Here is a 115,343-nt window from a genome sequence, read left to right on the forward strand (position 1 = left end):
TGGAAGGCCTCGACCGATTGCGCGATGGCAAGCAAGTTATTTTAGCCGATGCCGAAACCGGCCTTGGCGTAAGCCAGCCCCCCAGCAACGAGCCTGCTGAGGCACCGCCCGGCCGCCGTCCGGAAGGAGCCCCGCCGCCCAACGGTGAACGCCCAAAGTTCCGACGCCCTGAAAACAAACCGTCTTAACGGGGCTACACTATGAGTCAGTTTTCTCGCCCCTTTATTTTGCGGCCAGTGGCAACGTCGCTACTGATGCTGGCAATGCTGATCACCGGCCTGATGACATGGCGTATGCTGCCGGTGGCTGCCCTGCCTCAAGTCGACTACCCCATTATTCAGATTTACACCTTCCAGCCTGGCGCCGGCCCGGATGTCACCGAACGTACGATTACGGCGCCACTGGAGCGCTACCTAGGCCAAATTCCTGGCTTAAAACAAATGTCTTCCACTAGCTCAGCCGGGGCCTCGGTCATTACGCTGCAATTTGAGCTGGATGTCGAAATGGGCGTGGCCGAGCAAGAGGTGCAGGCGGCCATGAATACTGCCCAAAACCTCTTACCCAGCGATCTACCTGCGCCACCGATTTACCGCAAAGTAAACCCTGCGGACACCCCCATACTGACCCTGGCAATCACCTCCAGCTCCATGCCCCTGTACCAAGTGCACGATTTGGTCGACACGCGTATGGCGCAGAAACTGGCGCAAGTGTCTGGTGTGGGCCTGGTCAGTTTGGCCGGTGGTCAACGCCCGGCCTTACGGGTGCAAGTCAACCCCACCGCGCTGGCCTCCTACGGCTTGAGCCTGGACCAAATTCGCCAAGCGATCGCATCCACCAACGCCAACCAAGCCAAGGGCAGCTTCGACGGCCCTACTCGTACCACAAATCTGGATGCCAACGATCAGATACGCTCGGTGGAGGATTACAAGCAGCTGATCATCAACTGGGAAAATAACGCCGCGCTGCGCCTGGGCGATGTTGCCAATATTGTCGACGGCGCCGAAGATCGGTTTTTAGCCGCCTGGGCCAATGGCCAGCCGGCGGTATTGCTGAACATTCAAAGGCAACCCGGCGCCAACGTTATAGATGTGACCGATCGGGTAAAAGAGCTGCTACCAGAGCTGACCGCCACCTTACCCTTGGCAATTGATGTCGCCGTGTTAACCGACCGTACCCACAGCATCCGCGCATCGGTGCACGATACGCAAAAAGAATTGCTGTTTGCCATCGGCCTCGTGGTGCTAGTGACGTTTTTATTTTTACGCAGCCCAAGCGCAACCATTATTCCTAGCGTCGCCGTACCACTGTCATTGATTGGTACCTTTGCGGTGATGTACGCGCTGGGCTTTTCCATCAACAACCTTACGCTTATGGCCTTGACCATTGCCACCGGGTTTGTGGTGGATGACGCCATTGTAATGCTGGAGAACGTCGCCCGTCATAGAGAAGCCGGTCACTCGCCCATGGCAGCAGCACTGAAAGGCGCCGCCGAAATAGGCTTTACGTTAATTTCGCTGACCTTCTCCCTGGTGGCCGTACTGATTCCACTGCTGTTTATGCCCGATGTCGTTGGCCGCCTGTTCCATGAATTTGCCATTACCCTGGCGGTGGCGATTTTTATTTCACTGATCATTTCGCTTACGCTCACACCAATGATGTGTGCACGCTTTATGAACACGCCGCCACAAGAGAAATCCGACGGCTTCTTAAACCGCATCATTAAACGCTACGATACCGGCTTGGCCTGGGTATTAAATCATCAACGTTCAGCCATGCTGGTGTTGTTGGCCACAGTGTTTCTCACCGGATGGCTGTATTGGCTAGTGGAGAAAGACTTTTTTCCCGTCCAAGATAACAACGTGATTCAGGTGATTACCGAAGCGCCGCAAAATATTTCGTTTACTGCCATGGCACAGCGTCAACAGGAGCTGGCGGCGGCGCTGATGGAAGACCCAGGCATTGAGAGCTTGTCGTCTTTTATTGGCGTAGACGGCGTTAACACCACACTCAATAGCGGCCGGTTGTTAATTAACGTACCCCCGCACGCACAACGTTCGGAAAGTATCTTTACAGTTATCGAACGGCTAGAGAGCCGAGCTAATGAAATCGACGGCATCGATGCCTACTTTCAGCCCGTGCAAGAACTTACCATCGAAGACCGAGTCAGCCGCACTCAGTATCAACTGTCGCTCACCAGCCTTGACCGAGACGAACTGCGCAACTGGGTACCTAAATTTGTTGACGCGCTAAATGCTCAACCGGAGCTGGTGGATGTCGCCTCGGATTTGCAGCAGCAAGGAGCTGAGGTATACGTCGACATCGACCGCGATGCAGCCGCACGACTAAACCTAGACGTGACCGATATCGCCGACACGCTGTATAACGCCTTTGGTCAGCGCCAAGTCACCACCCTGTTTACTCAGGCCAGCCAGTACCGAGTGATTATGGAGGTGGACCCACGCTTTGCCGACAACCCCGAAAGCCTGCGCAGTTTGTTTGTCACCAACGGTGACGGCAGTGCCATACCCTTGGCCAATGTGGCTGAAATCAAACAACGTCGCGCCGCCCTATTGATCAACCATCAAAGTCAGTTTCCGGCCACCATGGTGTCTTTCAACTTGGCCCCGGACGTTGCTCTGGGACAAGCCGTAAAAGCCATTGAAACGGTGCAAACACAACTGCAAAAACCGGCCATTATTGACAGTGAATTCCAGGGAGCGGCGGCCACCTTCCAACGCTCGCTGGCCAACACGTTATGGCTGATTCTAGCTGCGGTAGTCACCATGTATATCGTGCTGGGCGTGCTGTATGAGAGCACCATTCACCCCATTACGATTTTATCGACCCTGCCATCGGCCACCGTGGGCGCTCTTCTGGCGCTGCTTATCAGCGGCCGGCCCTTGGATATGATTTCCGTGGTGGGCATTGTGTTGTTGATTGGCTTGGTGAAAAAGAACGGCATTATGATGGTGGACTTTGCCCTCCAAGCCCAGCGCAACCAAGGACTGACGCCACGCGAAGCAATACACCAAGCCGCCCTGTTGCGTTTTAGGCCGATTTTAATGACCACCTTGGCCGCCCTGTTTGGCGCCCTGCCGCTGATGCTGGCGTCCGGTTCCGGTGCCGAGCTGCGCCAGCCGCTGGGCATTGTGATGGTGGGCGGACTGCTGGTTAGCCAAGTGCTAACCCTGTTTACAACCCCCGTGGTATACCTGTTTTTTGACCGTTTCAGCCAATCCAACGCAACCACTGCCAACCCAGCGGAAGCCACGCTATGAATTGGGTAAAAGTCATTCTGCTACGGCCCATCGGTATTGTTTTACTGTCGCTGGCGTTAATCCTGTGCGGTTTGTTGTGCTGGCGGTTATTGCCGGTGGCACCGCTGCCGCAAATGGACGTGCCCATGATCTCGGTCACCGCCAGCTTGCCCGGTGCCAGCCCACAGAGTATGGCCAGCACCGTGGCCACACCACTGGAGCGATCTTTTGGCAGCATCTCTGGTATTACCGCCATATCCTCGGCCAGCAACCAAGGCTCCACGCAAGTTGCGTTGATGTTTGAGTTGGATCGCGATCTCAACGAGGCCGCCCGCGAAGTGCAAGCCGCCATCAATGCCGCGCGCGATCAACTGCCCTCTGGCATGCCTAACAACCCGCAATTCAGCAAAGTGGATCCGTCACAGGCGCCGATAATGGGTTTGGCATTGAGTTCGGACACGCTCACCCCAAGCGAGCTTTACGACGTTGGCTCTACCATTTTGGCCCAGAAATTAGCCCAGATTACCGGCGTCGGCGAGGTAGCCGTGGACGGGGCCTCGCTGCCAGCGGTGCGCGTGCAACTGAACCCCGGTGCTTTATTACAATACGGTATCGCCCTGGATGAAGTGCGCAGCGCTATTTCTCGCACCAGCGTTATTCGCCCCATGGGCACCATCGAAAACGACAAGCATCGCTGGCAGGTACAAACCAGCGATCCGGAATTTACCGCCGCGGCCTATCGCGATCTTATTATTCGTGAAAACAACGGCGCCGTTGTAAGGCTGGGCGATGTGGCCACGGTGACAGACTCCGTTGAAAACAAATACAGCAGTGGTTTTCACAACGACAGGCAGGCGGTGATTTTAACCATCAACCGTAAAACCGGTGCCAATATTGTTGCCACCATCGATAACATTAATAATCGACTTCCCCACCTCAAGCAACTTATACCTTCCGACGCCGATTTAACCGTGGTTATGGATCGCTCCCCGGTGATAAGAGCAACCTTAAAAGAAGCCGAAATCACCCTTATGATCGCCTGCATATTGGTAATGCTGGTGGTGTGGGTATTCCTGGGTAATTTCCGCTCTGCGTTGATTCCCTCGTTGGCCATTCCGGTGTCACTCATCGGGGCTTACATTGCCATGTATTTCTTTGGTTTTTCACTCAACAACTTATCCGTTATGGCATTAATTGTTGCCGCAGGGATTGTGGTGGATGATGCCATTGTTGTGCAGGAAAACGTTGAGCGGCAATTAGCCTATGGCAGCACGCCATTACAGGCAACGCTCAAGAGTTACTCCGAAGTTGGTTTTACCCTGGTGGCCATGACCGCCACTCTGGCGACCGTGTTTTTATCCATTTTGTTTTCCGGCGGAATCGTTACTCAATTATTCCGCGAGTTCTCCATCACCCTGGTGGCAGCAACGGTAATATCACTGCTGGCGGCATTAACGCTCATACCCAGCCTGTGCGCCACCTGGATACAACCCAAAACCAGAAGCACACCATCCAAGCGCGACAAAGTTTTTGCCCAACTGGATGCCGGTTACAAAACCGCCCTAGGCTGGATGCTGCGCTTTAAACCTATGGCGTTAGTGATCATCGCCCTGGCGTTGGCCGCCAGCGTCAATGTGTTCAATAGCCTTCAACAGCAAGCGCTACCGGATCAGGATACCGGCCAGATTCGCGGTTTTATACGCGGTGACGATGGGTTTTCGTTCCAGGTTATGCAACCCAAAATCGAGATTTTCCGGCAGTACATTTTGCAAGACCCAGCAGTGGAAGACTTAACCGGAACCAGCGGTGGCAATGGCGGTTTAACCAACGGCCAAATCAATATTAAATTAAAACCCCTGGCCGAGCGCAAGGTCTCGGCCCAGGACGTGGCCGATCGCATCAACGCCAACGCGCCTTTGGTACCCGGCGCAATGATGCGGGTGTCGGTGGATCAGGATCTGAATATGCGGCCGCGCTGGGGCCGTAGTGAGTACGAAGTGGTGCTGCGCTCGGACTCACTCACGGAACTGAAAAAGTGGGCCATTATTGTTGCCCAAGCCATGGAACAAAGTCCGTTACTAGAAGACATCGACAACGTCGATGGCGATGAAGCTCGCCAGGTGGTGTTGGATATAGACCGCGAGGCTGCAGGCAGTTTGGGCGTCGATATGCAAAACGTTGCCTCTGTATTAAGCAATTCCTTTTCGCAACGGCAGGTGGCTACCCTATACGACGAGCTAAACCAGTATCGTGTGGTGATGGAGCTTGAGCCGCGCTTCACCGCCGGGCCAGAAACCCTAGGACAAATCGAAGTCCTTACCGGTGATGGCTCACGCGTGCCGCTGTCTACTTTCGCCAAATGGACCTACGGTATGGCGGAAGACCGTATCCGCCATGAAGGCCAGTTCGCGTCCATGGGTATTGGCTACGGCGTTGCTCCTGGCGTTACCACCGTTGCCGCCGAAGAGGAAGTAGATCGCATACTCAACCAAGTGATGCTGCCCACAAGCGTGCACCAAGCGCCGCCCTCGCCTAACGATTTAAACCAAGGCATGAAAGACCCCTGGCTGTTTGTGTGGGTGATTCTTGCGGTGTATTTGATTTTGGGTGTGCTTTACGAAAGCACCCTGCACCCCGTCACTATTTTATCCACCATCCCCCCCGCCGGCCTGGGCGCTTTAGTAGCGCTGAAACTCACCGGCCAAGATCTGAGTTTAATTGCTCTGCTGGGACTATTTTTGTTGATCGGCGTGGTGATGAAAAACGCCATTATGATGATCGACTTTGCACTGTCGATCCAGCGCCAAGAAAATCTAGCCCCACGCCAAGCCATTGAAAAAGCCGCACTGCTACGATTGCGCCCCATTTTAATGACCAACCTGGCGGGCATGCTGGGCGCGATACCTCTGATCGTCGGCGCCGGCGACGGTGCAGAAATGCGCCAACCACTGGGCATTGCTATTTTCGGTGGCCTGGCATTAAGCCAACTCATGACTCTGTTCACCACACCCGTTGTGTATTTATACCTTGAGACATTGCGCCAAGCAGTGAGTAAACGGTTTAAAACCGACGCTGAACAAACCAAACAACCAGAATCGCTTTAAAGCTCGTATCATTAAGACAATTGCGCTATGAAATTAATGCTCAAAACTCTCGCCCTGGCCTCTTCAATTTCGCTATTAACTGCGTGTGCGGTAGGGCCCGATTACCAGCAACCCGTGGTGGCTGAACCAGAGGCGTTCAAATACCACCAAGGCTGGATGCCCATGCCAGAACAAAGCTGGGAAGCAACCGGCCTGTGGTGGCATATTTTCGATGACCCAGTGTTGGGCGATCTCATTACCATCGCCAATGACAACAACCAGAGCCTGGCCCAAGCCGAGGCCAATTACCGCGCGGCCCTGGCACAGCGTGGTATCAGCCGCAGTGATTATTTTCCTACGGTGAATGCCGGTGTCAGCGGCGATCGCAGTGGCGGCAACCAGAGCCAGACCTCCGAGCAGGCGCAAGCCAGTGTTTCTGTGGGCTGGGAACTGGATGTCTGGGGGCGAATTCGCAGGCAGGTGGAAGCCAGTAATGCCGACTTAGAAGCCAGCGCAGCCGACCTGGCGGCGGCAAAGTTATCTATTCAGCTGAGTGTGACCAACAGCTATTTAAACCTGCGTGCGCTGGAGCAACTGGACAAGATCCTGCAGCAAACCCTAACCGCCTATGAGCGCTCTACCCAGCTGACGACCAACCAATACGATGCCGGTATCGTCGCCCGTGCCGATGTTATACAGGCTGAGACTCAATTGCAGTCACTGAAAAGCGATGTCTTCGACCTGCAGCAGCAAAAGGCGCAGGAGCAAAACACCCTGGCAGTACTGCTTGGCCAAGCGCCATCGATGTTTGAGTTTAATCAGGCCGGCGCACTGCCAGCGGTTCCCAATGTACCCGCGCGTCTTCCTTCGCAATTAATATCCCGGCGGCCGGACGTTATCGCCGCCGAGCGCAGCGTGGCCTCAGCCAATGCCAATATTGGTGTGGCGATCAGTGCTTGGCTGCCGGACATTAGTCTATCCGGCAGTTACGGTACCCAAGCCAGCTCGTTCAGCGATCTACTGGATGCGCCGGTGCGTGTTTGGTCGGTTGGCCCCAGCCTGGCCCAACTACTGTTTGCCGGCGGCCGCCGAGGTGCCGCCCGCGATGCCGCCATCGCCAGCTACGAAGCTCAAGTAGCGGTGTACCGGCAAACGGTGCTGGAAAGCCTAGCCGAAGTGGAAAACGCCCTGGCAACGTCATTTATTTTGGCCGAGAAATCCGTGCAGCAGAAAAAGCTGGTGGAGCTGGCCGAGCAAAATGAAACGCTGGTCACCAACCGCTACAAAACCGGGTTAGTGACTTTTTTGGAAGTGGCCACCGCACAAAACAGCACGCTCAGCGCACGGCGCGAACTGGTTAACTTAACCACCGAGCAACTAACGGCCTCAGCCACCCTGGCCGCTGCCATTGGCGGCGCCTGGGACTAAACAACCCAGCCCCCGCCTGGCCGGGGGCTGCCCTGCCCGATACCGTTAAACTCTGAGCCTGCCGGCAAACCTGCAGTAAAAAGCCTCCAGCCAAAGCCGCCTCGCCAGCCCCAGGCAGCTACAATTCGTGCCCAACTTGCGTTAACACCGAGCACTGAGAACCAATTCGCGTTAAGGTATTGCGTGGATGCAATAACAACAGCCAATCAACACGGATACGAATCTATTATGAGCAAGTTAGCGGTAATTCTGTCGGGCTGCGGCGTCTATGACGGCGCAGAAATTAATGAAGTGGTGTGCTCTCTGCTGGCACTGGAAGAAAACGGCATTGCCTATCAGTGCTTTGCCCCGGATATCGATCAACACCACGTAATCAATCATCTCACCGGCGAAGAAACCGGCGAAACACGCAATGTGCTGCAAGAATCTGCCAGGATTGTGCGCGGCAACTGCCAGCCGCTGAGTGAGTTAAACGCGCAGGATTTTGATGGGCTACTGGTACCCGGTGGCTTTGGCGTGGCCAAGAATCTTTCGGATTTAGCCTTTAAGAGCGGCGACGTAACCATCAATGACCAATTTTTAAACGCCTGCAACGCTTTTAAAGAGGCCGCTAAGCCCGCCGGCTACATGTGCATTGCACCGGCCCTACTGGGCAAAATTTACGGCGATGTGAATTGCACCATCGGCAACGACCCAGACACCGCCGGTGTGATTGAAAGCCACGGCGGCAGCCACACCAACGCAGCGGTGGATGAAATCGTTGTTGACCAAGCGCACAAGGTGGTCAGCACACCCTGCTACATGCTGGCGGAAAACATCAGCCAAGCGAAAAGCGGCATCGATAAATTGGTGGTAGCGCTAAAAGGCATGCTGTAACGAGTTTATTGATATCCAGATCTCCAGGCCCCACGTCAATCGGGGCCTTAAATACCTTTCCCTACAACCAACGACAGATCTACAAGTTACCGCTATCCCAATGACTGCAACCACAGCACGTAGGTTCGCACCGGGCTATTTTTCTACTGTGCGTATAACAATCAACGTAACTAAGGTGCCGCGTAAAGTATCTGCGTTTATATCAACCCGATGGCACCGTGCCGCTAACAATCCCTAAAGTTGGCTTTCTAAATACACGCACATTTCTGAAAAACCCACCGATTTTTTCCTCCGCTGGTGTCAACATTGATAAACAGACCTTACTGACGCCAACCCTACCAGCGCACTAGCAGAGAAGACCCTGAACAATGGGCATCTAATGAACGATAGCCAAATAAAGTAAGGGAGAAATAAAATAACGAGCTAAAAGCGAGCTATTAATTGGCCAAGATAGATAATGCAAACAAGTTATCCAAGAACAACAAAACACTTATTTACTGAACCCGGCCAACGCCCAGTCAAAACCCCAACCGATAACACCAGCAAGCGGTGCAATTCCCATTTAAAATAGACATACAGCAAAACTCACTTTACACCCACCCCGCACTGAACGTTCAAACCAAACCAATATCATGCTACCCCGACTAAACCACACACTACCAAACCGTAATTTCTAAAACCAAAATATAAGCCCACATTAATTTATGGAAAGATCCGCTGCAGTCAACAAAAGCAAAAAGCAATAATCCCCAACAACCACCGGAAAAATTAACAGACCAGATAAAAACGAAAAACGTTAATGCCCGCACCAAGACAGTGACCACCCAAAAAAACCCGCCGACTTATAAGCTATAAAATACAACATGCAAAAATATTAGATACAAGCGCCGAATAATACTGTTTAGTCTTTGCCTAACCAGCCATTCAACATAAAACTAAAAACGCGTTAAGAATAGTTACCAAAAACACTCCAGATACGCATAAAAATAGTCGTTTTATAAGACACAAGAAAAATCAAATTAACCACGATGTAATATTCATAATTAAAATAAATATAAATACCCTCAAAGTAGAACTCGAACACATTTAAAATCAAACACACATCACAAAGAGCATAACCAGCCAACTTGAACTGCACTTTTTGCTACTAAGCTGAATTTGAACTTTAGGAATGCATTCATTCGAATTGCACAGTATTAGCAGCACATCAACCAGCAAAGTAGTAGGGCGACTATGGAAAATTTATCAACTAAGCATCGTATGCCAGCAGTAAGCAGCGTGCTTGCACTATCCGTTAGCCTCCTTACCGCCACCGGCGGTGAAGCAGCAACTAGCAGTAACTCACATGCGTTCACCGAACAGAATATTGCGTTAAGCAACCTGGGCAGCGCTCTTCAGCAATTTGTACAAAAGCCAAGCCTATTTGGCTCCATTACCGGCATGTACGAAGAAACCACCGATACCGCGGTAGTAGGAAAAACAGGCACCACCGCCACAGAAAAGGTTGATTCACCCCAAGCAAGCACTGCGGGCAAGCCCACCATCGCTTTGGCTTTTTCCGAAAGCGGCTACAAAATTGCTAAAGGTACCACCGTTACCATTACGGCAAATGCGGCCGATAAAAACGGCAGAATCACCAAGGTTGGCTTCTATAAAGACGGTGTATGGGTTGGCAAAGACACCAAAGCCCCTTACACCCACACCTGGAAAGCCGATAAAAATGGTACTTACACCATTTACGCTAAAACCACGGATAACCACGGTTTAACCACGACTTCCACCAAATACACATTTACCGTCACCGATAAAGCTACCGGTAACGAAAACCCGGAGGTGGCTCTGATCTCGCCAACCGCCGGCGCCAGCATTGATGCGAACTCTAATATTACGTTAAGCGCAAATGCGTTTGACAACGACGGCTCTATCACCAAAGTAGCGTTCTTCGCCAACGGTAAGTGGCTAGGTAAAGACACTACCAAGCCTTACACCTTCGATTGGAACAATGTTCCAGAGGGCACCCACACGGTTTATGCCCGTGCTACGGATAACAAAAATGGCATGGCTACTTCTGCCTCGGTTAAATTAACAGCCAACGCCACTAAAAAACTGCAGCCGCCAGCAATTACGCTGACGGCACCAAACGATGTAGCCGCAGTTGACCTAGGCGATAGCATTACAATTAAAGCCAATGCATCCGACACCGACGGCAATATCAAAAAAGTCGCGTTCTACAGTAACGGCAGCTTATTGGGTACGGACTCCACCAGTCCTTTTGCTTACACCTGGACCAACGCCAACGCCGGTAGCCACGATATCTATGCCATTGCCACCGACAGCGATGGCTTGACCGCCACTTCAGACACACACCGCGTATCGGTTAATGAAAAAGTTAGTGGTAAATTGGTAACCTACCCTGCAAATGCCGATGTCGCCAGTGTGTTCAAGTCCAGCAAATTTGCGGTAAACGTGAGCCAGGGCGGAAGCACTAAAAACTCGTTTGTTTACAAAAGCGAGAACACGGCAAACCCAGGTTGGAAAGGCACGTTAGACTACATGCAGGATGCCAACCATTGGACCACCTTCTCGTTTGACGGAAAAGTCGTAGTAGAGGCCCGTCGCTTGGATGGTAAGGCCATTGAAAACTGTATCGTTCGTCCTTTGTCACTGAACATTAAGCCGCAAATTCAGGGCAACAAATGCAGTTTTGAGCTGAATCAACAAGCCAAGCTATCCGTAGAAATTGATGAACCAACATCGGTTACCCGCCCAATCACCGGCATTGGCACAGTGACCAAGGAAATCGTTAAAAACCCTCTGTTTGTTTTTGCTCAGCCTCTAGAAACAGATGTGCCCACCAAATCAGATGACGACACCATTTATTTTGGCCCAGGCATCCATGAAATTGGTAAAGGTTATACCATTCCCAATAACAAAGAGGTTTACATTGCCGGTGGCGCGGTAGTAATCGGCACCATGTCCGGTGGCTACAACCCAACCAACGTGAAGATCCGTGGCCGAGGCTTGTTGACAGGTTATGGTCTATCGGAAAGTAAGTCTGAGCACAACTCCTGGGGTAACCACAGTATTGCATTTACTTCTGGTAGCCGTGGATCAGGCCTGGAAATCGAAGGCATCACCATCTCCGACCCATTGAGAAGCTGTATTGTAAGTTACAACAAAGTGGATATCCGTAACGTAAGCCTGTTCAGCTGGAACCACAGAAATGACGGCATAACCGCCGGTAATAATTCCACGATTGAAAACGGCTTTATCAAGGTCCAAGACGATAACCTTAAACTGTATTACAGCAACCAAACAGTCCGTAACATGGTGATTTGGCAACAAACTGCTGGCAGCGTGTTTAAGTTCTCTTGGAACCTACGTCGAGTAGCGCAAAACAACCTAGTTGAAAACATCGATATTATTCACAGCGATGTATTTACTGACTATGCGCCTGCCGAGGTGGACCGAGCTGACCTTCAAAGTAAAAGCGCTATCTTCAGTGCCATGGGCTTCCAGCGCGGATCCGCGTTCCAGAACAACACGTTCAAAGGCATCCGCATTGAAGAAGAGCATCTGTTACGCTTAATGAGTCTGCGCATGGTCACCACACACGCCGGCCCAGTTTCAACGGACACCTGGGGTAACCCAAGCCCTAGCGCAGTTAAGACCATTGATAACGTTGTGATCGAAGACTTGAGCTTGGCGAAAACACCTTACAAACAAAGCACTTTGTACGGTAACGCTGGCGGTAAGATTAGCAACATTAAGTTCAATAACCTTCGCATCGACAATCAGCTTATAAACGGCGAGTGGGCTCTGACCAGCAAGCTGGATGGCACCGGTCTGACCACCGCTGGTAACGTATCTAAGATTACCTTCGGTGAATAGCCCTTGGCAAAATGATTTGAAAGAATAACGCGCTAAGCCGTATCAGCAGCACTGAAAGGCAGCGTTAACCTGATAGCCCTAGCAGAAATGTTAGGGCTTTTTTTTAGCTATAATTTCTGTTCCCACCGACTAATGGTTTTATCAGCCAGCTAGCCGCTCTACAAACCAAAAGACTCCCAAAGATCTCAGCTTGCATCAGCCTATAGCAGAATATCAAACTGCCTCAAAACCATGGAATGTAAGGGGTAGATTAATGCAGTGCAGTAAACCTAAGCTGGTTAAGCTGATTTACGAATTAACGTTAAGTTAGCATTTACTAATGTAAAATCTCCATATAATGGACACGGCGAAGCTTCTTTTCTGCTATCGTTGCTTCTTATATAAAAAAACGTCGCAGTTAGGCCTATAACTGTGTCTCCAGAAATCTAAATGCCATTCCAGCATCAATTGAGTCTTAGCTATCAAGAAAAAGGGAATTTTATGATCAAATTAGCTAATTTTACATTAAAGGCCGCTGCAACACTTAGCGCGGCTGTTTTTTCAGTCTCCGTGTGCGCCCAAGAGTTTGAGTGGGCTAGAACACCGTCTTTTAGCCAAAATGCTCACGTTCGAGATATCCACCTTAACGACGATGAAATGTATGTCGTTTGGGACATGCATGACGGATGGGATGTCAGTGGGGTACTTGCTCAACGAATGACCTCTGATGGCGCAGCATTGTCGAATGATATCACCTCATATTACTGGACAAATTGGAGCACCTTTAGCGAAGTGGACCACACGAAAGATACCGCTGCGAATGAAGGGGGATTTTATTACATTACCTTCAACACACTTGGCTATATTTTGAACGCCAAGATGATCGACGGATCAGAATGGACCGTAAAAGCCGATAACTCTGAATTAGACTACGATGGAAATAATACGGGTGGCTACCCGAGGGCTACTTTCAGAGAACTTTGGACAGACGAACAATCGATTTATGTTCGTGGCGAGTTAGAGCAATCGGCAAGTTCTGGCACCCTTCCCTATTTATTTGAATATGACCTACATGGTAACGAAATATCCAGGACCAAAGACTCAAATTCTGAGGCGTTTAACGCCGTTAAGTATGCCAATACTATAAACTATACTGTCGACTACGATGCCAATACCATAACTTTACTAAACAATGACGGCAGTGTACAAAATGCGTTCACCACGTTAAATGATATCCAAAGCGTAGCCTACTTTGACGGCCTCATTTACACCACCGAGAGCGAAGATTCCCAACCTCAAGGCGGCTATCAGTTGATCAAATATACACTCGACGGAGATGCCTCCATATTAAATTCATACACCCCTGAGCATGAAAAGACTAACGGATCTAAAACTGCCGTTACTGCCACCGAGAAGGGTGTATATACCTTTGGTATCCAATATTCGGGCGAATGTTGCGAATCCAACACTTATTATCGATTTGCAACATACAACCACTACGGACAGTTAGAGCGGGTAAAAAATATGCCCGGGCTTTTCAACATGTATGACGAAGTGTCAATACTCAAAACCGATGAGGATTTTGCGTACATTAAGCTGGGGAATCTTCAATATCAAAGCGGCATCTTCTTCGAGTACATTGCCAAAATTCAATTAGAAGAAAAGCCGTTCACGGCATTTCCGGGTGGAAATATTCACTATCTAAATCGCTCACCAATTTCAAATTCTAGGGGTAAGAGCGGACCAATGTTGAACATCGTCAGTCAAGGTCTGAATGAAGCGACTAGCAATCAAATCCTCTATCTCGACGACATGACGAACACTTATGAATATTATTATCGACATGAGAGGTTTATCAACTCAGTCATTTACCCACACCTGGCAAATTACGGTGCTGGCGTAGCCTATTTAGCGTCAGACGTGCAATCTCCTGATGTAGCTAGTGGTTATGAAAATGAAGCGGTAAGAACTCTTCTGGTAATGGATGGAGCGGAAATAGAGTACAACCGCAAGCATCCTGACGCGAAACCTATCAAGGCAATTGTGATTCCAGATCAAAACAACAATGGCAAAGACGAAGTCGGTGTATTAAGTGAACTGGCGAACCCCAAAAGCCTTTATGTTGAAGTCCGCGATCCTTATAAAGACTCGCAAAAACCATTGGCGAAGGTTTCATTTAATCCAAACTTCGCACCAAAGGATATTACCTTAGTAGAGGATCTGAATAATGACGGTAAGCCAGAGCTGGCATTACTATCGGTGAATAAGGCCTCAGGCGTAAATAAAATAGAAATACGCAGTTTAGATGGAACACTCATAAAGAACTTATGGCTAGGTAAAAATTTCGTTTCGCACTCCTTTGTTGAACCACTATTAAACGATGATTTTACTCCGATACCAAGCTCTCAGCTGGGTGTTGTTCAATCTCATGCGAGTGATGACCAAGGGAATCGAGTGGTCACCATGGATGTTAAATCCGGAAAAGTAATAAAAAGAAAGGCCTTGAACCCCAACTATGTACCCGTTAAAGCCATTGCCATACCTGATATCAACAACAATGGTGCTGACGAGTATGCCGTACTGAGCCAACAGAACTCTTCTGAGCTGAGCGTAGAAAAAATACAGGCGCGTATCGACATTGTAGATACCGAAACCAATAAAACTATTAACAAGATTTGGCAACGGAAAAATGCCGCGGCCTTCGGTTTAACAGCTATCCCCGACCAGAATGGCAATCAATCTCCAGAGATCGTCACTCTAGTTTGGCAGGATAGCGCATTAACAGTAAAAATACAGGACAGTCTAACTGACGAACTGATTTCAACATCTAAGATTAGATCGATAATCTATGGGTATGATTAAAGCCCCAATCATACGTTCCTAAACTAACCGAGCCTCAAGATCATCTGCAATAGGGGCTCGGCGTTCCAATAACGCACGCAAATTATTGACAAACCTTAGGATGAGGTACGGGCGCAGCTATAATTAACAGTCATCATTGGTTTCAATCAGTAGACGTAACAACTTCTTGTATTCACAAGCGTCTTGCTATTAACCCGGTGGAAATATACGTCTGCTAGGCGGCATAGCTGATATATTCATTGTTAAAATATTTCCTGACCCGACTTGGCTTTCTTTGCAGCATCGCCATGTGAGATTGTGCCTTAGACTTTAATTGCTTTTTATTTCTAGCCGGCTTACCACTGTGAACACCTTTCTTTAGATCACAGTTTAAATACTCGTCAGGATTAAGCTCTGGAGAATACGCAGGTAGATAAAACACCTCAATCATCTCTTTGTGATCCTCTAGCCATTCTTTGACCGGCTTGCAATGATGCACTCGTAAGTTATCCAAAATTAAAAATACCTTGCGGTCAGCTGAATTAACTAAGCGCATCATAAAATCGATAAGTATGTCGCCGTTCATGGTTCCTTCGAAAAACCGAAACCGAACTTTGCCCTGATTCGTGACTGCAGATATCATGTTGATCGACTCAGAATTTGCGTTTAGCTTGATTACCGGCGTCTTTCCCTTCGGGGCGTAACCTCGTTCGTGCTGGCAATTGTTACGCAAGCCTGTTTCGTCACCCCAATATATCTCGGCATTTTCAGACTTCGCGCGCGCTTTGATGTCTGGATATTCTTCTTTAAGCCACTTCTTTACTTCTGGTGCTCGTTGCTCATAAGCGCGCTTCTGAGGCTTTTGTGGCGTCATTCCCCAGCGTTTCAAGTAATCGCCAACCGTTCTTACCGCTAGCTCAACTCCATACTCTTGAAGAATTAGCTGCTGTACTGATTGGCGAGTCCACAATGCATAGTCCAACCGCAGTTGATCTGGCGTCCTATTTGTTATCAGGCTTTTAATTCTGTCGCTCTGCTCCTTGGACAGAAGTGTTCCTTCGCCTTTTTTAGGTCCGCGCTTATTGATTTTTAATTTGTTGGGAGGAATTTTCAGCCACCTCCCAACGGTATCGGGGTGAGCTCCAACGATTTCAGAAATTTCTGCTCGAGTCATTCCTGTCTTGCGCAACTTTTGCGCCGTACGTCGTTTTTCTTCTATTGCGTCGAATGATAGAGTGCGAGTGTCTGGTTTACTGTTCATCCGAGCATTATATCAGATATATACACTCACCGGGTTAATAGTTTTTGCGATTGTAGTATTGTTGCTGCTTAGTGGATCAACCGCTCGACAAACCAAAAAGTTCCGAAACCTCCTATTAGGTACCCCATCACCGTCCTTGCTCGTGCCAGGATTCGCTGGCTTTTCACCAAATACGCAACGACCAAGTCCAGGCACCATGCGAAAACCAACACCGCAATTTGTCCTAATTCAACACCAAAATTGAATGCCAACAGACTTACCACAAAAGTATCGGCAGGCAGGCCAATGTCCTTCAACGCCCCAGCAAAACCCAACCCATGTATTAAACCAAATAAAAATGCTACTACGGAGGGCGCCATAGAAGCCAGGGTAGCCCTGTTCCTTAACCCTTCAACCGCAACCAAGCAGATCGACAGCGCTATTAATAATTCTACAAAACGTTGATTGACAGCAACAGCGTCTACCATACTCGCCGCTAACGTTAGGCTATGCGCTAAAGTGAAGGCAGTCGCGGTAATGATTAGCTTTTTTCGAAATCCGACAAGTAATATTAAGCCGAACACGAACAGCAGATGATCGTAACCCATTAAAATATGTTCTGCTCCCATCGTCCCATAAAGGCCGATGATGAACCAGAGCGATTGTTGAGACGTCTCAGACCTCAACTGCACTGTTGGCCTCTGCCCATACACAATGTCAGTTTCGAAGCTTCCATCACTTTTCTGTAGGCGAGTGATTACTTAAGCATGCACAGGCAAATTCACCAGTTCTATTCTTCCATTGAAAGCACCTTTTTCGCAATTGATAGAGCCATCAGTATCTACACAGCCCTCGGGAAAAACAAAACCTACCTTAACTCTGTTGTCAGCCACCTCCTTAGAAGGGAGCCAGTAATATTGATAAATATCCGCACCGCGCTGTTCGATGTTTAAAAATGACGCACTTAACGCATGACCATGCAAGCTGTCCGTCCCCAGCGCAAGCAGCGACAGGAGCAAGTAACGAAAGACCAGCATTACTGTGGCGCTCTGCGATTAACTTCATAATCTGCGTGCAACTGGGCTAACAAGTTATCCAGTGCAGCGGTTTTAGCCTGTTTCTTATAATCTACCAACACTAACGATTCTACATCGTCAAAATCTGGCAACGTCCCCTCAATTTTTTTATTGACGCGAATCAGATACCACTGTCTCGCAGTAAAGAGCAATTGCCATACACCCTCTGTTGATTCACCAAGCGCTTGCACAAAGCCATCACCCAATCGAGCTCTTATTGCAAGCTCACTGCGCTTGTTAAAATGATTGTACTTCAAGCCAAATGATTTATATTCTGCACCTGCATGCAATTCCGACAGCACATCCTCTGCATATGCTTTAGTAGATTTCTCACCAACCCCCATAGACAACTGCTCATAATCATACCTCCCGGCTGACTGGTAGTTTCTTTTACTTTTACGGTAAAAATCTTTCAATTCGGAACGGCTTGGCGGCAGTACAATCGCTGACCTTTCATATATTTCTTTCGTTTTAGCGATAATCCTATCCCGAACTACCGGGTCTTTTGTATCTATTCCCATTGTTAAACCTTTCCGGTACAACATCTCCTCGTTTACCCACTTCGTCTCAAACTGTTCATAATCATGATCGGAAGGCTCTCGACCGAACTGTGTTTTGTATTGCTGATCAAAGTCAGCTCTGAGCCCTACTGGTATATCAATCACTGCGCCCTCTTCGGCGGTGTTGTTTTCAGGCACAATAAACACATATAAGACAGCTGCAAAAATACCAAAGTGCACTAAAGGATCTGCAAAGAACCGTAACCATGATGAAGATTTATATTTTTGCATATTCACGTGAGACCGATTTTCTTCCACTAATTGACCTAACACCCCACGCTGACTAGCGCACTGCCAGGCTCCATAAAGGCAAGTTCACAGCAAATGATTCGGCATTAAAATTTCCAAAAGCTTTCACTTTTTTTAATTTTTTTTAACAACCGACTTAGTTTTCTATACAGGCACGGCCGGAATATCTTTGCAGGTAAACAACCCCCTTACGCGCCAGATCTATTCGGGACCCACCCCGAGGTCACAAAAATTTAATTTCAACGTTTTCCAAGCGAAATCAGATCGTCACAAGAAGCTCTCAACCTATATCTGCGCTTTATCAACGCAAATCACAGGCTGAAGACCTTCGCCAGTCATTTCTACGTAAGATTGAACAATTTCAATTTGGGCCGAGCGAAACCAGAAGCCAACAACATTTATCCATTGTATTTTTTAGCTCTACACCATTCATGGGGGATAGTTTGACATGCTACAAATGCACACACAAAAACTGCTAGCGTTAGCAGTAGCCGGAGTAATGGCATCAAATGTTAGCTTAGCCAAAGACATTGACTATAAAGCAAAGGTAGAGACAATTGGCGAAGCCAGCGACAAAACGACTGTCCGCGGCCAAGTTTTTTTAGATACCAATAAAAACGGCACGCGCGATCACAACGAACGCGGTATAAGCGGCGTAATGGTTTCAAACGGAATCGACGTTGTCAAAACCGGTCGCAAAGGCTATTATCGTTTACCAGCCTATGATGGCATGACCGTGTTCATCACCGAACCTGAAGGCTACGATGTACCGGTTAATATTGATAATGTGCCCCAATTTTATTATCACCATTTACCAGCAGGATCTCCCAATCTGCGTTTTGGTGGGCTAGAGCCTACCGGCCCCCTCCCCGATCGAATTAATTTCCCCCTTACGAAAGCTGAAAACAAACATAAATTTAAGATGATTGTCATCGGTGACACTCAGCCCTACAGCAACACGGAAGTAGGCTACATGCGCGACAGCTTGGCAAAAGAATTTGCCAGCATGAACTTAAACGACTTTGAAGGATTGCTTATTGAGGGCGATGTGGCTGGCGATGATCTAGGCCTGTACCCCCGCATCAAAGAAATCATGAGCACTGCAGAGCTCCCTCAGTACTACGTACCAGGCAACCACGACTTAGATTTTGACGCAGAGAGTGACGCCAATTCATTTGACACTTTTAAGCGCGAATGGGGCCCGGCTTATTATTCTTTTGACGTAGGTCAGGTCCATTTTGTCACACTGGACAATGTTCAGTACCCCTGCGAAAACCACGACGGTGATCACGAGTTTTGTGACGCCAGCGCTACTTATAACGGTGTAATCACCGATGAACAATTGCAGTGGCTGGAAAACGATTTGTCACATGTGGATAAAGACAAGCTGGTAGTTTTGAGCATGCACATCCCTATTATCTCTTTTGTAGACTCGGAATCCAATAAGCACCAAACCGATAACGCAGCAGCGCTGTACGAGCTGCTAGAGGGTCGCCCAGCGTTGGCTTTAAGTGGCCATACGCACACCCTGGAGCATTTTGAGCCCGGCGAAGGTGATCGCAGCCATATCGCCGGCTTGGATATACCCGCCACTCCTTTTCCCCAGATTATCACCGGCGCAGGCGCTGGCTCCTGGTGGACTGGTGATTTCGATGAAGACGGCATTCCAATGAGCTATCAGCGACTGGGTGGCAAGCGCGGGTTTATGATTTTTGAATTCGACGGCAATACCTTTAAAGACACCTTTAAGGCCACCGGCATGCCTAACAGAAAGCAGATTAATGTCGGATTTCTTTCGCCTGCGTTCGTTAACTGGTACGAATCACTATTAACCTGGTTACGCGATGGCGCCGTTGGGGTTCCACCAGTGAATTACAACGAACTGGCCGACACCAACATCGTAACCTACGAAGAGCTGGCGAACGCTCAGATTACCGCTAATGTCTGGAATGGCTCCAGTGCCACCACCGTTACCATGCGAATAGACCATGACCCAGCCATAACCATGTTGCGGAATGAAGAGGCACTAGACCCTGCTGCCTTGGAGAAGCAAATGTTTGTCTTCCGTTATGCCAATGAAAGCACTTCCGATGAGATTCGAACTCAGGGGTTCGAGTTGTTCCAGGGCAGCCAAGCTGGCCCCTCCAGCCCACGCCCTCAAGATGAGTGGACGCATACAGACAACTCCAATCACCTCTGGACCGCCAGCCTCCCAACGGACCTCGACCCTGGCGTACACACACTAACCATAAAAGCGACGGACAAACATGGTCGTCGCCACTATGAGACAGTGGTATTTGAAGTTCGAGAGGAGCGCCCAGATCCATTATTCCGTGATTACGTTTTTTCTGAGCAAGAATAGAAAAGTTTGGGGCGAATTCCGCGCCAACAAATAGGCAAACAAAAAAGGCCCCAATCGCTGGGGCCTTTTTCGGTTTAGAACTGCTGATTAACTATTGGCAAGCACCCAAGTCTTCCAGGTTAAACGGATCGGTCATTACCTGTTTATCACGACCTATATACACCTGCGCACCGGAAGGAATAGTAGACGTGGTAAAACAGGTCTGGCTGCCACTTGGCACAGTGATATTGAGAGCATCAATACCACGGTTGGCGATGTAGAGCATAAAGTCGATGTTATTGTCGCCAACGGTGGCGTCAACTATATCGCTGTTCTCTAGCTGGTCGCCGGTGGCTACCAACGGTAGGCTAGACGAGATCAAACCGCTGTACGGAGACCAAGCCAAGCCACCACCAACAACATGCATCTGCCACTGTGCGTCAGCGGTAACGGCGTCACAGTCTTGCCACAGATACAAACCGGGCTCAGTGCCGTTGTCGTAGCTAGGTGCACCGCACTGAGCAGGCTCCGGCGCTATATCACAGCTTTCTAGCGTATCCAGGTTGAGCGGTGAAGCCGTTAGTTGCTTGTTTTCACCTAGGTAGATTGGGATATCTTGATCTAAGATCAGACAGGCGTTGGCACCATTGGCGGTAAAGCTAAAGCTATCACGGGCCGCGTTCCAAACTTTCATCAGATAAACGATTTCGTCAGGGTTGGTGGTGTTATCAAACACATCGTTGGGCTCAAAGCTATCTTGTGCGGTGCTGCTAAAGCCACCTACGGAAGTCACGCTACCGCTGGCCTGTACGCCGGCTGGATTACCGCCGCCACTGAGGGTTGCGCTCCACTCGCCGAGCACACAGTCTTTCCACAGGAACAAGCCCTCTTCGGTTGCACTGTCGAAGGTTGGCATTCCACACTCTTCCGCCGGCGGTGCTACGTCACAGGCTTCCAATGTGGTTAGGTTCAGCGGGCTGTCCACTTCTACACGGTTCTGGCCAAGGTACATGGGCAGATCCACATCGTTGACGGTTAAGCAAGCGCCGGTACCCGGTGTGAAGTTCAAACCATCTTCCGCTGCATTCCAGGTTTTTAACACAAAGGCCAAAACTTCTGGGCTTGGTGCGGTGAGCACATCGTGGCCTTCAATGCTGTAACCGGTGTAGGTTAACGCTTGTGTCGCTTCGATATTACCCTCGTAGAACACGCCGTCAGCATTGCCGCCGCCGGTTACGCGCATGCGCCATTCGCCGCTACCGTCACAGGTATCCCACAGGAATACGCCGGCTTCGGTAAAGCGATCGAATACAGGCTCGTAACAAGCGTCGGATACATTGCCGTTGTCGTCATCTTGGATGGACACCGTGGCAGAACTGCCCGCGGTTAAGCTCACCAGAGACGATAGACCAACACTAAAGGTCTCATTAGACTCGGCAGTGGTGTCATCCAAAATGGTTACGCTTACGCTCTGGCTGGTTTGACCAATGGCAAAACTCACCTGCTGATTCAGCGTTAGGTAATCGCTACCGCCACTGGCGCTGCCATCACTGGTGCTGACAAGTACGCTGGCGGGCACGCGCGGCGCAACCGACAAGCTCACTTGCAAGGTCACACTGCCTGTAGCCTCTGCAACGGATGCAGAACCAATGCTAACTTCCGGTACGGTGCGGGTAGCGTCGGTCGGATAGGCATCCTGGGTATCCGGCACGCCGTCGCCATCGCTGTCGGTGGGCGCAGGGCCACTACCAGGATTGGTTGGGTCGCTATCAACCAAGTCATCAATACCATCGCCATCGGCGTCAACACCACCGTTGGTATCGAGGGCATTCACTTTGCCGTCGCCGTTGGTATCAAAGGCAGCGTAAACCGTATTGGCGATATCGTAGGCGGTACCATCGTTATTGGGGTTGGAAGATTCCGCATCCAAGAAGTCCGGTAGGCCATCACCATCGCTGTCCGGCGCATTGCTGACACTACCCTGGTCGTTGACCAGATCATCGACAATGTAGTTGCCGTCGGCATCGCTTAAGCCAGCTTCGACCACATCCGGAATGGTGTCGCCGTCACTGTCCAAATCGCGTTCGTTAACAATCCCGTCGCCATCTTGGTCGGTGGACTCCGGTGTATTTACGGTTACGGAAATATCATCCATGGCCGCTTCCACCAAAGAGCCGCTGCCGTTATCGGCGGCTTCCACCAGTAATTGGATGGATTGGCCAGCGTAGCCGCTAATATTGGTACTGAACGCCGTCCAGTTGGCACTACGACGAGAGCCGGATGCCAAATCGGTAAGGATGGCTTGCGTATTACCACCAGCCACAATAGAAACGCGGAAGTAATCCGAAGACGACGCGTTGCTCCAGTGGGATAGGTAGTAATTGAACTTCAAGGTGGTCGCGAAGGGTGACAAATTAATCATCGGCGACAGTATCGTGGTTACACCGCCGTCGATGTCGTTGGAGCCAGATTGGCCGCCAGATAAACCAGTCACCAAAGCACTGGAGCCGCTGGTGGTGTTATTGAGCTGGATATTGTTGCCCCAGTAGGACGTGCCTTCTGGGTTACCAATTTCCCAAACACCGGTGGAGGCGTTATCCGTGTTGTAAGGATTGCGTGTCCAACCTTGGTTGCTCTCAAAACTATCCAACACCACATCTTCGGCAGAACCGGCAATGGTTTCAGCGCTGTCCACTAGGCCATCGTTGTCGATGTCGGCATCACTGTTATCGCCCACGCCGTCACCGTCGGTGTCGGAAGTTTCGGTTGGGTCGTTGGGGAAAGCATCGCTGTTGTCGCCCACACCATCGCCGTCGCTGTCACTGGACTCGCTAGGGTCGTTAGGGAAGGCATCAGCATTATCACCAACGCCATCCAAGTCACTGTCGTAGGCTTCGGTTGGATCTGTTGGGAACAAGTCTGTGTTGTCACCCACGCCGTCGCCATCGGTATCAGACCATTCAGTAGGATCCAGCGGGAAGGCGTCGTCCACATCCAACACACCGTCGTTGTCGTCGTCCGGATCAGTGGCATCGCCAATACCGTCGCCATCGCTATCACACGGACCGAAGTCGTTAAGAATATCAAAGGGCGGTTTTAGCTTTTTACCGGTGGAGCCAATAATGATCGCATCGATATCTTGTTGGCTGAAATCAATACACATAGTGGATTGATTGGCAGTGGAGAAATTGATGGTTTTATTATTGCCGTAGGTATCGTTGGTTAGGGTCTCGAAGTTAATAACACCACCGGCATTGGTGAAGGTGTCTACACCAGTGAAATTGATCGGCGTAGCTGCTCCGATATTTCGGCTACCGGAGATAGTACCCGCCGTGACCTGTGGTACGTTTTCAATCAGACGAGCCAATCCACTGCGCGAGCGCAAATGCCAAGTGTCGGTACCGCAATCGCGCCATATCTGAATCATAGGGCCATAGGTACTGGTGTATTGTGGCACACCACACTCTTCACCGTCGGCAATTTCAGTTTTCACTTCTGGGCCAAGTACTGCCGGCTCAAGGTTCCTGGCTTCAATGGCGTTGTACAGCTGGTCGGCAGAAACATTAGTGTATACGTCCACCTGACCGGCAGGCCACTCGATACGAATTTCATCGATGGTGGTGTTACCCGCTAAGCCAAAGTGTAGGCGCTGATGGTTTTGCGCCCAGCGGTGGTAGCCACCGTTTTGCTCGCGCATTTGGGTTACACCACCGGCGGTGACGTATACCTTGGCACCGAGGCCAGGACCATTACTGGTAACACCGTTTAAATCGATCTCAATCCAGTGGTTACCGTTTCCTTTATTGCGGAACAAATTATCCGGGCCACCGAAACCAAATGGGTAGAACAGCAAACCATTAACTACTGCTAAATCAACAAAACCGTCTACGTCGTAGTCAGCAACCACAGCCGCTTCTGCTATGCCGAACTCATTGCCTGGACCGACGGGGCCTTCACCACCGTGGCTAGACACCTCAGTAAAGGTTCCGTCACCGTTGTTGTCAAAATATCGGTTTACTTTGTTGTCTACGCCTGCGCCACAACCCATATACAGGTCGAGGTCCATGTCGTTATCGAAATCCGCAGTTACAACGGTGCGACACTCAAACGGCGTTGCTAAGCCTGTGTTATATACCGCTTCAAAACCTGAGTCGGTATTAACTAGGTGTGTTGCGTTTTGTGGCTCATCACGGTTGGTTAAGCCAAACATTACTGGGTTGCTAACGGGATTCTCTGCCCGCACGCGGACATAACCAGCATCGCTGTTATTGTCCTGCACGCGCCACTGCCCACCACTGTAACTGATGCTGATGCCACGAACCGTACCGGAGGTATTACCGTTGGTATTGAGAACTAGTACGTCTTCGTCAAGGTAGGCGCCTCCGCCGTCACCATCAATCAAAAATGTCACTTGGCCAGTGGCGGAGAAAGTAAAACCAGAACCGCTGTCGTAGCGGAACCAGCCGTCAATTTCAGTATCGCTTATTTTAGAAGCGCCATTGGGCCTTAAGCCACCACGAAGAACGATGATGTCTTGTTTTAGATCGTTGTTAAAATCTCCGAGAGCCGTGTCGAGCACGTTGGCCATAAAGGGAACACGATCACTAACAGCCGAGCTACTGCCGTCTTCAGGAAAGCGGTCTTCATCAACGCAGGCGTAGTCTAGGTCGCCGTCGTTATCGGCATCGATAAATTGCGATATGTTGCCCTGGCACTCATAGCGCGTGATGTAGCTGATGTCGCGGCCACCATTGGTTGGCTTCCAGGCCGTGTGCGCCTGTCCCAAGCTGCTGGGCGTCGTGTGAGTGAAAAAGCCACCGGAATCTGCGTTGTTGATGAAAAAGTCATACTCATCACCAACCAAAAGGTCATCATCACCGTCTTTATCGTAATCACCCCAGGCAGCGCCGTGCACGTCGCGCATGGTGTTACCCAGCCAGAAATAATCCATGTGGTGATCGTATTCCATACTCACATCTTCAAAATCACCGGTGCCGGTATTTCGATACATGCGAGTGTAATCTCGGTGACCGTTATTGTAGATGTCCGGGTATTCATCGCCGTTAAGATTACCCCAGGCGATTCCCCAGCTTTCTGTGCCCCGGTAAAAACCGAGTGCGTCCGATGTGTCATCGAACTGAATGGGCGCCGCATTAATAGCGCTGGGCAGGCCGGCAACCGCCAGAAATTGACTTGCGAAAACAAAACGTTTCGACTTTTTAAAAATATCCATTAGCTACCTTCAACAGAAAACTATGTTTCTTCCTTGATTGCCTTGCAGTGATGAAGTAAGGCTCGCGGAGGCTTTTTTCGGTGATTTTTTGAACTTAAGAATTGTATCGTTTATTTGAACCAGCTCACACCGCAGTCACAAGCTTATCCGTGATATTTTTGTAAATTAACAATTAGTTAACACTAAAAATCATTACACTTATTTACTTTACAAAAATACAAACACCGAAGCTTTGTTCAAAAACGATCTAGGCGATCATACCGGCGGAATGTTTATATTCAAAAAGTTTAACAACCTTTGTTTATTGAGCGAGATCCTGCAATAAGGATCTAAGAAGCGAACATGTTGAGCGAAAGAAGCCTACAGGTGGAGACTAATCCGTTATGTCTGAACTTCTAGCCGAAAACGCATGGCGTGCGCCCAGCGACACAAAGTCAGTACCAGGTGACTAACGGAGCGACAGATAAGCTACGGCTTTATTTCAATCAACTGATAAATATGGATCAGTCAGTCAAAATTAGCTGTTCAAAAATAAGCAATAGCAAAATTGAATTTTACGGAAGTAGAAATCGTGGAAAGCGGAATTCTAGCGCCGCTCATATAAGCGAGAATTGAGTGTTAATTGAAGGGAATATAAAAAACGAAAAGCCGACGGAAACCATAGCTTGCCTATGGACAACCCACTTTCCCTATCACTAAACCAACAACGGCGTTCTTTTCCAGACGGCCCAGTCGTTCGCTGTTGGTGCTGTGCTTGGCATTATCACCGTGCAACACCAGCGAGAGATCCGCGTTGACTTGCTTAACCCGCTTTATGATTATTCCAAAATCAGGATGATCAACCACAACGCACTGCCCTACCCTGAATCTCTTGGGCCAGCACCACAATAAAACGTAGTCGCCATCACGAAAACTGGGGAGCATACTCTCCCCAGTCACTTTAAACAGCCTTAATGGAATCACTGCAGCTTGGGGTAAACCACGGGCTCTTCAGGCAAGTATGGGCATTTTGCGGTAAAAGTAGCCACATTTTTAGTGGCCCAGAAAGCGTCGGCAAATTGGTTGATAAGCGTTAATAGCTTTTCGCCTTTATCCCGCTCTACGCCCTGCTTACAAGCTGAACCCGCCAGCATAATACTGTGCACCAATTGGTGAATATCAGGAAACTGCTCAAACTGAGGCTGTTTAAAGTAATCACCCCAAATAACCCGAACCTCATGTTTGGCTTTTTCGGCATGGGTTTCTTTTTCGGCTACAAGCCGAGCCAGGGTCGCCTGCTCGGCAACCGTCAGAGAATCCTTGGCCGCCAGCTCGGCGATCAAATCCATAAACCGAATCACACTCAAAGCCGCAATCTGCGCGGTTTGAGGATCGTATATTTTGCAGGGGATATCACAGTGTGCCTGGGCCTGTGGCACCGCTACTACGGAATCTACGAGGGACAGTAATTTATGCAACATATTACTTCTCCTGTTGTGTGGGTAGCTTGGCTTTTTGTTTGCGCTGGCGCAGAGCCACCCAAACGCCGGCGCCCACCGCGGCAACGGCCATAACCGCCAACGCGTGTAGGGCTGGGCTGCTCCAATGGTTGTGATCGTGGCCGGCGTGGGCCATGGCTTGGTTACAAAAAACCGCTGCGGTTACCAGGGCCGCCCCCCGGGCTAAGATAGTGTGTTTCACTGGGAATCCTCCAATCTAGATTATGTCTGTGGTCGTCCACCGGTATATTGATGACACACAATCTCAATTGCAAATGATTTTTATTTGCAATATATTCACCACGCCTTTTAACCCCCCGCAGTACGAGGAAACCCAGTGGCCAAGTTTATCCGCGAACAAGTAACCCATATTCATCATTGGAACGACACACTGTTTAGCTTTCGCACCACGCGTCAGCAATCGCTACGGTTTGAAAACGGCCACTTTATTATGATCGGTTTAGAGGTTGAGGGGCGGCCTTTAATGCGCGCCTACAGCGTAGCCAGCGCAAATTATCAGCCCGAGCTGGAATTCTTCAGCATTAAAGTGCCGGATGGCCCGCTGACCTCTCGCCTGCAAAAAATACAAGTGGGCGATGAAATTTTAATGAGCACCAAACCCACCGGCACGCTGATCTCCGGTAATTTACTCGACGGTGAAAACCTGTATTTGCTGGGAACCGGCACCGGCCTAGCGCCGTTTTTAAGCATTATTCGCGACCCGGACGTTTACGAGCAATTTAATAAGGTTATTTTGGTCCACGGCGTGCGCGAGACCTCGGAGCTGGCCTACCAAGATTTAATCGAAAATCAGTTGCCAAACGACGAGTACCTAGGGGACATGGTGCGGGAGAAGCTCATTTACTACCCCACGGTCACCAGGGAGCATTTCCGCAACACCGGCCGCGTGACCGACTTAATGACCAGCGGAAAATTATTTGACGACATCGGCCTCGCCAAACCGGACAAGAGCCGCGACCGCTTTATGCTTTGCGGCAGCCCCAGCATGCTGAAAGACACCTGCGCCATCTTAGATGGCTGGGGAATGGAAGAGTCTCGCCACGGCAACCGGGCGGAGTATGTTATTGAGCGGGCATTTGTAGAGCAGTAACTCCCAGTTATTACCGTAATTAGGCAGCAATGAAGCTGATGGGCCTCGCCATCAGCCTCTTTTCTTTGAACCTACCCTTTGCCTCTCGCACCCCCACCTTCCAACGCCACCCCTTTCGCACCAGAGTCGCCCGAAACCGATCCGCCACTAGCATGACCACACTAAAGGCTGGTTAACATCAGAAAACCATTGACCAATAGATGATAATGATTATTATTACCGAAGAAATCGATTAACCCAGAGTAGCCACCATGAACAGCAGAACCACCCTATGCTTACGCCATCGCAGAGCGCTGGAGATGGATCCAGAAAGAGCCACTCAATGCTGGCACCAAGCCATCCATTGCGCCCGGTACGAGGTCAATGCGAAGCAATGGGAACGCGCCAAAAACCGTTACTTCCACGCCATAGAGGTTGCCGAAATTTTGCTGTTTACGGACAACAACCCAAACCGCAGCGAGGCTCGCATGCTGCAAACCTGTACCGAATACGCATACCTGTTGCACTCCATGACTCTTCCCACGTGCGGCTTGGCCAAATACGCCAGAGCGTGCTTTAGCAACAGTGATAAACCGGATTCGATTAAAAAGCTAACCAACGCGCTTCAAGACATTGCTCTATCAAGCCCCAATCAATGCGAACATTGGCTGACCGGCATTGCCCAGTCACACTTCCTACCCATCAGCAATCAACTGCACTGAGGCTATGAACTGCAGAGGGGAGTAATTATTGAAAAAGGGAAAGAAAATACCACCCGCAATTGATAATGATTATCATTTATATTAAATTGGCTCACAACAATCACCTGTTGACCGGAGACCGGCATGTGCATCGCCGCCCATTCCCTGAGCTACTCCTTAGGCCAAAAAAGAGTACTGAGTAACGTTTACGCTCAACTGGCGCCGGGGGTAATCACCGCCGTAATTGGCCCGCCAAAATCCGGCAAAACGGCCTTATTGAAATGTTTATCCGGGGAATGGACGCCCACCCAGGGCCGGGTGTGCTGGCGTGATGGTAAATCTTCCAAGCCTGCCGTGCCGGCCCAGACGAAATATTGGTCTCAATCCATTGCGCGATCGACCAAGCAATCCGTTTTTGAGGCGGTCAGCAAATTCGCCACACCGCGCCCCCGGGGCCACTTGGATATTCTCTTAGACCTGTTTCACCAATTTGATCTAACCCACCTACTTAGGCGTAGCTACTGCCAGTTAACCAACAACCAAAAAATTCGCGTTCGGCTGGTAAGTGCCCTCTTCTATAGTCAAACCCCGAATACTTCGGATAACTTTCTTACGCTGAGCGAGCCCATCGCCGAAATGAGCGCTTTACACCAAATCGCCCTGCTAAATTGTTTAAAAGAGTTAGCTTCACAAGGCATTGGCAGCGCGCTTGTGATTCATGATTTAAACCTGGCTGCGAGATTCGCAGATCGTCTTATTTTGCTGTTAAACGGTGAATTGGTTGCTTCCGGTAACTGCACCGAAGTGTTGGGCACTAAACTGATTAGCCGCACCTACCACAGCCGTTTAAGAGTCGAGTATCATCAACAACTGCATTGGCCGCAGGCGTAGTAGCCCAATTCGCCACCCACCGTTTGAGGACCATCACTTGAAACACCCGCTGACAACTTTTTTACCGGCTCTGGCAACTTCTCTGGCCCTGGCAACAATGGCGCAAGCAGCAACCGCCGAGGCCGGCTCCACCGACGGAGATTGTGACCCACAATCGCGTTTTATATTCAGCTGGCCAATGGATAACAGCTGCAACAACAAGCCCCGGGGCGGAACCAGTACCGGTGATCATGTCACCCTAGACGACCAACCCCACGCCGGCTGGCAGCAACTGCAAGCCATGGGCCTGAACAAAAAGGAGCGCGACCGCCGCGCCATCCTGGCCATGGCCGGGGGCTATAAAGTCTCTTTCGATTTTTTGGAAGTGCTGGGTTTTAGAGAGAACTTTCAACGCGATAAACCCTACCAGTCTTGGGGAACTGAATACGTTTATGTGTTGGCCAACGAGCCCGATTTTATTAGCCTTCAGCATGTCATGGTGATGGTATTTGTGGATTCCGAGGGCCAAGTGTCTGAACCCATGGTAATGAAACACTGGCGGCAGGATTGGCAGTACCAGGCCAAACAAATGCTCACCTATCACCATAACAATCAATGGCAGTTGGAAAAAATTCCCAGTTCCGAGCGCAAAGGCAGTTGGGCACAAACCGTGTACCAAGTGGATGACTCCCCGCGCTACGCCTCCTACGGAACTTGGCAACACAACAACAGTTTTTCCACCTGGCTTAGCCACACCACGCGGCGGCCACTGCCGCGCCGGGAACACAGCGTGCGCGACGACTACGATGTGTTAGAGGGTTTTAATCGCCATACCATTACCCGTACCGGCTGGGTGCAGGAAGAAGAAAACTGGAAACTGGTGCTAAACGACAACGGTGAGCCAGCAGCAGACCCATACCTCAGCAAAGAACTGGGCGTTGCCCGTTACCGAACCATAAGCGGTTTTGATTTCAAACCCGGCGACGACTACATGGCCAGCGCCGGGCAATTTTGGGCCGATGTTCGCAGTGCATTCGACGCGGTTATTGCCGAGCAAAAAGGCTTTACCTTGCAGCGCCCCAAGGATGCACCACCACTGTTCGTCCCCCTGTTTGATTACGCCGCCAAAGTAGCCGAAGCCAAAGCCTACGATGCAGAAAAAGGCAAAGCCTTTGCGGAACAGACCGTGCGTGGTTATTCCGGCCATTAGTTTGGCCATTAAACAGTCTTGATTGGGGAGCCATTTATGGCTGGTACGCCGGGTAATCGGTGTACCCGGCTGCTCCGCCACCAAAGAAAGCATCTCCCTTGGGCTCCGCTAGGGGCCAGCCATGCTCAAGGCGTTGAGGCAAATCTGGGTTAGCAATAAACGGCCGGCCAAAACCAATTAAATCGGCCCAACCTTGCTGCAAAGCCTGTTCGGCTCGTTGCGCGTTGTATTTACCTGCGTAAATCAAGCTGCCGCCATACATAAGTCTAATGGCCTCTTTAAAAGCAACCGGCATTTCTGGCGCGTCGTCCCAGTCGGCTTCGGCAATGTGAATATAGCCAACGCCCAAATCATCAAGCAGTTTCACTGCGGCCAGATAGGTTGCCTGGGGTGTATCATCCACGGCGCCTTGCAACGTTGTGAGCGGGGCTAACCGCACGCCCACTTTATCTGCGCCCACCACGGCAGCCACGACGTTAACCACGTTTTTAAGAAACCGTAGCCTATTGGCCAAGCTGCCACCGTATTGGTCGGTGCGGTTATTGGCCTGGGAATCGATAAATTGATTGATTAAATACCCGTTGGCGCCGTGCAGTTCTACACCATCAAAGCCGGCGTCCATGGCATTGCGGGCTGCCTGAGCATAATCCTGCACCACGGCTTGGATTTCCTGTTCGGCCAGCGCCCTCGGTGCGGAATGCTGAATCATTTCTCCGGCACCGCCGCTGGGGCCTCGTTGCTCTGGGTCTATAAATACTTTTACCCCCTCGGCTACCAGCGGCGACGACGATACCGGCGCGGCACCACCGGGCTGCAACGCAGTGTGTGAAACTCGGCCCACATGCCATAACTGCGCATACATTACGCCGCCGGCTTGGTGCACGGCATCGGTCACAGCTCGCCAGCCCGCCACCTGCTGCTGGCTGTAGATGCCTGGAGTCCAAGCGTAACCCTGGCCCTGCTGGCTTATCTGCGTACCCTCGCTGATGATCAACCCCGCGCCGGCGCGCTGGGCATAGTACTGGGCCATTAATTCGGTGGGCACATCACCGGCAGCGGCACGGGACCGTGTCATAGGCGGCATAACCATGCGGTTTTTTAAGGCTTGGCCGGCCAGTGAAAAAGATTGAAACAACATAAAAATTCTCCGCAATTGGTTTTAGAGACGTTTGTTTTTGGGCCTGGGTTTATTGGCCGAGGTTTATTGGCTTAGATTTATGGACATAGGTTTATCGACATAGCTTTATTGGCTGGGACTGGCCAAAATCGAGCGGCCCGAATCGGGTATTCCCACTCTGCGGCTGGCGTCATTTGCACGAAGATTGTTTGGGCCAACCAAGGCCAACAGTTGTTGCAAATCGACACTTTGGGCCATGGCCCGATTACCAGCGTCGCCAGGGTGAAGATGGTCGCCTGAGTCGTATTTGGGCAAAAGCCGAAGAGGCGCTGTTGGGTCTTGCAAAGCGGTATCGAGATCGACAACGGCATCAAAGGAACCGCTGGTTTTAATCCATTGGTTTAACTGCTGGCGCAATCGGTTTTTATCCGCTTGGTAATAATTGCTTAAGGGGGTGTCTGGCAGTGCGCCCTGAAACGGTGGCAAAGTTGCTCCAATTACCGTCACACCCCGGCGGTGAGCACGGGCAACGAGCTTTTCAAAACCCGTGGTTAACGCTTTTAAACTGGGCAAACTGGCGTTGGGCGCAAACGCCGTACCGGGCCAAGAAATATCGTTAATACCCAGTAACACAATCACACTACTCACTCCGGGCTGGGATAAGACATCTCGCTCTAGCCGCGCCAGCGCCGACTCACCCATGCCATCGGATAACAAACGAGCACCGGAGATACCAGCATTGGCAACCGCTATATTGTGCGGCACCAAACGCTCGGCCAAAAAATCTGGCCAACGGCTATTGTTGTCCAAACTCGCCGTGGCGCCATCGGTGATGGAATCTCCAATCACCACCACACCGGTGGCTGGTTGCCGGGGCTGCACCCAAATATCCGAAAGTAACAACCGCGCAGTAGTGCTCTGCTCTTCTGCCGCAGCTGACCTATCCGGTAAAGCACTGCTATTGCCCTCGGTAATCCAACTGGTTTGCCGGCCATCCCAATGAAAACTTTGCACCGGCGTGGTCTCGGCCAAATAAGTTTTAACTTCCAACTGCGCTAGGTTCTGCACAGGTAATTCGATGGCGTCACTCACCAACTGGCCACCGGGAGGAATCACTCCGCGACCGTGCTGGTTGAAGGTAACTGCGGCTGCTAATCCCGGCGCCGGGCTTGCCACTCGCACGCTTACCTGCCCCAGGGTTACCGGGCGATCACCATAGGTATTGGCAAACACCAGGCGTAACTTGTCGCCTCCTAGGCTTACTCTGGCGTACTGGGTAATGGTTTGATTGTTCAGCGCCTTGGGCACATTGGTGGGGAAAATAAATTCTTCACCCCATACAGGCTGAGGGCTGGCCTGCCAACTGGTAACCCAGCCCGGGTTAGTCTCCGCTGGCTGCTCAGCGTTTAGCGCCTTGGCGTAGGCTGGTTTTAGCCACAGCATCAATAGACTTGCCATGGCACCCGTAGCTAAGCCCCCGAGGTTAGATAATCTGCTCACAATACGCCTCCTGTCGATAAGTAAGGTCATTATCGATTGGGGAACCTGTTGTGAATAGGTAGCTCAAAAGAACATCATTTATGAATTAATGGCACAGATAAAATGGCTCGTAATGACGTTAACCGCTTCGCCGAACTGGAGGTATTTGTGAAGGTGGTGGAACAGGGTGGATTTTCCGCCGCTGCCCGCCAAATGGGGATGACGCCGTCGGCGGTCAGCAAGCTCATAAGCCGGTTAGAACAACGGCTGGCTACTCGTTTGGTCAACCGCTCCACCCGGCAACTGCAAGTCACCTCTGAAGGCTGCGATTTTTATGAACGAGGCCGCCTGATATTGGCCAACCTGGAGGAAGCCGAGCGCGCCACCAGTGCCCAGGCAACACCCAAAGGCCGTATTCATGTGAATACCAACGTGCCTTTTGCAGAGTACTTTCTATTACCTTTGGTGCCAACGTTTGGCCAACGCTACCCCGACATATCACTGGAACTGAGCCTAACTGACCAAGTGATTGATATCGTTGAACAGCGTACCGACGTCGCTCTACGCGCGGGGCCGTTGAAAAGCTCCAGTTTAGTAGCCCGAAAATTGGGCCAAACCCACAAACTACTGGTGGCCGCGCCCAGTTATCTAAAACAACATGCCACGCCACTTCACCCCGATGACCTCGCCCAGCATACGTTGATCGATCACACCAGCTACGGCGCTCAATCCCAGTGGCCATTTCGCGAGCAGGGCAAATCGCAATCGGTCACCACTCGGGCTCGGTGGCAGGCCAATAATGGAGAGGCCATTAAACAGTTGGTAATGAATGGTGCTGGCATCGCTAGGCTGGCTGTGTTCCAGGTGAAAAACGAAATCGCCAAGGGCGAGCTGGTGCCATTGCTAGAAACCTACAACCCCAGAGAAACAGAAGAAATCCACGCCGTGTACGTGGGCCAAGGCGGGTTTCTACCGCGTAGGGTACGGGTGTTTTTGGATTTTTTGGTGGAGCATGTGGTAATCGACGGCGTTCTTTAGCCGCTGAGGTTTAGCCGCTCAGGTTTAACCCTTGCAGTTTAACCGCTTTGGTTTAAACATCGTGGAACGACATAAACGCAGTCCACTCCTGAACCTGGGGCCATGGCAATGTTTTTTCTGCAAAGTTTTCCAGCCGGTGCACAGCTTGGCGTAGTAGATGATTGCCCTGGGGCAGATGCAACCACAGGCTAAAACCGACGTTCAGCAGCACGGTTAACCAAAACACCGTTCTAAAGCGAACTTTCTTAGTTTTGTGCCGGAATGTTTGCTGTGCGAGTAACGCACTGGGCCAACCGCCCAACACCCCAAGCAAGTGCAATCTGCTCTCTGGCACTCGCCATCGCCCTTTCATCGCAGATCGTTTATCCACGGCGTAAAACACGTAGGTGAGTCCATTGATCAGTACCACAGAGACGGCCAAAAACAACGGGATATAGCCAAACCAAAAGGAAGCCGCCAGTGCAGCAAACACCGCCAACAAAAGGGCGTAATATCGAATCATTGAAGGAATACACTGTCGGACTTGCAGACTGATTTCAGTCGGATTAGTGGGTAGGCTCTGTGGAATGGATGACTTGGCCCAGCGCTGCATACTGCTCCAAATCATCAGTATTTAACTCGGCGCAGTGAAGCTCTAGTTGATTATACAGATCCAGGGCTTGCTCATGCTTGAGGGGTGTTTTTCGCAACACCGTTTTCGGCTCGTTTAAACAACTAACGCGATTAAAACGATGTTCGGTCACCCGCGATTCTACACGCGCTGTGCCAAAGTAATGCAATGACGCCCCTGACAGCTGAGCGGCAACCACAAACCTATGTTTGGTACCGGTCGCATCGAGGAAACCAACATCATACTGGGATTTATCCGGCAGAGCGCTAACCGACAAAATAGCCTTAACATTAATAACCATAGTAACCTCAACTCAATCAACCTGGCTTAGCAACCACTGTTTTCCTTTTAGTTCCCCTTCGCCCTCTCGCCTGAACAACGCCAGCTGTTGCAAACAGAACTCTATACTAGGCAAAGCCGGGCTGTCACTGTACCAAAGCGCTAGGGAGGGCTCTACTGTGGGTTTAAACCAATTAGCAGCTTGCGCCATAAATTTTTGATGTGTACCCGAGTAAACAAAGGCGGCTAAATCTGCCGGGGACTGCCAAACAGACCGCGTAATAAACAAGGTATCATCATCGTACATTTGATCGCCGCAAATATAGCCTTGGGCTAACGCTACCTTGCGGTTGATTACCCGGGCTCCGGCGGAGAACTTTAGAAACCTTGGATCGGTTACCGGATATAGTATTTCCGATACATTGACTTGGCATAAATACATAGACACGGCTCTTGGTTAGATCGCCTTAGATCCTGGGAAGTTCTTAAGTGAGGTGCAACTCCATAATAGTTTCATCAAATTCATCTTGTTCAACCACGCTAAAACCGAAGCGTTTAAAAAATGCGCACATAACGTCGTGACCTTCGACGTAGCAAATCGATACAACGTTTACATCCGCTATATTTTTAATTTCCTCTAAGGCCAGTGCCACCGCCGCCGTACCATAGCCTTTGCCCTGGTGCTGAACGTCAATTAACAATTGATCTATAAAGATCTCTTGTGGCTTACCATCGCGGTAGTTGCGATAGCCGCGATAATATTGCAAAAATCCCACTATCTCTGTACCGCAACAAACCGCACGATTGATGTAGTAATCGTAGAACTTGGAAGCCGCAATGGCTTCCGCCGGCGTTGCCACGTAGCGCTCTTGTTGCTTAGAGATCTCTAAGCTAATGACATCAATCCAGTTTTCCCGCGTGACATCGCTTAAACTAGTAACCACATTCATTCCTTAACTGCGCTAGCCCTGGCTACGGGCAATTTACGGATTGGTGATCAATAATACGGCAGCTCTTTTAATAGCACCGATAACAGGCCAAGGGCTCTCAAACTCAATGGGAGTTTCCTGGAGCCGTGTTAACTGGCGAGCTTTAATCTTCCTTCCAAGTAGATACGCCGCTTCAATGCAGCGACGCTCCAAACAGTCTTCCATGATTTCGATTTCGGCCCCAAACGTTTTTACAGCGGCAAAGCCGGTTGTAAGAGAATCAGTGACGATTCAGCACACTATGCGTAGAAGTCGCATTAAAAGGTGTAACTTACACCAGCTTTAAATTGTCGTGGCAAATTACTGCGCGCGCCAAATGGCCGCCTGGACACAATCTCTTGCTCATCGGTAAGGTTTTCGGCAATCAATTTTACCGCCAATTGCTCGGTGATATCGTATCCGATGGATAAATCCACCGTGGTTAACGCTTCGGTGCTGGTGCCGTCTTCATAGCTGCCATAGCCTGGCACCTCGCGCATTTCGCTAATGTGCTTTACGGCCAGCTGGGCCTGCCAATTAAGCCCAGTCACTCCAGCCTGTAAACGCAATTGATGTTCGGGCAAATACGGCAACTCATCGCCTTGACGAATAGAGCGCGACACACCTTCGAAGTATCCCGGGTTCCACTGTGAAAAACTGGATAAAAACGAACTTTGAAAGGCCGATTCGGTGTAGGTGTACACTACATCGATTGGCAGCTGCAAGTTACCACCCAAACTGGCAACGTATTGCCCGGTAAACTCAAAACCACCAACTTCTATATCTCCGCCATTAAATTCTTCGCCAGCCACGCACCCGGGGTCGGAAACTCGGCAACGACCTAATAAATTATCGTACTGACTGAAAAAGCCAATAACTTCGGCATTCAGCGCGCCCTTTTTGTAGCGCACGCCATACTCTAGATTTAAGCTTTCTTCGGGGTCTACATCGTCAGCAGCTCCTGGGCTGGCTGGAGAAAACCCTTTGTTTATCCCTGCCAATAAGCCAACGGCTTGGCTGAACTGATAATACACCCCCACTCCCGGCAGCACGACATCCTGCGTATTGCTGGCAGTGGTGCCAGCCAATTTGTCTTCGGCGGTACCATCAATGGATTCAACACGTAAGCCCAGGTCTATTTTCCATTTCTGCCATTCAATCGTGTCATTTATAAATACCGCCACAGCATCGGTTTCCCATTCATTCAGGGTCTCCTTATCTACGCTGGTAGACACTGGCACAAGATTGCCATCGACCATGGCGTAGGCATAGGGCTGATGGTCGCGTTCAACATAGTCGTGGTGTAAACGTAGCCCGGCCTCCAGATTGTGGGTGACATCGCCTGCTGCAATGGTTTTGCGTAAATCAAACGCCACTCCGTTACTGCCGTAACTGCGATCGAAATCGGTTATATCGATCCACTCACTGCTTCCGTTGCTGTTTGCTTGGCCACGAATCAGTGCCAACTCTGTGCCGAAGTCTTGCGGCTGCGCCAACACCAGTGCGGCCGCAGTGGCGTTTTCATCCGTGAAGCCATCAAATTTAAACCAGGCACGCTGATACTCATTGTGATAAGCCCGGGTGGTTAAATTCCAACCTGAGCCTAAATCGATAAAGTGAAAAATGTGGATTTGGCTATGCTCGGAATCAAATTCATCCAGGGCACTGGCGGCGTATCGCCGACTGGGGCTTGCGGCAAAATCGTCATCTGTTAAGCCTAAATACGTTTCCTGGGAGGTCTCATCAGCGTAACCCAGCTTTACCTGTATTTCTTGGTAAAAACGACTATCACTAGCACTGTGCCACTGCACCTTGGCATTGATGTCGTTGCGCTCAAAGCCGGTATCACCACCACCGTCCAGCGATTTAAAACCATCCGAGCCAAAATGTAATGCATCTATCCAGTAGGAAAACTGGCCGATGCGATCGCCGTAGAAGACTCGATACTTTTGAAAATTATCGCTGCCAAGGGTGGCTTCAACCTTGCCTTCTTGCTCGTTAGGGGTGGGAGCCGTTACCAAATTGATGGCACCACCTACCGTGTGTGGGCCGTATTTCACCACTGAGGGCCCCTTGAACACCTCCACCATACTCATACGATTTACATTGGGCAAATAATAGGCTGCCGGAGCTGAATAAGGTGCCGGGGCAATTAACACGCCGTCTTCCATCAGCGTGATTTTCTGGCTACGTTCGGAGGTTGCACCGCGTAACCCAATGTTGGGCCGCAGGCCATAGCCATCTTCCTGGCGAATATAAACTCCAGGGGTTTGACTTAGCAGGCTGGTTAAATCCACGGCATCGAAAGCTTCTATTTGTGCTTTATCGATAATGCTGGCCGAGCCCGAGGTCGTTTGCAGCTGGTCTTGCCCTACCGTTACAGTGACTTCTTCAATGCGCGAAGCAGCCTTATCGCTTGCTGGCTTAGCTGTATTCGTTCCGGTTTGGGCCGCCCCTAGTGTTGGAAAGCCCACGCAACACATCGCCACTGCCAAAGATAAAGGCTTGAATAGATATCTCGCTATTGCCGCATTAGTTAACGCCTGCTTAGAAGACGACAATACTGAGCGAGCAGTTACCGGCGTAGGCAGACGGGATTGTTTTATTTCAACTCTACGCACCGGCGAGGACGCTTGTGTAGGATTTAAGCTCATTGTCGAGGGTACCACTGGTGGGAAACTATTCATTACGTTGCCTGCAAATTAAAACTCTAAAACCTGGGTCGATTGCTCTATTAATCGCCGTCGGAAAAATTAATCCCCAATTCAACATCCAAGCTGTCGGGTATTTCACGTTTGAAATTTCCGTCTAGGTAGCCCAAGGTGATCTCCAGCATATCGGCATCCTCGCTGGCAATGGCACTGCGAATCTGCGCAATATTGCCCTGCACAGTATCCACTGCATTCTGATTGCCGGTGGCGATCATAATATCGAACAAGCTAATGGTGGTATGCTCCGACCCTTGCAATAGTTCCTCTACCGCATCAATGGTGCTGCTGATGGCTGCCCAACTGTTGCCGGCCAGCGGTGCGGCGACATTGACGACATTTCTGGCTTGCAGATAATCCAAAAATTCCTGTACTGCAACAATCAATTGGGTAATAGGCGCTGAGCCGTCTTCTAGCTGGTCATTCAAAAATAAACTTCGGTAGGATTCAGCGGAGTTTTTGTACTGGGTCAACCAGCCTTCTTCCGTGTAATCCGCCCAGCGCATCAGCTGCCCGGTGAGGCTCAATAACACGTCGCACTTGCGCGGTTGGTTATTAAAATCGGCCAGGATATCTGTCGCTTGCTGAGAATGCTCAGCCGTACTGGTTTCAAAGCTAGCGGACTCCACCGCCAATAAACCAACATTTTGAAATGTTTTGGCGGCAAAGTAATCCGCATCTAAGGTGATGCTATCGTCGATATCACTGGCGATCTCACTGCGCACGGTCTCCAGATAATTTGTGCCGCGTAACCGCAACGAATCAATGAAGGTGTAGGCAGGGAACACAATATCGTCGTTTAACGGACCGAAGTTGTAGATGGATAGCGCATACCACTGTTCAAATGTGATCAGCCAACCGTTTTGCAAAGCACTCAATGCATCATTGCTAGGCGTATTACAAAAAGCCTCCGCGCTTTGCTCCAGGGTACTTACTTCTAATTTAAAAGCCTGTACCGTAGGAATGATTGTTTGGTCGACGGCTTGCTCTAATGCCTGGCTAATATCACTGGCATCAATGGGTTTTTCGCCACGATCTTTGCCAACGCAACCAGCGACAATTGCAGCCACGGCGACAGCCGCGGTTATCATCCAACCCCTGGGTTTTTTCTCCCACATAATCATTCTCTAATCACAGTTATATTAGTATTGGGCGCACGCAAATTCACAGCCCAACTTTGATACAGCACTTTGTTGTTTTGCAACGGATTACACGCTGGGGATGTGCTTTAAGCTTCAATTATCAGCATGTGATTGTCCCAGGCAGTGCCCGCATAACTTGCACGCTGAGAACGGTCTTCTTCTAGTGTTTTGGCATTTAGCCGGCGCAGCTGCCCCAAAGAATTACTCAACACAAACTGCTGTTTATCCACAGAACAAGCGATACCACACACGTCGTGAAAGCTGTGATAACCGACAAATTCTGCGCTGTCCAGATGCCAAAACACAGCGAGGTCCCCTCTTGGGCTGGTGAATCCCACCAATCGAGTTTGCGCATTGACTCGCACGCTACCCATGTAATCATCTAAGCGTGAAATAACCGCTGCAGGATGCTGAAATAATTGCAACGGTTGGCCGGGTTTGTGATAACCACCGAGCGGTACGATCTCGTTATGGCTCATGGCCGAGCGTTGTAATTGGGTGGCGAACACCACGCTGCCGTCGGTGGTAACGTCTAAATGACGGATGCTCGATTTGGCCTCTGGCAGGGTAAAATCATCCACCAATTTACCGGTAAAGACATCCACATAAGTCAAACTGGAGTGCATGCTCGCCAAATTCAGTTTTTTGCGGCCCGATTCCGGGTGGGTAAGTATGCCGCCGTTTGCGACCACTAGGGTTTTACCATCGGGCATCATTTTGGCTTCGTGGGGCTCAATCCCAAAACTGGGCATGTGTGCTAGTACTTGATAGGTATCGCTATCGCGCACAACGATGACACCTTCTCCTTTGGCAATATTGGATTCAGTGGTAAACAAGGTTTTGCCATCGGCACTGAAGCAAGCATGGCCATTCAAATGTAAACCGGGCTGACATGTAAACGAAGCCACCACCTCGCCACGGTTGATATCTACTTCTAAAACCTGGGTGCCGGGGCGCCGGGCCACCACCAACAACCTATCTTCTCGCAAAGCATGTTGCACCACATCGTGACCGCGAAATTGAGCAGCCGCCGCGTGAACGTCACCCGTAAATTGCTGCTGCCGACTGTGAACCCACGAAACACTGAAGTGATTAGCTTTGCCACCTGCCGCCGAGGCAATTACCTCTCTCTGCGTTTTTGAATTGCCGCAGCCCGCCAAGGGCAATGTCACTGTTATACCCGCACAACCCATGGCGGTTAACAGCTGCCGACGCGATAGTTGGATGTTTCTGCTCTGGCTCATTTAAAGCGATTCCACAAATTCAATCAGCAACTGACGTTGCGATTTGACGAGATGTCTAAATTGTTTTTGGCTGCTAGCGGCTTCACCACCGTGCCATAAAATGGCTTCCGCCACACTCTGGGCTCGGCCGTCGTGTAGATACACAGCATTACCGTTTACCTGGTTGCTAAGCCCAATGGCCCACAATGGAGGGGTACGCCATTCACTGCCGCTGGCGTGATAATCTGGCCGGTTATCGGCCAGCTCAGGGCCCAAATCGTGTAGCAATAAATCCGTGTAAGGCCAAATGATTTGCCCGCCCAAGTGGCTGTTATAGCCGGTTGTTGATTGGGTTTGGAAAGATGGCGTGTGACAGTCGGCACAACCTACCTGGTAGAACAATTGCCGTCCCTGCTGCAAACGCTCTTCCCCCAACTGCAAAAGCCTTGCCTCCGGCACGGCCAAATTACGGGTGAAGTCTACCACCAAATCCAGCAGCTCTTGGTCAATTTCAAAGCCTTCGCTATTGTTGCCGTTGATCATGCCAGTACAGTCGGGCTGCAGCTCAGTGCAAGGCTGGCTAGGAAATACTGGATTACTAATACCCACATCCTGCTGAAAAGCCGCAGCCACGGTGGTCATCAAGCTGGCTCGATTGGCTTTCCACCCAAATCGGCCGGGTAAAACTTTTTTCTGATGGGCATCCCACACCAGATTCACACGCCCAGAAATACCATCGCCATTGCTGTCTTCTGGGTCGGCCAGGGTGTCTATGTCAGACTGGGCGATTAATTCAATTAAGCCCAAGCCAGCAATGGCTGGCGCCGCACGTAAGCTGGTCAACACCCGTTCACTCATTGGCCCATAGTTGAGTTCCGCAAAGCGCAGTGTGGGAAACCTAAGCGTGACGGTTTCACCGTCTGCGTAAGCCACGGTTTTGGCTTGCCAGTCAATATAGGTGTAACTTTCTGGCGCAGCCTCGCGCACCTTAGCCGCCGGCGGGTGATGACGAAATTGATGCTGTAAGGAAATCGACTGACCTTGAAGCTGCAAGCCATAGGTTGGCTCAGGAACAGCACCGTACTCCCGTTGGACACCCGGTATACTCAAGCGTACCAGAGCCGCAAATATGGGCCGGCTGGCGTCGGCGGGCAAATCGCCACGGCCGCCATTGATGTGGCAAGCCAAACAGGTGCGGGCGTTGAAAATTGGCCCCAGGCCATCGCGGGCATTGGTAACCGTGGGCGCTTTTACCCAGGGTTGATGGGCCAGAGCTTTGCCGGCATGAAATTGAGATCGCGCCGATTGTGGTAGATTGGCGCTGGGTAACATTAATGACGCAAAGGGCCGTGTACTTACCGAGGCACTACCACCCGGCTTAAGCTCGGCCACGCTAAAGGGCGGCGCTGGCCGAGCATTACTGTCACCTTTAGGCTGGCAGGCAACTAAGCAAAAGCTTGCAACCAATGATAAAAGCAGTCTAACAAAATGAAGCAGGCCGGGATCACCCCGGCCTGCCGCAAACGCCACTACCAATTTAACACTAGCACTCAGCATCTGGGTCGGTGGTATCACAACCAGAGGCATCGTCGTCTACCACTGTCGCGCTGATTTCCAACGCCGTGGCAATATTGGCGATCTCTGCAGATTGCGCATTCAGCGATAGAATTGTGCTGTACATAGGATTATCTTGGTTGCGATTAGCGTCCATAATCAACACATCCACCGGCATGCCCGCGCGGGCTTGGCTATCAATAGCCATGTAATCAGTTTCAGTTGCCGATAGTGCCGTTTCCAATGCATCCGCCGCCGCGGTTAAATCATCAATGCCCATCTCGGCGACGTAGTCATCGAAGCCATAACCGGAAACCGCACGGCTGGTAACGTCATCGGTTCCATCGAGATCGCTGTCATAACCGGCGTAATCACCGTAATAGCTGTTGGCCACGCCCTCGGCATTCAACCAAATATCGCGGTGTGTGTTGTCAGAAAAGCACGAGTGCTCGTCTTCTTGTGAATTCGAGCTGAAAGCGATTTGCATACGCTCGCCGGCCAATTCACCCTCGGACAAGGTGCCCATACCGGTAAGAATTTCAGTCAGCTTCTGAATGGCCTCGTCGCGGTCTGCAACTGCCGTGAATTGATCACGATAATTATCGCTAACGTCATCCAACCAACCGTCACGTACACTTTCTAAATCGGCCACCAACTTTTCCGCCACAACCTGCATAAATTTTACCCGGCGATCGGCAAAAGCGTCGCTGGTAAAATCGGTCAACGGGCGTTGACCACCGGCGGCAACATTACCCGCGCCGTTGGCTTTAACGGCTTGGTCACGGTCATCGCCATAGGTTACCAAAGCATTATCGTTTAAATCCTGCCCCCACAGCATAAATTCAATGGCGTGGTAACCGGCAACAACATCATGTTCATCGTCGGCAGTGGCGGTGTTGGCAATTAAGTCGACAGTGATTTCGTCGGCGGTATAGACACTGATAATGTTAGCGCTGGTGTCGGTGCCATCCACGGCACCATCTGCGTTAACACCCACGCCGTTGGCGATGACACCGACTTGATCGGCTTCAAAATCACTACTGCTTACATTCTGCACATAGTCGATCAATGCTTCACCCAGAGGCCAAGCGTTGATATCACCCTCTGGGCCGTCTTCGCTGGCGTAATCAGTGGAATCGATGGGACTAAGACGGAAGCGATAGACCTCAGTCTGACCATAAGGCTCGCGAGAAATTAACCATAAACGTTTTAGGTTATCCTGGTCCGCCTGGGTACGATCACCCGCGGCAGTTGCCGCAAAAGCATCAATCGCGTCTTTCAGCTCCAGAGCGGTATCCACCGAATCGCTGTAAGCGGCAAGTGCGATATCAGCGTTAGTTTCGAGGACTTTTTGTACATTTTCGATGTTGATTACATCCGTGGTGACAGTACCCGAGCCACCAGTACTGTTGTCGGTGCTGGAGCCACCACCGCCACCACCACCGCCTCCGCAAGCGGCCAATAAGGAAATGGATGCAGCCGCAATACTGGCTGTAAGAAATTTGGTTTTCATAGTCGTGTCCCTCGCATGGGTATGCTCGTGTCTTATTTCATGGGCGAAACGCTGCTCGCCCCAATAGCGGGTGCATCCATTGCACACTGATCGACCAAGAACCTGTCTAGAAATCTTTTCTGGTAATGGCTGTGTGCTCGGTGAGTCGATTACCCAGCAATGAACCATTGGCAGGCCGCGCCCGTACACCCTTGGCGCGTTATCGCTAATGATAATGATTCTTAGAATTAAAAACAAAGAGATTCCGTTTGATTTACATCAGCTCGATGGCTTTTTACACTCTGTTGAGTTCAAAAACGTGAGATAAACCACAAACTGATTTCAGTTTGGCAACAGATTTGGTTAATCTTGCGCGCAATTGTGACTACGACATACCCTGACCACGTTTTGGATACCTATGGTTAACCTAAGCTCTCCGTCTTCGCTTTTTCCTCCTAAAACCCAATCAATTACTGGAGTTTTAACGTCTCTAACTGCAGTATTGGCGCTGTCTGCCTGTGGCGGCGGTGGTGGCGGCGGTTCGTCGGCACCAGTATCTGAACAGCCTGCGACTCCCGCATTCAGCACCAAGGTTGCACTGGGTGAGGCGCTTTTCAACGATGTAAACCTTTCCTTAGAGCGCAATCAATCCTGCGCGACGTGCCACAATCCGGACGCGGCATTCGCCGATAACCGGCTGGGCGACGACGGTCTTGTCATGGCAGTTTCGCGGGGTGACGACGGCTTTTCGCTGGGCACACGCAACACCCCCACTGCTTCCTATGCCGCTTTAACACCGGAATTTGATACAGGCACGCGAGCCAGGGTTAACGTGGATAGAGCCACTGTGGCCGATTACGAGGGAGCCATTGGCGGCCAATTTGTGGATGGCCGGGCAGAGAACTTACAAGTCCAGGCTGGAGAGCCGTTTCTCAACCCCGTAGAGATGAACATGGCCGATGAAGCGGCCGTGGTAGCGCGTATTTTGGAAGACACCGATTTAGAGGCGTCTTTTAAACATGTGTACGGAGATAACGTTTTTGACTCAACAGAATTGGCGTTCGATGCCCTCACCGACACCATCAGCGAATTTGAAAACCAGGAGCAGTTTGCACGCTTTAATTCTAAATACGATAAATTCATCGCCGGCGAGTACGATGCGTTTCTATTATCAAAAGCGGCTCTGGGCGAAGGCCTATTTTTCTCTCAATTTACAAACTGTGACACTTGCCATCAGCTTCAAAGCGGCAACCACCCCCAAGAAACCTTCACCGGCTACGAATACCACAACATCGGCGTACCAGCTCACCAAACATTGATCAATTTAAAGCAGAGCCTTGGCCAAGATCAGCCGGCGGATCAAGGCCTATTCGATCACACAGGCGAGGAAGCCCATCGCGGTTTAATAAAAGTTCCCACCCTGCGTAACGTGGCGGTTACAGCGCCGTATATGCACAACGGTGTTTTCCGCGAACTGGATACAGTGATGCGTTTTTACGATCACTTCAATAACAGTAATAACACCATTAATCCTGAAACCGGCGAGCCCTGGGCGGCACCAGAAGTTAGCGTCAACATAAACTTTGATGAACTGGAAGACGGCGACATTATGTCGCAAGAAGATATAGAAGGCCTTGTGTGTTTTATGGTCGCTCTGACCGATGAAGCGTTTGAGCCGCTGGTACAAGACAAACTCGACGACTGTGGATTAACGCAGTAATTCAGCAGGCGTACACGACACGTTAACCGCGCCACCACAATACACCGGGGAAACCGACTTTTATTTCCCCAGCGCTGTCGTTAAGGGGAATTAATCACTGCTATTTTTTGTGGTGGTTTCTTGGCTTTCTGTTTCAGTATCCTCCACTTCATGCACTGTTGGCGTATCGCTAAACTCCGATACAAACATGCTCCACAAAGTGAAAAATAGAGCCGCGATCAATGGCCCAACCACAAAACCATGGATACCGAACAACGCCAAACCACCCAACGTAGACAGCAACACGATATAGTCCGGTAGTTTGGTATCTCTGCCCACCAATATAGGGCGCAGAATATTATCCATTAACCCGATTACCACACCACCAAACAAGGCCAGGCCGATGCCGGCGGTAAGATCGCCCACCACGCACAAATAAATCGCCACCGGTGCCCAAATAAGCGCTGCACCCACGGCAGGGATCAAAGCCGCAATGGCCATCATGGTTCCCCACAACAACGCCGCATCGATACCAATTACCCAAAAGGCAATACCACCCAGGGTGCCCTGCACAACACCTATAACCACGTTGCCTTTGACAGTGGCCCGGATGACTTCTGAAAACTTAGTGAACAATTGCGTTTCGTGCGCGTCATCCAGCGGAAACGTAGCTTTAAAGGATTCAATCATTTGTTTGCCGTCACGCAACATAAAAAAGGCCACGTACAACATCATGGCTGTGGCCAGAAAGAACGCCATGGTATTTTGGCCGATGGTCAGCGAACGTTTAGTGACCACGTTGGCGGCGTTGGTAACAAACTTTTGCGCCTCACCACGCAAAGTTTCTATGTCGATGTTCCAGCTTTCCAGTTTGCTGGAAACAATCGGTACCGCCTCCGTTATCTTGTCGATGTAGACACCAAAACCACCCTCGTTGTTTTCCATTGACTGGACGAGGCTTACAGCATGGTTAACCACCGAGGTGGTAATCATAATCACCGGAATCACCACCACCAGAATGGACAAAATCAACGTGGCCAAGGCAGCAAGATTGGGGCTGTTGGGGAACCGACGTAGCAACCAGTAGTTCACCGGCGAAAATAACACCGCTAACACACAGGACCACAGCAATGGCCCTGCAAACGGCAATAAGATCCAACCGAAGGCTGCCGTAGCAAAAAGCAGAATCCATAGGAATAATTTTTTTTGGTCTATCTGACCATCACTGGACTGAAACACGGCGCCTCCCGCCAAAACCACTGCCAACAGAGTTACCCCTGCTCAGCGTTATACCAACATTAGCCGTCACATTAAGCCAAACCGACGCACAAGAAAACCATAATAAAATCAGCTTCTACTATTGCGCCTCAATTTACCACTTCAATCTAACCTCTTAATAAGCCCTGCCTTGTTTAACGCGGCAAGGTCTGCCTCAGCCACCGGCTCACCGACCGCTTAAGCCCATAAAAGGATGCTCATCGCAAAAATCTATTTTTATGCGCTAAAAATATAGAGGTGTATTAGCACCCAGCATGGGCCTGAACTACGCTGAATACATAATGACACGAGCCTAGAACTAGCAGGAGCCACCGTGAAACTGACCAGCTTGATAGACAATGCGGCCAATTTGCCCAGCATTCCCAAAGTAGTACAAGAGTTGATTGAATCTTTCTCTAACGACGATTTTGAGATTGACGACATCACCAAAAAAGTCAGCGCCGACCAGGCCCTTACGGCCAAAGTGCTGCGCTTGGCCAACTCGGCAAAGTATGGTGGTAACCGGACCGTGGGCTCGGTGAACGATGCCATCGTGCGTATGGGCTTTGAAGCTTTGCGCACCCTGGTGCTGGCCTCTGGCATTACCGCCGCCTTTAAAACACCAGAAGGCTTCGATATTAAACAGTTCTGGCGCCGCAGCTTTATGGTTGCCAACCGCGCCAAGTGGGTGGCCAAATACACCCGCCAAAACCCAGAAACATCATTTACCTGCGGCATGATCCACTGCGTTGGCGACCTATTAATGCATATCCTATTGCCAGACCAGGCCCGCGGTATCGAACTGTTGGTGGCCGAGGGTGCAAACAAGGTAGACCTACAGCGCAATCAATTAGGCTTCGACTACCTAGAAGCTGGCGAGTCACTGGCTCAACGCTGGAAATTCCCCCAGGACATCGCCGAGGGTATCCGCTATCAAAATGAGCCCCTAGGGGCGGACCACCCAACCCCACTGGCTGCCATCAACGCCCTGGCTATCTACCTAACCGACCAAGCGGACAACGACAAACAAGCGTTGCTGGCGGATTTTCCAAGCGCCATAGCGGTGTCACTGGACATTGATTTGGTAGAGCTGTTGGCAAATGTTGACCAGCTAGACGAGATCGACGAAGGCATTGAAGAACTGATCGGCTAAGCCCCAAACGGTTACTTTTCGCTCAATACTGCCCGGTCCACTGGGCAGTTTACCCATCTTATGTTGAGTTTTCGTTGCGAGGCCAATTTGGGAGTACGTATAATGCGGGCCACATTCACCCCTGCATTACCCGAGGCTGAAATTGCAACTTCAAAGCTTAAACCAAACGCAACTGCAAGCGCTGGAGCGGGAGCTCGCCGAGCAGTACCAATCTTTCCAAGCCCAGAACCTAAAACTGGACCTTACCCGCGGTAAGCCCTCTTCAGAGCAACTGAGCCTATCCGACGCCCTGGACGGAATTCTGGCGGGCAACTACAAGGCTGAAGACGGCACCGATTGCCGGAATTACGCAATCCTTGACGGCATCCCAGAAATTAAACGCTTGGGCGCCGCCATTATGGGCTTGCCTGTGGAGCAGGTATTAGCCGGCGGTAATGCCAGCTTAACGCTGATGTACCAGACCGTGCAGCACGCTTTAACCATAGGCTTCAATGGCCCAGATTCGGCGTGGCAGAACGAAGGTAAGATTAAGTTTGCTTGCCCGGTGCCAGGTTACGACCGCCACTTCACCATCTGCGAATTTTTTGGCATCGAGATGATTCCCGTCGCCATGACAGATACTGGCCCCGACATGGCAGCACTGACCGAGTTAGTCAGCAACGACCCCAGTATCAAAGGTGTTTGGTGCGTGCCGAAGTACTCCAACCCCACCGGCATTATTTACAGCGATGACGTGGTTAAAGCCATGGCAGAGCTGCCTAAAGTAGCCGGCGCTAATTTTAAAATCTTCTGGGATAATGCCTACGCGGTACACGATTTAGTGTCAACGCCTAACCCGCTGGCCAATATCTTTGACTACGCCAGCCAAGCCGGCACCGACGACGCCGTGTTGCAGTTTTGCTCCACCTCTAAAGTCACCCACGCCGGTGCCGGTGTGGCGTTTTTAGGTGCTAGCCAAGCCAACCTGGCATCGTTTATTAAAGGTTTAAGCGTTAGCACCATTGGCCCCGATAAGGTAAATCAACTGCGCCATGCGCGTTTCTTGCCAGACATGGACGCCCTGCAAGCGCACATGCAAAAGCATGCGGCCATCCTAAAGCCGCGCTTTGATATGGTATTGAAATATCTCAACGAAGATTTGGCCAACACGGGCATGGGCGAATGGGAATCCCCCGAGGGCGGTTATTTTATTGCCTTTGATACCTTGCCAGGCCTTGCCAAGGCCGTGGTAAAACTGGCCGCGGACGCCGGCGTAAAATTAACCCCAGCCGGCGCTACCTTCCCCTATGGCAAGGATCCAGAAGACCGCAATATCCGCATTGCGCCCAGCGTGCCAGGATTGGATGAGCTGGAAAAGGCCATGCAGATATTTGTCCTTAGCGTTAAGCTGGCCAGTGTGCGCCAAGCCCTTGCGGCCTAATGAGTTAACGCCTTAGCAGCGCAACGGCTTTTAGGTTTAATGCGTGTAGAGCACGAAAACGGGAGCAGCTGCTCCCGTTTTTTTATTTAATTATTTATTTAACTAAACAACAACCACACACCAACAAAAAACATCAGTGCACCACTGACTTTGGTCAGCCACTGCGCCTTGCCGCGTTTGTGTAAAAATCGATTAAAAGCCCTGCCGCCCTGTGCATATAACAACAAGCACATAAATTCGACGATTAAAATAATCCCTAAAAAAATCAGCATCTGCGGCAACAAAGGCGCATCCTGATTAATAAACGGCGGCATTAATGCAGCCAAAAAAGCCCAGGCTTTAGGATTGGAAACTGCGGTAATAAAACCCTGAGACGCCAATGCCAGCCGAGAATGCGTGGCACCGGTGGCAATTTGCTCTGGTGGTGTTGGCTCGGCCTGCCAGGTTTGCCACCCCATATAAAAAAGATACGCCGCGCCCAACCATTTAAAAACAGTAAATACCAAAGGGTCTGCCAACAATAAGGCGGCAACGCCAACGATTGCAGCGGTGGTCACCGAAGCCACCCCCAACAATTCGCCCAGCATCATCCACAAGGTTTTACGCACGCCCAAGCGAATGCCTAAAGACATGGATAACGTCATGCACAAGCCCGGCGAGACGGATACCAAAAAGATGGTGCCTATAAAGGCGAATACTACTGATAATTCCATAACGACTTCTCTAACATGCCCTAGCAGCGAGCATCGAGCGTTCTTTAATAGGCCAGTGCAACGCCACCGCCACAAAACTGAGAGCAATGCTAATCCACCAAATCCAATCATAGGAACCGGTTTTTTCATACAGCCAACCGCCCAACCAAACGCCGCAAAAGCTGCCCACTTGATGCCCTAAAAAAACCACACCGTACAGCGTTGCCAAATACCGCACACCAAACATTTTTGCCACCAAGCCAGTGGTTGGAGGCACCGTTGCCAACCACAAAAATCCGGTTAGGGCACTGAATAGAATGACGGTGGTGAGTGACAGAGGTATTAACAGTAAACCGGCGGTAATGACGCCACGCCCGGCATAGATCAATAGCAGCATTGTGCGCATGGATTTGCGGCCAGAAATCACACCCGACGCCAGCGCACCAAACACATTACAAAGCCCGATAATGGCGATGGACCAAGCGGCCACCTCCGGCGCAAAGCCCTTATCCGATAAATATCCGGGGAAATGCACGGTAATAAAGGCTAAATGAAAACCACAAACAAAAAAGCCCAGGGTTAACAACCAATAGGAACCGATTTTACGAGCCAGGTGAACGACGCCCCAAAAATCGTCCTCGGCCCCGGCTTGTGCCACAGGCTGTAATTGGTGGGCAATCAATTTGGCCAACAGCAAGGCCAACACAATCATAGAAAGAGCCATTAACGACATGGCGTGTAACGCGCCCACCCAACCAAACCAATCAATAAATTGTTGTGCCAGTGGCGCCATAACGAATTGGCCAAGTGAGCCGGCCGCCGTCCCCACACCCATAACCCACTGCCGATGTTCCGCTGTGACGGCTTTAGCCATAAGTGGCAATACGATGCCAAAAGCGGTGCCAGCAATCCCGGCGCCGACCAAAAAGCCGGCGCCAACTTGCAACATAAGGACGGAATTGACGCCAGCGGTGAGCCACAAGCCAGCCGCGTAAAGCAGTGCACCGCCAATAATAACTTTTACGCCACCAAAGCGGTCTGCCAGGCCACCGGCAAACACCGCTAGCAGCCCCCAAACCAAGTTCTGAATCGCCAAAGCCAAACTAAGGGTATCCCGGCCCCATTGGTTGGCGGTGGTAATAGGCTCTACAAATAAGCCAAAACTGGCCCTAAAACCAAACGCCAACAGTAACACGCAGGAGGCAACAAAAATGGTGCCCCATGCCGACAACGAAATTTTCATAAAATCTAACTGAGCTCTATTTTATTGGCCGAAAAATTTAGACGAATAACCAATCAAATTCCACCATACAAAACCGCATAAATACGGCACAACGCCAATGTAAATCCGTTAAAACATTCATCATACGCCTTGAAAAATAATGTCAATTCAACAATCATTACAACCTCTATTAATAAACCACCATTTAAGCGCGCAGAGTAGATTCACCCACACTGCCAATACTCACACAATCAATTAAACGTACCTGAGTTTTCCTTTTGCGACTTAAACATGGCTAAAGTACTTAACGACCCAACACTACAGCAATACGATTCCTTTCATCTGGCCGGTGATTTACTGGCATTTACCATTGAAAGAAAATTATTCTCAACGGATGCCATACTTAAAAAACTGTTAAACCATGTGCGGCAATCAATGGGAATGGAAATTGCCTTTGTTTCAGAAATTTTTGAAGGCCGAAGAGTATTTCGCTACGTAGACTACGAGGGTGATTTTCGCCCCTTTCAGGTCGAAGACAGTGACCCGGTGGATGAAACCTATTGTTTAAGAATCATTGATGGCCGGCTACCGGAACTGATTCTCGACACCAGCCAGAATAGCATCACAGCAGGTTTGACCGCCACCGCAGCCTATTCTATTGGCAACTATATTGGCGTGCCGATCATTTTTTCTGACAACACTGTGTACGGCACATTTTGCTGTTTTAGCCGCCAACCCGACCACACGCTTAGCGCTCGTGATGTAGAAAACCTTCGCTTTTTAGCCCACTGTGCCGGCTTGGTCATCGAAAAAGATATTGGCGGCCTGCGCGGCTATGCGCGCAAACATCGGCTGATTAAAAACGTGATTGATGAGAGCCAATTCTTCCCGGTTTTTCAACCTATTTTCGACCTCCAATCTAATCAGGTAAGCGGCTTTGAAGCACTGACACGGTTTATAGCCAAGCCGAGAAAAACGCCAGAGCATTGGTTCCAAGAGGCGAGTAACGTGGGGTTACAGCAGGATTTAGAAATGGCTGCGCTGACCGCTGCTATGGAAGCACTACCCGGCCCTCTTAAGCATTCTATCTCGGTGAATTTGTCGCCCGAATCACTAATGGGTAACCAACAGTCCATTCTCCAGGCCTTACCGCGAGATCAAACCTTGGTCATCGAAATTACCGAGCACGATGTTATTGAGGACTACGCATTGGTGAATCGTGCCCTTGCCCTCTTCAGAGAAAAAGGCATTAAGCTGGCCGTAGATGACGTCGGCGCAGGCTTCGCATGCCTGAAGCACATACTCTTACTGAAGCCAGACATCATAAAGATCGACCAAGCCATCGTTAAATCTATTGATGGCAACCGAGACGCACAGGCCATCACCCGTGCGATGGTAACTTTTGCGCAAGAAATACAGTGTGATGTCATTGCCGAGGGCGTCGAAACCGCAGAAGAACTGGCTTGCTTGAAACAACTTGGCGTTGCCAAGGGGCAAGGCTTTTTACTGGGGGTTCCTAATAAGGGAGCAATCAGCCGCTGGGTTTAGGCTAAAAAGTTGGTCACCAATCTAGCGAACAGCTCGGGTTTTTCGGCGTGCAGCCAGTGGGCAGTACCGCTTAACACTTTAACCTGGGCCTTGGGAAACCGCTGCATAACCTCTTGGGTGTACTCGCAGCGTAGGTAATCCGATAACTCCCCTTTGATAAACAACACCGGTTTATCAAATTGGGCATCGGCTCGGTTAGCGCCAATTAAGTGAAAATAATTTTGTTTGATACCGGCGACGTTGATGCGCCAAAAATAGCTGCCGTCATCTCTGCGGGCTAGATTTTTAAGAATAAAGCTGCGGATGGCGGGCTCGGTAATGTGCTCCGCCAGCTGTTTATCGGCTTGGCTGCGAGCGGTGAGCTGGGCCAACTGCACGGACTCGATACCGGCGAAGACGTCATCGTGGCGCGGCACACCGTAATCCACCGGGGCAATGTCGGCTACCACCAAGCGCTTTACCCGTTGCGGCGCAGATAACGCCACCTCCATCATCACTTTGCCACCCAGCGAATGGCCCAGCAGATATACGTCGTTGAGCTGATGAGCATCCAAAAACTCGACCACATCTTTGGCCATATCGGCCAGCGTCATTGCCGAGCTGTGCGGCGAGCCGCCGTGATTGCGCATATCCAAACTGTACACTTGGAAGCGCTCGGTTAGATAGCGAGCAATGCCACCCAAGTTTTCCCAGGAGCCAAACAAACCGTGCATCATTACCAACACGGGGCCGGTGTCGTTGTAGCGTTTAAAATTTAACTGCAAGGAAACACCTTAGCGCAAGGGCGTATTAGGAGTCGGATTTGGGCGCATTGCCGCCCTGGAATGGGAAGGTTGCCACGTTTTCTGAGGCTTTTATATCACTGACCTTGCTGGTGCCATGCTTTTCCACCTCATCAATACGGATTATCGCCTGCATGGGTATGTAAGAGCGCTTTACGTCGGCAAATTCCGATTTGAGCTTTTCTTCGCCTGGGTCCACAACAAGATTGGAGCGCTCGCCAAATACAAATTCTTCCACTTCAATAAAGCCGTACATTTCGCTTTGGTAGATGGCCTTAGCGAAAATCTCGTACACCTGTGAGCGGTTAAAGAAAATTACCTTATAAACAGATTTGTCACTCATGAATTACCACAATACCCCTCAAGGGTGCACTTCTGTGACACAGGCAAGTGCCACTCAATTCATTTACGTAAGCCATTGAATTTTCATAAAATAATCAATGGTACATGGTTATAGTTACGATACATCGGCGTTATATCGACACCGCAGCGCGGCCGTCAAGCGTGGCCTGCGTGCAAGCCAACCAGCTACTTATTATAGCAAGGCAGCATAACCCACACCCGGTGTTAATCCGACCTTATATGGTGGGTGTTGGCTCAATTTCAAGAGGGTTGTAGCATACTGGGGCCGAGTGTCGCTATAATCCCGCGCTCTTTTCGCTCAGATTTTAGCCAGGTTGTTTGTATGCCGTCTTCTGACCACGCCAATATCATCGCCAGCTCCGTGGAAACCTTTGATCCCACGGCGCCTAAACCTGCCCAAACCGCGCACTACGATGCCAGTGCGCAGCCGGCGGTGGGCACCAAAAAGCTGTTCATACAAACCCACGGCTGCCAGATGAATGAGTACGATTCTAATCGTATGCGAGATTTGTTGGGTGAGTCGCACCAGCTGGTAGCAACGGATAACCCAGACGAAGCCGATGTGTTGTTGATCAACACCTGCTCAATCCGAGAAAAAGCCCAGGATAAACTGTTTCATCAACTGGGCCGTTGGAAAAACCTCAAGCAAAAGAATCCCGACGTAGTGATCGGTGTTGGCGGATGCGTGGCCAGCCAAGAAGGCGACGCCATCGCCAAGCGCGCGCCCTTTGTCGACCTGATTTTTGGCCCACAAACCTTACACCGCCTACCAGAGATGCTGGACGCCCCCAAAGATCAGGGCGCCGTGGTGGTGGACATAAGCTTCCCGGAGATTGAAAAATTCGACCGCCTGCCAGAGCCTGAGGCAGACGGCGTAACGGCGTTTGTGTCGGTGATGGAAGGCTGCTCCAAATACTGTACCTTCTGCGTAGTGCCCTACACCCGTGGCGAGGAAGTTAGCCGGCCGGTAGCGGGCGTTTTGGCCGAAATTGCCCATTTAGCCCGCCAGGGCGTGCGCGAAATTAACCTACTGGGGCAAAACGTAAACGCCTACCAAGGTGCCGACAGCGACGGCCAGACCATCGACTTGGCCGAGCTGATCACCCGTACCGCCACCGTACCCGGCATCGATCGCATTCGCTATACCACCTCCCATCCGGTGGAATTCAGCGACGCCCTTATCGACGTTTACGAGCGTGTACCCGAGCTGGTTAGCCACCTACACCTACCCGTACAAAGCGGCTCCGATCGCATCTTGATGGCCATGAAGCGTGGCCATACCTGTTTGGAATACAAATCCAAGCTGCGTCGTCTGAAAAAAATTCGCCCCGAAATCAGCTTTTCTTCGGACTTTATCATTGGCTTCCCCGGTGAAACCGATGATGACTTTGAAGCCACCATGAAGCTGATCACCGATATGGATTTCGACACGTCTTTCAGCTTTATATATAGCCAGCGCCCGGGGACACCCGCCTCTGACTTGCCGGATGACACCCCGGCGGAAGTGAAAAAAGCCCGCTTACAACGCCTGCAACAGCAACTGCTAAACCAGGCCCAGCGCATTAGCCGCACCATGGTGGGCAATACTGAGCGTGTTTTAGTAACCGGCTACAGCAAAAAAGACCCCGGCCAGCTCTCGGGCCGCACGGAGAACAACCGAGTGGTGAATTTCCGCTGTGACCAACCCCAGCTGATCGGTCACTTTGCCGACATCCTCATCGAAGAAGCCCTGCCCAACTCGCTGCGCGGCAGCTTGCTGGCCTGCGAACTCGAAGACGATTTTTAGGCCATCCTGGCGGGACGCGCCATTGTCCCTTCAACCGCTGGCCTTTAACCCGGATTAGGCGGGCCAGGACAGACCGCCAGTTAAGTGCTACATTTCGGCATAACTGGTTATATTTTAAGCTTACGTTAAGCCTTCTCAGCCCCACCAATTTGGTTTAGGCTAGAGGGCCGAACTGAAACCGTAAGGACGGTTAATTTTCACCATTGAACAATCCAACTGATACCGCCTCCGCTGCAACCGAGGTGGCAAACCAAGAAGTCGCTGGGAGTGAAGATCAAGCTACCCAGCAACTGACCCTAGAGCCCGTCGACAGCCGTCGTTTGGCTTCCTTGAGCGGCCAGTTTGACGACAATCTCCGTCAGATCGAAAAACGCCTGGACGTGGTTATTGCCAACCGCGGCCACCTGTTTTCTATCACTGGTAGCCCCAAGGATGTTGAATCCACCTGTGCCCTATTGGCGCACTTGTATGGTGAAACCGACAACGACCGTGAACTGTCCGCCGAGCAAGTACACCTGGCCCTACAGCCCTCCAGCATAGAGAGCCTAACCAACCCCGGCGGTGCCGGTGCCGAATTGACACTGATTCGCACCAAAAAATGTACGGTAAAGCCCCGTGGCCGCAACCAGCAAAATTATGTGCGTTCGGTACAAAGTAACGATATCAATTTCGGCATCGGCCCTGCGGGTACGGGTAAAACCTATCTGGCGGTGGCTTGTGCGGTGGAATCCTTGCTAAAGGACCAGATTGAACGCATTCTGCTGGTTCGTCCTGCGGTTGAAGCCGGAGAGAAGCTCGGTTTTTTGCCCGGTGACCTATCCCAAAAGGTAGACCCTTACCTACGCCCTTTATATGACGCCCTGTACGAAATGCTCGGCTTCGAGACCGTTGAAAAGCTTATCGAGCGCAACGTTATTGAAGTGGCCCCATTGGCCTACATGCGAGGCCGCACCCTGAACAACGCCTTTGTAATTCTCGATGAAAGCCAAAACACCACCCGCGAACAAATGAAAATGTTTCTCACCCGGATCGGCTTTGGCAGCACAGCGGTTATCAACGGCGACCCAAGCCAAATCGACCTGCCCCGCGGTCAAGCCAGCGGCTTGCGTCACGCGATGCAGGTATTGGAGGGCGTTAAGGGCATAAGCTTTACCTTTTTTGGCGCAAAAGATGTTGTCAGGCATCCGCTGGTGCAGCGTATCGTAGAAGCCTACGATCGCGCTGAGCAGCATGCCGAGCACGCTAAAAGCAACGCCAAAGAAGACTGAGACGCGCATGCATCTGGACTTCCAAGTGGCCATAGAGGCCATAGAGGCCAGCCTGCCTAGCGAGGAGGAGTTTCTGCGTTGGGTCAAGGCTGCATTGGTGCGAGCCAAAGGCGACGAGGAACTAACCATTCGTGTGGTGGGGGCCGCAGAAAGCCAAACTCTTAATCGCGACTACCGTGGAAAAGACAAGCCCACCAATGTGTTGTCGTTTGAGGCAGATTTGCCCGACGAAATCGAGGTAAATTTGCTGGGCGATATGATAATTTGCGCCCCGGTGGTTGCCCAAGAAGCCACTGAGCAAGGTAAGTCAGAGCAGCACCACTGGGCACATATGGTGGTGCATGGCACTCTGCATTTACAAGGTTACGACCACATTGAGGACAGTGACGCTGAGGTTATGGAGCGCTTGGAGATCGAGATCTTGGCAAGGCTGGGCATTGCCAACCCCTACCGAGTACTTTAAGCCGGCGGTATGCGTCACAATATAGGAACAAAACCCGAGTAGTGTTGCGCTAAACTGCCCAGAAGGGACAACAGCAACACCACAATAACAGGCCCAAAGACTACCCAAGGCCACACAGCGCTATTAACAAGCAGGAGCATTACATTGCCATGAGCGAAGACCCGGCGAGCAGTCGACAGTCCTCACGTAACCAAGACAAAACCTGGATCAATCGGTTGATGTCTGGTTTCTCTTCGGAGCCCAAATCACGTGAGGACCTGATCAACATCATCAAAGAAGCCGCTGCCAACCAGCTGTTGGATGACGAAGCGGTGAGCATGATCGAAGGGGCCATCGACGTACACGAACGTCAGGTTCGTGAGGTGATGGTACCACGCTCTCAAATGGTGGTTATTGGCATTGAAGAAACCCCAGAGCAACTGCTGCCAACGGTTATCGAGTCCGCCCACTCCCGCTTTCCCGTTATTGGAGAATCCGCCGACGATATCAAAGGCATTCTACTGGCCAAAGACCTACTGCCTTTAATTCTTAACGGCACCGAAGACTTTACCCTAGAAAAAGTCATACGCCCTGCTAGCATCATCCCAGAAAGCAAACGCCTCAACGTACTGCTGCGAGAATTCCGCGAGAATCGCTACCACATGGCCTTGGTGATTGACGAATACGGCGCCATCGCCGGCCTAGTCACCATTGAAGACGTGTTGGAAAAAATCGTTGGCGATATCGAAGACGAAACCGACGAAGAAGACGAAGACGGTTTTATCCGCAAAGTATCGGATAACGAATACGTGATAAAAGCGCTGTTACCCATCGATCAGTTCAACGACGAGTTCGGCGCAAAGTTTGACGATAACGAATTCGATACCATAGCCGGTATTTTGATTCGTGCGTTTGGCCATCTACCCTCACGCAATGAGCACGTAGAAATAGACGGCTTCGAATTCCGCGTACTTTACGCTGACAGCCGTCAAATTCACTTGATTCGTTTAACCATTCCGGAAAGCTAATCGATAAGGACTGCCCGTGGCTTCAGGTATCTCCGTGCCTCCCGGCGACAATGCAGGCAGTTTGGACATTGAGCCTGAGCACTCCACCCAGGGGCCAACCCGCCCTACGCCACTGCCTGTATTCGCACTGCCTTATTGGCTTTGGTTAGTAATCAACCTTGCCGCCGGCGCCATCACTCCACTGGCCCTGGCACCTTTCAACTGGTGGCCATTGGCCGTGCTTGGCTTGGGCTTGTTTCAACTAAGCCTAAGTCAATTATCTCGTGGTTACTTTGGCCAGGCTTTTAGCTTTGGCCTGGGTTTTTTTGGCGTTGGCGCCAGCTGGGTGTTTGTCAGCATCAGCCAATACGGCAGTTCATCTACCCCCCTGGCACTGGTACTCACCGGCTTATTCGTTGCCGGCCTAGCCCTGGTATTAGCCCTGCCCTACCTACTGTTTGCACGCTTGCGCGGCCGTAGTTGGCTAACCACACTCATCATTACCGGCCCGCTGTTTTGGGTGTTTGGTGAATGGTTGCGAGGCTGGTTACTCACCGGTTTTCCTTGGTTATACCTAGGTTACAGTCAACTCAATACCTGGCTTGCCGGTTTTGCCCCGGTGGGCGGCGTGCTGTTGGTCAGTTTAATGCTGGCCATTACCGCCGCCACCGTACCCGCGGTAGTCATCACCTTTATTGGCAAACAATGGTTAAAAGGCGGCATCTGCTTGGCCGCTACGGTTGCCTTTTGGCTCACCGGCGACGCCTACAATCAACAACTGTGGACTAAGCCTATCTCGGAGCAACCCATTACTGTTGGCTTGGTACAGCCCAACATTAGCCAAGCGCAGAAATGGCTGCCTGAAAATCGTCGCCCTACGCTGGATTTACTGGCCACCATGAGCGAGCCGCTGTGGGCCGAGGCCGACTGGGTGCTGTGGCCAGAGGCCGCACTGCCAACCCTGTACGAGTATGCCCAACCTTTTATAGATGAGATCAGCAATACCGCCGCTAAAAATAACAGCACCTTAATTACCGGTGTGCTCTATCGCAGCCCAGGCAAGCCCGAGATTTACAACAGTATTATTGCTCGTGGATTGGGCCAGGGCAATTACCTTAAAACCAGACTGGTGCCCTTTGGCGAATACGTACCGCTGGAGCACTGGCTGCGCGGCACCTTAGATTTTTTCAACTTACCCACCTCAATCATTGCTGCCGGCCACGGCCAACAGCGCGGCCTGCAAGCAGGCGTACACCGCATCAGTACCAGTATTTGCTACGAGGTTGTTTACCCGGCGCTAGTGGCCCAAAATGCCCTTGGCAGTGACGTGCTACTGACCATCTCCAACGATGGATGGTTTGGCGATTCCATAGGCCCCCTACAACACATGCAAATGGCACAAATGCGGGCCAAAGAAACCCAGCGCTATTTGATTCGCGGTACCAACAACGGTATTTCCGCATTGGTGGATCATCGCGGCAAGATCGTTGCCAGCATGCCTCAATTTGAGCGTAGCACTTTGGTTGGTACGGTTTTTCCACGCCAGGGAGAAACCCCTTTTATGCGCTTTCAAAACCACTTGATTGAAATGATTTTAGGTTTCGGTTTACTAGCCCTACTGGTTCAAAACCAGCGTCGACGACGGGCCCAAAGCACCTCCGCCTAAACACCATTAACCGCGCACCGGTTCACAGGGAGGTTTACGTGCACACCATTTTTCACTGCATTAGCCGCACGCTTCTGGCGGCAGTTTTGCTGTGTCTGCTAACCAGCTGCACCAAAACCAAATTAGCTTACAGCTTTCTGGATAACTGGCTGCGCTGGGAAACCGAAAACTACGTAGATTTAAACTCCGAGCAAAAACAACTGCTGAAAACCCAATCAAAGCAGTTCCATCAATGGCACCGCGCCAACGAACTAATTCCTCTGGCCGAGTTGGCTGGCGATAGTGCCGACTTGTTTAATCAGCCGGCCATTTCAGTGCAGGAAATAGAACAGCTTTTAGACCAATCAGAGAAACTGTACCAGCGCTCGGCCGATCAACTGCGCAAACTCAGCGATGCACTTTTACCCACGCTGAGCTCGGAACAAACCCAACAGATCATGGATAAACTGGATGAGCAAATTCAGGAATATCAAGAAGAGTATCTAGCGGTTAGCCCATCCCAGCGCATAGAAGACCGCGCCGAAAATATGGCCGATTTTTTAAAAGGCATCGTCGGTAAACTCACCGATGACCAACAGCAATTACTGAACTTTTGGTCTCAACATCAAGTTGGGTTAGCCGCCGAAGGCCTGTTGCAGCAACGACTTTGGCAACAAGCCTTTCGTACCAAGCTGGCTGAGGACACCTACAGCCCCACCGACTTGGATGACCTAGCCGAACTTATTTTTGCGGAAATGGCGCCACTTAATGATCAACACCAACAGGTGGTGTTGGCCAATCGTCAACGAACCTATGCCATGATCGCCGATTTCCATGGCACACTCACTACTAAACAAAAAGAAAAACTCAATCGACAGCTGACTACATACCAGCAGGATTTTTTAGCGCTGGCTGCAGCTACAGGAGAAGACTAGTTTTCAATCCTGCGCTGCAGCCTGTGTTGCTACACGCTAAAACTTTTGCCTAGCTGGCGCGGGTTAGTGCACTAACGTCACAGGGCCTATTAATCCGGCTTCTCGCAAAGGCGCGCTGGGCTCGTAGGTTGGTAGTGCTGTGAACGTGGCTTTTTTGATGTTCGGCCGCTGATCTCCAATGAGGCGATTTACCCATAAATTGGTGACTTCCACTTCCAGCGTATTGCGGCCCGGCTTTAACGCGTGATTCACCTGCAACCGCATGGGAGGCATCCAGTCCACCCCCAGGGCTTCGCCGTTAATCCATACTTCAGCCAAATCACCTACCTTGCCAAGATCCAACCAAATGGGCTGCTCGGTATCCAGGCCGTTGGGCACATCGAATTCGGTGCGGTAACGCGCGTTGCCCGAAAAATAACGCACCGCGCTTTTGCCAGATTCATTCAATGGCATCAGTGAAGCAAACCGCAAGGCCAAACTTTGACCAAAGGGATCGGTGAGAACCACCTCCCAAGGATTATTCAACGCCAATAACGTTTTTTCCGGGCGCTTTAATTCGCGACTCGCCACAGCCTGCTTTGGAAACACAACAAAATAGGCCTCCTCCGGAGCAAACTGCAACAGCACCTGGGTGTGGTGTTGAGTTTGCGTAGCATCCAGTTGGTGCGCTTGGCCAAACTCTGCGTGCCACAATTCAGGCTGTGCGCCCGTGGTACGGAAACGTGCGTTGACGTGCACTGGCTTATTGCTACGGTTGGTCACAAAATAAATATCGGCATCGGCACTGCGGCGATGTAAAAACTCAACAGCTTGGCCATCGCCTTCCACTTGGTAAGAAAAATCCGGTGCTATTTTCAGTTGCTCTAACGCTGCGGTTAAATCTTTGCTGTTGTAAACCCGGCCTTTGCCATATCGGGTGACATCGGCGTTTTTCCACAAACGGTTTACTAAGCGGTTAAATGCTTTGTTGTTACTGTTAAGGCCAGGCATGGCCGTTGGCGCTGCGCCCACCAAGGTAGCGCCCTGCTTTACCCGTTTAGCGATCAATTTCAGAGTTGCCAAGGTCATTGTGTGGGAACTGCCGCCCAGGTAAAGCACGCTATAAGCATTGCCGCTTTTATTCACCAATTTCCCGTGGTCCACGACCAGGGCATCTGCCAGGGCCTGGGCATTAACAAAATCGTAGCGATATTGGCTGGGTAATTGATCTCCCAGGCCGGCCTGGAACTGCGACGTTAGCGGGGCTTCCTCGCCGTAAAAATAGGCGATGTCGGCAACGTAATGGCCTTGCTGCAACAAATAACTACTGCGACTGAGGTAGTCAATCCAGGGCTTGGCTTTCGCAGCCCAGGTATCAAAACGATTAAAATATTGGCCAAACACCGCCAGCGATAACCCCGGCAATAAATCCTCTCGCGGCTGGTGAATAGAGGTATGAATAATCGGCCGGTTAATCCCGTCGACAAATTCTTGATCGGCAATGTGTTTTAAATCCGCCGGCCCCATGGCCCAGGGCGAGTACATTGAGGTCATGGATTCCGCGGCAACAACCGTTCTGCCATAAACGTGCGCCACAGAAGCAGCTCCTTTTAAATCCGCGTAGGCGGTGGGCTGGGGTTTGCCACCGTGGGGGTAGGCCCACAATGCCGCCATGGGTACATCGGCGTAACTGCGCATGGCAATATCATCACCTAACACTGGACGGCCATTTTCCAAGGCCTCGCCATACACCTGCAGGCCGTGCTCATGGGCAACCTCTGCCACTGTTTTATAGTGTTCAGTGGCCAACAACTGCACCAAGGTTTGGCGAAAATCGTAAAGGAATTGCTCGGTCTGCTGGCGGGTTTCTACCACTAGGCCGGTTAATGCCGGCAGCCAGGGTAAGAGATCGTAGCCGTTAAAGTGCTTAAATTGTTGCAGCATTTGCGGCGTCCAATTGGCTGGGCCGACCTCAATGCTGTCATTTAACATCCCGGTTACCCCGGCTTCTTTTAATGGCGTACCGCCCAGGGCTTCTTGGTGCAAACTTAAATAGGTTTCTATGTAACGACGCACTGCTTGCGCGTCTAATTTATCCACCTCCAGACCAGTGGCATCTTTAGCTGCAGGGTGATTGGTTTTACCGGTGAGCGAATAACCCATCTGCAATACCAACCAGGTTTCACCCTGGGGCGGCTGCCAAGTTAATTCGCCATCCTCGGTAATCGCGCCCGTAATATCAATAACGGTTTTCGCTGCGATGCCGGTTAGCTCGCCGCCCGACTCCACCAGGGCGTAATAATCCGGCGCCAGGCTGAATCCCGCCTTACTTTCGGCTCGGTGTACGCGAGGCTCGTTAAATAATTGCCACTGAGCCACCGGTAACGCATCGTTACCCCCGGTTTTAAAAACATTCATTCGCACCGCACCAGGCACGCCAGGGCTGGGGGCTGTGGCTGTTACAGGGTTGGCCGAAAATAACAGGCGGAATTCCTGCGCAGTCACCGGGTCGAAACTGACCGTGGTAGGCGCTTCCGATAAAGCGACTTGGGCTAAGGTCTGCCATTGGCCGTCTATTTTAGCTTGCACCTTCGGCAGGTATTTAGGTTGACCAAACGGAGGCACGGCATTGGGAATATAAATTCTCGATGCTTGCACACTCACCGCCTGGGGGTAGCGATATTCGATACTGGCGGCTTCCCCTTCCACCAACGGCAAACCAATGTTGGACTCAAAATCATCGTCTAACAGGGCTGCACTATCAAGGGTCTCTCCTTGCGCATCTACCGCTTGCGGCGCGGGCAAGGAAGCGTGGGCCCATGGCATGGCTAACGCGACGATAGGCTTAGCATACTGGTAGGGTGAGTGAGCCTGGCCACTCAGCGGGTCGTGAAAGGGGACGTTTTGGAAGGGGCCGCTAACGCTAGGTAGAGGCGCTAAGGTGTTGCTTGCTCCACTCACCAAGGTACGCGACCACACCAGTTTTTTCATCCCGTCTTTTTCTTCCACCCAGGGGCCACCGGTTTGACTCCAACCGGGTGACGCTGCAATGGCGTAGTCTAGATTGAGTTGTTTGGCACGCGCTAATGCTAGACTAAAGCTTTCTTGCCATGCCTCGGATAAATAACCTACCGGAGCATCCACAATGGTTGGCGAGCCCAGATGAGCATTAAATTGCTGCAATCCGCCCAGGCCAATATCGCTCATCCACTGCAAATCTTTAGCGGCGTTGGCGTTATCCACATTGCCACTCAACCAATGCCACCAGGTGTGGGGCTTAGCTTGATGGGGAGGGTTTTGAAACTCCTGCCACAGGGTACTGTTGCCAGCGGCCACGTCCGTGGATTCACTGAGCTGCGCGGTGGCCGGTAATAACAGACCGCCGGTTGCACAAATGAACGCAGCCGCTTTGACTGCGCAGCGAGTATTTTTCATTACCACTCCAAGGGTTCTAATATTCGAAGGCGGATAATGCCATTAAAGATTAAGTCAATAAACGCTGGGAGGCAGATTGGCTTTTGCGTTTGGCTTTACCCGGCGATACGGGCATTTCTGATATGACGTCTAATGTTCGTAGGCGGCGAAATAAAACCGCTGAGCAGGCGCGCCGGGCATCCTCTATCGAAACGGTGAACGGCTGTTGGCTGATTGCTCTATCCATAATTTTTCTATCTATAATTTCTCTACAGAAAAAATAGGCGCCCGAAGGCGCCGAGCTAGCTTAGAATGAATACTGAAAGGATGCCCCTACCGTGCGCTGAGCCTCACGGGTGGTCCAGTTGACGTAACCACCGGCATCACTGAACGGTAAGGTAATAACGGCGGACTGGAACTGTTCGTCAAACAGGTTGCGGGCAAATAACGCCAAGCGCCAGGTCTCTTCCATATCGCTTAAACCAATATTTAACCCCACGGTGCTGTAGGCATCCTGGGTGGCGTACTCATCGCCCACATCGTAATAGGCCTTACTGCGGTAATACACGTTGGTGGAGAAATCGAATACCAGGTCGTCAGATAAATCCTGGTTGTAGGTAAAACCCAGTACCGCCGAATGTTTAGGCGCACCGTTTAATGGGTCACCGGCGGCTTGGTACAAAGCAGTATCCGCCGTGGAACCTGGCGCACTGCATTGGGCCGCCACCGCAGCGTCGCCTTGCAGCAGAATATAATCCGGGCAAGAGGTCACGTAATCGGTAAATTCAGTATCCGAGTAGGTATAGGAAGCATTAATAATTAAATTCTTAGCCGCCAACCAAGTTGCATCAAACTCAAATCCTTTGGCCTCAAAGCCGCCGGCACTTTCAGTTAAAAACTCCAAACCGTTAAACGCAGAGGTTTGCATATCTTCGTATTTGTCGAAGAAAATATTACCGTTAAAGGTTAAGCGGTTGTCCAGCAATTGCGATTTAAATCCAGCGGTGAAATCCACCACGGTTTGTGCACCTACCTCAGAGCGGGTGCCAGTTAACCCGGAGAAGGTTACGGTTGGACCAAGGTATCCGCGAGCAACCGTGGCGTAGTACATCACGTCATCACTGGCAGTGTACTCAAAGCCAAAGCGACCAGACCAGCCGGTGTCGTCAGTGCTGCCCGTTTCCATGGGTCGAGCTTCGTAATAAAGAACTTGCCCAGCCACCGGCGGCCCAGGCGGCGATGGCGCCCAGTTGGGGTCAACGTTGGAATAACTCTTGGCCTCTACCTCGTCATACTGGAAACGCAGGCCGGATATCATGCGTAAATTATCCGACAGCGCCAGGGTTCCATCAAAAAACACAGCCGCGCTTGAAGAATCCGTTTGCGTAGTGCTCAAACCGCGAGAAATACTGACAATAAAGGGGTTAAACGGCGCTGCTGGGCGCAGTTGTGTGGTACTCACGTCATCGGCATCGCCGGTGTCGCGGCGGGAATAATACAACCCGGTGGTGTACTGCCACTTATCACCGCTATAAGACAAGCGCAATTCTTCGGAAAAATACGCTTGGTCCAAGCCGTAGTTGGTCGAGGTAAAGATCTCGGTACTGGAACCATCAATGGCGAAAATATGATCACCCTGATCCAGCACGCGGTAAGCACTGATGGAAGTAAGATCGTAATCACCCAAAGCCCAATTGACTTCTACCGATGCTCCATAATTTTCTTCGCTGCTGTAGGAATCAAATTCTTCGGCGGACTTGTTGTTGTCATCGCCAACGGTGATGCCCAGAGTTTCAAAATTGCCGAAGCGCGCGGCCATAATCGGGTTACTAAAACTGGGCAAACGATTTACCGTCCAGGTTTGCAACGGGCCTTCTACGTTGCGCTTGGAGTAATCGCCAATCACGTACACGCTCAAGTCATCACTGGGCTCCCACAATAACTTTGCCCGAGCACCTTTAGAATCTTGGCCACCCCAATCTTTATTTAAGGTTACGTTTTCGTAAAAACCGTCATGCTCTTGGTGATACAGATAAACACCAGCGGCCAAGGTTTCGGATAACGGAATATTAAAATTCGCATTAACGTTGGTTTCATTTAAGTCAGCGTAGGAAACAAAGACTTTACCGCCAAATTCATCAAAGCTGGGTTTAGCGGTGGTGATATTCACCACGCCGGAGGACGCGTTTTTACCGAACTGCGTGCCCTGGGGGCCTTTGAGCACTTCCACGCGCTGCAAATCCCCCAGGCTTGATACTGGGTTGCCGAACGGGATAACCACGTTGTCCACCACGGTTGCTACGTTAGATTCCGATGAACTGGAAAAACCACCGGCGGTACCTACACCACGCAGGCGAAAGCCGGCGTCGTTGGGCGATTCACCAAACTGCACACCAGAAAACTGAAATTGAATGTCTTCCAGGTTTTGAAAGCCATTTTTAGTAATGGTCTCGCCGGAGATGGCCGATACGGCCAAAGGTACGTCTTGCAAGCTTTCTGCGCGACGGGTGGCAGTAACCACCACTTCTTCTAGCATTAATTGCGAGCTCTCTTGCGCAATCGCGGTGTTAACAAATACCGCCGGCACCATCGCCGCCATGGCTAAAGCCAAATTATTTTTATTCATTTTCTATCCCTTATAGTTGGCCCATAAAGTTCGGCCCATAAAGTCTGGAACGGATAAACCGGATCATTGTGTTGTGAGGAAGTGTGCAGCCGAAAGCGCTGCAGAATATGACGTTGACTTGATTACCTCGTTTGCAATTTTATTTTTCTTGTGAACACCCTTAGGCTATCAATCGCCAGACCCCCAAGTAAAATAATATTTTTTTAAAATACCATAGGCTGTGGTTATACTAACCGACGAGAAGAACACACCAGCGCCACGTTGAATTGGAGGTTAACCGGTATGAAAACAGACCCGAGAGCGCTCAAGCTCTTTTTAGCGGTGTGCCGCGAAGGCACCATCAGTGGCGCTGCCCGCTCGCAACACCTGTCCCAGCCCTCAGTGTCAGTGGCCATTTCACAACTGGAACGGGTACTGGACACCAAACTGTTTGAACGCAGACGCACCGGGATTGAGTTAACCCCGGCCGGAGAGGCCCTGCACCGCCGCGCCCAGGCCATGGAGCACCTGCTAATTGCGGCTGAGCGCGAGGTACAGCTGGTAACCGAAAACATCACCGGGCCGCTGGTTATTGGAGGCACGCCAGGGGCGCTGGCCACCGTGGTTCCTAAAGCGTTAAAACTGCTACTCTCCGAATACCCGAAGCTGGATATCCGTATCATCGAGCGCAAGGAGCCCAGCCTGCACGAGCTGCTACGTACCTACCAACTGGACTTGGCGGTTTGCACCACAGCCATGAACGAGTGCCCGGAGGACTTAGAAGAACTGACGATATTGTCTGATTCATTTTCACTGCTGGCCGGCGAGCAGAACAGCCAGCTGCCCAGCGAAATCTCTCTCACCGACTTACAAGAGGTGCAATGGGTATTGCCCGATGCCCAGGGCAGCTTCCGTCGGCAGATCGATACTCTGTTTATTCAAAGTGGCATCCCCATGCCCGCCAATGTTATCCGCAGCGACTCGCTGCTCACCACCAAAACCCTAGTGCGCGACACACGTTGCATAACCATCCTGCCGGATTACGTCGCCAATGCAGAGCTGGCGGCGGGCCAGTTACGGGCCATTAAAATCAAAGAAACCGGCGTGCAACGCAATATTGGCCTACTCTGGCTGAAAGAGAGAGCCAACGGCGGCATACTGCAATCCGTTATCGACCTGTTGAAGGCCAGCCATTGAGCCCCAATGTATAACCTATAACTATGGAATACAAAAAATATACTATTTGAAATTATATCTTTATTTGGGGACAGTAAGGCACTGTAATTAGAGCCCAAATAGGAAACTGGCCATGCGCACAATAATTAATAATGCCCGCATATTTGACGGCACCGGCAGCCCCACCCGGCCGGGCAGCGTTGCGATAGAAAACGGCCGCGTCGCAGCCATAAGCCCTGATAATATCGCACCCCAAGCAGGGGATATCGCCATCGATGCAGACGGCAAAACCCTGATGCCTGGCCTGACTGAAGCCCATGCCCATTTAACCTGGCCCACTTCGGTGGAAAAGTTTGTTCCCGGCATGTTTTTACCCCCGGAAGAACTGGCGCTAACCGCCGCTCGCAATGCTAGAATTTTATTAGATCACGGCTTCACCAGCGCTTACTCCGCCGGTGCACTGAGTAAATCGTTAGAAATTTCGCTGGCCGAGCATATCCATGGCCAAGGACTGCCAGGACCACGGCTTATTCCCTCCTCCGTTGAGCGCGAGCCCCCCAACGATTCAGAATTGGACCCAGGCCATGTGCAAGACCACGGCCGCGGCCCAGAAGCCACCGCCGCGTTCGTAAAAGATTGCGCCGACATAGGCGCAAAGGCGATTAAGTTCTTGATCTCCGGCGAAAGCGCGTTAAAACCCGGCGCCTCGCTGGAGCTGCTATACACTGAAGAGGAACTCATGGCCGCCGGCGAACAGGCTCGAGCCAGTGACGTTTGGCTCACCGGCCACGCCCATGCGGCTGAAGCGGTAAAACTGGGCGTTAAATCGGGCTTCCGAGTGCTCTACCACTGCACCTACGCCGACGAAGAAGCCCTGGATATGCTGGAATCGGTGAAAGACTTTATCTTTGTCGCCCCCACCATTGGCATTGTCCAAGCCACCCTGGACGCCAACCCTCCGCCGCATATGGATATGACCCATATGAAAGAAGACGCAGCGTTGGTGTTGGAAACTCAAAAAGCACTAGTACCGAAATTACGCGAGCGTGGTATTCGATTGCTACCCGGTGGCGACTACGGTTTCCCCTTCAACCCCAACGGCCGTAACGCCCGGGATTTAGAACTGTGGGTTGAGCACTTTAACTACACCCCCAGCGAAGTTCTGCAGGCCGCCACCGCCCTGGGCGGAGAAATCATGGGCATGGGTAATGAACTGGGCTTAGTGAAAGAAGGTTATTTAGCCGACCTATTACTGGTCGATGGCGACCCCACCGAGGACGTGCGATTGCTGCAGGATAAAACCAACCTGCACATGATTATGCAAGAAGGCCGCTTGTACAAAGCGCCCGCCAATTCTCAACACGTTTAAGGAGCGGGCAAGTGTACGACGTAGCTATTATCGGCTGTGGGCCGGTGGGCGCTCTGGCGGCCAATTTATGCGGCAAAGCCGGATTAAACACCCTGGTCATCGAAAAAGAAGCTAACCCCTACCCACTGCCACGCGCGGTACATCTCGACCACGAGATGATGCGTTTTTTCCAAGCCGCCGACTTAATTGACGACGTGGTCGGCGATATGAGAGATACCGAAGGCCACCTACACGTGGGCGCCGACTTAGGTGTGATTCGCTATATGGGCACCAAGGGCCAAGCGCGCCCATTTGGCTGGTCCAACGATTACTTTTTTTACCAACCCGAACTGGAAGACCACCTGCGGGATGCCCTGGCCAAATACGACAATGTCGAATTAAAACTGGGCACTGAGTTTACCTTGCTGAAACAAGCCGAAGGCCAACCGGTTGCCCTAACCATTAGTCACCAGGGACAAGCACAAACCGTAGACGCACAGTGGGTCATCGCCTGCGACGGTGCCCGCTCCAGCGTGCGCAAGTTTTTAAACATTGAATTGGACGACTTAAAATTCGATGAGCCCTGGCTGGTGGTGGACGCTGAAGTGGACGGCCCGGTGCGCTTCCCAGATATTTGGGGCATGCCTGAAGACGCCGACATCCAGCAGTTATCCGTGATGATGTGCGATCCCAAGCGACCGGCCACCGTGGTGCCCGGCCGCGGTAACCACCGCCGTTGGGAATTTATGCTGCTGCCCGACGAAGACCCACAAGCCATGATGCAACCTGAAAACGTAGCGCCGTTAATGGAGCCATGGCTGGGGGCAATTCCCCATAAAATTGTGCGAGCGGCCACCTACCGCTTCCACGCTTTAATCGCCGAGCAATGGCAACAAGGCCAGGTATTCTTGGCCGGCGATGCCGCGCATCAAACACCGCCATTTTTTGGCCAGGGTATGTGCCACGGCCTGCGCGATGTCAGCAATTTAGTGTGGAAAATGGAGCTTATTTTTAAAGGCCTAGCGCCGCGCTCCATTTTGCAGACCTACCAAGAAGAACGCGACCCTCACGTGCGGGCGGTGATCTCCACCGCAGTGGATGCCGGCCGTTACATCTGTGTATTGGATGAAAACAAAGCCGCCGCTCGTGATGCCGATATCCGCGAAAAAGCCGCCAGCGGCCAACTGGCCAAAACCGGCGCCGGTATTATTCCCCCATTAAAAGCTGGCGTGGTGGCCACTCACACCTCTGGCGCCGGAGAGCGCTTTATTCAACCCAGCTTGCAAACTGACAGCGGCGAGCAATTAATGGATAACATCTTGGGCTGCGGCTGGCGCTTATTTGCCGCCAACGCAAGCCTGGCTGCACAAGCCCAACAGACCCTGGCGCAATGGCCCGCGCAATTTAACGTCCGGGTGGTGGATTGCCAAACCTTGGCCGATGCCGGCGCCATCGCCGCCTGGCTAGAACAACACAACGCTAAAACCGTCGTAGTAAGGCCCGACGCCTACGTTTTTGGCACAGCCAACTCAGCCGCAGAACTGCTTAGCCAATTAGCGCAATCACTGTCCTTGGAAATTGAACCATGTCATTAACACTTGCACAGGCCAGCGACATTGCCGCTGGCACCCTAGCCGCCGCCCGCACTAACAACGCCAAGCCTATGGCTGTTGTGGTGCTGGATGCCGGTGGCCACCCTATCACCCTAAGCCGTGAAGACGGCGCCAGCTTTTTTCGCCACGAAATCGCCCACGCCAAAGCCTATGGCGCATTAGGCATGGGAGCCGACACCCGCGCCGTGGCCCAGCGTGCAAAAAATAACCCGGTATTTTTTAGCAGCGTAACCGTAACCGTGGGTGGCAATCTGCCGCTCTCCCCCGGCGGCGTTTTGGTGCGCGACAACAACGGTAATATCATCGGCGCCGTGGGCGTCAGCGGTGACACCGGAGATATGGACGAGCAGTGCGCCCAATCCGGCATTGAAGCCGCGGACCTAGCGCACGGGAGCCAAGCATGAAACTAAGAAGTATCGAAATGGTTCTGCCCCAGGCAGAGGCCGCTGCTAATTACCTCACCGATATTTGGGGCGCAGCTTTAGCCGGCATTCACAACAACACCTTCTACATCCGAGGCTCCGGTACTTTCGCTTATTTGGTAGCGTTGGAAGAAGGCGAAGAAAAATTTGTACGCAGCATTACCTGGGAATGCGAAAGCGATGAGCTGGCCGCGCTCAAACAACGCCTGGCCAAATTGGAGCTTAAAACCAAACCGATAGAGTCCGATGATTTGGGCGGTGGCCAAGGCATTTTAGTTGAACTGGCCGAAGGCGAAGTTTTCCGCTTTTTAACCGGCAGCGAACACGTAGAACCCCTGCAGGGTAAAGATTTACCAGTAAAACTCACCCACGTGGTGTGCAATTCCATTGACGCCGAAGCCAGTGGCCATTTAGTGGAAGAAGCATTGGGCTTTACCGTATCCGATCGCACCAAGGGCATGGTATTTGTGCGCTGTAATCAATCGCACCACTCCACCGCTTTTGCACGTTCCGGTTTTGCTTCGCTCAATCACATTGCCTTTGAAATGGAAGACGTAGACGCGGTCATGCGCGGTATCGGCCGCCTGCGCGACAACGACACCGCACCGGCCTGGGGCCCTGGCCGCCACGGCCCGGGGGCCAATGTGTTTGCCTACTTCATTGCGCCCTTTGGTGCTGTAGTGGAATTTTCCACCGCCGTTGAAATCGTACCCGACGACTACCAAGCCGGCGCACCGGAAGACTGGACCTGGCCACCCAAGCGCATCGACCAGTGGGGTATCTCCGATAAAGATTTCGACGGCCTAAAACAGGCCGAGCAACAATTTTGTTTCCGTCGCGATTGGCAACCCGAAGCGATTAGCTGAACCCGTTTATTTAAAAGGAATCAACCATGAAATACGTTAGCTTTTTACGCCCAGACGGCAGCGCCAGCTACGGTCGCTTAGACGGCGATAAGGTTTACGATTTAGCTCAAGCCGGCAGCCCCGCCGATTTAAAAGCCGCCATTGCCGGCGGCGCATTAGCGCAACTGGAAAACGGCCAGGCCTATGATTACGCCAGCATTAAGCTTCTGCCTGTAGTCCCCAACCCTGGAAAAGTTTTGTGCGTGGGCCACAACTACGAAAGCCACCGCAAAGAAACCGGCCGTGATCCCGTGGCCAACCCTTCTATTTTTACCCGATTTGCCGACACTCTCATCGCCCACGGCGACGATTTAATTTGCCCCAAAGTCTCCACCGATTTTGATTTTGAAGCCGAACTAGCAATTATCATTAGCAAACCCGGCCGCCACATTAGCGAGGCCGACGCCGCTGACTATATCGCCGGCTACGCCTGCTTCAACGATGCCTCGGTACGCGATTGGCAATGGCACACGCGCCAATTTACCCCGGGCAAAAATTTCCCCGGCACCGCACCATTCGGTCCCTTTATGATGACCCCAGACGAAGCCGGCGACATCTCAGAAGTACACGTGATCAGCCGATTAAATGGCGAAGTAATGCAAGATCAACCCGTGAAGGATATGATCTTTCCCATCGCCCAGATTATTGCTTACGTGTCGGCCTTTACTCCGCTCTCACCCGGTGACGTTATTGCCACCGGCACCCCCGGCGGCGTCGGTGCCAAGCGCACACCGCCGGTGTGGTTAAAGCCCGGCGACACCATTGAGATAGACTGCGGCCCATTTGGCGTAATTAAAAATACCGTTACCAAAGAGCAGTAGATAAAAACAAAAACACCGGCCAGAGCCGGTGTTTTATTAAGTACGATTCATTCTGTTATTTTGTAAAGAACAGCCTAATGCCCACGACCGAAAACTCAATGCAGCCCAAACACATCGCCAATGCCATTGCACAACTGGGCCAAGGCCTAGGCCCGGAGGTGATTACCCAGGTAAACCAATTATTTGCCGAACAACAGCAACAGTTGGTAAATAAAGTCCCCGCCCTGGCCACCGACCTGGCCTACGGCAGCCACCCGCGTAATCAATTGGATATTTACGGCCCCAAAGATTGCCAAGGGCCCTGCCCGGTGGTTTTATGGGTGCACGGCGGCGGTTTTATTCGCGGCGACAAGGGTTCGGACGAACACTGGCCCAACACCAACGTAGGCCGCACATTGGCCCAGCACAATATCGTTACCGCTGTCATGAACTACCGCCTGGCCCCAGATAACACCTGGCCAAGTGGCAGTGAAGACATCGCCCAAGCGCTGGCTTGGCTGGCCGAAAACATCCACCAATACGGTGGCGACAAAAACCGCATAATTTTAGCCGGCACCTCCGCCGGCGCCGTACACGCCAGCGGCTACCTGCGCTTGGCGGGTGATAAGCCTACAGTCCACGGAGTGGTGTTAATGTCTGGCTTATACGGCTATACGCCACTGGATGACCGCGACCATTACTATTACGGCGACGAATCGACCTACGGCCAACGCTGCCCCAAAGAAGCCGTAGAAGCCACCGAGCTACCGCTATTGGTAACCTGCTCTCAATACGACCCCACCCGCTTTCAAACCGAATTTAACGCGCTGCTGCAAGCTCGGTTAAAACGCTTTGGCACCATGCCCAGGGCATTAATTATGCCGGGGCACAATCATTACTCTATGCCCTATCATTTGGGTACCAGCGATAAGCGATTGGAAATGGAGTTGGTGGCGTTTGTTTCTGCAATTTAAGTTGATTGATCCGAGTACTAATCAGAGGATTTAAATACCTAGCTATCTACCACAATGGATAACTAGATTGCTTGACCAGAACAGGTTTGAGCTATGGAGTTACCTAATGATAAAGGAGAACAACAATAATTCTAAACACCAATAACACCGCAAAAAAGTGTGACATCCCTGTCACCAAGATTTTAACTCCTAACAACGGCAGTGAGACTAGAAACTGCTATCACCCTTCAATTGGTTGAAAAAGAAAGGGACCTTGCCAACGATAATTGACACCATCGATCTCTAAACTGTGAAACTTGCTCTCTCCAGCAGCCTTATTCGCGACAACCAGGACATCGGGTTTAATTGAGTTTTTATAGATTATTTTGAGAGCAGTAAACTCCTGATCATTATGCAGCGTAATCAGCCGATCAATATTTCTTTCCGCGTCTTTGGACATTTCTAAAACCGGGCTGTAACTGCCATGCGCCTCTAACACTGATGCAAATACAGCAGACTTTGCGTTTTCTTTACGCCAGATCATTCCGGGATCACGCCGTAGATTGAATTCGGGATCAGAAGCTCCTAACCTAACAAAAAGACGCTGATCATCCTGTTCAGACGCTTGAACCAACGAGTAAAATCTGTGCCCGTAGAGCCATGTAAAGCTCTCACTCTCCGAAGACGACCGTGCACTACCCTCTACATAAAGGTGCTGATAACCGGAGCCTTTTCCTAATGCGATCAGGGACTCAGGAACACGAACATTCATACTACTGTCTATCATCTGGCCTTGATAATAGAACGGAAGATCGTACTGATTTTTTTTAGCAGAGCTTACCCGATAGAGATCTACGATATAAGGGCGCAGCAGGTCCGGCTTTTTTACAATAGCTACCGTTCTGTGTAATTCTGTATCTTCATAGGCATTGGTTTCTTTAGCGCTTACGATTTGGATACTAGCGTCGCCGCCGGTGAAATATAGATCTGAATGATTTTGGCTACCGACTGCATAATCACCTGCAAAGTGAGATTTCTCATTCAACACCAACGTGTTGTGCGCGATGGTCTGCTTTGCCCACGTAGTGTTCTCTGGCAAGTAATTGCCACCGCCCTTTTCTTCAATGTTTACAAATCTCACCAAACCGTAATCTTGCAAAACTTCTTGGCCCGCGTGAAAAACTGAAATGCCTAATTTATCGTAATGACCATGACTCAGACCGTGAGCAGTGTATTTAAATACTAAGTCTAATTTGGCTTGATCGTCTCTAAGTACGCTTATCCCACCTTGCTTGCCATCTGCACCGTCAGTCAAATGTATTGAGGTTCGTGGGTACGGAGCGGTTTGACCGTCTCGAATAGCGATAGCGGCAGACATACCTGCTTGGTTAAGCATCACCGCCCCCTGCTTTTCAACCACACTCAATAATGCGGGATCTCTATCGCCATAATAGTAAGCAAGGTTCACCGCGCTGACCAAACTAGCAGACTGAACCGACATTCCTTTTTGAGCGTCATTAAGTGGAAAAAATTCGCCGTTGTGGTCGGTCAAGGATAAGAGCGCATGCACAGCTGAAAATAAGACCCCGTCTTTGTATTCCAGCACTTCAAAATCTGGCAATACGTTATTCATTGCAACCGCAAAAATTAAGAAAGGATACATTGCATATCGCTGATAATAAGGGCCTTCAGTGTAGTAACCATCAGGAGAAAAAGGCTCTTCTAAATTAGCGATAAAACCGGTCACTTGTCCCGGCTTCTTGATAAAGCCGCCATCATTATCTTTGGCGTTAATTTTGATACCGTCGTCCTGCAATCCAAACAATGCTCTTTCGACCAATTCTTCATCGCTCATTACCAAACCGATCATACCAACAGCGGCGTTACCCCAAGCACTGTGGTTATGTATCCTATTAAAGAATTGCGGATTCTCCAATGAGATAAAGTCTGCAAACGGCCTAAATAAATTGGTGTTTAATGTTTGGGTCTGCTCGCTAGGTAACCACGAGTAAATAGCGTCATAGGCCTGCGCCATGTATAGAAGCCAATTACTGTCATTTAGACACTGCCAAAACAACTTACCACGGGCATAAGATCTCTCTTTGGGATGCAAGGGTAGATCATTGTAGATAGATGCGTATTGAAGTAGCATATCCCGAATGTATATAGCGTACTTTTCATCACCTAGCAGAAGAAAAAGCTGCCCGGCTTTCTGAGCAACTATGTAGTTCCTTTTATGCCGTTCGTGGCTATAGCCTCCAGAAAAATCCTTTGGCAATGGAACATCTATGCCCAATTCCATCTCTGCATCCACCATTTTTCTAGTCTGCTCAAGACTGGCGTCGAACAATGGCACAGCACCCAAATGACTTTTGGTCTCATCAACACCAGACGCGTTGAAAACAAGCCGTGGATGGCCGCCAACAAAGTCAAAATTAGAAACCGACGAATGCACAAAACTGGTAAAAGAAAGCAAGAAAATACCTAAAGCACCATATAAAATCTGCCAATTTACTAATACTTTAGACTTCATATATGACCACCCTTCGACTTTCATTATTCTAGATTTTTCTAAAAACAGACCGCTGCAGATAATTCCACTAATTAACTTAAGCCAAATAACAACGGTTTTCCAAAAGATTCGCACTTACCTGCTAATTTACTGATTGACCATTAACCACAATTTGAATAGGCAGTACAATCCATTTTCTAGCCAACAACAGGCATTGCATCTAAAGGAATAATTGCTCCCTTATGTTGTATTACAATCGATGCTAGGCGATGCCCTTCAGCCGCTGCATCAGTAGGTAATAAACCACTCTGTCTAGCCGCCAAGTAGCCAGCATTAAAAGAATCACCGGCCGCCGTAGAATCTATAACTGGGACTGGTGTGGTTTGAATTAATTGGTTTTGATCGCCATTGGTAGCTAATAGACATCCCTTTGGCCCCATTTTTAATACTATCTCACGTACTCCTAAGCTTTGAAGGCGAGCAATGACATCTTCGGGATTATTTCGATCAAATAGAGCTGACTCATCCTCCAAAGTGGGAAGCGCGATATCGGTAAGGCGGTACATAAGCTCATAACTTCTCCTCGCCTCATCGAGGCTCTGCCACAAGCTAGGACGGTAATTACCGTCGAAGATAACGGTTCCTCCGCGGCTTTTATAGCCGGACAAAAGCTGTAGGAATGTAAAACGAGCAGCATCACTCATAATTGCCAGCGAAATACCAGACAAAAAAACGTAGTCATAAGACTCCAGATAGCTAAAAAGCTCCAAGGATGACCGTTTGTCCTCAAACAACTTGCTAGCTGGTGAATTCTTGCGCCAGTAATAAAAAGATCGCTCACCGCTATCGTCTACATCAATTAAATACATTCCAGGCACTGCATTCTCGATATACCCGATCAGACCACAACCTACACCTTCCTTTAGCCACTGACCAACCATCCAAGCGCTAAATGGGTCATCACCTAGGTTCGTTACATAATCAACTTTAACGTTATAACGAGCCAGGTAAATAGCAGTATTTAAAGTGTCGCCTCCATACGACATAGTCATGTCGCGCGCATTTTTCTTACTTGAGGTTGGAGCCTCTGACAGCTCCAACATACATTCACCAATAACTGCAATTTTTCTCGGCATGATTCTACTAACTCAATTATTTACGAAAATAGCAGACCGCCATTGACATCCAAATTAGCACCAGTAACAAAAGAACCTTCGTCTGTCGCCAAGAAAGAAACAGCATTTGCCACCTCATTAGGGGCTCCCTCCCGCTTCAACGGGGTATTGCCAGCCACCGCTTTGCGCCCCTCTGGTTTACTAAAGGTATCGTGAAAGGTAGTGCTAATCATGCCGCAACACAGCGAATTAACTCGTATACCTTTAGGCCCTAATTCTTTGGCTAAAGAACGGGTAAATGTCATAACAGCGCCCTTAGAGGTTGCATAGGCGCATGCCCCCGGACCACCGCCATCTCGCCCGGCCTGCGAAGCGAAGTTAATGATGGATGAGCCATTCATCATATAGGGAACAACGGCTTTGGTTACGAGAAACGTGGGGTTAAGATTTAGCTGAATAACTTTATTAAAGAACTCTATATCCATCTCCTCTAGAGTTTTTCGGGCTACCATGCCGCCCGCAACGTTAACCAAGACATCGATGTTGTCGCCGTAGTTAACTCGGGTCCTGGCTATCATCTCATCGACTACTTCGGGGGTGGTCATATCCCCTTTAAACAACATCGCCTGACCGCCGGCTTCTTTTATCTCTTCTAGCGTCGTCTGCGCTGCATCGTCACTGCCGTGATAGTTAATAACGACTTTAGCACCCTCAGCCGCAAGGCGAAGAGATACTGCCTTTCCAATATCGCGAGCGCCGCCCGTTACAATGGCGACTTTATTTTCTAATTTCATAATAGGTTCCCCGAGTTTCGGTATAGGTTGTAAATGGGTTTTTAACTTTTCGGTTTTAACTTTTCGGTTTTAAAGGTTCTATAGATGGGCACAGTAGCCAAACAGCCAGTGCCGTTGTCGTGGCCAGCAGCGCACCGATAATGAAAGCAGGAGTGTAATTACCACCGGCAGTGAGCCAGGGTACGAGCGAAGTTAAAGCCGCCGCAGATAGCTTCGCGGCCATACCGCCGAAACCAGCTAACGTCCCTACTGTTTTGCCGCCGTAGAGATCGCTAGCCAAGGTTTGAATATTACCAATGGAGGTTTGGAAGCCGAATAAAATGACAGCCATCAAGATAACTGCATTGCCAGGTCCGCCAGGGTCCGCCATCGCTAATAGTGCAGGCAACATTAAACAGCACCCTATAGTAATTACCAGCTTCCTTGCCGCATTTACAGTCCAACCTGCTTCCAACCTATTCTGCGCTAGCAGCCCACCGAACCACGCACCAAACATAGCGCCAACGTATGGAACCCAACCGTAGATACCAATCGTTTTCACGTCCATACCGTAGACTTCTGAAAGGTATATCGGTATCCAAAAAACAAATAGCCACCAGATTGGATCTATTGCCGCCGACGCAATAATTACCGCCCAACTTTGCTTTCTTGTTAACAGCTCAGATACGGTCGGGTTGTAATCTACTGTATTTGAGTCACCACTTAAATCCGGCTTGTTCAGCTGACCACGCAAAATGTATTGTTTTTCTGACTCCGTTATCCAAGGATGCGAGCCCGGCGGAGCCTTAACCAGAGTAATCCATGGCAACAGCCACATCAGACCAGCCAGCCCAACTAAAATGAAGATTACTTTCCAACTAAAATAGACAGAAAGAAATGCGATTAAGGGAATTGATATAATGCCACCGATGGCGGCGCCGGAATTGAATATTCCTTGTGCTAGTGCTCGCTCTTTAGTCGGAAACCATTCAGCACTACCTTTAGTAGCCCCAGGCCAATTGCCTGCTTCCGCCACTCCCAGAATAGCTCGAAAGATACTGAAACTAACGACACCCTTTGCCAAGGCGTGCAGGGCAGTAGCAATTGACCACACACCAATTGAAAGAACGAAACCTAGACGAGTACCCACCAAGTCGAATATTTTTCCGAAGATAGCCTGACCAAATGCGTAGGAAAAAACAAACACGACGGAGATAAACGCATAGATCTCCTTTCGTTCGTCATCCGTTTTTTCCGGGTACAGATCTGCAGATATAGCCGGCCACAAAACATTTAACGACTGACGATCAATGTAATTAATAACAGTAGCTACGGCAATTAGGACGATTACCCACCATCTTAGACTTTTAATTTTCACCTGAGTTAGCCTTTATAAAATCTTCTCTACAAGGACTAAAGACGTCGATTAACAAGCCTGCTTCCTTACATAAAGCGCCATGGGCAATGTTAGGTTCCATGAAGAAACAGTCTCCCTCTTCTAGCGTCTTAACTTCGTCGCCCACTGTCACCTCAAATCTACCTTTAGCAATATAGGTCACCTGAGAATGAAAATGGCTGTGTATGTAGCCCTCGCTACCTTGCTCGAACCATACTTTGACCATCATAATTTGTTCGTTATATCCCAAAACCTGACGTGTAATTCCCCCGCCCAGGTCTTCTTTCTCCGTACCCTCAGCACACACAAAAGCCTTTGTTTGCATAACACCTTTCCTATACACCGTTCCAGGTTAATCAACGAATTTATTCTCGACAATTGCCGTAGAGGAGCCCGTGTTGTATAACTCTTCAATAGCCTCCAATTCCGTTCTTTCGAACAGATTGTCTACCACCGACGTTCTCGGCTCTCCAACAGTGTGCACCACAGATACTGATCCTGAGTCGATAAAGTGATTGTTGGCAATATTCGCAACCTGCACACCATGTAGCGATATGGAAGGTACCGAACTTAGACCAGAAGCATTACCAACCGCTTTAATATTAGAGCGATTTATATCAAGGTGAGGGCCGAAGGTGCTTTCGTCCGAGCCACCTCGATAAAGTCTAATTAACCCGCCGCTGATATTTGCAAATGTCGAATCAGAAATACTGACATATTCAGCATTGTAAATTCCGATATTATCCACCTCTGAATCTAGCTTAAGAACTGCGCCGCTAACGCCTTCTATGGTGCAATGGCTAATTGAAATTTGATCAGCCATAGTACCTTTCGCAACTGCAATTACGTTGAAGTTTTTATTTACATCCAATTCTTTGAAGTTACTTCGATTAATTTCGATTTCGTAGTTGTTCAGCATAGAATATCGACTGGTTCGAATTACAGAGTTGTTTTGATAGTCGGGGGCCTCTGCGCCTGTAATCGACAAGTCGTTAATGGATAAACTACCGCCATCAACAAGTTCGAATAGCGTAGAACGCTCATAACTAATTGCAACCTCTCCTGAGCCTTGCAACCGCAGTGATTTGTCTATTTTTAGTATCTTGCTTACGTGGTATTTACCTGGATTCAGATGCAGCACATCTCCATCTTCTGCAACCACAATAGCCTGCGACAGCGTGTCCATACCAGGCTCAACCGCGATTTTCTTGCCGTAACCAAAGCGACCGCTCTTTTCTGGCTTTTGAAACCAGTTCACACCAACATCTTCTTTCTCAACTGGTATTAAATCCTTGGCAATACCCACCGTTGCTAACGACGAGTCTACGGGCACCTTTAACCCATACTTTGATTCCGACATACTAAACTTGCGATGCAGCACACCTGGATCAACAACCGGATGCGCTTTGCCGTTTGTTACGTTACCTCTAAAATTAATACCGCTAATATCGTCGTAAACAGCGAAGACTTCACTTTCGTTATCGTTGTAGATTAAATTGTTGGCAAACAGTGTTCTGACAGGAACCGCACTTCGCTCTTGATCACTACCGGCTGCAAATTGTATTCGACCACTATTAACGATAGAGTTATTCTCGATTACAGAGTCTTCTACTCGGTCATATCGATTGATTGGTGAGTTGGGTACGCCATTCATCAAGACTAGCGCCCCACCGAACCGATAACCAGCCAGCCCTTCCAGATAATTATTTTTTACAACCTGCCTTTTATTAATAACCCGTATACCGCCCGTGTGGTCGATGTTGTTACCATAAAAAACATTGGACTCAACCAAATTGTCATGCCCATGCCTAAGAGTTAAGGTTCCACGAGATTCGTAAAACACATTACCCCTATAAACATTACCACCCGATTTATTTGAAATTATCTCAAGCTCACCATCACAGCGATCAAAGTAGTTATTTTCTATTACAGTACGTGAGTATGTTCTTGAGTAGTGACTCGTACCCACCCGTAGAGTCTCTCCTCCATTGGACCCTAGTGTTGGTCTTGGCCCGAAGTAATTATGATCGATACGATGGTGATTTTCGCGACTCTTTTCGGAGTCGAGCCTTACCGCCAAGGTAACACCCTTGTTTTGCTTTCCCTCAAGATGGCTGTGATCAAAACGATTGTGCCTACCGTACAGCGCCACCCAATAGTCCGTCTCAAAACGCTCGGGGTTGGAGTAATAGTAGATCACCGTTTGGGTTACACGAGAGTGGTTTGCCACGCTTTATTTGTCCTTACGAAACGAAATAACGGCTCCCGATGGCGTATGCCCATCTCGAAACACAAGACCCGACACGACTAGATACTCCCCTGCCAAACGAAGATTGGATTGACCCGTTAAGACAACGTTACCATTCGTCTGGGCTCGCAGAGTAATAGGCTTATCTGGCGTACCATTACCTTCCAATAGTATTTCGAAGTCATGCCATTTTCCGTCGCTCAGAATGACAGTATCACCAGCAACGAGTTTACTGCTTAGCCCCTGATATTCAGCTGGAGTTTTTACCAAATACTCCGCTGCATAGGCACTCGATGCAATGTTAAGTAAGAATAGAACAAGCGAATGACGCAATAAGCTAGACATAAAACTATAGAGACCCTGCATTAAATGTAATTACTTTCCTGAGTTTGGAATACCCGTTGTTGGGCATTCCATCATGTCGCCACCTATCAAATTTTTGCGCTAATACCCAAGAATAGGCGTGGCCCGTAGACGTTTAGCTCACCCAGATTGTCTTCTGTATAGAAATATTGAGTCTTGGGCTCATCAAGAATATTAATCGCCTCTAAAGATACCTTTATGTTGTCAGTGACTCGGTAGGATGCTCTGGCTTCCCACACACCCACGTCCCCCACAAACCTTAGACGAGTACCGTTCGACGTATAGGGCTGAAAGTAATCGCTACGATACTTATAGATAACAGACGCGTCGAAGTTACCGATTTGATAATACAATTGTGCCGACCCGGTTTGCTTAGAAAACCCAGGCAAGTTACCAGGAGAAACGATGCCAATATTCGTCTGTATATAATTACCATTTTCGTCGGTATAACCACGTTCACCCAGATTACTGTCTTCAAACTCGAAGTCTGAATCGGCCCAGTTGTAACTAAGCTTTAGGCCCAAACCATCAAAAGGCTCTGGGAGCATGGAAAAACGAGTGGTTGCGGTGAGTTCGAAACCGTACAAAGTACTTTCGTCATCATTAGTTTGGCTGAGAATAACCGGAACGGTTATGTCCACACCATCGACATTATAGGTTTCATTGGTTACTACGTTCTCAAATCCACCAATAAAATCCTTATAGTAAACACCAAATGCCAGCAGGGAGTCGTCGTTGGGATACCACTCATAGGAGATGTCATAATTCCAGGAAGTAAGCGGCTTAAAGCCTGGATTGCCTGATGCGTTAACGCTTGATATGAGCTCATTGACATCGGTAATTCCACTGTCGTCATCGGAAATCGTAGTAAACGAGCGCGAGAACCCCATGTCCGAAGGATTAGCTCTAGATAGGCCACGGAAGATACTACCTCTGATGGTTTTATTTTCAGCTATATCCGCAACAAAACTAAAGCTGGGTAACCACTCAGTGTAATCTGAACCGCCTTTTACTCGGTCAATTGAATCCAATTCAATCAACGCTAAGTTCAGCGCGTCACTGGCGTCCACCTGATACGACGATCGAATCCCTATAGATTCCACGTCAGTCTGAACCATCCGCAAACCAAACTTGCCCCGCACTGGGATACCAGCTAACTCCGCTTCATAGTGCGCCTGAAGATAAGCCGCAAAGGTTTCTTCAGTCACATCGATTGTGTTTGCCCCTCGCTCTAAATCTGGATATGCCAAATCCGCATCAAAGAAGTCAACCACGCCCTGGACCATGCAACGCGTATCGAAGGTAGCCCAACTATTTCCGGATGAAAGGACGTTCCCCAGATCATCGACTGTAGTAAAAAGATCCCCGCTTCGCTCTGACGCTAAGAATTCGTTGCCCTCTTGAAAAGAGTTTTGACAAGCTTGGTTCAGCGCAAGAATTTGTGCATTACTTTCCGCCTCAGTGCGAGTGACATCATTATAGGTATTATCCCTGTCGTTTCGAATCTCAAATTCAGTACGTGCCCCGCTCAGTGAATAGTAGTCTAATTTAGAGAATCTAACACCGGCGTCAATGGCCGTGACTATACTTCCGTTTAAGTCGTAATTCAGATCAAATCTAATTGCATCATTTGTATTGGTTCGATCTAAATCATTGTCAATTCGTGCCCGATAGCGGTCGGCAAATAAACTGTGGTCATCAACATCTGCATCGACAATAGTATAGCTTCCAGCATCGCTACTACCTCTTTCCCAGTTAGTAAGAAAACGAGGGTCAGTCTGGGTACGAATTAAATACTGCTGCTCGGTTCGGGTAGTTTCAGAAAAGGAAATATCACCGCTTAACGTCAAAGTGTCAGTTACCTGCCAAGCAGCAGATAAGCCACCCCCAAGATATTCCTCGGTTCGGTTATAGGTTTCTCCACGCGCCTCTATTTGCGTTTCCGTGGTGAGTGATGACGTAGCACCAGTATTTGATAAATTTAATGAATCATAGGTAGTACCAACGGTATTGCGGCGCAGATTGACAAACGCAATGTCATGCCGATCCTCTTCTTGCACCCGTTCAGACCATTGAACATCGAAATTAATGTCAACACTATCATTAGGCTGAAACTGTACTGCGGCAAAGAAAGAATCTCTGTAATCACTCGTATCGTTCTGTCGGTATCCACGCTCATTCGGCACAACAACGAAACGGCTGTTCAAATCAGCAGAGCCGACCCGGGTATCATAGCCAGTACTATTGTCACCGTCGTAATTCACAGAATCACCGCCACCTGCGAAGTCCTCACAATCATCCGAAGCAGTCGCGACATTTGAAAATCCACGGCCAACGCCTTCCTCCAAATTACTAGGATCAGCAAGACACGCACGATTAGAGGTTCCCGTTGGGCTGTTAGACCTCACCTCCTGCTCTGGCTGAGATATTTCGCTCCTTTGCACACCAACAGCAACGCCTATGTGAGCACCATTTGTAAACTCAAACTGATCAACATAGCTTGCGGTAGCCCTGTGCCCAATGTCACCAGACATTGCCCCATCTACATCAAGTTGATCTGGATTGACGTTACCCTTCAGATCGAATTGAGCTCTTCTTTCTCCATAGTCAAGCGGCTTTAAGGTTTCTAGCTGTATCTGCCCGGCAACGCCGCCTTCTATTTGCGCTGCGTCTTGAGTTTTGTAAATAGCGACCTTACTCATTAGTTCTGCCGGGAATTGAGAGAAATTAACCGAGCGATCTCCAGAACCATTTGTCGCCTCCCGACCGTTAAATACGGTCGAGCTCAAAAACGGCCCTAGGCCACGAATGGAAATTTCAGTTGCACCGCCATTTTCACGATGAGATGCAGCGCCAGTGATAGACTCTAAAGCCTCTCCGATAGATAGAGCCGGCAATTCGCCAATATCTCCGGCCGACAAGCCATCAACCACCTCCGTTGCATCTCTTTTAATATTGATTGCGTTTTGAATGGTTTTGCGGGTGCCAGTAACGACCACTTCTTCTAATGCTCGCGCAGCATCCTGAGCACTAGACTCCTGCGCAAAGGAGGGCTCAGCCAAAGCGCCAAATATTGCGGCAGCCAAAGCAGATTTGATGAACAGTTTTCGCTCACCGGAGCTAAACAGAGTTTTGATATCTTTATTGTTTGTCATGCTGTGCCTCTCAATCCCACGCTCTCACCTAGTAATTATCAAAATTGACGGCGGAACGACTGATGTATCGTTATTGTGTTTTCAGCGGGATTGATAGTAGAGATGACTGACAAGATTGTCAATACAATTGGTAATAACAAATTTAGCCACTTGTAATACCACAAACAGCCAGCAAGAAGAGAAAAATTCATTCACAGAGAAAAATCATGCAGACACTATTGCCCAAGCAATAATGCAAAACTGACGCACTGAAAAGAGAGAGATGACGAGCTAACAGAGAGGGGACAGAGGAGGGGCGGCACAATACTAGAGGTACTAAGGTATCTCAAAAGGTGGCGAGACAAGCACCACCTTTAGGAAGAAGCTTTGTTACTGATCCACGCTAGTCTGCCGCGCTATTGGCAGTATCTATCATTCGATTAGCCGAAAAACGCTCTCTGTTTTGCGATAACTTGAGCCGCACCTCAGCTACAGCTTCCTCCTCCGCATTAGCATGTAGTGCATCTAAAGCCCTTTTAAAATGCTGCCTCATAGCTAAGCGAGCGGCCTGTGGGTCGCCTTTTTCCAAGGCGTCAATCACGGCTCTATGCTCCTGCAAGCGAACAGCTGGATCCGGCTTACAAACGGATTCATGGGCACGACGAATGGAATCAACACCCTGCTGTGTATCCCACAGTTCACGCACCATGTCCATCAGCATCTTATTTTTAGTAGCTTCAGCAATAATGGAATGGAACTTTCGATCGGCACAATCACGCCCGAGGTTGGTAAATTCGTTTTCTTCAGCCATCACATCGAGTACTTGCCGCAGTTGCGATATTTGCTCGGGACGAATCATGGTCGCCGCCAAAGCTGCCACCTCACCCTCCACCAAGACCCTAGACTCTATTAGCTCAAAGGGGCTTACCGCTTTATTGGCATGAGATTCCTTTTCAACAGCAGCAACGTACATTCCAGAACCGGTTTTAACTTCGATCCTCCCAGTTGCCTCCAGCGCTATGACAGCTTCTCGCACAGTAGGGCGGCTCACATCAAATCTATCAGCCAACTCCCTCTCGGCAGGCAAGCGACTACCCACCGGGAATTCACCGGATTGAATCAATCGCGTGATTTCAGCGACTACCTGCCGATATAGGCGATTACCACTCATACTAATTGCCACTCTGTATCTAAATCCGCATCAGTATTGCGCGGAACTTTGGTCAGACAACTATACATCGCTTATCAGCGCCAGCCAAATACAAAACCAGAATCCCGCGTGTACCAGTTTCAAACCAAGGCCAATAAACACAAGCCTTTTACTCGACCAGAACCGTGGGAGCACACACCTCTAAGCACGCAACACATTATTACCAATAATTAATACCAATATTGATATTTGGTTTGACATTTATAAATTAATTGGTAAATTAAAACCTTACATAAGCACTTATAAGAGAACATAATAATGAAGCGCACTCTCTTTAGAGACACAAACACACTCCCACTTATCCCCTTTCCTATGACACTTGCTTCCAGCCTGGTGATCTTCTTCTCCCAGGGGCTATACGCTCAGGAGCAATCATCTGGCGAAACCGATGCCACAATGCTGGAGGAGATCGTCGTCGAAGGTATCCGTGCCAGTTTAGAAGCCGCCTCTGATATGAAGCGCGATGACTCGCGTATCGTTGACGCAATTGTTGCAGAAGATATTGGCAAACTTCCGGACAACAATATCGCAGAAGCCTTGCAGCGTATAACCGGGGTATCCATCAACAGCGACTTCGGTGTAGGCGATAGCGTTTCAATTCGTGGCCTATCTCAAAATAGAGTAGAGCTAAATGGGCGATCAACAGTCGGGGATGAACGAGATGGTGTAAGCCTGCAAGACTTTCCCTCGAGCTTTCTGAAGGCAGTGGAGGTCATTAAGTCACCCACAGCCGATATGATCGAGGGCGCATTGGGAGGTACAGTCAGCATGAAGACGGTTAGGCCGCTAGACCTGGACGGATTCACTGCGGCTGGCTCTTTAGACGGGGAATATGCCGACAAAACTGAAAACTGGGCTCCCATTGCCAATATCTCCATAGGCAACCTTTGGGATTTGGGCGAGGCAGGAACCTTCGGCGCCATCGCAATGTACTCATACCAAGACCGAGAAATACGTCAGGACGAGTATAAAAATCGAGTCAGACTCTACGACGAGGATGTAAATGGGCTAACAGCTAACACGCCCAGCGGACTATTCGCGGTACGCGAACAAAACACCGTGGAGCAATACGTAGAAAACCGAGAGCGAAATGCGCTGAATATTTCTCTACAGTGGGCCCCCACATCGGAGCGCGGCAACGTGTACTTAGATCTGAGCACCACCGAAAGATCTGGCTCGCAGAATGGCAGCTCAATTTTAGACGTAGGTGGCACCAGAACCTACTTTGATGGAACTACTCAAGATGGCAACGGCCAAGTAAATAACTATGCCTTAGAGGGAGCTTTTGTTATTCCCAAAACTTGGAGCGATTTCAGAGAAACAGATTCTTTTTCCCACGCCTTAGGCGCTGAATGGGATTTCACCGACTCTGTAACCTTTAGCGGCGAAATTTCAATGGCGGCATCCGACAGCTATCGCCCAGATTCGGAGTTTAACCTGCGCCCGGTCAGTAGAGACGACTGGGAAATCTGGGCAGAACAATATACCCCGGGCACCAGCGATTACGATGATGATCTAAGCGATTTTAATCTGCGCCACACAATAGATGCCACCTTTAGTCAATCCGGCAACTCGATTCCCAGCATTATTTATTCAGACCCAAATGCATTAACCGGTGCCGATAATCTGGCCATTAGGGCTTTTTATCATGATGACATTCGCACCAAAAATGATGAGCAAGCGATTCGCTTTGATCTGGATTACAAAGATGCATTTAACATCGACTGGCTGACGTCGGTGAAAGCCGGATTCCGCTATACCGAAAACGACTACGAGTTCACCCAAAAACGATTTCGGGCAGATAACCTGTACCGCAATGTGCTAACAGATGAAGGCACAGACAACGAAGCACCTATAGCCGTGTGGATCGATGATTTTGAAAATATGTTCCCGGGCTCATTCGAAACAATTAACCACGCCAATTCGTTTGACCAAAATGGCACTTCCGGCCAAATGGACTTACTGAGTTACCGGATCTATCGCGGCGATCTTCTAGCCAATCCAAGTGCCACGTTTGATCGCATTCAGCAAATGCTCGCAGGAACCAACTACGCGCTTACGGGTAGCCTGTCAGATAACCTAGAATTACAGGAAGGTTCATATCGAGATATTGCCGAGCAAACAACAGCATTCTACATATCCGCCGACATGGAATTCGAGAGACTCCGAGCAACAGTGGGCGGGCGTTACGTAAAAACAGAAATTGACTCTACGGTCATTGTCGACAGTGCCCCTGTGTCAGGCTCGCACAGCTACAACGACTTTTTACCAAGCGTGAATATAACGTATGATTTAAGCGAAAATACTCTCTTGCGTTTTGCCGGAGCCAAGGTCATGCGGCGCGCGGACTACGCGGAACTCAGCCCAGCGTTTGAAGTTAACAGTGCAATAACTGCGGCAACGCAAGGTGCACTGGACCTAGACCCTTATCGCGCGACCCAATTCGACTTATCACTGGAACATTATTTCGGCCAGGGCAACCTTGTTTCTCTAGCGCTATTCTATAAAGATGTGGAATCTTTTCTTAGCTCCACCAACACCTGTGTAGCAAATCAACAAACTACAGATCAGAACGTCACGGAGTGGGAAGGTATTTGCCTGCTGGAAAACGCCGGTGAAACTAATTCCGATTTAGTCTACTCGACATTGGGTGACTTCGCTGGTGCAGCCAACGCTGATGCCGCTGGATTTAATTACACAGCTGCACAACGGGATGCAGGGCTGACAGGAATTGTTACCAATAGAGTGACCAATGGCGAAAACGGAACAGTGGAGGGTTTGGAATTTGGCTACCAACAACACTTTGATTTCTTGCCAGGGATATTCTCCGGGCTTGGCATGAGCTTTAACTACACCTACTCCAAAAGCGAACAACCTAACGGAAATATGCTCTTGGATATTTCAGAAAACACCTACAACTTGCAAGTATATTGGGAATATTCAGATTTCCAGGTTCGCCTGGCCTACAACTTCCGCGATCAGTTCCTAGACACTGAAGAAGAAACGCGGATTCAAACTATCGGTGGCTTAGCGCTGAACAGCGCCACAAACGATGAATCGTCAGAACTGTATGACGCGACAGCTGGTAACAATTACAGAGATGACAGAGGTCAGCTAGATTTTTCAGCCAGCTGGGACGCTACTGAGAATCTTACGGTTGTCGCCAATGCCACCAACCTTACCGGAGAACCGTCGGTTTACATCACGGAGCTAGGAAGCCCTTGGCTTTACACTGAAGCCGATAGAAGGTTCAGCTTAGGCCTCCGGGCTTCGTTCTAATTTGCTTGATCTGTGGTAGATTTGCCGGGATTTAATATCCCGGCTTTTTTTGGGCGACAAACTTAGATAGGGCGAGATCAGCGCACGACGGTTACATTTTAATTACGAATTTATTGTTTTATGCCTTCAGCAATCAGTCCTCTGAACAGCCTTCTTGCGGCCTACTCTCTTCTGAAATTGCAGAACAATGACCATTCATGCTCTATTAGTGCACCACACACCTTTTTTGTCGCCGCCTATCCAAGCTATGGCGGCGATGCCCACGGTGTTTAGTGTGGTTACTTTTTCGAAACGGCTCCAATAATGGCTTCTACAAGAGCGTGTTAGCTAACGCGTAGCCAGTTATTTTTTAACGGATTTCATGCTGAAGAGCGCGCAATATTCAGTAACAGTTCAGATCTAATAGCCACTTATTTTACTCACCAAGGCGAAAGACTTTTATTCTGATCGCTTTTTGATTTAAATGAAGAAAAATTGGCCATAGATTGCCACTAAATGCGACAAATCCCCCCCCAGGCATTTAGCCGACTAATCCAGTTAGATAAGCCCACCGACTATTAACGCTTCCTATTTTTGACTATTTTACACGCGGGGCAGTCAATATCTGTTAGACGATGGTATCCTGCGTTTTTTAAACTGCACCGTAAAAGGTAGGAAGCTAAACCTGGCAGATCGATGAACATGATCTAAACAGGTTTAACTTCAGGAGATGACCATGAAAAAAAGACCAATAGCCAAAACCCTAGCTAAGTACTTAGCTGCTCTAACCTCTCTAGCGCTCTGCCCTAGCCTCTTCAGTACTGGCGCGCTTGCCAAAGATGTCTCTCTGCGCGTAGGTGAGGAGGCTGTGTGGGTAGCTATAGATCAGCAACTTAACGAAACACACGCTTCCCAACTGGGCTTGGTGTTCAATAGTGATGACGACATCAACATTGTGTCTGGCGGTTTGTTCGCCACCGGCCAGCGCGAGCAGTTCAGCGGGCGCCTAGGTGCCAAGGTGTACTATGCCGACCTAGACGGGGACAATGGCTATGGTATTTCCCTGGGTGGAGACTTAGTGTTCGCTGTGCTACCTCAGCTGGACATCATCAGCGGTCTATATTTTGGCCCATCTTCGATTTCATTTTCTGATGTCGATCGTTATGAAGAATGGTTCATTAAAGCCCGCTACCAGATGTTTGAGAGCGGCGCATTAACAGGCGGCTATGGCACTTTGGCGTTAAAGCCGGACGACGGCAAGGACGTTAAAGTGGATGATGGTTTTTTCGTAGAAATGAGCCTACGTTTTTAAGTCGCCCCTCTAAAGTTAAACTAGGAGCGATTAAATTAGAAGCCCTTAACGAAAAACGAAAATCGACGAAGCTAGGCTCGTTGGGCCTAGCTTGATACCAGATTGGCAAAAGCGCCAAATCGAAAGTTCTACAAAGCCTCAACTAGCCTTGTAAAAACCAGTCTTCCAAAGAATCCTCTTGCCTGCGCTGCAACAGGCTCAATCCTTCGTCCACTACCTTTAAATAAACATCAATAATTTCTGTGGCTAGGTTGAACACCTGGCGACTGTCCATGGTAATAACCTGCGGCTCTAGAATTTCTTTTTCCACGGTGTTTATCAAAAACATCAACTTAAACTCGTAGGCCTTTATCAACGGCAGCGAACGAATGTCGTCTTTGATTTGTTCCAGTAAGCGATCGGATTGGTTACGGACTTTTTCGTGTTGAACACGGGTGTTTTGAATGAAGTAGCGCAGTTTACTGTCTTCCAAACCGCCCAGTTTACCGCGCGTGGCAGAAAGCGTGGCCAAGCCACGGATCTTAGCCACCTGCTCCACTAAGCTGGGCAATTGGTTGCACACAAATACTAGTAACCCCACCAAGTTAAATTGCTGACGCTTGTGTTCGACGTTAGCGGAACTAGAAACGATGGCATCGGGGAAAGCAGAAGCCGCCGGGCGCTCCAACAGGCGAGCCAGGGTCATCATCATCTGCAGCAGCTGCTCAATAAAATGGGAATGGTACTCAAAGTTCTCCATCACCGAGTCATTTTGCCAATCTCGCTCAATGATCGACCAGGCGGCCAGCAGCTTTTCAATTTGGCCATCGGTAAGTAAGTTTGTGGACTGCTTTGAAAAAACCTCCAGCACTTGCATACGACGGGATACCTGTTGCTGCAGGCTGAGAAAATCCGTCTCGAACTCCTGGTAACCGGCAATAAGCGACATACCCAGGCCACGGTGCCTTTGAATAGCTCGGCAAAGGTGGCTAATTTGCTTAATCAGGTTTAGGGCCAGAATTCGCTCGCTATAGCCACCGCAGGCAGAAACCAACTCTACGTTATTCATATTGTTCGCGCTTGCTGTAATCTTGTGTGTGTAGTTGTGTTTTGAAGATATTGTAGACATAAAGGTTCAAACAGTTCCGTTTTGGCGGCAGTACCCTCTGTTTTGGGCTCAGTACTGGTCTTTTGGATCGGTACTTGCGCCGGGGCCGTTTGTGTCAGAGTCGCCCCACCTGCGCCTTGCTAAAATTACCCATCGACCGAGCAATTGCCATACCACTATAGTCGGGCACCAGAATTGAGTAGCCGTCGGCGGCTCGCCCCAGAATAAGCCCAGCAGCCCTGAATCCGCCCTTCAGCCCCGCACCAAAATAGCACCAAAATACAAACAAGGCCCCACGCTGGCCCACCAAAGCACAGTTTAGACCGTCTGCATGCTGCACAGCTCCCAAATAGGGCGTGCTGCCCCACGCAAAACCACAAACGACCCGAATTACGCCAAACGGCTGAACGTGGCAAATCCAGCAGAATCCGCCGCCCAGCCACACCTGGCCAGGGCACCGTAAACGCCAGGGCCTGGGCCATCGCTTTATCCGTCACTAACTCCTATAATTGCCGCTTTTATTTTTACAGCGCAGTGCAAGCGCGCAATTATTGAGCACCACAGCCCACAGGTTCCTAGCCGGATATGAAAGATCAATACCAGCCCGCTGAAGTTGAAGCCCAGGCCCAATCCTATTGGCAGAGCAACAATACCTTCGCCGTCACCGAAGACCGAAGTAAAGAGAAATTCTACTGCCTGGCGATGTTCCCCTACCCCAGCGGCAAGCTGCACATGGGGCACGTGCGTAACTACACTATCACCGATGTGATTGCTCGCTACCAGCGCATGCAGGGTAAAAATGTGCTGCACCCAATGGGCTGGGATGCCTTTGGCCTGCCGGCGGAGAACGCCGCCATTCAAAACCACACTGCGCCGGCCAAATGGACCTACTCCAACATCGAGTACATGAAAGGCCAGCTTAAAAGCCTGGGCTTTGGCTTTGACTGGCAGCGCGAACTGGCCACCTGCCAATCTGACTACTATCGCTGGGAGCAGTGGTTCTTTACCCGCCTGTATGAAAAAGGCTTGGTGTATAAAAAGATGGCCACGGTGAACTGGGACCCAGTGGACCAAACCGTACTGGCCAACGAACAGGTCATCGATGGCCGCGGCTGGCGCTCCGGCGCTCTGGTTGAGCGTAAAGAGATTCCCCAATGGTTTATTAAGATCACTGAATACGCTCAGGAATTGTTAAACAGCCTAGATCAATTACCCAATTGGCCGGAGCAGGTGAAAACCATGCAACGCAATTGGATTGGCCGCTCCAAAGGGGTAGAGATCGATTTTGCCCTAGAAGCCCCCGTGGCCGGTATCGACCAGTTCAGCGTGTACACCACCCGCCCAGATACCGTTATGGGTATTACCTACGTCAGCTTGGCGGCTGAACACCCCATTGTATTGGCCCTGGCCGAAAACAACCCAGAGCTAGCCGCCTTTGTCGCCGAATGTAAGCAACAGAGCGTGTCCGAGGCCGACATGGCAAGCATGGACAAAAAAGGCATGGCCACCGGCATCAACGCCACCCACCCCATTACTGGCCAGCCAGTGGCCCTATGGGTAGCCAACTACGTATTGATGGATTACGGCACCGGCGCGGTAATGGCCGTGCCTGCCCACGATCAACGCGACTTTGAGTTCGCCCAGAAATACGGTTTAGAAATCAAGCAAGTGATTGCCGGCGAAGGCGACCTCAGCCAAGCAGCCATCTCCGAAAAAGGCCCGCTGGTTAACTCGGGCGAGGACTTCAGTCAGTGGGACGGGCTCAGTTTTGGCAAAGCCTTTAAGGCCATTAGCCAACACTTGCACGAAACTGGCAAAGGCCGTGTACAGGTCAACTATCGCCTGCGCGACTGGGGGGTGTCTCGCCAACGCTACTGGGGTTGCCCAATCCCCATGTTAAACCTGGCCGACGGCACCGAAATCGCCGTACCTGGCGACCGCCTGCCAGTACTGCTGCCTGAAGACGTACAAATGGACGGCGTTACCTCGCCCATTAAAGCCGACCCCGAGTGGCGCAAAGCCGGCGAGATCAACGGCGTAACGGCAGAGCACGAAACCGACACCTTCGATACCTTTATGGAATCCTCCTGGTATTACGCGCGCTACACCTGCCCCGGCTTTAGCGAGGGCATGCTGGATAAAGACGCCGCCGACTACTGGCTGCCGGTGGATCAATACGTGGGCGGTATTGAGCACGCGATTTTGCATTTGTTGTATGCCCGCTTCTACCACAAATTAATGCGCGACGAGGGTTTGGTCTCCAGCGACGAACCCTTTGAGAGCTTGCTGTGCCAAGGCATGGTGTTGGCCGATTCCTTCTATAAAGTCAACGACGACGGCTCCAAAACCTGGTACAACCCCGCCGATGTAGAATTGGAAAAAGACAGCAAAGGCAAGGTGATTTCCGCCCGCCACCCAGACGCCGGTGAACTTAGCCTGGGCGGCAGCACCAAAATGTCGAAATCCAAAAACAACGGCGTGGACCCACAATCCGCCGTGGATCAATACGGCGCCGATACCCTGCGGCTGTTCTCCATGTTTGCCGCGCCGCCCGAGCAAACTCTAGAATGGCACGATGCCGGTGTAGAGGGCGCCAGCCGCTTTTTACGCCGCTTCTGGAAAACCGTCCACGGCCACATTGAGGCCGGCAGCCCGGGCACACTGAACGCCGAAGCCTTAAATGGCGAACAAAAAGGCCTGCGTCGTAAAGTGCACGAAACCATCGCCAAAGTGAGCGACGACTTCGGCCAGCGGCAAACCTTTAACACCGCCGTGGCTGCGGTTATGGAATTGCTCAACGAAGTGACCAAAACTGCCGACCGCAGCAGCCCAGATGGCCTAGCCGTGGAACGCGAGGCGCTGGAAGCCATGACCGCCCTACTCGCCCCCATTGTGCCGCATATTTGCCACAGTATTTGGCAGGCGCTTGGCCACAGCAACAACTTGGTGGACCAGCCTTGGCCGGTGGCGGACGAACAAGCCATGGTGCGCGATAGCTTGGTGTACCCAGTACAGGTAAACGGTAAAATCCGCGCCCAGTTGGAGGTTTCAGCCAGCGCCAGCAGTGATGAAATTCTTGCCCTGGCCCAATCCGAGTCCAACGTGGTGAAGTTTTTGGAAGGCAAAGAAATCAAAATGTCGAAGGTCATCCCAGGTAAACTGGTCACTTTTGCCGTTAAATAAATCGTCGTTAAATAAAAACGCAACCCGCTAAGGTTACCGAGTGGTTAAATCTATTTTAGTGCGAGCAACGGCCATTACCGCGCTGCTATTGCTGAGCGCCTGTGGCTGGCACCTGCGAGGCAAAATCGACTTGCCTGAGGCTATGCGCCAGGTGCATTTGCAAACCGAAAACATTGGCGCGGAACAAGAGCGCGATATCCAGCTGGCGTTTAAGCTGAATAAAATCTCTTTAGTTACGGCGGATGAAGCCAACTATATTGTGCGGATTTTTTCGGTGGACAAAGAGCGACGGGTTAACAGCCTAGGCACCGACGGTGTGGCTGACAGCATTGCGCTATCGCTCACCGCCGACTTCGACATCACCGATAGCCAGGGCGTAGAAGTCATTGAACGCGGCCCCTCTCGGGTAGCGCGCAGTTACAACTTCGACCGCGACAACGTAGCCGCCAAAGCCCAAGAAGAACAAACCATTGAACGCGAACTGCGCCAGGAATTAGCCCAGCAAATTCTGCGCAGTTTCCGCTTTGCTTTGCGCAACCAAAGCCAAACCCCTGCCACAACGCCTTCTGAAACCGTGCCTCAAGAATCACTCGATGAACAAACTGCGCCCGGAGCAACTGAGTAAACACTGCCAGCAGCCGCTGGCACCGGTGTATATCATCAGCGGTGATGAGCCGCTGTTGGTACAAGAAGCCTGCGATGATATTCGCCGGGCGGCCACCGCCCAGGGCTTTAACGAGCGCGAGCGCTACTACGGCGATAACACCATAGACTGGCAACAACTGCTCGCCGGTGCCGCCAATATGAGTCTGTTTGCCGAACGCAAGTTAATCGAGATTCATTTCTACAAGGGCAAGGTTAACGAAGAGGCCAATCGCTCCCTATTGGCCTACGCCGAAGACCTACCCGCCGATACCGTACTGTTAATCTCCGCCCCCAAGTTTGACGGCAACAGTCAAAAAGCTAAGTGGTTTAAAGCGCTGATGGCTCAAGGGTTCTTTGTACAAATTTGGCCGGTAACCGCCGCGGCCCTGCCACGCTGGATAGACCAACGCCTGCGCCAGGCCAATTTGAAGGCCTCCAGTGAAGCCATCGAGATTCTCGCCGCCAAAGTGGAAGGTAACCTGCTGGCCGCCAGCCAAGAAATCGAAAAACTGAAATTACTGGTCAACGACGGCGACCTGATCGAAACCGCCACCATGGCCAACCTGGTGGGCGACAGCGCCCGCTACGACGTATTTGGATTGGTGGATAAAGCCCTGGCTGGCAACACCAACGCCGCCATCACCACACTCAATGGCCTGCGCGGAGAAGGAACCGATGGTGTAATTATTCTGTGGGCGTTGGCCCGAGAGATTCGCGTTATTGCCACCGTCCACGAGCGCATGGCTCAGGGCCGCGCCCTGGAAATGGCCATGAATGAAGCCAAGGTGTGGGACAAGCGCAAAGCCCTCATCAGCCCCGCGGTAAAACGCATTTCACCACGCCACGCCCAGCACCTGCTGCGCAAAGCCAATGGCGTAGACCAAGCCATAAAAGGCATGCGGCGCGTGGACGCCTGGAGCGAACTAAAGGACTTAGTGCTGCATCTAAGTGGCGTAGTGAGTTTGCACCCTCGGTTGGATTTGCTGGCACTGGAGTAACCTATGGGTGCTTGCCCAGCCGCAGACAAATCGGCGCCAACCTCACCCTAATCAGCCGCCAAAGCTTTGTGGCCCAACACCAGCTAACGCCCCCTACCTTAACCTTCTACCACGGACTGATAAAACTGCCTGGCAGTACGCGCGCTGTTGGTGCCCCGGGTGCGAGCAAACAATTGCGCCTGGCGAATAAGCTCGTCTTGGCTTACCGCCAGTTCGTGGCCCTCGAACAAAGCCTCCACCACGGCGATGTATTCCTGCCAGCTGATGGGATAAAAGGATAGCCACAGGCCAAAGCGGTCGGCCAGAGAGAGCTTTTCTTCCACGGTGTCGGAATGCAGCACGCTGCTGTCGGCCATACGGGCGGCCAGCGTTTCTTGGTTGTCGCCCTGGGTTTGAGGCACTAGGTGCCGACGATTAGAAGTAGCATAAAAAAGGATGTTTTCCGGCGGCAATTCTATGGAGCCTTCCAGCACACTTTTTAAATGCTTGTAGCTGGTTTCTTGTTCTTCAAAGGAAAGATCGTCGCAGAACAATATAAAGCGATAGGGTTGCTGCTCAATTTGGTCGACGATTTCCGGCAGATCATTGAGATCGGATTTATCCACCTCAATCACCCGCAAGCCCTGTTCGGCGTAGTCGTTCAACAAGGCTTTTACCAAACTGGATTTACCCGTGCCCTTGGCACCCCACAGCAACGCGTGATTGGCCGGCAGCCCTTGCAAAAAACGCTGAGTGTTGTCTACCAAACGCTGCTTTTGCCGGTCTATCTGCAGCAGTTGGCCCAAGCGGATTGGGTCTAGCCTTGTGGCGGCGCGCAGGCGGTTGGTTTTAGCGCGCCAAATGGCGGCGTAGGTTGTGGCCCAATCGATCACAATAAACTCCATTCATTAAATCGTTAGAGTTTACACAAGTAGGCCACATCGGGCTTGGATTTTCCGGCCAGCACTTGTTCATACACCCAGCGTACACGATCTGGCCCTTCCACCAATTGCGGCTTTAACCACTTAATAAAGGCCCCGCACGCATTTGGCCACAGTTGCTGAAAGCGGTAATTCAGGTCTTTACTGCGGGCGTGGCGTTGGTAGTAAAAATCCAACGCCGAAAAATACTCGCAACTCATGGCCAGTTCACCGCTGGCAACCTCGTCCCAGTGGGCCGCTCCCAGGGCGTAGGCGTGGATCAGGTGTTGCTTGAGGTAATACACCAGCATGCGCTGAACACTGAAATTCCCCGAGAAATCCACCAACACAGTATCGGCTTCATCCATGGCCCGAAATTGCTCATAACTGAGCACCTTGTCAAAATGGCCGTGTTTGCGCACAAAATTTACGTTGGATTGGGCGGTTAAACCAATCACTTGGGGCGATGGCCCATCACTTCGTTCAGCGAAATGCTGTTGCAAAAAATACCCCAACCCCATGGCCGTTTTACTAGAAGCGCAGGTCACCACAATTTGTTGGGCGTGCCAAAATTGGCTCTCTTTCAATTCTTCCATCACCATAAAGGCCGCCATCAGCAGTGGCCGCAACATAATTTGCAAATCCACCGCGTTGTAGCACCCAGACTGGGTATCCGCCGGCACCGGTAGATGGCCGCCGGTGGGGTTAAGCAGCTGGTCCGCACCAATACCATAGCGCTCCAGTGGCTCCATGGAAGGGTCAATTAGGGCAAAACGTGTCATGGGGAAGCAGCCAAAGAAGCAGGCGCCGGGTTCAAACACGGCCTGGTTGGCGGCCACTACCTGGGCCACTCCCCACACCGGCAACCGCAGCCGGTCAGTGCCCGCCGGGAATGCTTGGGGCCACACGCTGGCCAGCCCCGGCGCCAAAGCACTGGCCAAATTGTTACTGGAAAAACCAAATCGCTCCAGCCGCACCAACATCGACCCAGGCGCGTTTTGCACATGGGTTGGCACCGCCGCGTTGGAAACCGCCAACCTGCGAAAATCTTTCTGGTTAAATTCCAAACTAATATTGAGCATTGGGGTTACATCTGTACCAGTGGTTACTTAGTGCCGCCCGCGCACTGGCCACGGCATTGCCAAAAATTGGCATAAACAAAATGTGATTGGTGTTGTCCGACATTCGTTGCAGTATAGCCGCGGATAATACCTCAGCCGCAGCGCGGGGTTGAACTGATACGCGGTAAAATCTTTGGGATTGCGACCCAGCGCCGATTTTACGGCGCTCAACGGCACGTAGATAAGACCGCGGGTAGCACTTACAATGAATAATCGATGTAACAGCGAGCCTGTATTTTGAAACGCCAGCCATCAATTAATAGAGGGAATCTTATGAGCCTTAGCCGTTGGGCCACACCCACTCGAATCGCCCTGTGCACCGCTTTGATATCGCTCAGTGCCTGTCAGATGCCTACCCCCGAATCGACCTCGGTGCCTAGCCAATCTGAGAAAATCTCCGGCGTAACCCTGGAAACCTTCGATAACACTACTCGGCCACAGGATGATTTGTTTCAATTCGTTAACGGCACTTGGCTTGAGACCACAGAAATCCCGGCAGATCGCTCTTCCTACGGCAGCTTTTACGTTTTGCGAGAAGAAGCCACGGCCAATGTACGTACTATTCTTGAAGATTTAATTAACGACGATAGCAAGCACCCCGCCGACGTAGAAAAGGCCAAGGCGTTATACCAAACCTTTATGGATGAAGCCGCCATTGAACAAGCCGGAGCTTCACCTTACCAAGCGCTGGCGTCGGAGATCGACGGCATCGACAGCCAACAGGCGCTGATGCAATTTTTGGGTAAAAGCTGGATGGTTAGTGGCCTTGCCCCGGTGGCCTTATTTGTCAGCCCGGATAAAAAAAATCCAGACCAATACACCGTGTATTTCTATCAGGCCGGCCTAAGCCTGCCCGATCGCGACTATTACTTTGACAGCACTGACCACGGCCAAGAGGTGCTCGCAGCCTTTGAAGAGCACATTGAAAAAATGCTGCAATTGGTGGGAGCAAGCGACACCCAAGCCACGGCAGAAGACATCCTAGCGTTTGAAGCCGAGTTGGCCGAAGGCCATTGGCCACGAGTGGATCTGCGCGATGCGGTAAAAACCTACAACCCCATCACAGCCGAAGATTTAATCGGCCAAAACAGCAACACGCCGTGGTCCGAGTTTTTATCCGCTGCGCAAATCGCCGATCAACCTCAGCTGATTATCGGCCAACCCAGTTTTATGCTGCATCTCAACGAAATGTTGGCAGAAATCCCTCTAGACCAGTGGCGCACCTACCTAAAATGGCGCGCGCTCACTTACCTCGCGCCCTATCTAAACGAGGCTCTGGCCACCGAGGATTTTAACTTTTATTCCAAAACGCTTTACGGCACCCAGGAGCAGCGCGCCCGCTGGAAGCGCGGCATCGCCTTTACCGACCAAATTGCCGGCGAAGCAGTGGGCAAACTCTACGTTGAGAAGCACTTCCCGCCGGAAGCCAAAGCTCGCATGACCACCTTGGTAGAAAACCTGCGCGAAGCCTACCGAGAGAGCATTCTGGCCCTGGATTGGATGAGCGAAGACACCAAAGCACAGGCCATTAACAAACTGGAGAAATTTGTCGCCAAGATTGGCTATCCCGATGAATGGAAGGATTACAGCCAGTTGCAAGTCTCCACCACCAGCCTGGTGGACAACCTGCTGTATGGCGAGCAATTCCAATACCAACAACAGATCGACAAGCTAGGCAAACCCATCGATCGCAACGAATGGTTTATGACCCCGCAAACGGTGAACGCCTACTACAACCCACTGATGAATGAAATCGTCTTCCCAGCGGCCATTTTGCAGCCTCCGTTCTTTAACCTAGAGGCCGACGATGCCATCAACTACGGCGCCATTGGCGGCGTCATCGGCCACGAAATGGGTCACGGCTTCGATGATCAAGGCTCACGCTACAATGGTGATGGCAAATTGGAAAACTGGTGGCAGCCCACCGACAGCCAGGCCTTTACCCAGCGCACGCAAACCTTAGTAGAGCAATATGATGGCTACCAGCCGCTGCCGGAGCAGCACGTTAATGGCCAGCTCACCCTGGGCGAAAATATCGGTGACCTGGGGGGACTGACCATCGCCTACAAAGCGTATCAGCTGTCTTTGCAGGGCAAACCGTCGCCGGTAATCGACGGCTTTACCGGTGAACAGCGACTGTTTATTGGTTGGGCCCAGGCTTTTGCGTCGAAGTACACCGACGAGAATCTGCGTAATCGGCTGAAAACCGACCCCCACAGCCCGGCTCGCTACCGCGTTAACGGCGTGGTTCGCAACATGCCAGAGTTCGTAGATGCCTTCGGCGTTACCGAATCCGATCAGCTGTACCTACCACCAGCGCAGCGCGTTAAAATTTGGTAACTCGGTACGGCCCGTGATAATTGGTTTATCACGGGCCAATTCACAGAGATTTCACTTGCGCAGCGGCACACAATCTGTACCCTAGCCGCCTGCAATTCCTCCTCTCGTTTTTAGCAAAGGATTCCCCATGTTACTGGCCTCTCTCGCCATTTTGGCTGGCTTCGCACTGCTGGTTTGGAGCGCAGACCGCTTCGTAGATGGTGCCGCCGCCACAGCCAAACACGCCGGTATGCCCAGCCTACTCATCGGTATGGTTATTGTTGGTTTTGGCACCTCGGCACCGGAAATGGTGGTATCGGCCATGGCTGCCCTGGAGGGCAATCCGCAGCTGGCCCTTGGCAACGCACTTGGCTCCAATATCGTCAACACCGGCTTAGTGATTGGTATCACCGCCGTATTTGTGCCTATTTTGGTCAGTTCGCAAATCGTCAAACGCGAACTGCCGATTTTAATCGTCATTACACTGATCGCCGGCGCCATGTTCTATGACGGTGCCCTCACCCGCACCGAATCGTTTATATTGCTGGCGGGCTTTTTTGGCGTGATCGGCTGGCAGATTTTTAATGGCCTGCGCGGCGAAATCGACGCCCTGGCCGCCGACGCAGAGCAAGAAGTGGCCAGCCACGATATGGCCCTAGGCTTGGCCATTTTTTGGCTGGTAGCCGGCTTTGTGTTATTGATTGTCAGTTCTCGTGTACTGGTTTGGGGGGCGGTGACTATCGCTCATTCCCTGGGTGTTAGCGACCTTATTATTGGTCTTACCATTGTCGCCCTGGGAACCTCCCTGCCCGAGCTGGCCGCCACGGTGATTGCCGCCAGAAAAGGCGAGCACGACATCGCGCTGGGTAATGTGGTCGGTTCCAACATGTTCAACCTGCTGGCCGTGGCTGGTATCGCCGGCGCCATCACTCCCATCCCGGATATATTGCCCGAAGTCATGCAACGGGACTGGCCGGTAATGCTGGGCTTAACCCTTGCCATGTTTGTGATGGCCTATGGCCTCAAAGGCCGCCAGGGACGCATCAACCGAGTCGAAGGTGGCCTGTTAGTGGTCGCCTTTGTCGCTTACAACGTGTGGTTAGTGCAATCGGTCTTCGCCGCTGGCTGACCGGTTGCCAGCAACTTTGGCCCGTTGAACGTGGCCCCTGGCCTAGTGCTCAACGCCCACCCCGCCTAATATAGTGAAGGCTATCTTAGGCGGTTCTCTCCTCCCCCGCCTCGGCACACGTGAGCTCCATCAATGTCGGACTGCAATGCCATTCATTGATCGCTAACCAGTTATTTTCTGAACACTGATCGCCAAAAAATAAAAACCAAAGAGGCTATTGTGCGAAAACCCATTTATCCCGGTTGGTGGCAGGTAGCCACCGTGCTCACGGTTCAAGCTGTGTGCTCGGCCAGCATTTTTACCGGCTACTCCATCATTGCGGTGGCTTTGAAAGCCGAGTTCCAGCCCAGTAATGCGCAATTAATGATGGGCGTGATGGTGGTATCCATGTTGTCCGGGGTGCTCAGCCCCGTAATTGGCCGGGCCTTCGATAACTTCTCCATACGCCTGCTGATGGCTTTAGGCGGTGGCTTTTTAGGAGGCGGATTCTTGCTGCTGTCGTTTACCAGCAGCATGTTGCAAGTGGTGGCGGTGTACGCCGTGTTTATGTCGATGGCCACGATTCTCTTAGGGCCCATTGCCGCCTCTGCGCTGCTGGCCCGCTGGTTTGATCGACGCCGTGGCATGGCCATGGGTATTGCCGCCAGCGGCGGCGCCCTAGGCGGCTTGTTAATTCCACCTTTACTGCAGTGGCTATTGCAGGGCATGGAATGGCGCATGGCATTGCGACTGTACGCGCTCATTACGTTTCTGCTCACCAGCCCGCTGATTTTATTTTTGATCAGCAATCGGCCCCAGGACCGCAATATCACGCCAGAACCCCCAGGCCGGCAACAGCCCGTAATCAGTCCACAGGCCAGCATTACAACCAAAACCTTGCTGAGCCAACCGCGCTTTTGGATAACCTCCGTGGTTTTGGGCAGCCTGTTCGCAGGGCCCATGGGTGTGGTGAGCAATATGGTGCAATTCAGTGGTACCAAGGGCATAACCGCAGCCAAAGCGGCGCTGTTGTTGTCGGTTATCTCCGGCGCTAATTTTGCCGGTAAATTGATTGTCGCCAGCATCAGCGACCGGATCAGTCTCAAACTGGCGTTATCCACCATGCTGGTGGCAATGAGTTTGGCAATGCTGGGGCTGTGGCAGCTCAATCAGTACGCCGGGATTATGGCAATGGTCACATTAGCGGGGCTGGCTGGCGGCGGCACGCTACCGCTTTGGAGCTTGTTGATATCTCGGCTGTATGGGCCTGCTCAGATTGGCAAAGTGATGGGCGCAATGTCGTTTGTGATTATGCCGTTTTCTATGCTGGCGCCCCCCACTTTTGGCTGGGTGTACGATCAACATCAACAATACAATGTGGCCCTCATTGGCGTGATGGCCCTGCTGGTTACTGCCCTCGCCCTGCTCAGCCAAATCGCCACAGAGAACCAACCGGCTGCAGCAGCCAAACCGATGAATTCGTAACCTCTCAGTCATCGCCCCAGTCTAATCCAATTGGATGAGTCAGCCGTACAACCGAGCAAATAGCTAAAGAACGGCCCTAATGTGACTCATTCCTCTACAAACACTGCCACCGTTAAACAGGTCGCTATCCTTGGCGGGTCCGGCGCCATCGGTAATGCCCTGGTGCGAGTGTATCAACAACAGCGGAATACCCGGGTTTGGTGCCTGAGCCGAAGCCAACCGTCCAACGTTGGCGATGAAGGTTTTATCAAAGCCGACGTCACCGATGAGGCAAGCCTTCTGGCCGCAGCCCAAACGCTAAAACAAAACCCGCCGCTGGATACCCTCATCATCGCCACCGGAGCCTTACACAGCGAGGCGATGCAACCTGAAAAATCCCTGGCGAAACTGGAAGCCGAGGCATTTTTAGAATCTATTCAAGTAAACACCCTGGGCCCGGCCCTGGCTATAAAGCATTTACTGCCATTGCTGGATAAAGGCTCAGCGTCGCGCTGTGGTGTGTTATCGGCACGGGTTGGCAGCATTGGTGATAACCGACTTGGCGGTTGGTACAGTTATCGCAGCGCTAAGGCGGCGTTGAATATGTTTATCAAAACCGCCGCCGTCGAATTGGCCCGCAGCCACAAGCACAGCGTGTTGGTTGGCTTGCATCCGGGCACTGTGGATTCCGAGCTGTCCAAACCGTTTCAGCGCAACGTCGCACCGCAAAAATTATTCACGCCCAGCTACTCCGCCGAGTGTTTGATGGCGGTACTGGGCAGTAAAACGAACATCGACAGCGGCCAGGTGTTCGCCTGGGACAACACCCCCATACCCAACTAAGCCGTTATGCCTATTACTACACTGTATTGGTTTACCAACGACCTACGCATCCACGATAACCCGAGCTTCCACGCCACGTGTAGCAAGACCGACGAATTGGTGTGCGCAGTGGTTTTGGACCCAGCCTGGCTAGCAAACAACCGGTACGGGCTAAGAACCATGGGCCAAAACAGGCTAAGGTTTTGGCTGCAATCCGTGGCCGAGCTCAGCACTGCTCTGCGCCAGCGCGGTGGCTACTTACACTGCCTTTTTGATGAACCGGTAACGGCTGTTACCGCATTGGGCGAGCATTTTAACGTCAGTCGCGTTGCCGCCAGCACACCCGTTGGCTGGTACGAAAACCAACAGCTGCAGGCGGTCACAAAGGCCCTAAACGATTGCACCGTTAGCCTGGCAAACAGCAGTTGTTTATTCGACCAAAGCCGCCTGCCCTTTGCTTACTCCGAGCTACCGGCCAGCTACAGCCGGTTTCGCAAGCAGGTAGAGCCGCTACTGGCCGACATCGCTTTTGATCCATTAACGGCGCCCGACTTCCTGCCCGAGCAACCCAACCGGCCACACTTTGCGCAACTCAGGGCATTTCCGGAAGCAACCGCAGGCGAGCAACCACTGCCGTGGCGAGGCGGGGAGCAATCGGCACAACAACACCTGCACAGTTACTTCAGTACTGATAACGCCAGCCGTTACAAGGCGGTGCGCAACGAACTAGACGGCTGGCGCAACTCCACCAAGTTTTCCGCCTGGCTTGCCAACGGCAGCCTGGGCCCGGGGGCTATTCTGCGCGCTCTTCGGCAATACGAGGCAGACAATGGTAGCAACGATTCAACCTACTGGATTGGCTTCGAACTGCTGTGGCGGGAGTACTTTCAATGCTACGCCCGAGCACACGGAACCCGCCTGTTCCATCCCCAGGGCATCAAGAACAAACCCACACATACCAGTTACTACCCCGGCCGTTTTAAGCAATGGTGCCAAGGTAATACCCCCTACTCACTGGTGAACGCCTGTATGAAGCAGCTTAATCAAACCGGTTATATGTCCAACCGCGGCCGACAAGTCGTCGCCAGTTGCTTTGTCAATGAGATGGGACTGGATTGGCGTTACGGCGCTGCCTACTTTGAGCGCCAACTGGTGGACTATGACGTGGCCAGCAACTGGGGCAACTGGCAATACTTGGCCGGCGTAGGTTGCGACCCACGAGGCAAGCGGCATTTCGACATCAATAAGCAGACCGAACAATACGACCCCGATGGCGAGTTCATTATGCGTTGGCAAGGCCAGAAACACGGCCTGCCCCTGGACGCCGTCGACGCGGCTGACTGGCCCTGCGGCTAGTAGTAGTCCAGTACACGTATCCAATTACAAGTATTTGTGCCTGCCTATTCCAGAAATGATTTCAGCCGCTATAATACTGTACACTTAACCAGTTAACTTACTATGAAGCTGAAACAGAAACTCGCCATATTAGCTGACGCCGCCAAATACGACGCCTCCTGCGCCAGCAGCGGCACGGTTAAACGCGACTCCAGTAACGGTAGTGGCGTGGGCTCTACCTCCGGCGGGATGGGGATTTGTCACAGCTACGCCCCAGACGGGCGCTGCATCTCTCTACTTAAGGTGTTGCTGACCAATTTCTGCATTTACGATTGCAGTTATTGTATCAACCGAGCTTCCAGCCCCATAGAGCGCGCCCGCTTTAGCGCCGAGGAAGTGGTCAACCTCACCTTAGATTTTTACAAGCGCAACTACATCGAAGGCCTGTTTCTAAGCTCGGGCATTATTCAAAGCTCAGACTACACCATGGAGCAGTTGGTGCGTGTGGCCAAAACCTTGCGGGTCAAACACGATTTTCGCGGTTACATTCACTTAAAAACCATCCCCGATGCTAGCCCGGAGCTATTGCGTGCGGCGGGCATTTACGCCGACCGCCTTAGCATTAATATCGAACTGCCCAGCAAGCGCGCGCTGCAAGAGCTAGCCCCGGAAAAAAACCCCAAAACCATCCACCAGTCTATGGGCACCTTGCAAGACCACATCAACGAAGCCAAAGAGCACAAGGCCGACAAAGAAATTGGCAGCCGGCGCAAAAAGAAAGCCAAGTTTGACTACTCCCCCGCTGGGCAAAGCACCCAATTAATCGTCGGCGCAGACCCATCCACCGATGCCAAAATTCTCACCTTGAGCCACGGTTTGTACCAGCGCTATAAAATGCGCCGGGTGTATTATTCAGCGTTTAGTCCTATTCCGCATTCCGACCAACAACTGCCGTCCATGCCGCCGCCTTTAATGCGCGAACACCGGCTGTACCAAGCCGACTGGTTGCTGCGGTTTTATGGCTTTAACGTCAATGAAATTACACCCATCGGCAACTCAACCTCTGCCGATGCAAATCAGCCCAATACAAACCAGCCAGAAGCCCATCAAATGCTGGACCTGGACATCGACCCCAAGCTGGCCTGGGCCATCCGAAACCGCGATTTATTTCCCGTGAATATCAACACCGCCAGTAAAGAGATGATATTGCGCATCCCCGGCGTGGGCGTGCGTGGCTGCGAAAAAATAATACAAGCTCGGCAGTTTAGAAGGTTGCGCATTGGCGATTTATCCCGCTGTGGTTTATCGGCCAAAAAAGTGGGACCGTTTATCGAAACCGCCGATTACAACCCGCACAACAAATTACTTACCGCGGCGGATTTGAAAGCCCATTTTATGCAACCTAAACAAGCTCAACAATTATCATTATTTTAAGGTAGGCAACGTGTTTGAAGTCGACGTAGACGATTTGAAAGCCTGGCGTAAACTGACACGCAAACTGTTAAAGCGCAAAATCGACCCAACCCAACTTACCTGGAATAGCACCGGCCAACAGGCCCAACAAGGTTTGGTGTTCGGCGGCGACGACTTTGAACAAGTAGATGTGGTTAATCCCACACCGACCATCACGGCTGAGTTTTTACAGCTCTTGGCCAGAGCCAGTTGCTACCGCGACGAACAAAAGTGGGCCGTATTCTATAGCCTGGCCTACCGCTTGGTGTACGAAAACAAAAACCTGCTGCAAGATGCCATCGATCCCCAAGTAAAACTGCTACGCCATTGGCACCAGACCATCTGCCGAGACATTCACAAAATGGAAGCCTTCGTTCGCTTTCAAAAACTCGATCACGATCTGCTAGGCGAGGTGTACTTTGCCTGGTTTGAACCCGAACATGACATCTTTGCCACCGCCGCGCCCTTTTTTGTGAAGCGGTTTAAAAACATGACTTGGTCGTTACTCTCTCCCAGCGGGTGCATGCACTGGGATCAAACTATACTGACATTCAGCGAAGGCATAGCCCGGCCCCAAGGCATGCAGGACGATTGCGAAAGCTTGTGGCAGCAATACTACCGCAGTATTTTTAACCCGGCCCGCCTTAAGGTGCAGGCCATGCAGAGCGAAATGCCGAAAAAATATTGGAAAAACCTACCCGAGGCGGCCCTAATCAAGGATCTTATTCGTAACGCACAAAGCACCAGCGAAGGCTATGTTGCCGCCGATGCCGCGCAACCCTGGCAAAAAACGGCCAAATCCAAGCGAGTACAGCAGCAACAGGCCGAGTTAAGACAGAAGCGCAACGACTGATCATCTACCAGCGCTTGCTCTGCACTGTTGGCTTGATCAATGTGCAGCACCTCCATTACAGTGCAGACTAACCGTTCGCTCATCCACACCAAGTACTCTCTGTGTCTAAATCACCAAGCCCATTTCAGGCCGCCTCCCCTCATTTGCCCTCGCGGGGCAGAACGCTATTGTTGTTGGCATCCATCATTGCCAGCACCATTGTCGGCCTCGCCGGTACCGATTTGGTACTGCCCGCAGTGCCACAACTCGCCGACTTTTTGCACGGCACTAGCACCCAAGCGCAAATGGTCTTGGCAAGCTTTGTGGCCGGAGTTGGTATCGGCCTGCTGCTGTTTGGCGAAGTGGGCGCCCGCTGGGACCAGCGTATGATCATCGTCGCCGCCCTGGGCCTGTATGGCTTATTTTCTGTCCTGGCCACCCTTGTGACCAGCTTGCAACAACTGATAGCACTGCGGTTTTTGCAGGGCTTGGCCAGCTCCGCAGCCGCTGTATTTGCACCGGTTATGATTCGTACCCTTCTGCCCGAAAACCAAGCCATCCGGGCCATCGGTGTAATGAGCAGTATTGAATCCTTAACACCGGCGTTGGCGCCGATATTGGGGGCATGGCTATTGGCAATATGGGGCTGGCAAGCCAGCTTTTGGACGGTGGCAGTAGCCTGCGCGGCGTTACTGGTGATTTGGTGGCGGCTCTACCCAACCATGCCGGTTAACCCACCCTTAGACAGCAATCACCACTACGGACGGTTGCTGCGCCACTCTCGGTTTCTGCTTTTAGCTAACAGCCAAGCCTGTGCGCTGGGCGGCTTATTGGTGTTTGTGTTTGCTGCACCCGCTTTATTTGCCGGCCCACTGGGCGGGGATATTCGAGACTTTGTGATAATGCAAATGATCGGCGTGAGCTTTTTTATCGCCTCAGCCAGCAGCAGCCACTGGTGGGTAGAAAAGTTTGGCCGCGCGCCCATGATCTGCGCCGGCAGCGTGATTAGCCTTATAGGCGCCACCGGGCTTTGCCTCTATGGGTTTGCTATTCAGCAGGGCTGGGCAGCAACTCATAATTGGGCTGTTTGGCTGTTGTTTATTTGGGTCAACCTAGGCTTTGGCGTGCGTGGGCCACCGGGCTTCTATGCCGCATTGGAGTCCGCCGGCGCCGACAGCGCTCGGGCCAGCGCACTGATCATATTACTGGTAATACTGGTCGCCGCCGCTGGTACCGCGCTTATAGCGCCGTTTATCAGCCAGGGCCTATTTGCCATAGGCGCCGTGGTGACAGCGATTTTCGCCGCAGCGTGGGTGCTCTTTTTGTTCGGCCATAAAGGCTAGCGAAACACGCTAGTGCCAAGCTCCGACTACTGCACCCATAACCGTGAAGGTAACCACCTGATAGCCGGCGTTAACGAAATAAAGCTGAAATGGCCGGTTTTCAAATAGGTCGTTTACCAAAAAAGCCATGGCCACCCAACCGAAGCCTGTGAAAAATCCGTACATCGTGCCCGTGGCCAAGGTGGACTGCGGGCCTAAAAACAAAGCCAAATTCACAGCTACTATAAACAACGCAAAGAAAGACCCGCCAAAGATAATGGCAGGGTGACGCATTTTGCCCTGTTTGCTTTCGTAACCCACCGCCTGCATCCAATACACTCCAAACATCATGGGTGAATACCAGGCTGCTCCTATGGCAAAGCCCAGCAAACTAGCCACCAGCACTGCAAAATAATTAATGTCAGCCATCGATGCCCCCGTATTCTATGTAAGTGGCAATGGTCACTGCCGATTTGCAATACCTCTTAAACAGGCTTGTAACTTTTACAAACCATAGCGTGAATAACAAGGATTAGCGTGTCCATAGCGCATTAAACCAGCCTAAGCCGGCGGATTTTGGGGTTTTTCCGTGTTGGCATGGTCCTAGCTACCACCTACACGAGCCTGAGTAAGTTAGCCTTAAACAGAGGCACTTACTCTAAGCTGCTTGAACCCACTTAATCTGCACATGCAGGCAATCAATGAGCTGGTAATTACGCGTTAGACGCCACCAGCGTTGCCATCGCAGAAGGAGAAAACGATGAAATTGCTACATAAAAAATCACTAGCCGCAGCCGTCGCCAGCGTTACATTAGTGACAGCGCCACTGACTTTCGCCGGCATGGATAAAGACTCCGTTGCCAACAAAACTGAGTCTGCCGTTGAGCAAACGAAAGATGCTACCCAGGACGCTACCCAAAAGGTTGGCCAGACCATCGAGCAAAGAACCGACGAGGGTGAGGCTTACTTCAAAAACGGCTGGCAGGAAGGCAAGATCGAAACGGCTTTTCTGTTTAACGAACATCTAAACAATTTTAAACTGGATTCCGAGGTCATAGACGGTAATGCTGTACTTACCGGCGAAGTCGATTCCAGTGTTAAGAAGGACTTGGCCAATGAGATCGCTCTGTCAATCGAGGGCATAGAGAGCGTTGATAACCGCATCGAAGTCGTTAATGACGAGCAAAAGGATGGTGAGCGAAACGAATTCCTAGCCTCGGTACAAGATGCCACCATAACGGCCGTTATCAAAATGAAATACTTGGTGAACGATGACCTCTCGGCCATCGACATTAAAGTTGATACCAAAGACCAAATAGTAATATTGAGTGGCGAAGTTGAAACAGACGTGCAAAAACAGCTGGCTGAAGCCATTGCCACCAACTCAGACGACGTTGTTGAAGTACAAAATCAAATCAAAGTACTTCAAAGCTAACCCTATAAGCAGCGCGATTAGCGGGCACTAGCCCGCTTTTTTTCGTTTACACCACAATGCCAAAGACCCACGTGCTGGCAATCAACAATCCCGCCGCAGACATTGGCACTGTATAAGAGAAACGCTACTATGACGCATGAGAATGCCTGGGCCAGACCCAAACAGCACAGCCACATATAACAAGCCACTAGTGCTTGGTTTAAGGAACACAAAATGTCAAAAGTACTCCTCGTTGATGACGACTCTCTATTCACCGATGCCACCTCCGAGCTCATCAAACTGCTTGGTCACACGGTAGAAATTGCGTCAACCGCGCAGGACGCCAACCAACGCTTAAATAATGAACACTTTGACGTGTTAATGCTGGACATCATGCTTCCCGACGGCAACGGCTTCGACATTCTGCACAACCTAAGCGCGGAATCCCGCCCACCCAAGGTCGCGTTTATCACCGGGCACTCAGCCATTAAATCCATGGTAAATTCCATCGCTGGTCCTGGGGTGAGCTATCTGCTTAAGCCCATCGACTTGGCCAGCATTGAAGCCCTTTTGTCAGAGCCAGAAGACGCTACCGACAGCAACGCCCATTTCGGCGTGCTGGTAGGTGAATCGCCGGTCATCAAAAAGGTGTATAACTACATCGAAAGGGTGGCGCCAACCCGCGCCAACGTCATGATCATGGGCGAAAGCGGCACCGGTAAAGAGCTGGTTGCACAGGCCATCCACAACGCCAGCAAATGCAGCGGTGCAATGGTTGCCGCTAACTGTGGCGCCTTCTCTCCAGAACTGCTCAGCAGTGAATTGTTCGGCCATGAGAAGGGCTCGTTTACCGGCGCCACCAGTCGCAAAATCGGCCTATTTGAACAGGCCAAGGGCGGCACTTTGTTCTTGGACGAAGTCACCGAAATGCCCATCGATATGCAACCGACGCTGCTAAGGGTATTGGAAACTGGCATGCTACGCCGTGTAGGCGGCACCGAAGATATCCCCATAGACTGTCGCGTCATTTCTGCCACAAATAGATCCAGAGATCAATTAGCCACCGAGCAGTGCCTACGCGAGGATATTTATTTCCGCTTGGCGGTCTTCCCTATTGACCTGCCACCGCTACGCAACCGCGGCAACGATGTATCTCTGCTGGCAGACTACTTTGTTGCGCACTTCAACAAAGAACAACAACGTAATATCGTGTTAACCGACGATGTCAAACAACGTTTAATAGACTACAACTGGCCAGGTAATATCCGGGAACTGCGCCATACTTTGTATCGAGCCTTTATTCTAACGGACTCAACCACCAATACGTTGTCGTTGCCACAGGAGTTTTCTTCGCCGTTTGCAGAAAGTACCACTTCGCAAAACGCACTCACCGCCGGCACCACCATTCAAGAAATGGAAAGACAATTGATTACGGTAACGTTAGAACAAGTAGACGGTGACAAACCCACCGCCGCAAAAATGCTCGGCATTAGCCTTAAAACCTTATACAACCGACTCAACCAGTACGAGTGAGGCCTCAACACGTGCCAGAATTAACCCAACAACAAAGCCAATCCGAGTTTCGCCACACCGTCCGCAATCACTTGAATAATATTTCAGTGCACGCGGAGCTCGCTAAACTTCTGGCCAGTAAAAATGCCGAGGGCGCCGCGCAGCTCACGGCCTGTATAGATAAAATTTTGTCTGAGTGCAAGTTGTGTGCCCAAAGCATTAGTAAAACGGACAGCAATTAATTAGCGGCGGCGGCAAAGCTACCTCCCGGTAAGGGGCTTACACCAATATTGATTTTAGGCACCCCAACGCCGCGTTAAGCCAGTTACGGCTTTAACCGATATCTGTGTCCAAGGCTGTTGCGAACGACGAGCGTTTGCATACCTTAGCCGGGTAATAATTCGCCCAGCAACGTAGACTTAAAACCGAAATTCCGAGGTAGTGCATGCCACAACGTGGCCGAAAGTACATTCGAGTTTGGGCGGGCACCATAGGTGTCGCCCTGGTGCTGTTGTTTTTAAATGCATTGCAATCCTACCAAGCGTTTTCAAACCTGGCAGAAAACGAATCCGACGCAAGCCTCACTAAATCCGTACTGCGTACGATTAAAGACTTCTATGCAGCCGTACAAGACGCTGAATTGGGTATGCGTGGTTTTTTTGTATCCGGTGATGAGATGTACCTGGATGGGTATTTTTTTGCTGTCAATGAAATCAATTTGCACCTTACTCAGTTAAAGCAATATCCCTCCCTGCTAGGTCAAAGGGAAAACATTACCACGTTGGAACGGCTAGTTATCGCTCGGTTAAAAGCTACGGCGTTGCACATTGAAAAAAAAGAGCGCAAGCCGGATTCCCTACCGCTGGCCGAGCGCTGGATGCAGCAAAGTTACACCAGCATGACGGAGATCTCTTCGTTAGTGTCAGCCATGGAGAGCGCTGAATACGCCCACTTGGCGGAACAATCGCAAAAAGCGGCCGCCAGCGCTAGGCACCTGCGATCCACCATGATAATCGCCAATATCGTCGGCCTTGCTTTGATTGTTCTGGTCGCGGTACAAGT

84 protein-coding genes and 2 pseudogenes (2 of these 86 cut by a window edge) are annotated in these 115,343 nt (G+C 50.8%); 47 read left to right on the forward strand and 39 right to left on the reverse strand.

The genetic code is table 11. The features are described 5' to 3' along the window. The 7 genes from ACGHM3_RS18285 to ACGHM3_RS18315 form a co-directional block, all read left to right on the forward strand. On the forward strand, positions 1 to 188 hold the end of the coding sequence (locus ACGHM3_RS18285) for an efflux RND transporter periplasmic adaptor subunit (RefSeq protein WP_345426094.1). Its footprint begins 1,111 nt before the window's first position; 188 of the gene's 1,299 nt are visible here — the last part of the coding sequence; its start codon lies off the left edge, out of view; it ends in the stop codon at positions 186 to 188. 12 nt (positions 189 to 200) lie between these two features. Then, complete coding sequence (locus tag ACGHM3_RS18290; RefSeq protein ID WP_345426096.1) at positions 201 to 3,278, forward strand: multidrug efflux RND transporter permease subunit; 3,078 nt, start codon at positions 201 to 203, stop codon at positions 3,276 to 3,278. Beyond that, positions 3,275 to 6,361, forward strand: a complete 3,087-nt coding sequence (locus tag ACGHM3_RS18295) for an efflux RND transporter permease subunit (protein WP_345426098.1) — start codon at positions 3,275 to 3,277, stop codon at positions 6,359 to 6,361. Before ACGHM3_RS18290 ends, ACGHM3_RS18295 begins: the two co-directional genes overlap by 4 nt. A 27-nt stretch (positions 6,362 to 6,388) precedes the next feature. Next, positions 6,389 to 7,768: an efflux transporter outer membrane subunit gene (locus tag ACGHM3_RS18300; protein ID WP_345426100.1), complete on the forward strand. Its 1,380-nt coding sequence runs from the start codon at positions 6,389 to 6,391 to the stop codon at positions 7,766 to 7,768. Positions 7,769 to 7,996: 228 nt separating this feature from the next. Next, a complete protein-coding gene (gene elbB / locus ACGHM3_RS18305; RefSeq protein ID WP_345426102.1) occupies positions 7,997 to 8,644 on the forward strand; it encodes an isoprenoid biosynthesis glyoxalase ElbB in 648 nt (215 codons plus the stop codon). 1,233 nt (positions 8,645 to 9,877) lie between these two features. Next, positions 9,878 to 12,535: an Ig-like domain-containing protein gene (locus tag ACGHM3_RS18310; protein ID WP_345426104.1), complete on the forward strand. Its 2,658-nt coding sequence runs from the start codon at positions 9,878 to 9,880 to the stop codon at positions 12,533 to 12,535. Between the two features lie 429 nt (positions 12,536 to 12,964). After that, complete coding sequence (locus ACGHM3_RS18315; RefSeq protein ID WP_390517386.1) at positions 12,965 to 15,376, forward strand: hypothetical protein; 2,412 nt, start codon at positions 12,965 to 12,967, stop codon at positions 15,374 to 15,376. Between the two features lie 214 nt (positions 15,377 to 15,590). Here the strand turns inward: ACGHM3_RS18315 and ACGHM3_RS18320 are convergent, their stop codons facing one another. From ACGHM3_RS18320 to ACGHM3_RS18335, 4 genes are all read right to left on the reverse strand, one after another. Beyond that, the gene (locus ACGHM3_RS18320) at positions 15,591 to 16,616 is read right to left on the reverse strand and encodes an IS630 family transposase (RefSeq protein ID WP_390517130.1); all 1,026 of its coding nucleotides are present in this window, start codon (positions 16,614 to 16,616) and stop codon (positions 15,591 to 15,593) included. A 68-nt stretch (positions 16,617 to 16,684) separates the two neighbouring features. After that, positions 16,685 to 17,287, reverse strand: a complete 603-nt coding sequence (locus ACGHM3_RS18325) for a HupE/UreJ family protein (protein WP_345422484.1) — start codon at positions 17,285 to 17,287, stop codon at positions 16,685 to 16,687. Positions 17,288 to 17,356: 69 nt separating this feature from the next. Then, positions 17,357 to 17,632 (reverse strand): hypothetical protein, encoded by a 276-nt coding sequence (locus tag ACGHM3_RS18330; protein WP_345422481.1) that lies wholly within the window; start codon positions 17,630 to 17,632, stop codon positions 17,357 to 17,359. Further along, complete coding sequence (locus ACGHM3_RS18335; protein ID WP_345422496.1) at positions 17,632 to 18,462, reverse strand: peptidylprolyl isomerase; 831 nt, start codon at positions 18,460 to 18,462, stop codon at positions 17,632 to 17,634. Before ACGHM3_RS18335 ends, ACGHM3_RS18330 begins: the two co-directional genes overlap by 1 nt. A 517-nt stretch (positions 18,463 to 18,979) precedes the next feature. On the opposite strand from ACGHM3_RS18335, the gene ACGHM3_RS18340 reads away from it, so the two are divergent. Further along, positions 18,980 to 20,842, forward strand: coding sequence for a calcineurin-like phosphoesterase family protein (locus ACGHM3_RS18340; protein ID WP_345422478.1), 1,863 nt, complete (start codon positions 18,980 to 18,982; stop codon positions 20,840 to 20,842). A 91-nt stretch (positions 20,843 to 20,933) separates the two neighbouring features. On the opposite strand, the gene ACGHM3_RS18345 is transcribed toward ACGHM3_RS18340, so the two are convergent. From ACGHM3_RS18345 to ACGHM3_RS18360, 4 genes are all read right to left on the reverse strand, one after another. Then, positions 20,934 to 26,054: an ASPIC/UnbV domain-containing protein gene (locus tag ACGHM3_RS18345; protein WP_345422475.1), complete on the reverse strand. Its 5,121-nt coding sequence runs from the start codon at positions 26,052 to 26,054 to the stop codon at positions 20,934 to 20,936. 669 nt (positions 26,055 to 26,723) lie between these two features. After that, positions 26,724 to 27,017 (reverse strand): S24/S26 family peptidase, encoded by a 294-nt coding sequence (locus ACGHM3_RS18350; protein WP_390517389.1) that lies wholly within the window; start codon positions 27,015 to 27,017, stop codon positions 26,724 to 26,726. Next, the gene (sodN, locus tag ACGHM3_RS18355; RefSeq protein WP_345422469.1) at positions 27,014 to 27,514 is read right to left on the reverse strand and encodes a superoxide dismutase, Ni; all 501 of its coding nucleotides are present in this window, start codon (positions 27,512 to 27,514) and stop codon (positions 27,014 to 27,016) included. The genes ACGHM3_RS18350 and sodN overlap by 4 nt, the downstream gene beginning before the upstream one ends. A 1-nt stretch (position 27,515) precedes the next feature. Further along, entirely contained in the window at positions 27,516 to 27,734 is a 219-nt protein-coding gene (locus ACGHM3_RS18360) for a hypothetical protein (RefSeq protein WP_345422467.1), read from the reverse strand. A 135-nt stretch (positions 27,735 to 27,869) separates the two neighbouring features. On the opposite strand from ACGHM3_RS18360, the gene ACGHM3_RS18365 reads away from it, so the two are divergent. From ACGHM3_RS18365 to ACGHM3_RS18380, 4 genes are all read left to right on the forward strand, one after another. Next, complete coding sequence (locus ACGHM3_RS18365; RefSeq protein WP_345422464.1) at positions 27,870 to 28,643, forward strand: ferredoxin--NADP reductase; 774 nt, start codon at positions 27,870 to 27,872, stop codon at positions 28,641 to 28,643. 251 nt (positions 28,644 to 28,894) lie between these two features. Next, positions 28,895 to 29,344, forward strand: coding sequence for a hypothetical protein (locus ACGHM3_RS18370; RefSeq protein WP_345422461.1), 450 nt, complete (start codon positions 28,895 to 28,897; stop codon positions 29,342 to 29,344). 123 nt (positions 29,345 to 29,467) lie between these two features. Continuing rightward, complete coding sequence (locus ACGHM3_RS18375) at positions 29,468 to 30,214, forward strand: ATP-binding cassette domain-containing protein (RefSeq protein WP_345422458.1); 747 nt, start codon at positions 29,468 to 29,470, stop codon at positions 30,212 to 30,214. A 37-nt stretch (positions 30,215 to 30,251) separates the two neighbouring features. Then, positions 30,252 to 31,403, forward strand: a complete 1,152-nt coding sequence (locus ACGHM3_RS18380; protein WP_345422455.1) for a DUF6607 family protein — start codon at positions 30,252 to 30,254, stop codon at positions 31,401 to 31,403. Between the two features lie 34 nt (positions 31,404 to 31,437). On the opposite strand, the gene ACGHM3_RS18385 is transcribed toward ACGHM3_RS18380, so the two are convergent. After that, the gene (locus tag ACGHM3_RS18385) at positions 31,438 to 32,541 is read right to left on the reverse strand and encodes an alkene reductase (RefSeq protein WP_345422452.1); all 1,104 of its coding nucleotides are present in this window, start codon (positions 32,539 to 32,541) and stop codon (positions 31,438 to 31,440) included. Positions 32,542 to 32,646: 105 nt separating this feature from the next. Beyond that, positions 32,647 to 34,020: an SGNH/GDSL hydrolase family protein gene (locus tag ACGHM3_RS18390; protein ID WP_345422450.1), complete on the reverse strand. Its 1,374-nt coding sequence runs from the start codon at positions 34,018 to 34,020 to the stop codon at positions 32,647 to 32,649. A 102-nt stretch (positions 34,021 to 34,122) separates the two neighbouring features. Here ACGHM3_RS18390 and ACGHM3_RS18395 point away from each other — a divergent pair, with 102 nt between their 5' ends. Further along, a complete protein-coding gene (locus tag ACGHM3_RS18395) occupies positions 34,123 to 35,037 on the forward strand; it encodes a LysR family transcriptional regulator (RefSeq protein WP_345422447.1) in 915 nt (304 codons plus the stop codon). Positions 35,038 to 35,089: 52 nt separating this feature from the next. Here the strand turns inward: ACGHM3_RS18395 and ACGHM3_RS18400 are convergent, their stop codons facing one another. The 9 genes from ACGHM3_RS18400 to ACGHM3_RS18440 all read right to left on the reverse strand — a co-directional run bounded on the left by ACGHM3_RS18400 (position 35,090) and on the right by ACGHM3_RS18440 (position 45,034). Then, complete coding sequence (locus ACGHM3_RS18400) at positions 35,090 to 35,629, reverse strand: DUF1294 domain-containing protein (RefSeq protein WP_345422444.1); 540 nt, start codon at positions 35,627 to 35,629, stop codon at positions 35,090 to 35,092. Beyond that, entirely contained in the window at positions 35,583 to 35,948 is a 366-nt protein-coding gene (locus tag ACGHM3_RS18405; RefSeq protein WP_345422441.1) for a hypothetical protein, read from the reverse strand. Before ACGHM3_RS18405 ends, ACGHM3_RS18400 begins: the two co-directional genes overlap by 47 nt. A gap of 12 nt (positions 35,949 to 35,960) precedes the next feature. Continuing rightward, complete coding sequence (locus tag ACGHM3_RS18410; RefSeq protein ID WP_345422438.1) at positions 35,961 to 36,368, reverse strand: DUF3291 domain-containing protein; 408 nt, start codon at positions 36,366 to 36,368, stop codon at positions 35,961 to 35,963. A gap of 43 nt (positions 36,369 to 36,411) precedes the next feature. After that, on the reverse strand, positions 36,412 to 36,870 hold the full coding sequence (locus ACGHM3_RS18415) for a GNAT family N-acetyltransferase (protein WP_345422435.1): 459 nt from the start codon (positions 36,868 to 36,870) through the stop codon (positions 36,412 to 36,414). Positions 36,871 to 37,172: 302 nt separating this feature from the next. Continuing rightward, on the reverse strand, positions 37,173 to 39,581 hold the full coding sequence (locus tag ACGHM3_RS18420) for a TonB-dependent receptor domain-containing protein (RefSeq protein ID WP_345422432.1): 2,409 nt from the start codon (positions 39,579 to 39,581) through the stop codon (positions 37,173 to 37,175). Between the two features lie 47 nt (positions 39,582 to 39,628). Next, complete coding sequence (locus ACGHM3_RS18425; RefSeq protein WP_345422429.1) at positions 39,629 to 40,720, reverse strand: imelysin family protein; 1,092 nt, start codon at positions 40,718 to 40,720, stop codon at positions 39,629 to 39,631. A gap of 110 nt (positions 40,721 to 40,830) precedes the next feature. Beyond that, complete coding sequence (locus tag ACGHM3_RS18430) at positions 40,831 to 41,988, reverse strand: DUF1513 domain-containing protein (protein ID WP_345422425.1); 1,158 nt, start codon at positions 41,986 to 41,988, stop codon at positions 40,831 to 40,833. Next, positions 41,989 to 43,524 carry a di-heme oxidoredictase family protein gene (locus ACGHM3_RS18435; RefSeq protein ID WP_390517396.1) on the reverse strand — a complete coding sequence of 512 codons (1,536 nt, stop codon included), beginning with the start codon at positions 43,522 to 43,524 and terminating at the stop codon, positions 41,989 to 41,991. It lies immediately after the preceding gene. Then, positions 43,511 to 45,034: an imelysin family protein gene (locus tag ACGHM3_RS18440; RefSeq protein ID WP_345422419.1), complete on the reverse strand. Its 1,524-nt coding sequence runs from the start codon at positions 45,032 to 45,034 to the stop codon at positions 43,511 to 43,513. The genes ACGHM3_RS18435 and ACGHM3_RS18440 overlap by 14 nt, the downstream gene beginning before the upstream one ends. A gap of 397 nt (positions 45,035 to 45,431) precedes the next feature. On the opposite strand from ACGHM3_RS18440, the gene ACGHM3_RS18445 reads away from it, so the two are divergent. Continuing rightward, positions 45,432 to 46,733, forward strand: a complete 1,302-nt coding sequence (locus ACGHM3_RS18445; RefSeq protein WP_345422416.1) for a cytochrome c peroxidase — start codon at positions 45,432 to 45,434, stop codon at positions 46,731 to 46,733. 90 nt (positions 46,734 to 46,823) lie between these two features. On the opposite strand, the gene ACGHM3_RS18450 is transcribed toward ACGHM3_RS18445, so the two are convergent. Next, positions 46,824 to 47,951 (reverse strand): AI-2E family transporter, encoded by a 1,128-nt coding sequence (locus ACGHM3_RS18450; RefSeq protein ID WP_345422413.1) that lies wholly within the window; start codon positions 47,949 to 47,951, stop codon positions 46,824 to 46,826. 352 nt (positions 47,952 to 48,303) lie between these two features. Here ACGHM3_RS18450 and ACGHM3_RS18455 point away from each other — a divergent pair, with 352 nt between their 5' ends. Beyond that, entirely contained in the window at positions 48,304 to 49,122 is an 819-nt protein-coding gene (locus ACGHM3_RS18455) for an HDOD domain-containing protein (RefSeq protein ID WP_345422411.1), read from the forward strand. A gap of 142 nt (positions 49,123 to 49,264) precedes the next feature. After that, entirely contained in the window at positions 49,265 to 50,542 is a 1,278-nt protein-coding gene (locus ACGHM3_RS18460; protein ID WP_345422408.1) for an aminotransferase class I/II-fold pyridoxal phosphate-dependent enzyme, read from the forward strand. Positions 50,543 to 50,640: 98 nt separating this feature from the next. Here ACGHM3_RS18460 and ACGHM3_RS18465 read toward each other — a convergent pair whose 3' ends face one another. After that, positions 50,641 to 51,255, reverse strand: coding sequence for a LysE family translocator (locus tag ACGHM3_RS18465; protein WP_345422405.1), 615 nt, complete (start codon positions 51,253 to 51,255; stop codon positions 50,641 to 50,643). A 10-nt stretch (positions 51,256 to 51,265) separates the two neighbouring features. Further along, the gene (locus ACGHM3_RS18470; protein ID WP_345422402.1) at positions 51,266 to 52,477 is read right to left on the reverse strand and encodes an MFS transporter; all 1,212 of its coding nucleotides are present in this window, start codon (positions 52,475 to 52,477) and stop codon (positions 51,266 to 51,268) included. A 270-nt stretch (positions 52,478 to 52,747) separates the two neighbouring features. On the opposite strand from ACGHM3_RS18470, the gene ACGHM3_RS18475 reads away from it, so the two are divergent. After that, complete coding sequence (locus ACGHM3_RS18475) at positions 52,748 to 54,004, forward strand: EAL domain-containing protein (RefSeq protein WP_345422399.1); 1,257 nt, start codon at positions 52,748 to 52,750, stop codon at positions 54,002 to 54,004. Here the strand turns inward: ACGHM3_RS18475 and ACGHM3_RS18480 are convergent. Both ACGHM3_RS18480 and ACGHM3_RS18485 read right to left on the reverse strand, forming a co-directional pair. Then, positions 54,001 to 54,768: an alpha/beta fold hydrolase gene (locus tag ACGHM3_RS18480; RefSeq protein ID WP_345422396.1), complete on the reverse strand. Its 768-nt coding sequence runs from the start codon at positions 54,766 to 54,768 to the stop codon at positions 54,001 to 54,003. The genes ACGHM3_RS18475 and ACGHM3_RS18480 overlap by 4 nt on opposite strands. Positions 54,769 to 54,793: 25 nt before the next feature. Then, complete coding sequence (locus ACGHM3_RS18485) at positions 54,794 to 55,129, reverse strand: DUF1820 family protein (RefSeq protein ID WP_345422393.1); 336 nt, start codon at positions 55,127 to 55,129, stop codon at positions 54,794 to 54,796. 453 nt (positions 55,130 to 55,582) lie between these two features. Between ACGHM3_RS18485 and miaB the strand changes: the two are divergent. From miaB to ACGHM3_RS18515, 6 genes and pseudogenes are all read left to right on the forward strand, one after another. After that, positions 55,583 to 56,923, forward strand: a pseudogene (miaB, locus tag ACGHM3_RS18490) (tRNA (N6-isopentenyl adenosine(37)-C2)-methylthiotransferase MiaB); the annotation flags it as partial. Between the two features lie 254 nt (positions 56,924 to 57,177). Next, a complete protein-coding gene (locus ACGHM3_RS18495) occupies positions 57,178 to 58,203 on the forward strand; it encodes a PhoH family protein (protein ID WP_390518267.1) in 1,026 nt (341 codons plus the stop codon). A gap of 7 nt (positions 58,204 to 58,210) precedes the next feature. Further along, positions 58,211 to 58,666, forward strand: coding sequence for an rRNA maturation RNase YbeY (ybeY, locus tag ACGHM3_RS18500; protein WP_390517400.1), 456 nt, complete (start codon positions 58,211 to 58,213; stop codon positions 58,664 to 58,666). Positions 58,667 to 58,815: 149 nt separating this feature from the next. Then, complete coding sequence (locus tag ACGHM3_RS18505) at positions 58,816 to 59,673, forward strand: transporter associated domain-containing protein (RefSeq protein WP_345422387.1); 858 nt, start codon at positions 58,816 to 58,818, stop codon at positions 59,671 to 59,673. A gap of 16 nt (positions 59,674 to 59,689) precedes the next feature. Beyond that, complete coding sequence (gene lnt / locus ACGHM3_RS18510; protein ID WP_345422384.1) at positions 59,690 to 61,318, forward strand: apolipoprotein N-acyltransferase; 1,629 nt, start codon at positions 59,690 to 59,692, stop codon at positions 61,316 to 61,318. 38 nt (positions 61,319 to 61,356) lie between these two features. Next, the gene (locus ACGHM3_RS18515) at positions 61,357 to 62,232 is read left to right on the forward strand and encodes a DUF6279 family lipoprotein (RefSeq protein ID WP_345422381.1); all 876 of its coding nucleotides are present in this window, start codon (positions 61,357 to 61,359) and stop codon (positions 62,230 to 62,232) included. 63 nt (positions 62,233 to 62,295) lie between these two features. On the opposite strand, the gene ACGHM3_RS18520 is transcribed toward ACGHM3_RS18515, so the two are convergent. From ACGHM3_RS18520 to ACGHM3_RS18530, 3 genes are read right to left on the reverse strand one after another with little or no spacing between them, the layout of a single operon-like run. Beyond that, positions 62,296 to 65,646, reverse strand: coding sequence for a glycosyl hydrolase (locus tag ACGHM3_RS18520; protein WP_345422378.1), 3,351 nt, complete (start codon positions 65,644 to 65,646; stop codon positions 62,296 to 62,298). Between the two features lie 49 nt (positions 65,647 to 65,695). Then, the gene (locus tag ACGHM3_RS18525) at positions 65,696 to 65,872 is read right to left on the reverse strand and encodes a hypothetical protein (protein WP_345422374.1); all 177 of its coding nucleotides are present in this window, start codon (positions 65,870 to 65,872) and stop codon (positions 65,696 to 65,698) included. Between the two features lie 60 nt (positions 65,873 to 65,932). After that, positions 65,933 to 68,251, reverse strand: coding sequence for a TonB-dependent receptor domain-containing protein (locus ACGHM3_RS18530; protein WP_345422372.1), 2,319 nt, complete (start codon positions 68,249 to 68,251; stop codon positions 65,933 to 65,935). Positions 68,252 to 68,533: 282 nt separating this feature from the next. Between ACGHM3_RS18530 and ACGHM3_RS18535 the strand changes: the two genes are divergently transcribed. The 7 genes from ACGHM3_RS18535 (at position 68,534) to ACGHM3_RS18565 (ending at position 75,468) form a co-directional block, all read left to right on the forward strand. Further along, positions 68,534 to 69,427, forward strand: coding sequence for a LysR family transcriptional regulator (locus ACGHM3_RS18535; RefSeq protein WP_345422369.1), 894 nt, complete (start codon positions 68,534 to 68,536; stop codon positions 69,425 to 69,427). Between the two features lie 112 nt (positions 69,428 to 69,539). After that, entirely contained in the window at positions 69,540 to 70,775 is a 1,236-nt protein-coding gene (locus ACGHM3_RS18540) for an amidohydrolase family protein (RefSeq protein ID WP_345422366.1), read from the forward strand. Positions 70,776 to 70,786: 11 nt separating this feature from the next. Beyond that, positions 70,787 to 72,349 carry a bifunctional 3-(3-hydroxy-phenyl)propionate/3-hydroxycinnamic acid hydroxylase gene (locus ACGHM3_RS18545; RefSeq protein ID WP_345422363.1) on the forward strand — a complete coding sequence of 521 codons (1,563 nt, stop codon included), beginning with the start codon at positions 70,787 to 70,789 and terminating at the stop codon, positions 72,347 to 72,349. Continuing rightward, positions 72,340 to 72,771: a heme-binding protein gene (locus ACGHM3_RS18550; protein ID WP_345422360.1), complete on the forward strand. Its 432-nt coding sequence runs from the start codon at positions 72,340 to 72,342 to the stop codon at positions 72,769 to 72,771. The genes ACGHM3_RS18545 and ACGHM3_RS18550 overlap by 10 nt, the downstream gene beginning before the upstream one ends. Beyond that, positions 72,768 to 73,655, forward strand: coding sequence for a VOC family protein (locus ACGHM3_RS18555; protein ID WP_345422357.1), 888 nt, complete (start codon positions 72,768 to 72,770; stop codon positions 73,653 to 73,655). The genes ACGHM3_RS18550 and ACGHM3_RS18555 overlap by 4 nt, the downstream gene beginning before the upstream one ends. Positions 73,656 to 73,681: 26 nt before the next feature. Next, positions 73,682 to 74,515 carry a fumarylacetoacetate hydrolase family protein gene (locus ACGHM3_RS18560; protein ID WP_345422355.1) on the forward strand — a complete coding sequence of 278 codons (834 nt, stop codon included), beginning with the start codon at positions 73,682 to 73,684 and terminating at the stop codon, positions 74,513 to 74,515. 77 nt (positions 74,516 to 74,592) lie between these two features. After that, positions 74,593 to 75,468 carry an alpha/beta hydrolase gene (locus tag ACGHM3_RS18565; protein ID WP_345422352.1) on the forward strand — a complete coding sequence of 292 codons (876 nt, stop codon included), beginning with the start codon at positions 74,593 to 74,595 and terminating at the stop codon, positions 75,466 to 75,468. 220 nt (positions 75,469 to 75,688) lie between these two features. Here ACGHM3_RS18565 and ACGHM3_RS18570 read toward each other — a convergent pair whose 3' ends face one another. From ACGHM3_RS18570 to ACGHM3_RS18605, 8 genes and pseudogenes are all read right to left on the reverse strand, one after another. Beyond that, the gene (locus tag ACGHM3_RS18570; RefSeq protein ID WP_345422349.1) at positions 75,689 to 77,980 is read right to left on the reverse strand and encodes an alginate lyase family protein; all 2,292 of its coding nucleotides are present in this window, start codon (positions 77,978 to 77,980) and stop codon (positions 75,689 to 75,691) included. Positions 77,981 to 78,156: 176 nt separating this feature from the next. Continuing rightward, positions 78,157 to 79,095 carry a sugar kinase gene (locus tag ACGHM3_RS18575; protein ID WP_345422346.1) on the reverse strand — a complete coding sequence of 313 codons (939 nt, stop codon included), beginning with the start codon at positions 79,093 to 79,095 and terminating at the stop codon, positions 78,157 to 78,159. Positions 79,096 to 79,115: 20 nt separating this feature from the next. Continuing rightward, complete coding sequence (locus ACGHM3_RS18580; RefSeq protein ID WP_345422343.1) at positions 79,116 to 79,868, reverse strand: 3-oxoacyl-ACP reductase family protein; 753 nt, start codon at positions 79,866 to 79,868, stop codon at positions 79,116 to 79,118. 55 nt (positions 79,869 to 79,923) lie between these two features. Beyond that, a complete protein-coding gene (locus ACGHM3_RS18585) occupies positions 79,924 to 81,225 on the reverse strand; it encodes an MFS transporter (protein WP_345422340.1) in 1,302 nt (433 codons plus the stop codon). Next, positions 81,215 to 81,568, reverse strand: a complete 354-nt coding sequence (locus ACGHM3_RS18590) for a cupin domain-containing protein (protein WP_345422337.1) — start codon at positions 81,566 to 81,568, stop codon at positions 81,215 to 81,217. Before ACGHM3_RS18590 ends, ACGHM3_RS18585 begins: the two co-directional genes overlap by 11 nt. 27 nt (positions 81,569 to 81,595) lie before the next feature. Next, positions 81,596 to 83,836 (reverse strand): annotated as a pseudogene (locus tag ACGHM3_RS18595) (chondroitinase-B domain-containing protein). Between the two features lie 86 nt (positions 83,837 to 83,922). Continuing rightward, entirely contained in the window at positions 83,923 to 87,009 is a 3,087-nt protein-coding gene (locus ACGHM3_RS18600; RefSeq protein WP_345422335.1) for a TonB-dependent receptor, read from the reverse strand. Between the two features lie 382 nt (positions 87,010 to 87,391). After that, positions 87,392 to 88,159, reverse strand: a complete 768-nt coding sequence (locus ACGHM3_RS18605; RefSeq protein WP_345422332.1) for a FadR/GntR family transcriptional regulator — start codon at positions 88,157 to 88,159, stop codon at positions 87,392 to 87,394. A 297-nt stretch (positions 88,160 to 88,456) separates the two neighbouring features. On the opposite strand from ACGHM3_RS18605, the gene ACGHM3_RS18610 reads away from it, so the two are divergent. Together ACGHM3_RS18610 and ACGHM3_RS18615 are read left to right on the forward strand one after the other, a co-directional pair. Continuing rightward, the gene (locus tag ACGHM3_RS18610) at positions 88,457 to 91,477 is read left to right on the forward strand and encodes a TonB-dependent receptor (RefSeq protein WP_345422329.1); all 3,021 of its coding nucleotides are present in this window, start codon (positions 88,457 to 88,459) and stop codon (positions 91,475 to 91,477) included. A gap of 715 nt (positions 91,478 to 92,192) precedes the next feature. Then, complete coding sequence (locus ACGHM3_RS18615) at positions 92,193 to 92,768, forward strand: YfaZ family outer membrane protein (protein ID WP_345422326.1); 576 nt, start codon at positions 92,193 to 92,195, stop codon at positions 92,766 to 92,768. Positions 92,769 to 92,910: 142 nt separating this feature from the next. On the opposite strand, the gene ACGHM3_RS18620 is transcribed toward ACGHM3_RS18615, so the two are convergent. Beyond that, the gene (locus ACGHM3_RS18620) at positions 92,911 to 93,816 is read right to left on the reverse strand and encodes a hypothetical protein (protein WP_345422323.1); all 906 of its coding nucleotides are present in this window, start codon (positions 93,814 to 93,816) and stop codon (positions 92,911 to 92,913) included. 624 nt (positions 93,817 to 94,440) lie between these two features. Between ACGHM3_RS18620 and leuS the strand changes: the two genes are divergently transcribed. From leuS to holA, 3 genes are read left to right on the forward strand one after another with little or no spacing between them, the layout of a single operon-like run. After that, entirely contained in the window at positions 94,441 to 97,038 is a 2,598-nt protein-coding gene (gene leuS / locus ACGHM3_RS18625) for a leucine--tRNA ligase (RefSeq protein ID WP_345422320.1), read from the forward strand. A gap of 40 nt (positions 97,039 to 97,078) precedes the next feature. After that, positions 97,079 to 97,663, forward strand: a complete 585-nt coding sequence (gene lptE / locus ACGHM3_RS18630) for an LPS assembly lipoprotein LptE (protein ID WP_345422317.1) — start codon at positions 97,079 to 97,081, stop codon at positions 97,661 to 97,663. Beyond that, positions 97,632 to 98,681 carry a DNA polymerase III subunit delta gene (gene holA, locus ACGHM3_RS18635; protein WP_345422314.1) on the forward strand — a complete coding sequence of 350 codons (1,050 nt, stop codon included), beginning with the start codon at positions 97,632 to 97,634 and terminating at the stop codon, positions 98,679 to 98,681. The genes lptE and holA overlap by 32 nt, the downstream gene beginning before the upstream one ends. A gap of 98 nt (positions 98,682 to 98,779) precedes the next feature. Here holA and ACGHM3_RS18640 read toward each other — a convergent pair whose 3' ends face one another. Both ACGHM3_RS18640 and ACGHM3_RS18645 read right to left on the reverse strand, forming a co-directional pair. Further along, complete coding sequence (locus ACGHM3_RS18640) at positions 98,780 to 99,553, reverse strand: ATP-binding protein (protein WP_390517409.1); 774 nt, start codon at positions 99,551 to 99,553, stop codon at positions 98,780 to 98,782. Positions 99,554 to 99,576: 23 nt separating this feature from the next. Beyond that, entirely contained in the window at positions 99,577 to 100,662 is a 1,086-nt protein-coding gene (locus ACGHM3_RS18645) for a DUF2855 family protein (protein ID WP_345422308.1), read from the reverse strand. Positions 100,663 to 100,974: 312 nt separating this feature from the next. On the opposite strand from ACGHM3_RS18645, the gene ACGHM3_RS18650 reads away from it, so the two are divergent. From ACGHM3_RS18650 to ACGHM3_RS18685, 8 genes are all read left to right on the forward strand, one after another. Beyond that, positions 100,975 to 103,041 (forward strand): M13 family metallopeptidase, encoded by a 2,067-nt coding sequence (locus ACGHM3_RS18650; RefSeq protein ID WP_345422305.1) that lies wholly within the window; start codon positions 100,975 to 100,977, stop codon positions 103,039 to 103,041. Positions 103,042 to 103,168: 127 nt separating this feature from the next. After that, on the forward strand, positions 103,169 to 104,149 hold the full coding sequence (locus ACGHM3_RS18655; protein ID WP_345422302.1) for a calcium/sodium antiporter: 981 nt from the start codon (positions 103,169 to 103,171) through the stop codon (positions 104,147 to 104,149). Positions 104,150 to 104,368: 219 nt separating this feature from the next. Then, positions 104,369 to 105,613 (forward strand): MFS transporter, encoded by a 1,245-nt coding sequence (locus ACGHM3_RS18660; protein WP_345422299.1) that lies wholly within the window; start codon positions 104,369 to 104,371, stop codon positions 105,611 to 105,613. A gap of 81 nt (positions 105,614 to 105,694) precedes the next feature. Then, on the forward strand, positions 105,695 to 106,435 hold the full coding sequence (locus tag ACGHM3_RS18665; RefSeq protein ID WP_345422296.1) for an SDR family NAD(P)-dependent oxidoreductase: 741 nt from the start codon (positions 105,695 to 105,697) through the stop codon (positions 106,433 to 106,435). A 6-nt stretch (positions 106,436 to 106,441) separates the two neighbouring features. Continuing rightward, entirely contained in the window at positions 106,442 to 107,770 is a 1,329-nt protein-coding gene (locus ACGHM3_RS18670) for a DASH family cryptochrome (RefSeq protein ID WP_345422294.1), read from the forward strand. 102 nt (positions 107,771 to 107,872) lie between these two features. Then, entirely contained in the window at positions 107,873 to 109,183 is a 1,311-nt protein-coding gene (locus ACGHM3_RS18675; RefSeq protein WP_345422291.1) for a putative DNA modification/repair radical SAM protein, read from the forward strand. 10 nt (positions 109,184 to 109,193) lie between these two features. Further along, on the forward strand, positions 109,194 to 110,054 hold the full coding sequence (locus tag ACGHM3_RS18680) for a TIGR03915 family putative DNA repair protein (RefSeq protein WP_345422289.1): 861 nt from the start codon (positions 109,194 to 109,196) through the stop codon (positions 110,052 to 110,054). 101 nt (positions 110,055 to 110,155) lie between these two features. Continuing rightward, positions 110,156 to 111,376 carry an MFS transporter gene (locus tag ACGHM3_RS18685; protein ID WP_345422286.1) on the forward strand — a complete coding sequence of 407 codons (1,221 nt, stop codon included), beginning with the start codon at positions 110,156 to 110,158 and terminating at the stop codon, positions 111,374 to 111,376. A 9-nt stretch (positions 111,377 to 111,385) separates the two neighbouring features. Here the strand turns inward: ACGHM3_RS18685 and ACGHM3_RS18690 are convergent, their stop codons facing one another. Continuing rightward, the gene (locus ACGHM3_RS18690) at positions 111,386 to 111,784 is read right to left on the reverse strand and encodes a DUF1761 domain-containing protein (RefSeq protein WP_345422283.1); all 399 of its coding nucleotides are present in this window, start codon (positions 111,782 to 111,784) and stop codon (positions 111,386 to 111,388) included. A gap of 331 nt (positions 111,785 to 112,115) precedes the next feature. On the opposite strand from ACGHM3_RS18690, the gene ACGHM3_RS18695 reads away from it, so the two are divergent. The 4 genes from ACGHM3_RS18695 to ACGHM3_RS18710 all read left to right on the forward strand — a co-directional run. Next, positions 112,116 to 112,790: a BON domain-containing protein gene (locus ACGHM3_RS18695; RefSeq protein ID WP_345422280.1), complete on the forward strand. Its 675-nt coding sequence runs from the start codon at positions 112,116 to 112,118 to the stop codon at positions 112,788 to 112,790. 213 nt (positions 112,791 to 113,003) lie between these two features. After that, complete coding sequence (locus ACGHM3_RS18700) at positions 113,004 to 114,302, forward strand: sigma-54 dependent transcriptional regulator (RefSeq protein WP_345422277.1); 1,299 nt, start codon at positions 113,004 to 113,006, stop codon at positions 114,300 to 114,302. Between the two features lie 11 nt (positions 114,303 to 114,313). Next, entirely contained in the window at positions 114,314 to 114,523 is a 210-nt protein-coding gene (locus tag ACGHM3_RS18705) for a hypothetical protein (RefSeq protein ID WP_345422275.1), read from the forward strand. Between the two features lie 203 nt (positions 114,524 to 114,726). Beyond that, on the forward strand, positions 114,727 to 115,343 hold the start of the coding sequence (locus ACGHM3_RS18710) for an ATP-binding protein (protein WP_345422272.1). The gene runs 838 nt beyond the window's last position; 617 of the gene's 1,455 nt are visible here — the first part of the coding sequence; the start codon lies at positions 114,727 to 114,729; its stop codon lies beyond the right edge, outside the window.

The sequence above is a fragment of the Halioxenophilus aromaticivorans genome, from assembly GCF_042850945.1.
Lineage (GTDB): Bacteria > Pseudomonadota > Gammaproteobacteria > Pseudomonadales > Cellvibrionaceae > Halioxenophilus > Halioxenophilus aromaticivorans.

Coding starts and splice junctions, on each gene's coding strand:
- ACGHM3_RS18290 (WP_345426096.1), top strand. CDS start 201: ATGAGTCAGTTTTCTCGCCCCTTTATTTTGCGGCCAGTGGCAACGTCG.
- ACGHM3_RS18295 (WP_345426098.1), top strand. CDS start 3,275: ATGAATTGGGTAAAAGTCATTCTGCTACGGCCCATCGGTATTGTTTTA.
- ACGHM3_RS18300 (WP_345426100.1), top strand. CDS start 6,389: ATGAAATTAATGCTCAAAACTCTCGCCCTGGCCTCTTCAATTTCGCTA.
- elbB (WP_345426102.1), top strand. CDS start 7,997: ATGAGCAAGTTAGCGGTAATTCTGTCGGGCTGCGGCGTCTATGACGGC.
- ACGHM3_RS18310 (WP_345426104.1), top strand. CDS start 9,878: ATGGAAAATTTATCAACTAAGCATCGTATGCCAGCAGTAAGCAGCGTG.
- ACGHM3_RS18315 (WP_390517386.1), top strand. CDS start 12,965: ATGCCATTCCAGCATCAATTGAGTCTTAGCTATCAAGAAAAAGGGAAT.
- ACGHM3_RS18320 (WP_390517130.1), bottom strand. CDS start 16,616: ATGAACAGTAAACCAGACACTCGCACTCTATCATTCGACGCAATAGAA.
- ACGHM3_RS18330 (WP_345422481.1), bottom strand. CDS start 17,632: ATGCTGGTCTTTCGTTACTTGCTCCTGTCGCTGCTTGCGCTGGGGACG.
- ACGHM3_RS18335 (WP_345422496.1), bottom strand. CDS start 18,462: ATGCAAAAATATAAATCTTCATCATGGTTACGGTTCTTTGCAGATCCT.
- ACGHM3_RS18340 (WP_345422478.1), top strand. CDS start 18,980: ATGGCATCAAATGTTAGCTTAGCCAAAGACATTGACTATAAAGCAAAG.
- ACGHM3_RS18345 (WP_345422475.1), bottom strand. CDS start 26,054: ATGGATATTTTTAAAAAGTCGAAACGTTTTGTTTTCGCAAGTCAATTT.
- sodN (WP_345422469.1), bottom strand. CDS start 27,514: ATGTTGCATAAATTACTGTCCCTCGTAGATTCCGTAGTAGCGGTGCCA.
- ACGHM3_RS18370 (WP_345422461.1), top strand. CDS start 28,895: ATGAACAGCAGAACCACCCTATGCTTACGCCATCGCAGAGCGCTGGAG.
- ACGHM3_RS18375 (WP_345422458.1), top strand. CDS start 29,468: ATGTGCATCGCCGCCCATTCCCTGAGCTACTCCTTAGGCCAAAAAAGA.
- ACGHM3_RS18385 (WP_345422452.1), bottom strand. CDS start 32,541: ATGTTGTTTCAATCTTTTTCACTGGCCGGCCAAGCCTTAAAAAACCGC.
- ACGHM3_RS18395 (WP_345422447.1), top strand. CDS start 34,123: ATGGCTCGTAATGACGTTAACCGCTTCGCCGAACTGGAGGTATTTGTG.
- ACGHM3_RS18400 (WP_345422444.1), bottom strand. CDS start 35,629: ATGCAGCGCTGGGCCAAGTCATCCATTCCACAGAGCCTACCCACTAAT.
- ACGHM3_RS18405 (WP_345422441.1), bottom strand. CDS start 35,948: ATGGTTATTAATGTTAAGGCTATTTTGTCGGTTAGCGCTCTGCCGGAT.
- ACGHM3_RS18410 (WP_345422438.1), bottom strand. CDS start 36,368: ATGTATTTATGCCAAGTCAATGTATCGGAAATACTATATCCGGTAACC.
- ACGHM3_RS18420 (WP_345422432.1), bottom strand. CDS start 39,581: ATGAATAGTTTCCCACCAGTGGTACCCTCGACAATGAGCTTAAATCCT.
- ACGHM3_RS18425 (WP_345422429.1), bottom strand. CDS start 40,720: ATGTGGGAGAAAAAACCCAGGGGTTGGATGATAACCGCGGCTGTCGCC.
- ACGHM3_RS18430 (WP_345422425.1), bottom strand. CDS start 41,988: ATGAGCCAGAGCAGAAACATCCAACTATCGCGTCGGCAGCTGTTAACC.
- ACGHM3_RS18435 (WP_390517396.1), bottom strand. CDS start 43,524: ATGCTGAGTGCTAGTGTTAAATTGGTAGTGGCGTTTGCGGCAGGCCGG.
- ACGHM3_RS18440 (WP_345422419.1), bottom strand. CDS start 45,034: ATGAAAACCAAATTTCTTACAGCCAGTATTGCGGCTGCATCCATTTCC.
- ACGHM3_RS18445 (WP_345422416.1), top strand. CDS start 45,432: ATGGTTAACCTAAGCTCTCCGTCTTCGCTTTTTCCTCCTAAAACCCAA.
- ACGHM3_RS18465 (WP_345422405.1), bottom strand. CDS start 51,255: ATGGAATTATCAGTAGTATTCGCCTTTATAGGCACCATCTTTTTGGTA.
- ACGHM3_RS18470 (WP_345422402.1), bottom strand. CDS start 52,477: ATGAAAATTTCGTTGTCGGCATGGGGCACCATTTTTGTTGCCTCCTGC.
- ACGHM3_RS18475 (WP_345422399.1), top strand. CDS start 52,748: ATGGCTAAAGTACTTAACGACCCAACACTACAGCAATACGATTCCTTT.
- ACGHM3_RS18485 (WP_345422393.1), bottom strand. CDS start 55,129: ATGAGTGACAAATCTGTTTATAAGGTAATTTTCTTTAACCGCTCACAG.
- ybeY (WP_390517400.1), top strand. CDS start 58,211: ATGCATCTGGACTTCCAAGTGGCCATAGAGGCCATAGAGGCCAGCCTG.
- ACGHM3_RS18505 (WP_345422387.1), top strand. CDS start 58,816: ATGAGCGAAGACCCGGCGAGCAGTCGACAGTCCTCACGTAACCAAGAC.
- ACGHM3_RS18520 (WP_345422378.1), bottom strand. CDS start 65,646: ATGAAAAATACTCGCTGCGCAGTCAAAGCGGCTGCGTTCATTTGTGCA.
- ACGHM3_RS18525 (WP_345422374.1), bottom strand. CDS start 65,872: ATGGATAGAGCAATCAGCCAACAGCCGTTCACCGTTTCGATAGAGGAT.
- ACGHM3_RS18530 (WP_345422372.1), bottom strand. CDS start 68,251: ATGAATAAAAATAATTTGGCTTTAGCCATGGCGGCGATGGTGCCGGCG.
- ACGHM3_RS18535 (WP_345422369.1), top strand. CDS start 68,534: ATGAAAACAGACCCGAGAGCGCTCAAGCTCTTTTTAGCGGTGTGCCGC.
- ACGHM3_RS18540 (WP_345422366.1), top strand. CDS start 69,540: ATGCGCACAATAATTAATAATGCCCGCATATTTGACGGCACCGGCAGC.
- ACGHM3_RS18550 (WP_345422360.1), top strand. CDS start 72,340: ATGTCATTAACACTTGCACAGGCCAGCGACATTGCCGCTGGCACCCTA.
- ACGHM3_RS18555 (WP_345422357.1), top strand. CDS start 72,768: ATGAAACTAAGAAGTATCGAAATGGTTCTGCCCCAGGCAGAGGCCGCT.
- ACGHM3_RS18560 (WP_345422355.1), top strand. CDS start 73,682: ATGAAATACGTTAGCTTTTTACGCCCAGACGGCAGCGCCAGCTACGGT.
- ACGHM3_RS18565 (WP_345422352.1), top strand. CDS start 74,593: ATGCCCACGACCGAAAACTCAATGCAGCCCAAACACATCGCCAATGCC.
- ACGHM3_RS18570 (WP_345422349.1), bottom strand. CDS start 77,980: ATGAAGTCTAAAGTATTAGTAAATTGGCAGATTTTATATGGTGCTTTA.
- ACGHM3_RS18575 (WP_345422346.1), bottom strand. CDS start 79,095: ATGCCGAGAAAAATTGCAGTTATTGGTGAATGTATGTTGGAGCTGTCA.
- ACGHM3_RS18580 (WP_345422343.1), bottom strand. CDS start 79,868: ATGAAATTAGAAAATAAAGTCGCCATTGTAACGGGCGGCGCTCGCGAT.
- ACGHM3_RS18590 (WP_345422337.1), bottom strand. CDS start 81,568: ATGCAAACAAAGGCTTTTGTGTGTGCTGAGGGTACGGAGAAAGAAGAC.
- ACGHM3_RS18600 (WP_345422335.1), bottom strand. CDS start 87,009: ATGACAAACAATAAAGATATCAAAACTCTGTTTAGCTCCGGTGAGCGA.
- ACGHM3_RS18605 (WP_345422332.1), bottom strand. CDS start 88,159: ATGAGTGGTAATCGCCTATATCGGCAGGTAGTCGCTGAAATCACGCGA.
- ACGHM3_RS18610 (WP_345422329.1), top strand. CDS start 88,457: ATGAAGCGCACTCTCTTTAGAGACACAAACACACTCCCACTTATCCCC.
- ACGHM3_RS18615 (WP_345422326.1), top strand. CDS start 92,193: ATGAAAAAAAGACCAATAGCCAAAACCCTAGCTAAGTACTTAGCTGCT.
- ACGHM3_RS18620 (WP_345422323.1), bottom strand. CDS start 93,816: ATGAATAACGTAGAGTTGGTTTCTGCCTGCGGTGGCTATAGCGAGCGA.
- leuS (WP_345422320.1), top strand. CDS start 94,441: ATGAAAGATCAATACCAGCCCGCTGAAGTTGAAGCCCAGGCCCAATCC.
- holA (WP_345422314.1), top strand. CDS start 97,632: ATGAACAAACTGCGCCCGGAGCAACTGAGTAAACACTGCCAGCAGCCG.
- ACGHM3_RS18645 (WP_345422308.1), bottom strand. CDS start 100,662: ATGCTCAATATTAGTTTGGAATTTAACCAGAAAGATTTTCGCAGGTTG.
- ACGHM3_RS18650 (WP_345422305.1), top strand. CDS start 100,975: ATGAGCCTTAGCCGTTGGGCCACACCCACTCGAATCGCCCTGTGCACC.
- ACGHM3_RS18655 (WP_345422302.1), top strand. CDS start 103,169: ATGTTACTGGCCTCTCTCGCCATTTTGGCTGGCTTCGCACTGCTGGTT.
- ACGHM3_RS18670 (WP_345422294.1), top strand. CDS start 106,442: ATGCCTATTACTACACTGTATTGGTTTACCAACGACCTACGCATCCAC.
- ACGHM3_RS18675 (WP_345422291.1), top strand. CDS start 107,873: ATGAAGCTGAAACAGAAACTCGCCATATTAGCTGACGCCGCCAAATAC.
- ACGHM3_RS18690 (WP_345422283.1), bottom strand. CDS start 111,784: ATGGCTGACATTAATTATTTTGCAGTGCTGGTGGCTAGTTTGCTGGGC.
- ACGHM3_RS18695 (WP_345422280.1), top strand. CDS start 112,116: ATGAAATTGCTACATAAAAAATCACTAGCCGCAGCCGTCGCCAGCGTT.
- ACGHM3_RS18700 (WP_345422277.1), top strand. CDS start 113,004: ATGTCAAAAGTACTCCTCGTTGATGACGACTCTCTATTCACCGATGCC.